The following is a 105,385-nucleotide window of genomic DNA, read 5'->3' as shown; positions in this document are numbered from 1 at the left end:
AGCTGGACGAGGAAGAACGCGACGACGACGAAGATCAGGAAGTTGACGACGCCGCGGCCGGCCGCGCGTCCGATCCAGGCCCACTCGGACAGTCGTGACACGACTGCCCCGAAAGCGGAGCGCTTCGTCCCGGTGCTGCCGCCTCCCGCGGCAGTCGCCCCACGTCGTGCATCGACGGCACCCGGGTCGACAATGCCTGGTTGGACACTGATATCGACGGTCATTCGATCCCTCCCATCTACGGCTCGAGCTGTTGGGTCCTGATCCTCTGGCCGATATGTTTCGAAACCCGCGCCCTGGCGTGACTGATCAATTGCGCGGGTTCACACTCGCGCTCACCGAGATGTAGTCGCAGGTCACGGGGTCGTTCGGCATCGACGCGTTCGTTTTTGCGCCGGATGTGACGCGCACAACTTGGCCGCGCTGATGCCGACCAGAGTCCTTAGACTCACTACCCATCGGCAGTTCGACCCCCGTTGTCGCAAGATCGGAAGTCATACCCATGACGACACCACCCCCCTATCACCCCCGCTCGCGCGGCGGCTCCGCACGCGGTCGTCAGGTCTCCTCTCGACGCGTCCGCGACCTCATCCTCGCGTCAATTCGCAACGGCACCATCGACATCGACGCGCAGCTGGTCGAGGAAGATCTCATGATCATGTTCAACTCGAGCCGTGGATCGGTGCGAGCGGCACTGAACGAGCTGAGTGAGACCGGTGTCGTCATCCGCCGGCCTCGTGTCGGCACGCGGGTCAACCGGCGCGATCTCGGTGTCGCACTGGACGACATCTCCGCGACCGGCGGCGAACTGGTTCACATCCAGGTCACCGACCAGTGCATCGTGCCGACCTTCCCGCTCATCCGCGAACGTCTTCGAATCGACGACGACGTGGTCCGTCTCGTCGAGAACTCGTTCATCGCGCACGACGAGATCATCGGGATGCGTAGTGCCTACTTCTCTCCGCGTTTCAATGCCGACCCCAATGATCTTCGGGACAAACCGATGTCGATGGCACGGACACTCGCCGAGTTCTTCGGCGTCGCACCGGGTGGCGCCTCGGTCTCCATCGGTGCCGAACGCGCCGACGACCGAACCGCGCGTCTGCTCGACGTCCGTCCCGGCGAGACGCTGCTGTCACGCGAGATCCTCTACACCACCGCCGACGGGACACCGGTGGAGATCGTCTTCGACCGCTTTCGGGCGGACCGGATCCGGTTCGAATCGCAGATCGACCACTCTGATGTGACCTGGTGTCCGGAGCCGGACCAGATTCCCTCTCCGGAGGAATCGTTGAGCACCAATGAGTTACCGCAGGGATCACCTCCCGGCGCGACCGGTTCTCTCGCGCAATCTGGGTGAAATGATCGCTTGACGAATCGGCAATATGACCCGCGCACCCTGCAGGAGAACGCATCTCGCGACATTCGAAGGGGAGCATCGTGATCGTTTCCGTAGTGGCAGGCAATCCGAAGCCTGCATCGAGAACACTGACGGCGGCAAGCCTGCTGGCGTCAACCCTCACCGGCAAGGACCCCGATCACGTCGTCGACGTGGTCGACCTGGGCGCGGGTCTGCTCGGTTGGGGCGACGCCGCGGTGGCGGAGGCCGTCGAGACCGTCGCCGGCAGCGACCTCGTCGTATTCGCCTCACCGACCTTCAAGGCCACCTACACGGGGCTGCTCAAACTCTTCCTCGACCAGTTCTCGACGAGTGACGGCCTCCAGGACGTCACTGCCATACCCCTGATGCTGGGTGCCGGCCCCGCCCACTACATGGCGCCGGACCTCCTGCTGAAGCCCGTTCTCGTCGAACTCGGCGCGATCGTTCCGGCCGCCGGACTCTACGTCGTCGACAAGCTCTACGACGACACGGAGGCGTTTGCGCCCTGGATCGATCGCTGGGGTGCGGTCGTGCTCGCCTCGGCGAACGCGACGGTGTCGGCGGGTGACCGATGACCGCGAACGTCACCCCGACCACGGGGATGGACAGCACAGAACTACGAAAGGCGTTCGGCGCCTTCCCTACCGGCGTCGTCGCGCTGGCCGGGATGTCGGGTCCCGAGCCGACCGTCATCGTCGCCTCGTCCTTCGCGGTCGGGGTCTCCCAGGAACCGCCCCTGGTGATGTTCGCGGTGCAGCAGAGTTCGACCACCTGGCCGATCCTGCGCGACCTGCCCAGTCTCGGCGTCTCGGTTCTGGGCGAGAGCCACACCGAAATCATCCGGCAGCTGTCCGCCAAGGACAAGACCCAGCGCTTCGCCGGTGTCGGCACCACGGTGCTGCCCAGCGGGGCGCTGCTCCTCGACGACGCCCCGGTTCATTTCGAGTGCGCCATCGAGAGTTCGCACGCCGCCGGGGATCACGAGATCGTCGTGCTGCGGGTGACCGGTCTGGCGAACGATCACTCGAAACAGCCGATCGTCTTCCACCGCTCCGCATTCGCGCGTCTCAGCGCCTGACTCGGCGGGGCCGCCGCACAACGTCGTCTACGGGCGCGTCCTCGTGTCGTTGCCTGACCGGAAACAACCTGTACACCCCACGCACCGGAGCGCATACTGGCACGCAGGTCGGGGACGAGGCCAGCCCCGGGAGCCTGTCATGACACACCTGTCCGTCGTCGGCGCGCGCACCACACCCGATCTCACCGGAAAGGTCGCGCTGATCACCGGCGCCGGAAACGGGATCGGTTGCGCCACAGCGCACAGACTAGCCGCTGAGGGCGCGCGTCTGATACTCGTCGACATCGATCGATCTGCAGTCGAGACGGTCGCCGCGGCGATCGGCCCACGGGCATGCGGTCAGGTCGCCGACGTCACCGACTACTCGGCTCTGGAGGCCGCGGTCCGGGCCGGTGTCGAGCGGTTCGGTGGAATCGACATCGTGGTGGCCAACGCCGGCGTCGCGACATACGGGTCGTTCCGACACCTGGATCCTCAGACCTTCCGACGGGGAATGGACATCAACGTCACCGGCGTCTACTTCACCGTCCGGGCGGCCCTGCCCTCGATCATCGAGCGCCGCGGGTACCTGTTGCTCGTCTCGTCCATGGCCGCGTTCGTCCCCGGCCCGGGGATGGGGCCGTACGCACCGAGCAAGGCCGCGGTGGATCACCTGGCCACGTCGTTGCGCGCCGAACTCCGACGACGAGGCGTAGCGGTCGGGTGCGCATACATGACCTGGATAGACACCCCGCTCATCCGCGACGTTCAGGCAGATCTACCCGGATTCGCCGACTACCTGAAACAACTCGCGCCGCCGTTGGACCGTATCGTCCCCGTCGAGGTCTGCGCCGACGCCTTCGTGCGTGGCATCGCGCGACGACAGCGACGGATCTTCGTGCCCTGGTGGATCGCCGTCGCCGCGTGGGGCAAGCACCTCATGGCCAGTCGCCTCGGCGATCGATTCTACGGTCCCGAGGTCGACGACTTCCTCGACCGCTCCGACGCGGCGGTCGCGGAGCACCATCGTGCGACCAGCGCGCGCAATCTGCGGAACGCGAACATGCCCGCCGTCGACCGCTCTGGGCTGTGATGCCGGCACCATCATCTCCCGCACCTCTCGAGGAATTCTCGGCGAAGAAGTCGGAACTGCTCGGCCGGCTCTGATCCGAGATCCGGCCCGGACGCCGAAACGCCGGTTCACAAGACAAGCGCTAGTTGGAAACAGCGCCTTCGCCACGGAAGTGACGATCGTGCGGTGCGCCGAGGCCGGATGCGGTGCCCAGCAGGTGCCCGAGCCGGCGGCGCTTGGCATCGAGATAGCGGACGTTCGCCGGCATCACCCCCACGACGAGCGGGACGCGCTGGGTGACCTCGATTCCGGAGTCGGTCAGACCACGTACCTTGTCTGGGTTGTTGGTCATCACCCGCGCCCGGTCGATTCCCAAGTCTGCGAGAATCGCTGCGGCTGCGCCGTATTCACGTCCGTCGACCGGCTCGTCGAGTTCGAGATTCGCCTCGACCGTGTCGAAGCCCTGATCCTGCAGCCGGTACGCGGCCAGTTTCTTGAGCAGCCCGATCCCGCGACCCTCGTGGCCACGCAGGTAGACCACCACACCGCCTTCGCGGCTGATGCGTTCCAGTGCCGTCTCGAGCTGAGGTCCGCATTCACATCGCTGGGACGAGAATGCCTCTCCCGTGAGGCATTCGGAGTGGACCCGCACCAGTGGGACGCCCTGGTCCAACCCTTGGCCGGTGACACCCGCGCTCACGAGCGCGATGTGTTCGGCACCGGTCTCGGTGTCGCGGTATCCGATCGCGCGCAGCTCGCCGGTCGGCGTCGGCAGGACCGTCTCCGCGCCGCGTCGTACCCGGGGCGCCACCGACCAGCGGTCCGCGTCGTGGATGCGGCGGTAATTGACCAGCTCCTCGATGGTGAGCACCGGGAGGCCCATGCGGGACCCCATCGCGACGACCTGCGGATACCGCATCATCGAACCGTCGTCGGCGACGAGTTCCGCGATCACCCCGACCGGAGCGACGTCGGCCAGCGTGCACAGGTCGACGGCCGCCTCGGTGTGGCCGGGACGCTCGAGAACCCCACCCGGCCGGGCACGAAGGGGTAGTACATGCCCGGGCCGGGTGAAGTCTCGGGGGCCGGATGCGGCCCCGGCCAGCATGCGCAGTGTGAGCGCACGGTCGGCGGCCGAAATGCCCGTCGTGACCCCTTCGGCAGCGTCGACGGTCACCGTGTACGCGGTCGCCTTGGGATCTTCGTTGTTGGTGACCATCGACGGCAGTTCGAGCATGTCCGCCCGCTCGGAGGTCATCGGCGCGCACAACAGGCCGGAGGTGTTCCGCACTGTCCAGGCGGTCCACTCGGTACCGACCCGGTCGGCAGCCAGGATGACGTCGCCCTCGTTCTCCCGGTCGGCGGCGTCGGTCACCAGCACCGGGCGGCCCGCGCGCAGGGCATCGATGGCGTTCTCGATGGCGTTCATCAGATCTCCTCGACGTCGACGAAGCATGGTCGTCGTGGTCTCCCACGACCTCCCACGCCATTCGACACCGTCTCCGTGTCGGCACGGAAACCCGCTCGTGGCCGGAGAATTTCGCCGGTCGGCGTCGTCGATTGCGCAGGTCACCACCCGTCGCGGGGCACAATCCGCCACGTGTCACGACCGGTTTCGGACAATCCGCCACCTCCCTGGGCTGCCCCGCCGTGAGCGCCCACCGCCGTGGCATCGCAGGCGGGGGCATACTGTTCGATGACTCGGATTCAGACCAGGAGGTTCCCGTGGCCGGTGGTCTCGTCGCACTGCTCGACGACATCGTGACTCTCACCAAGGTGGCCGCGGCGTCGCTCGACGACGTCGGGGCGGCGGCCGGCAAGGCGAGCGTGAAGGCCGCCGGCGTGGTGGTCGACGACACCGCCGTGACGCCGCGATATGTCCACGGATTCACCCCGGACCGTGAGTTGCCGATCGTCCGCAAGATCGCGGTGGGTTCCATCCGCAACAAGCTGCTCATCATCCTTCCGGTTGCGATGCTGCTCAGCCAGTTCCTCCCGCAGGCGTTGCCCTACCTGCTGATCGCCGGCGGCCTGTTCCTCTCTTATGAAGGCGCCGAGAAGGTCTACGAGGCGATCGCCGGCGGACACCACGCCCAGGAGGAGGTGGCCGCCGAACGTGGCCCGGAGTTCGAGAAGACGATGATCAGCGGCGCCATCCGCACCGACCTCATCCTCTCCGCCGAGATCATGGTGATCTCCCTGTCGTCGGTCGAGGACGAACCGTTCTGGACCCGCTTGGCAGTTCTGATCGTCGTGGCTTTCCTGATCACCGCGCTCGTCTACGGCGTCGTCGGGATCATCGTGAAGATGGACGACATCGGACTCGCGCTCGCCCAGCGGGAGTCGACATTCAGCCAGACGGTCGGCCGCGGCCTGGTCACCGCGATGCCCAAGATCATGTCGACGCTGACCGTGGTCGGGATCGCCGCGATGCTGTGGGTCGGCGGTCACATCCTCATCGTCAACGTCGGCGAGGCCGGCTTCCACTGGCCCGCGGATCAGCTCCACCACGTCGAGCACTGGTTCGGCGACCTCGTTCACGGCGGCTTCGGCGGCGTGCTGTCCTGGACGGCCGGGACGGTCCTGTCCGCGCTCGTCGGACTGGTCGTCGGCGCGATCGTCGTAGCGATCCTGCACGTCATCCCGAAGCGGAAGAAGAAGGACGCGGCCGCGCACTGATCCCGACCGCTCCTCCCTGAAATGGCCCCTGAAATCCGCCCTCAGCAGCAGCGTCGACGACGATATGTCGCCGGCAGCTCCCGGCCGGGCGCACTCCGGGGGCGTATTTCATCGCCCCGGTGACCGCACCATCCGACGCACCGGGCACCCTCAGAGATCGTGAGCACATGGGAACTGTTCGCCGTCCTGCTGGCCGGGATGGGTGCGGGCGCCATCAACGCGGTCGTCGGTAGCGGCACCCTCATCACGTTCCCGACGCTCGTCGCGTTCGGCGTCCCACCGGTGAGTGCGACCATCTCCAACGCCATCGGTCTCGTCGCGGGCGGCGTGTCCGGGACGTGGGGCTATCGGCGTGAACTCGAAGGACAGTGGCCGCAGCTGCGGTGGCAGATCCCCGCGTCGTTTCTCGGCGCGATCGTCGGGTGCTGGCTCCTGCTGCATCTGCCGGAGACGGTGTTCGAGGCGATCGTGCCGGTTCTCCTGGTGGCCGCGTTGATCCTCGTGGTGGCGCAGCCGTGGATTCAGAAGTGGGTCGGCCACCGTTCGATCTCGCCCACCGGTGCGGGTCGGCCCCACCTGACCGCTCCCCGCATCGCCGCGATGGTGGCCGGGACGTTCGCGGTCGGCATCTACGGCGGCTACTTCACCGCAGCCCAGGGGATCATGCTCATGGCGGTTCTCGGCGTCGTCGTCCCCGACCACCTGCAGCGGATGAACGCGGCCAAGAACCTGCTGTCCCTGGTCGTGAACGTGGTCGCCGCGGTCACCTACACGCTGGTCGCCTTCGATCGGATCGACTGGACGGCGGCCGGACTCATCGCCGTCGGCTCACTCCTCGGCGGCGTGGTCGGGGCCCGCTATGGACGACGACTCTCACCCCGCGCACTCCGCGGGGTGATCGTCGTGGTCGGTCTGATCGGGCTGTGGCGGCTATTGGCCTGACTCAGACCAGGCGATCCCCGGTCGACGGGTTGAACAGGTGAACAGCCTTGTCGGCCTGACGTAGTCGGATGCCCGCGCCACGCTTTGCCGGTGAGCGCTCGGCGGACCGCGCGACCATGACCATCGGTTCGCCGTCCAGGTTCCGCACGGACTGATCGGCGAGGTTGGCGTAGATGTAGGTCTCGCTGCCGAGTTCCTCGAGCAGCGCCACCTCGGCCTCGATCCCGGTGCCGTCGGCGAGCGCAAGGTGTTCGGGGCGGATGCCGACGATCACCGAGTCCAGACCGGAACGACGCAGTGCCGCCTCGGATTCGGCATCGATGTCCACCGTGCCACCGGAGACGGTGATGGCACCGTCGACGACGGGTGCGGTGAAGAGGTTCATCCCGGGCGAGCCGATGAACCCGGCGACGAAGGCATTGACCGGCTTGTCGTAGAGGTCGGTCGGGGTCGAGAACTGCTGCAGCTGACCGTTCTTGAGGACCGCGACCCGGTCACCCATGGTCATGGCCTCGACCTGGTCGTGGGTCACGTAGACCGTCGTGGTGCCGAGACGACGCTGCAGCGCCGCGATCTGGGTGCGGGTCTGGACGCGCAGCTTGGCGTCGAGGTTGGACAGCGGCTCGTCCATGCAGAACACCTGCGGCTCACGGACGATGGCTCGCCCCATGGCCACACGCTGCCGCTGACCGCCCGACAGCTTGGCCGGCTTGCGGTCGAGGAAGTCGGTGAGGTCGAGCAGCTTGGCGGCTTCGGCGACCTTCCGCTTGCGTTCCTCGGTGGGCACGCCGCGCATCTTGAGCGCGAATCCCATGTTCTCGCCGACGGTCTTGTTCGGGTAGAGCGCGTAGTTCTGGAAGACCATGGCGATGTCGCGGTCCTTGGGTGCGACGCCGACCATGTTGTCGCCGCCGATGCGGATCTGCCCGGAGTCGATCTCCTCGAGACCGGCGAGCATGCGCAGCGCAGTGGACTTGCCCGAACCCGACGGTCCGACGAGGACGACGAACTCGCCGTCGTCGATGTCGAGGTCGAGGGAGTCGACGGCCAGCTTGTCCGCGCCCGGGTAGACGCAGCAGGCCTTGTCGTAGGTGATGGAAGCCATGATGTTCTCCGGTTCTCTCAGAGGTTTTCGAGTCGGTAGGCGTGGGCGGCGGTCACTTGATCGCGCCGAACGAGAGCCCGCGGACGAGTTTGTTCTGGGCGATCCAGCCGCAGATGACGACCGGCAGTGCGGCTAGGACTGACGCCGCGGACAGCTGCGCCCAGTAGAGGCCCTGTCCGGACATGAAGCCGGTCAGGAACACCGGCATCGTCTGCGCGTTGACCGCGGTCATGTTGACGGCGAAGAAGAATTCGTTCCACGAGAAGATCACGCAGATCAGTGCGGTGGCGGCGATCCCGGGGGAGATCAGCGGGAGGATGACCTCACGCACCGACGTCCACAGGCTGGCACCGTCGATGCTGGCTGCCTCGAGCAGTTCGCCGGGGACCTCCAGGAAGAACGACCGCATCATCCACACCGCGATCGGCAGATTCATTGCGGTGTAGAGGATCACCAGCGTCCAGATGTTGTCGAGCATGCCGATCTCGCCGACGATCACGTACAGCGGGATGATCGCCGCGACGATCGGCAGCATCTTGGTGCTGATGAAGAAGAACAAGGCGTCCTTGGTCTTCCGCACCGGCCGCAACGACAGGGCGAAGGCGGCGGGTACGCCGAGCAGCAGGACCAGGATCGTCGACACGATCGTCGCGAACAACGAATTGAGCAGTGGTGTCGCGATTCCCGCGTCGAAGACGTCGCGGAACTGTTGCAGGGTGGGCTCGAAGAAGAACGTCGGCGGGTTGGTCGCGGCGTCGCTCTCCTGTTTGAAGGCGGTCAGCACCATCCACAGGACCGGGAAGAAGAATCCGATGGCGATGATCCAGGTGACCGCGGTCAGCAGACCCTGTCGCGGATTGCGGCGGCGCCGGATCTCGTTGCCGGGCTGTTTCTCTGCGGGTCCCGTCGCGGTGCGGTCGGGACGGATGTCGGTGCTCATCAGGCCGGCTCCTCTGTTCCGGTGAATGACTTGAAGATCAGACGCAGTGCGAGTGAGGCGACCACGATCGTGCCGATCACCGTCACGACACCCATCGCCGCCGCCTGACCGATGTCGAAGCCGAGGAAGGCGCGCTGGTAGATGTAGTACGAGAGGTTGGAGCTCGAGACACCCGGACCACCCGAGGTCATCATGTACACCGCGTCGAAGGTGTTGACCAGGTAGATCGCGCCGAGCACGGCACCCAGCTCGATGAACCGCCGCAGGTGCGGCAGCGTCAGCTCGCGGAACAGGCGGAAGCTCGTGGCGCCGTCGACGCGGGCGGCCTCCTGGATGTCGCGGGGCATCGACTGCAGTCCGGCGAGGATGAGCAGCATCATGAACGGCGTCCACTGCCAGACCAGTTCGGCCATGACACTCATCAGCGGGAACTCGGAGAGCCAGTCGGTCTTGATGCCGAACGGGCTCAGCACCCAGTTGACCAGTCCGTTGGTCGGCGACAGCAGGCTGGTCTTCCACAGCAGTGCCGCCGCAACCGGGGTCACCAGGAACGGGGTGATCAGCAACGTCCGAACGACGCCGCGCCCCAGAAACTTCCGGTCGAGGAGCAGCGCGAAGATCAACCCGAGGATCACCGAGACGAGCACGGTACCGACGATCAGCAGGATCGTGTTGACGGTGACCCGCCAGAACTGGCTGTCGCCGAAGACCGCGACGTAGTTGTCGAGGCCGACGAATGCTCGGGAGTCCGGCCGGACGAGGTTCCACGACTGGGTGGAGTAGTACAGGGTGAACACGAACGGTATCTGCGTGACCACGATCATGAAGATCAAGGCCGGCAGCAGCGGGCCGCGTCGGCGCCAGCCTTCCGCCCGCGAGATGTGGTCGCGTGATGACGTCAGGGTTGTCCGTTCGGGCGAGGATTCCTCGGGCGAGCGCGTGGAGACTGCGGTGGCCATGATCACTGCTCCCTCTGGTAGGACTTGCCGACGACCTCGGCGTACTCCTGGGACTGGGCCAACGCGTCCCGGACGCTGATCTGTCCGGCGATCGCCGCCGAGATCTGTTGGCTGACACGGGTTCCGAGGTCCTGGAACTCGGGGATCGCGAGGAACTGGACCCCGGTGTAGGGCACCGGCTTCAGCGTCGGCTTCAGCTGATTCGCCGCCTGCATCGCGGTCAGGGTCTGCTCGGCGAACGGCTTCGCGAGCTCTTTGTATGCGGGTAGTTCATAGGTCGACAACCGGCTGCCAGGCGGTACGTGGCTCGGGCCGAGCTTGTCCGACACGTATTCGATGTAGCTCTTGCTGGTCATCCAGCGGATGAAGGACCACGCCTCGTCGGGGTGTTTGCTGCTCGACGGGATGCCGAGCGACCAGGTGTAGAGCCAGCCGTTGTCCTGCTTGGCCATACTCGGCGCCGGGAGGTAACCGACGTCGCCGGCGATCGAGGAGGTCTCCGGGCTCTCGAGTACCGACACCGCCGACGTGGCGTCGTACCACATGGCCACCTGCCCCTGAGAGAGCAGGTTTCCGCATTCCTGGAAGCCCGACGACGACGCGCCGGCTTCTCCGTGGTTGCGGACGGTGTCGACATAGAACTGCACGGCCGCTTCGACTTCCGGGCTGTCGAGCTGGGCGTTCCACTCTTCGTCGTACCAGCGGCCACCGAAGGCGTTGATGACGGTGTTGAGCGGTGCGAGCACCTCACCCCAGCCGGGCTTGCCGCGCAGGCAGATGCCCGCGGTGCGGTCGTTGTCGAGCTTCTTCGCGGCCTCCGCCACCTCGGGCCAGGTGGGATTCGCCGGGAGTGAGACGCCGGCCTCGGCGAAGAGCTTCTTGTTGTACATCAGGAAGGACGATTCGCCGTAGAACGGTGCCGAGTACATCGATCCGTCATGTGACAGTGCGGTTTTCAGCGTCGGGATGAAGTCGTCGGCGTCGTACTCGGGATCGGCGTCCATATAGGGACTGAGGTTGACCAGCCACCCGTACTCGCCCCACATCGGGGTCTCGTAATTGCTGATCATCACGACGTCGAACTCGCCGCCGCCGGTTGCGACCGACGCGGTGATCTTCGCGCGGGCCTCGTTCTCCGAGAGCGTCACGAACTTCACCGTGACACCGGGGTTCTGCTCTTCGAACTGGTCGGACAGCGCGACCGCGTCCTGCATCTGGGAGTTGGAGACCATCGCAACGGTGATCTCGCGCCCGCCTCCGCCAGTGAGTGAGCCGGCGCCGGAGCAGCCGGTCATCACCAGGGCCGCGGTCGCCAGGAGAGCGCCGAGCATTCGGGGTCGGGAGAACTTCATTGTTCACCTTTCTCTTTCGAGACAAGCCAGTCCGCCGTCGCGACGTCGGTGACCAGGATGGTGGCGTAACCACCGCGGAGAGCGCCGAGGATGGATTCCTGCCGGTGCTCGCCGCCGGAGACGAGGATCGAGGTGGGGCACGCCCGGACCGCGTCGAGGGGGACCGAGACGGTCCGGTCGACGAGGCTGGATGCCACCGCATCTCCGTTCGCGTCATAGAAGCGGCCGCCGATCTCGCCGACCGCGCCCAACTCGACGAGTTCGTCGAGCACGATCGCGTCGATGAAGGACCCTTCGAAGAGGGTCGTCGAGGTCGACACGGACCCGACCCCGAAAAGCATGACCTGCGCACCCCGTGCGGCCGAGAGCGACTGCGACAGAATCGAATCACGGTTCACCGCGGTGACGGTCTCGGGATCGACGTAGAGCGGCGCGACCAGCCGCAGGGGCCGGGCGTGGAGGCGTTCGGAGAATCGCGACAGCGCGTGGTCGACACCCGTGTGGTACTCCACCGAGGTCATCGAACCGTCCATCTGTACGACACGCTGGCATGATGCCGACGCGCCCATGGCGTCGGCAACCGCGACCTGCTCGGGCCCCCAGGTGAAGCCGAAGGTATCGGTGGCCTGGATGCGTCGGGTCAGCACCGAGGCGCCGGCCCGGCCCAGTGCGGCGTTTCCGGTGGTCGATCCGTCGGCGACCTCGTCGATGACCAGAACCTCGTCGAGACCGAACGTCTCCTCGACCGCACGCTCGAGCTCGGTGTGGATCGACGACGACAGATGCGCCGGTGCCGACACGGAGACGTGGACCAACCCTTGCGCCCGCGCCCGGGCGACGAGGCGGCCGGCGGTGGGTCGGGAGACACCCAGCCGGGCGGCGATCTCGGCCTGGGTGAGGCCTTCGAGGTGGTACATCGTGGCGGCGCGGACCAAAAGCCGCAGGTCTTGGCCGGTGTCGGTGCCGCGTGGGCCGACTGAACGCCCCGACGAACCCTGCTGGTCGTCGGCGGTGTCGGCCGTCTGCTTGCGAGGTGCCATCGGTGGCCTACCCCCGTTCTCGGTGAGCAAATGCTCACTGGCGGTGAATGTGCTCAATAAGCTAGCATCCGATGTGTGACCCACGCAACAACCGATACGAACGTCCCGGGCACCCCCGAGGTGATGCGGGCCGGCGTTCTCCACCCGGATCTGTCGGTCGGCATCGAGACCCGCCGGTCGCCGCATCCGGCGGCCGGGGACGTGCTCGTGGCAGTGCGGGCGGTCGGCGTCTGCGGCTCCGACACCCACTACCTGAGACATGGACGCATCGGGGACCACGTCGTGCGCGAGCCGCTCGTTCTCGGCCATGAGGCGTCCGGCGTGATCGTGGCGGTGGGCGACGGTGTCAGCCCTGGCCGGATCGGCGAACGCGTGTCGATCGAGCCGCAACGACCCGACCCGACGACCGCCGAGACCAAGCGCGGGGACTATCACCTGTGCCCGCACATGGAGTTCTACGCAACGCCGCCGATCGACGGCGCCTTTGCCGAATACGTCACCATCGGAGCCGATTTCGCACACCCGGTTCCCCCGGAGGTCTCCGACGAGGCCGCGGCGCTGTTCGAGCCGCTCTCCGTGGGAATCGCCGCACTGCGCAAGGCGGACGTCGCGGCCGGCGACTCCGTCCTCATCGCGGGCGCCGGGCCCATCGGGTTGCTCATCGCCCAGGTCGCACGGGCATCGGGCCTGGCACGCATCGTGGTGAGCGAACCCGACGAGCTGCGCCGTGCGCGGGCGACGGAGTTCGGTGCGACCGACGCGATCGCGCCCGGTGAGGACCTCGACCCGGTCGACGCTTTCGTCGACGCGAGTGGGGTCGGGGCAGCCGTTCGTGACGGCATGGCCCGGGTGCGCCCCGCCGGACACGTCGTCCTCGTCGGGATGGGCTCCGACACGATGGAACTACCCGCGACGCTCATCCAGAACCGCGAGCTCGTCGTGACCGGCGTCTTCCGGTACTCCAACACCTGGCCGACCGCCCTGGCACTCGTCCGCACCGGCGCGGTGGACCTCGACGCCATGGTCACCGCACGGTTCGGTCTCGACGAACTGACCGACGCACTCAACGCCGACCTCCGGCCCGGGAACATCAAGGCCGTCGTCTATCCCGGTATCTCGCAGTGGCAGAACACCGATCATCCCGGATCCGCCCACCCCGGATCTGTACAGACAGGAGCGGCTCGCCGATGAGCATCCCGCTGAAAGCCGACACGCTGACCCGGATCCAGAACGCCGAGGTCCCCGCGTACGACCGTACGGCTGTCACCCCGGGCATCGTGCACTTCGGTGTCGGCGCTTTCCACCGTGCCCACCAGGCCATGTACCTCGACCGGCTGCTGGCATCTGATCCCGCTGCCGCGGTGTGGGGAATCTGCGGTGTCGGGGTCCGTCCGGCGGATGCCGCCATGCGCGATGCGCTCGTCCCGCAGGACGGCCTGTTCACGCTCACACTGAAACATCCACACGGCGACATCGAAACGTCGGTGATCGGTTCGATCGTCGAATACCTCTACGCCCCCGACGATCCCGAGAAGGTCCTGGAACGCCTCAGCGATCCGTCGACCCGGATCGTGTCACTGACCGTCACCGAGGGTGGGTACAACTTCTCCCCCTCGACCGGCGAGTTCGACGCCACGAACCCTGACATCGTCGCCGACCTCGAAGGTTCAGCACCTCCGCGCACGGTGTTCGGTCTCGTCACCGAGGCACTCGCCCGTCGTCGCGAACGTGGTGTCCCATCGTTCACCGTGATGTCCTGCGACAACATCCAGGGCAATGGGCACATGGCGCGGTCGACGTTCCGCGCGTATGCACGGCTCCGCGATCAGGATCTCGCCGGTTGGATCGAGCTCAACACCCGCTTCCCCAACTCGATGGTCGACCGCATCACTCCCGCAACACCTTCCGATCTCGCCGACGAGGTCGCCACGCGTACCGGGATCGTCGACGCGTGGCCGGTGGTCGCCGAACCCTTCACCCAATGGGTCCTCGAAGACGACTTCTCGATGGGACGCCCCGCCCTCGAGACAGTGGGGGTGCAGGTCGTCGACGACGTCACTCCCTACGAGCTGATGAAACTGCGGTTGCTCAACGCCGGGCACCAGGCGCTGTGCTACTTCGGTCATCTACTCGGATACCGCTACGTCCACGACGCCGCGTCGGACGACGACATCCGTAACCTGCTGCGCCGCTACATGACCGAAGAGGGCAAGACGACCCTGCAGGAACTGCCCGGCGTCGACGTCGAGGCCTATATCGACACCCTGCTCGAGCGCTTCGCCAACCCGGCGATCGCCGACACGATCGCCCGGCTGTGCCAGGACTCATCGGATCGGATCCCGAAGTGGCTGCTGCCGGTGATCCGGGAGCGCCTGGCGACCGGCCAGCGCAGCGAACTGGCAGCGGCGGTCGTCGCGAGCTGGACCCGGTACGCCGAGGGCGTCGACGAACAGGGTGCACCGATCGACGTCGTCGATCCCCTTGCTGCGGAGCTTGTTCCGCGGGCCAGGCGATCGCGCACCGACCCGTTGGCGTTCGTCGCCGACAGCGACCTCTTCGGCACCCTCGCCGACGAGGAACTGTTCACGACGCCCTATCTGTCCGCACTGGAATCCATGCGCACCAAGGGTGCCCGCGCCACACTCACCGAGCTGCTCTCATGACCCTGGTCGCCGGGATCGATTCGTCCACCCAGTCGTGCAAGGTCGTCATCTGTGACGCACGCACCGGTGCGGTCATCCGGTCGGCGAGTGCACCGCACCCGCCCGGAACCGAGGTGCACCCCGATCATTGGTGGGATGCACTGTGCGCGGCCGTTTCCGCAGCCGGCGGATTCGACGGCGTGTCCGCGGTGTCGGTCGCGGGACAGCAGCACGGGATGGTGTGCCTGGACAGCTCCGGACAGGTGGTACGAGATGCCCTGCTGTGGAATGATATTCGATCGTCGTCCAGCGCCGCCGACCTCGTTGACGACCTCGACGGCCCGGCAGCGTGGGCGGAGGCGGTGGGCGTCGTCCCCGTCGCCGCGATCACCGCGGCCAAACTCCGCTGGCTCGCCGACAACGAGCCCGAGAACGCCGATGCCACGGCCGCCGTGTGCCTTCCACACGATTGGCTCACCTGGCGTCTGCGCGGCTGTACCGACATCGCCCGGCTGACCACCGATCGCAGCGACGCGTCGGGAACCGGATACTTCGACGCGGCATCCGGCGAGTATCGCAAAGATCTGCTGGAGTTGGCTTTCCATGGCCGTCGTCCGGCTCTGCCGGGCGTCGTCGGACCGGGCGACCGGGTGGGAACCACTCCCTCCGGCGTGGTCGTCGGCGCGGGCGCCGGTGACAATGCGGCCGCAGCCCTCGGACTCCATGCCCGAGGGGGAGATGCGGTGGTATCTCTGGGGACGTCGGGCGTCGTCTGCGCCGTCTCGGACACCGCCCCCAGCGACCCTGCCGGCTTGGTCGCCGGTTTCGCCGACGCGACCGGCCGGCACCTGCCGCTGGTCTGCACGCTCAACGGTGCGCCGGTTCTGGCGTCGACTGCGAAGATGCTCGGCGTGGACCTCGACGAGTTCGCGCGACTGGCGATCTCGGCAGAACCGGGCGCCGGAGGGCTGACGATGGTGCCATGGTTCGCGGGCGAACGCTCCCCCAACCTCCCGGACGCCAGCGGGACCCTGACGGGCATCACGGCCGGCAACTTCACCTCCGCGTCGATCGCCCGCGCCGCGATCGAGGGGCTGGTCTCGTCCCTGGTGTATTGCCGGGAGAAGATCGAGGAGCAAGGAGTGCACGTCGACCGTGTCCTACTCACCGGTGGTGGCGCGAAATCGGCTGCGGTACGGACCATCGCGCCGGCGCTCTTCGGCGGCGAGGTCGAGGTCCCCGCGGAGGGGGAGCACGTCGCGCTCGGCGCCGCGCGTCAGGCGGCCTGGGCCCTCACCGGCGAGCTGCCCGAATGGGACGTACCCCGCGAAACCTACACCGCTCCAGCCAGTCCTGAGGTGTACGACCGTTATCGCGAGATCGCGGACACGGTTGCCGGCGTTGTTCCCGCCGGCGTGTCTCCTTCGCGCTGATCGGATCCGATCAGCGGCTGGGAAGCGGTCGCGCGGGATGGAAACCTGCACGCAGGAGCACACGGATGTTGCGAATGCCATGTCCCGGCGCGGTCGGCGGTGGACCATGAACGCCGATGCTCGACGACGGGAGATGCGATGGTCGACTGGGACGGTGAACGGTACGCGGAGGTGAGCGGCCTGCAGCGGATGGTGGCCGAGGAGTCGATCACCGGCCTCGCGCTCGCAGGTGACGAGCGACTCCTCGACGTCGGATGTGGGGACGGCTTCATCACGATGCTGCTGGCCGAACGGTTGCCCGACGGCTCGGTGGTGGGGGTCGACGCCTCGCACCGGATGATCGACCGTGCCCTGGCCCGGGTGCCGTTCGACATGCTGCGCGTCCAGTTCCACGTCGACGACGTGCTGGCGCTGCCGTTCGACCACGACTTCGACATCGTGGTCTCCTTCAACGCCCTCCACTGGGTCCACGATCAGGGGGAGGCGCTGCGACAGATCGGGAGAAGTCTCGTCGACGGCGGACGCGCGGTGCTGCAGATGGTCTGCGCGACCGAGCGCCCGAGCATCGAGGACGTGGCGATGCAGGTCGCGACCGATTCGCGCTGGGCCCCCGCTTTCGACGGATTCCGCGCACCGTACGTTCACGTCGAACCGGCCCATTTCGGCCACCTCGCCGAGGCGGCCGGGTTCACCGTCGACGACCTGACGGTGAAAGACCTGTCCTGGCAATTCGATTCGGTCGACGATTTTCGTGCCTGGTTCGCGGTGGGCGCCTCCGACTGGACCAGCCGACTACCCGACACGGAGATCGATGCGTTCGTCGCCGCCGTGGTCGACCGATACCAGTCGGTGGTCGGGGAACCCGCGCTGTTCCGCTTCGCCCAGCTGCGGGCATCGCTCCGGGTTCCCTGATCGGCCGGTCAGCAATGGGTTTCGCTCAACGATACCCATTGCTGACCGCTTGCCCTGACGAGGGGCGCGACGGTCACTCCGGCACGTAGTTGAACGTATCCGGATCGGGACCGATACGGGCATCGGCGTTGAGGGCGTCGATGGCCGAGACCTCGTCTTCGGACAGCTCGAAGTCGAAGAGCGCGAAGTTCTCCTCGACGCGGGAGCGCGTCACCGACTTGGGGAAGACGATGTCGCCGCGCTGGATGTGCCACCGCAACGTGACCTGGGCGGCCGAGCGTCCCTTGGCCTCCGCGATCTTCGCGATGACCGGGTCGTCGACGACCTTGCCCTGCGCGATCGGCGACCACGCCTCGGTGGCGATGCCGTGCTCGAAGTTGAAGACACGCAACGGGTTCTGCGACAGATATGGATGCACCTCGATCTGGTTCACCGCAGGAACCACGTCGGCCTCGTCGAACAGACGCTGCAGGTGCGCCTGCTGGAAGTTCGAGACGCCGATGGCACGGGCCTTGCCGTCGGCGTAGGCCTTCTCCAGAGCCTTCCACGTCTGGACGTAGTCGCCCACCTCCGGCAGCGGCCAGTGGATCAGGAACAGATCCACCTGGTCGATCCCGAGATCGGCGTTCGTCTTGTCGAGCGCCTTGAGCGCGTCGTCGAAGTCGTGGAATCCGTTGTTCAGCTTGCTGGTGATGAAGACTTCGTCACGGGAGAGGCCGGAATCGCGCAGCGCTTCACCGACGCCCTTCTCGTTGCCGTACATCTCGGCGGTGTCGATGTGGCGGTAGCCGACCTCGAAGGCCGTCAGCGTTGCTGCCCGCGTGTCCTCCGGCGGAACCTGGAAGACGCCGAAGCCCAACTGCGGAATGGTGATGCCGTTGTTGAGTGTGATGTTCGGGACTGTCATACGCGATCTGTCCTTTCGTTGCGGCGAGACGAGGGCGTACCTCGGCACCGGGTCGCCGATGATGGCGCAACCGAGCCCGAGGGATGCACGACCGTGTTCGGTTCAAGGCACGCCCGGACCGGGGATATTCCTGCACATGGCCTGACCTGCTGAGCAAGCCTCGAGCTGCTCGGTCTGCGATGACGGATCGACGACCCAGGTGCGTGGCGACTTCTGTTCGATTGCCGGTCAGATCGGACCGCCCTGGAGGCGGGGGTGTTCGAGTCGATGGCGACGTGGTCGAGAGGCACGAGCGCGGCGTTGATGACGAGCACGCGCCGTCCACCGTCCACGCACCGATACCTGTCGGACAGTCCGCAGATCGTGGTGTTGTACTGGTCGTGGCTGCGCATGGTCTGAAGGACCGGTCGTCCTTCGGGGACCGGTACCCACTGCAGCTCGTTCACCGCGAACCGCGCTTTGCCGCTTGCGGTTTCGAACCGGTGCTCATCACGGGGTGCGGGGAGGACGAACCCGTCGGGTTGCCGTACCCGAGCGTTGAAGTCGGGTTTCAGGCCAGGTGGACCACCGACATCGAATGCTCGACGGGGACCAGCTGGCGCTGCCCTTTCCGCACGTCTCGGTCCGTGCGGTCCAGCGACGGCAGGACGAGCGCGGCGCGCCCGTCTCGTATGCCCCGGATCGAGTCGACGGCGTCGAGTCCGTGACGGCGGGGTGAGCGGATGCCGAACTCGGTGTCGAGCGCATCGAGGAAGGCGTCCGGCATCTTCTCCCAGATAGCCACCGTCCGGTCGCCCTGCACGTTGGAGTGCCCGCGCACGGGACACACGCCGGGCGAACTGTGCTGCACCTTCCCCGGATGCAGCGCGGCGGCCCGGCAGATCGACCTCGACCACACCCGGCCGTTCGACCATCAGTAACCCCCGACGCGCCGAACACTGGTGGAACCAAGCCAACCCACCACCGTCATCCGTTTGCCGAAGCAGACGGACTGACGCGACCCGCAAAACCGCCATTGTGCACCTGTTTTGTGAAAATTCGCACCCACCGTTTCCCAGGACACATTTTCTGTGCCACACTTGTCGAGCGGTCATCAGTTTTGGTGGCTGCTGAACTGAAGAAAGAAGTACAGCAGTATGGCACAGGGAACCGTCAAGTGGTTCAACGGCGAAAAGGGCTTCGGCTTCATCGCACCCGACGACCAGGGCGCAGATGTCTTCGTCCACTACTCCTCCATCACCGGTAGCGGCTTCCGCAACCTCGAGGAGAACCAGCGCGTCGAATTCGACGTCGAGCAGGGAGCCAAGGGCCCCCAGGCAACCAACGTCAGCGCGCTCTAAGCACACCTGACTTCACGAAGCGCCTCATCCGACTCCGGTCAGATGGGGCGTTTCGTCGTTTCCGGGACATGATCACCACCGCCGTCGATGGCGCTCCCGATATCTGATAACCTCCGTTTCCAGATTTGGGGGATGTGCCGGACGAAGGATGGCGATCATGACACTCGACGAACACTCGCTTCTGTGGCGCTATGCCGGTGACCGCCGATTCGTGATGTCGATCTGCCGCGCGGTGTCGTTGCAGATGCTCCATCCCTCGATCGCATCCGCCACCCACGAGTTCTCGATGGTCTCCAACCGCGTGTTCATCCACAAGAAGCGGACCGCGCCATGCATCGTCAGGTCCGCCTACGAAGACGACTTCGACGCCGTACGCTTGATCCGCTACAGCCACGACCACTTTCACGGCCACCGACCTGATGGGCAGAGGTATCACGCACTCAACCCCGACGTCTTCTTCTTCGAGCATGCCACCTATGTCGACGCCCTGTTCACCTGTGTGGACGTGTTCTTCGGCGGACTCGGAGCCGACGACCGCGAGAAGCTGTATGCCGAGACCTGCGAATGGTACGGGCGCCTCGGCATCTCGGCGCGCGCGATGCCGGCGACGCTGCACGAGTTCGACGAGTACTTCGACGACGCTCTCGCCACTCAGCTGGACCCCGACCCCGGCATGGGCTGGTACCGCACACAGCTCCTCCGCCCGGACTACTGGCTGTTTCGCAACCTCCCCTCCGGGGCGGTCCGTGCGATCCAACATCCAGTGGCGGCAACGCATCTCGGGATAACCGTATCGGCGGCCGATCGGCGGTCGCTGGCGCGCACCGCGACGATCCTCTCAGCTGTGGATGCCGTCGCACCAGCGCGGAACATCTGGCCCGTCGAGGTCCGCGAGAAGGTCCTCGCCGCGCGGCGGACCCGCTGAGAGCACCTGGGATCTGCGTCTTCTCCTACCGCAGCGCGCGCGGCAACCGTGACACGGGGACGACGACGGTTCCCTCGATGGTTGCGGACGACAGTATTCCGACGACCTGCCCACGACTGTTCCGAACACCAGCACCACTGTCTCCCGACTCCGACCGAAGACTCGTCTGAATCGAATACGAGTCGTGGCTCGTCAGGAACGGCGGCGTGAGTGAGACGCCGTGCGAAGTGCGCAGCACCTCGGCTGGGTCGGTGACCTTGCCCGTTCCATAGCCCGTGGTGATCCCCGACTTCCAGACCAGTTGACCCCGGTGGAACTTCGCATCCCAGTTCACCGCGTCGATCCGGGCGGACACACGCGGCGCCAGGCGGATCACCGCGATGTCGAGTTGTCGCGCGATGCGGTTGGCGGTGATCGTCCCGATTCGGTGTCCCTTCTGGTCGTACACCGGCCTACCGACGTCGCCGCAGTGCCCCGCGGTCAGCGCCTTCGTTCGAGAGATCACCGCGCCGAGAGTGCAACTGTTCGCTGTGACCAGGGTGTCGTCGATGCTGACCGCCATCCCCGACGTCACGGTGAGCACCGCGGCATCCGCCACGACAGCGGGCGCTGCGAACAGCGCCGTCGATGCCCCCAACGCCAACAACACGCGCGACCGAATCCCCATGTTTCCCTCCCCAGGCAGCGTGAACAGCCTAACCGTGCCGGCGACGGGCGGCGCGACCCCGTCGCGACTGCTGCCGCCGCCTGCCGCGGTCGCCGAAACCCGCACCGCCCGATGTAGGCCACGTCACAATGAGGTATGCGGCCGGTTCGCCCGGCGGCTATCCCCTGTGGGGACGACGGGACGTGCGAGACACCGGGGCAGGAAGCAAACCGGCGCGGTGTCGATGATGAGACGTGAGGGTGATGCAGATGTCCGATCCCGTTCTGGTCCTGACGAAGGCCCGCACGTCGTGCGAGATGCGAGCGGTCACCGATTGGGCGGCGAAGGCCTACCCGGATGCCGAGATCCGTCAAGGTGCCGACGTCGACTTCGATGCACTCTCGCCCAGCACGCTGCTCGTACCCGTCCGGCCGGTCTGGCTGCCTGCGGTCCGCCAGGGTGAGCGGCGGGTCACGCTCGGCGACGTGCTGGTGCTGTCGAATCCCCGGCGCCCCCTCGGACTCATGCAGCCCATCATCCGCAGGCGCCGTCCGGACGCCCTGCGCGTGGTGGCGGGGGAACCGGCCACGATCGCCGAACTTCGCGAACGGCAAGCTCGCGACCAGGCCGAGGGCGAGCCTTTCGACCAGTTCGTCCGACTCCAGGCATCGGTGTCGGCCGAACGCGCGGAACGTCAGATCGTCGGCGACCGATACAAGGTCCCCCGGCTGGTGGCCGAACAGATCAGCAGCTCGGCGCGGTTCCAGAGCGGGGCGGCCAAGCTCGCCGCCGAACTGGGCCGACCGACCGATGCGGTGGTCTCCGAGGCAATCGACAAGCTCTCGGGTTTCGTCGCCACCCAGAGCAGGCTGATGGACGACATCTTCTCCGCGACGTTCAACAGGCTCCACGAACGCGCGTGGAACGTCACGGTCGACGTCGACACCCTGAACTCGCTACGGACGCTGAACAAGTCGACCGGCCTGATCTTCCTGCCCTCTCACCGTTCCTACGTCGACCCATTGGTGCTGGCGAAGGTTCTGCGTAACAACGACTTTCCACCGAATCTCGTACTCGGGGGCAACAACTTGTCGTTCTGGCCGGTGGGACCGATCGCCCGTCGCGCGGGGATGATCTTCATCCGCCGCAAGTTCGGTTCGGACCCGGTCTACAAATTCGCGATGCGGTCCTATCTGGCCTACATCATCGAGAAGCGGTTCAACCTGGAGTGGTACATCGAGGGTGGTCGCAGCCGAACGGGAAAGCTGCGCAAGCCGATGCTCGGGCTCCTGAACTACGTCGTCGACGCGGTGGGGCAGCTCGACGGCGTCGATGTGTCGATCGTGCCGACGTCGATCGTCTACGACCAGCTGCAGGAGGTCGGCGCGATTGCCGCGGAGGACGCGGGCGGGGTCAAGAAACCCGAGGGCGTCGGCTGGCTGCTGCGCTATGCCAAGGCGCAGCGCAGCTACCTCGGCGACGCGCGAGTCCGTTTCGGCACACCGATCTCGCTGCGGGAGGCGCTGGACGAAGCGGGTGAAGGGCCGGCACGTCTGGAGAAGGTCGCCTTCCGTGTGATGGACGAGATCAACGCGGCCACGCCGATCACGGCGACCTCCCTGGTCGGCTTCGCAGCACTCGGCGCACGGGATCGCGCGTACACCCTCCCCGAGATCGAGGCCGTACTCGCTCCCCTGCTCGACTACATCGAACGTCGCGGACTGCCCGGCCCCGATCCCGCGCTGTGCCGCGGCGTCGGGCTCGTGCGAACTCTGCGAGTGCTGGCCGGGAACGGCGTGGTGACCTGTTACGACGGTGGTTCCGAACAGGTCTGGTCGGTGGTTCCCGAGAATCGGGCCGTCGCCGCCTACTACCGCAACGGCGCGCTGCACCATTTCGTCGACCGCGCGATCGTCGAGATGGGGTTGCTCGCACTGGCCGAGGGCGAGGTGAAGGCCGGGAGCACGCCGATTCGGAGCAACCACGTCGGTTCCCCGCCGGCTCCGGATGAGAATCTTCTGACCGCGGCCCAGCGCGAGGCCCTCCGTATCCGGGATCTCCTCAAGTTCGAGTTCTTCTTCCCGCCCAAGACCGAGTTCCTCCATCGCCTCGGTATCGAACTCGATCTCCTGGCTCCCGGCTGGCGTGCGGTCACCCCCAGCCAGGAATGGACCTACGAGGTGCTGCACGGTCACACCGGAGCACTTCTCGCGCGGCGCACGCTGCAACCGTTCTTCGACGCCCAGCTGGTGGTCGCGACCAAGCTGGTGGAGCTGGGCAACACCGCCGAGGAGAAGGATGCCCTGATCGCCGACTGCCTGGGTCTCGGACGGCAACTGGCACTGCAGGCCGTTCTTCGTAGCAAGGACTCGGTGTCCAAGGATCTCTACGACGGGGCCTACCGCCTCGCCGACAACCGCGGTCTGATCCACGGCGAGGAGGTCGTGGATCTGCGGGCCGCCCGCCAGGACTGGCTCGACGAGGTCGAACTGATGCGGGATCGCCTGGCGCGTATCGCGGCGATCGAGGACCTACAGCCGGTCGGCGTGCGGGAGGAGGAGTGATGAGCGCCTTCACCGATCGCATGCGGGCGATCCGTTCCGCGCCGACGGGGAAGAAGGTCGCCGCGCTCTTCGACTACGACGGCACGCTGATCGAGGGTTTCTCCGCTGCCGCGATCATGCGGGCGCGGTTGCGCAGTATGGAGTTCGGGTTCGGGGAACTCGCCGACTTCCTGTTGATCGGTCTGCGCGGCGTCGTGTCGGAGCAGGACTACGCCGAGGTTCTCGCGGCCACGAGACCGACGTTCGCGGGTAAGACATATGCGGAGCTGATCGCCTTCGGCGAGCACCTCTTCAAGTACGAGACCGCGGCCAAGCTACGTCCCCAGATGTGGCAGATCTTGCGTGCCCATCGGGAGATGGGGCACACCATCGTGATCGCGTCGTCGGCCACGCGATTCCAGATCGAGCCGATCGCCCGCGAGATCGGAGCGGACTTCGCGCTCGCCACCGACGTGGAGGTCGTCGACGGCGTGGTCACCGGAAACGTCAAGGGACGTCCGCTGTGGGGACCGGGCAAGGCGGCGGCTGTCCGAGAGTTGGCGCGCGCGAACGGCATCGATCTCGACGCGTCCTTTGCCTACAGCGACGGCAACGAAGACATCCCCTACCTCGAGTCCGTGGGAAATCCGGCGGCCGTATCGCCGCGCCGAATCCTGCGCGCCGAGGCGGAGTCCCGCGGTTGGCCGATCATCGATCTGAAGAACCCCACGTACAACCGCTTCGGGATGCTGGCCCGGACCGGTGCGTTCTACGCGTCGTTCGTCGGCGCGGCCGCCGTGGGCGCGGCCGCGGGGGTGGTACGCCGCGATCCGCACGCCCTCGTCAAAGCGCTCCCCACCGGTAACGACGTCGGATTGTCCTTGGCCGGCGTTCATGTCCAGGTGCTCGACGGTGGCGAATACCTGTTCTCGGACCGGCCGTGCGTCTTCCTGTTCAATCACCAGTCGAAGCTGGACCTCCCGGTCATGATCAACCTGGTCCGGTCGGATGCGACCGGCGTGGCCAAGAAGGAGGTGCAGCGGGTACCGGTCCTCGGCGAGATCCTGCGCCAGGCGGGACTGGTCTTCATCGACCGCACCAACCGGGGCAAGGCCATCGAACAACTGGCACCGGCCGTGAAGGCACTGCGCGATGACGGCATGTCGCTGATCGTCGCGCCGGAGGGCACCCGGTCACCGACCCCGCGGATCGGGAGATTCAAGAAGGGTCCGTTCCACATCGCCATGCAGGCCGGCGTGCCGATCGTCCCGGTGGTGTTGCGCAACACCGGTGAATTGATGTGGCGCGGTGCGCAACTCATCAGACCGGGGACCGTCGAGGTGATGGTCCTGCCACCCGTCGACACCAGCGAGTGGACCGCCGACGAGATCGGTACCCGCGCCGAGGAGGTGCGGCAGATGTATATCACGGCACTCGCCGACTGGCCGCTGGAGTCGTTCGTCGACGACTCGGTGGAGTCGCTGCGCAGACAACCGGAGGAAGACCGATGAGCGACGACCCCGATCTGGCAGAGGGCCTGGACCGGCCCCTCGACTGGGCAAGCGACCCCCACATGAGTTCGGTGGACACCATCATGTGGCGCGGTGACACCGACCGTCGTATGCGCGGCACGATCTGCATGCTGGAGATCTACGACTGCGACCCGGACTGGGATCGCCTGGTCGCCGCCCACGAGTGGGCGAGTCGGATGGCTCCGCGCTTCCGCCAGCGGGTCGTCGACTCCCCCTTCGGCACCGGAACACCCAGTTGGGCGGTCGATCCCGACTTCGACCTGCACTACCACCTGCGTCGGATCCGGCTGGGCGGCGACGGCAGCATGCGAGAACTGCTGACCACCTGCGAACAGCTCGCGATGACCGCACTCGACGCCGCCCGTCCGCCGTGGGAGGGCACGCTGATCGAGGGTTTGCCCGACGGCAAGGCCGCGTACTTCCTGAAGGCGCACCATGCACTCACCGACGGTCTGGGCGCGATCATCGGCCTGGCACAACTGCATTCGCCGACGCGTGAACACAATCCGAGGAAGCCGCAGCCCCCGAGCCCCGACCCGGTGAACATCACGCCGCTCGATCTGCTCCAACGGCAGATCGCCGAGGAGGTCCGACGGGTCCCGCATCGCATCGACACCACCTTCCGCGGCATACGCGCGCTGGCGAATCCGCGTCAGGCGCTGAGCACCGCTCTGCGCTATGGCCGTTCGGTCCCGAGGGTCGCCGGTCTGGTGAGCCCGCCCGGATCACCGCTGTTGGCTCACCGCAGTCTGTCGTGGCGGTTCAGCGCCTTCGAGGTGCCGTTTCCGGACTTGAAGGCGGCCGCGACCGCTGCCCGATCGTCGGTCAACGACGTCTACCTCGCCGGACTCATCGGCGGGTTCCGGCTCTACCACGAGAAGATGGGTTCACCTGTGGACACGATGCCGGTGGCGATTCCCATCTCGGTGCGGCGTCCCGAAGATCCCGCGGGCGGAAACCGGATCGCGGTGGGCCGCCTGGCCGCGCCGGTCGGTATCGCCGACCCCTTCGAGCGCGTGCTCACCATCCGCGAGCAGGTGCGTCAGGCCCGTCATGAACCGGCGGTCGACATCTTCAACACCCTCGGATCGGTGATGGCGTGGCTACCCGGCACGGTTCTCATGCGCTTCAGTGGCACGACGAGCCAGAACGACCTGCAGGCCAGCAACGTCCCCGGAATCCCCTGGGACACCTACGTCGCCGGTGCGAAGGTCGAGCGCATGTTCCCGTTCGGCCCGCTCCCGGGCTGCGCCATGATGGCCACCATGATCACCCACAACGGAATCGCCTGCCTCGGAATCAACTCCGACGGTGCCGCGGTGACGGATCAGGAACTCTTCGCCGACTGCCTGGTCGCCGGATTCGGCGAGGTGCTCGCACTGGCGGCGGACGACGACGCGGTGCCCGGGGAACTGAAGCGCGTGGTGTGAGACTCCAACTCACAGACCTCATTTCGACGTTGCGACTTCGATCGAGGTCGCAACGTCGAAATGAGCTCTGGCAGTGTGGCGACGATGGGGCGCGCTGATGAACACGGTGATGCTGATCCTCGTCCTCGCCACCGGGGTGATCGCATCGGCGTGCGCGATCATGGCGGCCTTCATCTACCTGCGCCGAGGGCGCGATCCGCTGACCGCCGATCGCGGTGCCCGCCGATGGCTGGTCGCCACCGCGATCTTCGGGATCAGCGCCATCGTGCTGCGGTTCGTGTGGTTGTTGATGCTCTGAATGTTCCTGATTCAAGCCCCGGAAGCAGCCCTCAATCAGTCGACATCGCACCCAATGCGGGGGTTTGTTGGTGACGCGATGTTAGCTTGGCAGGCTTCAGATGTGGGCTACCATCGCGGCTTGGAAAGTATCGGCCACGATGGTCATAACATTTCCGGTCAGCTCGATATGCGACTCCACATCGAGCGCCTCAAGGTTTGGCGAATTGCCGTGCGCAACAGCATGACGCCAACCCACCAGCTCGTGCTGAATTCTATTCCGATGTCGCAGCAGCGACGAGGTGTCAAACCCAAGAATCAAGAAATTCTCGGTCAGCTTATCCCAATCTAGGTTGGAGCGCGACTTGACCGACTTCCGATCAAAAGCGTCAAACTTCGCGGTCAAGGTCGTACGAAGGCTAGTAACAAACTCGCGTCGGGCAGCCCTAGAATGATTCCGACTCCGCAACACTTCGAAGTGTCGATCGAGTGAACCCACCATCATCTCCCAAGCAACATCCGTCACAGTCTTGTCCGACGCACGCAAAAAATCGCAGTAGTTGTCAACGCACTCGTTGTAGAAGCCTTCCCAGTGTGAATAGCAGAGAACAACGATCGCTTTCGAACGAACACCGAATGGATCCGCGACGCCAGACCACGTACCAAGGAGCAACTTAGTGTCAGAAAGCTCGCGCACTCGACGCGAACGCGAAGCGTCAATAGCGCCGAAGTAGTCGTCAATCATCGGCATTTTGCGACGGGTCGAACCACTTCTCGCCAAAGGGAACACTCTTCTGAATTCTTGTTGTTCCCCGCGTGCCGGCGCTACTAAGTTCCCTCACTATTCCTTGTCTCCAGAATTCAGCGATCCGCGACTCAATAAAACTGTTCGGATTCGGCTTCTTTAGGATCTTCTCCTTGTTCTTCGCAATTCCTACCGCGACAACCTCAAGGGCGCGGAGGGTGAATCTGCGGTTGATTCCTTCGATCTTTTCACTAGGCGACTCGGGTGGGAGTAGGCTTCCGGACCCGATTGCATAGAGCGTCGAGATCACCCACCTGGCTGTATCAATCGCGGCTTCCTGATCGCCTTTTTCAATAACAGTAATTATTCCGCTGCTCAGGTACTCTTCGATATCCATGGAGGGGTCAAACTCGATAAAAGTATGCACAATAAGCCTGACCAAATATTCAAGATCACGTTGCTTCTTATGCTGGTCAGGCGTAACAGCAAACAGCTCTTCGAAGTCTGATGAGCTCGACAGATCCTTCAGCTCCTGAGTGAAGCTGTGGTCAGCAAGCACCATCGAACAGGTACGAACTTCTTGCTCATTCGCATACGCCCCGCCGCGGTTGAGCCGCTGGAACAGATCGTACTTTGTCTTTGGGTCGCTCGGATGCTTTAGTATCTCAAAGTCGAGGCGTGCACGTCGAAAGAACAACTGTAGCGACTTATCCAGCTCAACTTCTTCGTCGGCTTCCGTCCGCCACACCACACTGCTGAGGCTAGGCAGATACTTGGTAGCTGCGAGCGTGCTCCTCCTTCTGACCGTCGGATCGTCGGGATCGCGAAGCACTCCCATAAATTCCAGAATTGTAGATATTCGCTGGAGTCCGTCGACTAGCTCCCAGCCACCATCTTCGTTTTCGAATACGAATATTGGAGGAACAGGAATTCCTATTAATATGGATTCGACAAAGTTGGACTTCTTCTCTTGACTCCATCGATGAAGGCGTTGAAATTCCGGCAGGATATTCAGCTCTTCTTCGGAATACATTGTGGCAACTTCACCAATGGTGATCTGGACGCGATCTGTATTCACAGCTCGTTTTGCACGATCAACTTCAGCCTTGAGCATGGGGACCTCCTTGAGTCTCGACAGCGATCTAACCACTACCTCCACGCGTCTTGGTCCGATGGGCACTCCCTGCGCCGCCGGATGCAAGTCGGCGTCGTCTTACCACGCCCGTCCGCCTCACCACCGCTTTTGTCCGGGCCGGTCGACAGCACCGCGTGATTACGCTCTGGCGACCAACTGCTCCAGCAACGGCCTCTTGACGTCGGACATGAGCCGCGTCCCCTCGCGAAGGTTGCACCGCGCTGGGTAGCCGACTAATCGGATGCCATCGTCACCGCTTTCATCGTCGCCAAGACTGCTCCTTCTCGTTATCGTGCGGCGCGATCCATAGGACGGTTTAACTCGCCTGGACGCACATACCAGCCACGATGCCACGCACACTCATATCACCGCCCTGCCCGCCGACGGCGGAGGCGGTGGTAGTTGTGCCCGCGTAGCACGTCAGCGCACCGGAAGTACGGCTCCTCTTGCACCCAGTTGAACCCACGACTCCGTAGCGTCAACGCGTCGTGGTCCATACGGTGCGCGACGATCGAGGTCGGAGTTGCGTCGAGCTCGCCGGACAGCACCAGAGTGTCGTCGTCGGGGCGCTCGATGACCAGCGAGGCTAGCGGCTGTTGCATCTGCAGTGTCTCGTCGGCGATGTCGGCCGGCACCGGCACCAGCGCACCGTCCATCATCTGCAAGGTCGTCGCTCCGCCGGTGTCGAAAACGATTCGTTGCCAGCGCTTCTCGTCGGTCGTGAGCGGGGGAAGCAGAGTTCCGTCCACGCGGAAGTCCTCCACCGACCAGATGCCGTACAGTTCCGGTTTCGGTGCCCCGGCACCGTATTCCTGGTACCCGGTCCAGCTGATCTGAGCTGCTCCGATTGCAACCCAGACGCCCAGCACCACCTGCATTCCCGCAGCCCACCTGTTGAAACTGGCACGCCTGAACAGTGCAGTCGGTGTCAGCGGCTTCACTGCTTGTCCGAATACAAACAGCTCCAGCAGGTCCGCACATGCGGCGCCAACAGGATGAGCGAGAGGACCACCAGGTGGAAGGACAGGATCTTGACCGGGACGTCGAAGGGCATGTTGAGGATGAACACCTAGACCATTGCGATGAGACTGATGATCGCCCCGAGTGTGGCCGTCCGGGTCCAGAACAACAGGAGGCCACCGAGTACCTCGACACTGCCGAGCAGCATCTCGTAGACCGGCGAACTCCCGACCTGTAGCCACAGCACCGACGCCGGGCTGAAGTCCCCGAACGGTTCGAGCAGTACCGTGAGCGGAGGCGGACCCATCTGCGACGGGATGAGCTTCGCGAAACCGTAGAACAGCATCTGTCCCCCGAGTGCGAGCCGCAGGAACAGCGCCGTCCAGGTCCACAGCCGTGCGTAGTCGGGACGGCGACGATCCAGAATCGACCACAGCGCGGCGACGACAAGGGCGACCACCACCATGAGGAACAGGTAGATCCAGATCGCCATCTGGTCCCCGCTCTCGGAATTCACATCGAGGATCGCGTCGACACCGAAGACGTTGCGGCCCAGCCACTCCAGGGCGGGCCCGAGCGCTTTCAGCTGCCACAGATCGCGCTGAAGAGACCGAGTCCCCCCTGCTTTCGGGCGGCCTCACCTCCGGGGTGACTCGGGGTTGACCACGACCTCGGATATGACGGATAGCATGGCGCCCATGGCAAACCGAGGGCACCCGTGACCGACTCCGCATCCCGTCGACTGTCGGCCGGCGATTATTTCGATGAGGCGATGCGGGTGCTGGAGGACTCCGGCTTCCCCGCACTGACCGCCGCCGGATTGTGTGAGCGTCTCGGCGCCACCCGCGGCTCTTTCTACCACCACTTCAAGAACTTCGACGACTTCGTGGCCAAGTTCTTGGACTACTGGGAAGAGCGCTACAGCCGCGACCTGATCGCGCGGCCCGAAGCGCCCGATCTGTGGTCACAGATCGACGAGCAGGCCAACCTGGCGATCGGGTTGCCACATGCGGCCGAGGCGGCGTTGCGCGCCTGGGCCACCGTGGAGCCACGGGTGGCGACAGCGCAGCGTCGAGTGGATGAACTGCGCCGACAGGGACTGGCAGCGTCGCTGCAACGCCACGGCATACCGGAGACACAGGCCGCGGCGTTCGCCGCCATCGCGATCGCCGCCCTGGCGGGGATCCAGGTAACCCGGCAGCCGCTCGATCAGAGCGAGATGCGCGCAATGTATTCAGAGCTCGCACGAGCACTCCGCCAAGGCGGCCCCTCCTAAAAGCCGGTTGGGGCATTGACGCAAAGAGCTAACTGAATGTACCGTCGCTCCCAACATACAGGTGTGTATGTTCCGCTCGCTCCGTGAGCGGCAGCCGCCAGGAGGGACCGGCCGATCCATGACTACGAAGGATTCCCCCGATACCGTTGAAGACCGGACAGAACTGCCGTTCGGCGGTCGGCTCGGCCGTGTGGGCCCAGACTCGCCTGCTGTCGTGTGGCTCGCCAGGCTCGGCGCGGTCTTCCTCGTTCTGGAGCTCTACATCTTCGGCCGGTGGGTGACGTCGGACAGCTTCCAACGCGTCATGCCCGGTACCGACGACGGCACCAACATGGTGTGGATCTACTTCTGGGACGGGCTGAGCATCGTCGGCAGCATCGTGTTCGTCACGTGGATCGTGCGAAAACGCATCCGCGACGGCGAGCTTCCGCCGGTGGCGATCGTGGCGATGGCGTGGATGCTCACTGCCTGGCAGGACCCGCTGGTCAACGCTCTTCGTCCGGTCTACTCCTACAACTCGCACTTCCCCAACTTCGGCACCTGGGCTGAGTTCATCCCGGGTTGGGTCGACAACGGCGGCGTGAATCCCCAGCCCATCTTCTGGTGGGTCGGGATCTATCTGTTCTTCGTGCCGCTGAACATGATGGGAGTCGACGCGTACCTGAAATGGGTGCGCAGGCACGTTCCCCGGATCAATCGAGCCGGACTGATCGCCTTCGTGATGGTGCTGATGTTCGCCCAGGACGTCATCGGCGAGCTGATCACACTCCTGCAAGGCGTGGACCGCTACGTGTGGGTCGGCGGCAGCATCTCACTCTTCCCGGGTACCGATTACCAGTTCCCGCTGTACGAGGGACTCGTATGGGGTTGCGGCATGGTCGGATTGAGCGCGTTGATCTACTGCTTCCGAGACTGGCGCGGACGCATGATCACCGACCGCGGCCTCGATCGACTCAAGATTCGCAGGGGACGTACATTCCTCCGCGTGCTCTCGCTCGGCGCCGTGTTCAACATCGCGATGCTGGTCTTCTTCCTCGGGTACAACGTGGTCAACCAGCACGCCGACACCACCCAGCCCACCGTGCCGAGTTACATCGAGAACGACATGTGCGGGCTCGGCGACAACCCCAAGTGCGTCCCGTTCTGGTCGACCACGACGCCGGCCGAGCCATCGCGCTGAGGCGCCGGGTACGGCGCGTCAGCGTAGGTTCTCACGTTCAGCTGCACATGGCCGCGTCTGACAGTCGACTATCCGGCTGTTCCCGTTCGGCCCGCTCCCCGGCTGCGCAATGATGGCCACGATGATCACGCACAACGGAACCGCCTGCCTCGGAATCAATTCCGACGGTGCCGCGGTGACAGATCAGGAGTTGTTCGCCGACTGCCTGGTCGCCGGCTTCGGCGAGGTGCCGGCACTGGCCGCCGATACGACCAGACCCCCGGGGAGTTGAAGCGAGTGGTGTGAGGCGCCAACCGGTACACCTCATTTCGACGATGCGACTTCGATCGAGGTCGCATCGTCGAAGCGACGTCTGGGTGTGTGACGACGATGGGCCGAGCTCGTGAATGCGGTGATGTTGACGCTGGTCCTCGCGACCGGAGTGATCGCGTCGGTGTGCGCACTCATGGCTGCCTACACCTACCTGCGCCGAGGACGCGATCCGTCGGCAGCCGCTCGTGGTGCCCGCCGGTGGTTGGTCGGCGTCGCGATCTTCGGGATCAGTGCCGTCGTGCTGCGGTTCGTGTGGGTACTGCTGAGTTGAAGTGGGTACAGGCCATTCGGACTCGTTCGACTGGTCCGACGATTCGACCGTCCACTCCCCGACGACGAGCTCGACGCCTGGGGAACCGATACCAGCTCGCCTGGGACCATCCGACCCGTTCGACCGCATGATCGTCGCCCAAGCCACCCGCCGCGGGCTGACCATCGCCACCGGCGATGACACCATCCGGAGCGGAACGACGGTCCCCGTCATCGACACTCGCCGGCGACCGTGACGACGATGTTCGCGCCCGGGCATCATGCCCAATCCGCCTCACCGGCGTCCCGGAACCGGGCGGCCGGACTGGCGTGACCACTGCTCGGGGTCGTCGCGCAACAAGCGTGCACGTCCTTTACGGCGGTAGCGCCAGATCTGTGCCGCGCCGAGTCCCCAGAGCAGGAACTGGGCGGCCATCGCCCAGGTGAAGGCTTCGGCGGGATAACCTTCGACGCCATCCGGGGTGCGCCAGTCGAGGATGAGACCGATCAGACCCGCGGTGACGAGGGTGGCCACAAAGCCGGCCTGATTGATGATCCCGGTGGCGGTACTGGTGCGCGAAGCCGGGTTGGATGTGCGGCCGAGATCGAAGCCGACCATCGACGCGGGACCGCCCATCCCGCAGACCACCACCAAGACGACGAGGACCCAGAAGGGTGCCTGACCCGGCCACGCCAGCACCACTGCCCAGGCGGTCGCGATGCTCGCGATCACCAGCAGAACCAACGTCGACCGGTGCCACGGCGAGCGGGTGATCAGCCACGCGAACACCGGCCCGAAGCCCATGATGGCCAACACCATGATCGTGAGCAGGAGCCCGGCCGCGCCGGCGCTCAGGTCCTGGCCCTCCACGAAGAAGGGATAGCCCCACAGGAGACCGAGGACGTTGGTGCTGAACGGAGTGGAGAAATGCATCCAGAAGCCCAGACGAGTGCCGGGATGAGACCACGACTCACCCAGGCTCTGCCGGATACCCGCCAATCCGAGCATCGGTCCCGACACCGAGCGGGCCTCCGCAGAATCTCGGACCACCAGCAGGGTGGCCAGCAGCAACACCACGCCGAGCCCCGCGGTGGCGATATACGCGCGGGTCCATCCCCAGCCGGACAACGCCCACGTCATCGGGATCGCTGCCGCCACAGCGCCCAGCTGACCGAGCACCCCGGTGAGCTGCGTCATCAACGGTATTCGACGGACCGGGAACCAGCTGGTGACCAATCGCAGGACACACACGAAGGTCATCGCGTCGCCGATCCCGACGAAGAACCGGGACGACAGAGCCCACGGATAGGTGTCGGCGAAGGCGAAGCTGAACTGCGCTACCGTGAGAATTAGTGTGCCGGTAAGCAATACACGACGCGGCCCGAACCGATCGACCAGAAGTCCCACCGGAACCTGCATCAGGGCATAGACCAGCAGCTGCAACACGACGAAGGTCGACAGCTGCGACGCGGTGATGTCGAAGCGTTCCGCCGCCAGCAAACCGGCCACAGCGAGCGAGGACCGCTGCAGGACCGCGACGAAGTAGACCGTGAGACCCACCAGCCAAATGGCCATCGCCTGGGTCGAGCGCGAGGGTGCGGTCATCGTCGGGGGCCGGAGACCGATCGGGCGGACAAGAATCCTTCGTTCACCTAACCCATTGTCGGGGGTAGGCCCATAGCGCCGTCCAGAGACCTACGCGCGTCCGGTTTCGACGCACACTGACCGGGCGTCGACCGGAAGACATCGTTTCGACGCCGCGACCTCAATCGAAGTCGCGCGACCGAGATGACGTCGAGCAGTCACGCGTCGGATGACCGCCGCCTACGTGCCCGATCCACTCGTTCCGTTGTCACGACTTCGATGGCGGCGACAGAGTTCCTGAACTGCTTACCCAGGACGCGGGAGCCCACGGCTCCGAGCACGCCCGCGAGGAGCCGGCCCTTGAGGTTCTTCCCGACCTGGTCCGAAGTCGGTGAGTCCTGCAAGAAACTGCTCGGGCGTCACGGTGGTCGTCTCGTGCATGTGGCTCGTGGTCACGGCATGTACCTCGACAAGTTGGAGATCCGCCCCGTCCATCGGCGCACTACCCCCGCGCCATGTCCACGAACCGGTTGGGATGCAACTGGTGCGCGACGGCGTTCGTCGCGCACTGTCAGCGACGAGCACTGCAGCACCAGATGGCCATTGCGTAAGTCGAGCGCGATGGTGCTGCCATCGTCGGAGACCTACCCCGAGGACCGAAGGCGGTTCATTGTGTGCTGCTCGGTCATCCAGTGCCGATCGATCTGCTGTACGAAGTCCGGACGGACGAGCTTCGCACGCCGCTGCGGCCCGGTGGAGGCCGCAGAGCGAGCGACAACACCCTCCATCTGCTCATGCCCCACCCGGCTCCGCTGTATCAACCCCGTCAATGTGTCCAAGGTGAAGTCTCCGACAGCGAGGAACGGGACGGTGAACAGGCCGACCTCGTCGGCAAAGGCATCGCGCATCTCTGGGTCCCAGAATCGTCCGGCCGTCTTCTCGTAGACGTCGAATATCAGAAACCAGTCGGGCAGTTGGTCATAGCTGACGCTGTGCGTGATCGCGCACCACTCGCCGAAGAGGACGAGTTCGGTGCCGAGCGCGCTGGCGAGTCGTCGTCGACGAGGCTCGATCCAGGTGGACAGTCCGCGGAAGTGGCGGCCGCCGGGCTGGACATAGCTGCCGCGCGCCTGAAACAGCAAACCGTCTTCGCCGCCCGAGATACCGAGATTCTGTCCGTCGATCTTCTCTTCGACGTGCAACGGACCGGACAGAAACTCGTCCCGCTCTGCTTCGTCCAGCACCTTGTCGTCGCGCACGTCGACACCCCGCGGCCGGACGAGGTACGGGGTCGACGGGAATCGCACGAAGTCGGTCACGGCGCGTCGCACCCGAACTTCGCACGGTAGGCGGCGCGGATCGACGGTTCGTGGACGTACTCGACACGCACACCGTGGCGACTCAGCACCTCGCCCCAGTTGAGCCATTTGGTGTCAGTGGCCTGCAGGACGGGGACACCGGCGACTTTCGCCGCCGCGACCAACTTGCGGTCCGACGGGTCGATCTCGGCATCGTCACCACCGAGCACCGCGTAGCTGTTCGGCGTGGTCGTATCGGGTTCGATGTCTGGTCGCACCGCTTCGTCCCAGCTGTGGCGATTGTCGTAGACGTACTTGGCGAAAGCATCACCCAAGGTGGGTTGTCCACCGCGACTGAGCTGGTGGAAGTACTCTTCGATGATTTCGCCGAGTTCATCGGTGACAACAGGAAGCCCGTTCTCGATGATCTCCTCGAGAATCTCCTCGCACGCCTCGACGAGTGCGATCGGCCGGTCGTCGGGAAACTTGACGACGAGCGGCACGTTGGTGTCGATCACTTTGCTCATGTGGACCGGCCTTGGCGTCGACGTCGAGCACTTCGTGACTGGGCGACCAGATCTGCCGCGGGGTCGCCGAAGAAGTTCGCGGGCCAGTTCCGCACGTTCCCGTACTCGTCGACGTCGAGCGCCTCGATGGTCGACCCCCGTTCGTCGAAGTTCACGGTGTAGCACCGCACATCGGCAGCGTCGACTTCTCCCTCGGCGATCCGACGGAGGAGACGCCGCAACAGGTGTTCGGAGTGGGATTCGACGATGAACTGCGTGCTGCGCGGCTTCCCGTTCTCACGAGCCGATGTCGCAGCGAGGAACAGGTCCGCGAGCCCGGCCTGCACGGATGGGTGAAGGTGGATCTCCGGTTGCTCCACGACAACCGTCGAACCGGGGGCGGAGTAGAACGCCTCCACGAGCACCGGAAGCACCTGCGAGACGCCGAACCCGACATCGGTGAGCAGAACTTCCCGACTACTGCCCGGCGTCGTCACTCGAACCTCGTACTCGTCACGACCGGCTCCGATCGGAGTCACCGCGAAGCTCTCGATCACCCCCAGCGTTCTCAGCCACTCGGCGACCAGTACTTGAAGGTGCTTCGTCTCCTGCTCGGGGTCGAAGTTGTACCGCCGGGACTGGCCGGCCAACAATGCATCGACCGTGTACTCACCGCTCCAGCCAACGTGGCTGACCTCTTCTCCGGACCATCGATACGTCCGACGGGGTTGTTTCCGCAACGGCCCGAGGTAGTTGACCGCCAACAACTGCTCCTCGAGCGCCAGCGTGAGATCTGCGGCGAAGTCGAGGAACTGATAACGAGTCGGTAGGTCATCGGGGAACGCATGGAAGTGGGAGGGAGCCGACACCGGCCACTGTCGTCCGAGGGTCCTGACCAGTTCGATGCCTTCGGCATGAACGGAGTAGTCTCCGCTGCCGGCGTCACGCGCACTTCCCAGCGACAACGTGTCGCCGGAGTCGCTCGAGGTGAGGCGATACTCGTAGCTGTCGACGTGCAAACGCGGTGGTGTCTCAGAAGTTGCACTGATCGCCGCACGAAATCCCATGTCGGTGCCATGGAATCTGGTTCGACTGTGTTCGTGATCCACGGTCAGCGGACGATCACGCCGCCAATCGAACTCAAAGGCCAAGGGCGCCTCGATGTTTCCGTTGCGCAGCACACTCGCGTACGCACCGAGATCGACGGGTGTCCGGTCGTCCCCGGTGTGGAGGACCCGTCGGCGGTCCGGCGATTCGACTGTCTGCTGAAGCATGAGCAGGAACTGGTGCAGGCTCGACTTCCCCGACGAGTTGGCTCCGAACAGCACGGTCAACGGGGCCAGCTCGATGTCGCCCGTGTCCTCCCATGCCTTGAAGTTCTTCAGCCGTAATCGGGTGAACACGCCATTCCCTTCCTTCGCGAGCACTCTGCGTTCAGCGCAGTCACCTCCGCGGCCGCCCATCGCCGTGGAGAGTGCCGGCCAGCTCTCGAGAGAGTCGGTGAACCTCCGAGTTGCGGTGAGCAGAGTACCAATTCTGGACGCCTTGTTCGTCCAGGCAGCGGCTTTCTCTGGCTGCGGGTGTGGCCGAACCGCGTCGCCTTCGCTTCGCTCTACTTCGGCAGTCGCCGCGTCAACCCCGCGCCATGTCCACGAACCGGCTGAGATGCAGCTGGTGCGCGACGGTGATCGTGGCGGTCGGGCCGTTACGGTGCTTACCGACGATGATGTCGGCCTCACCGGCGCGCGGGTCGTCGCGCTCGATCGAGTCGGGGCGGTGCAGCAGGATGACCATGTCGGCGTCCTGCTCCAGTGAGCCGGACTCACGAAGGTCCGAGACCTGCGGCTTCTTGTCGGTACGTTGCTCGGGACCACGGTTCAGCTGACTGATCGCGATCACCGGAACCTCGAGTTCCTTCGCCAGTAGCTTGAGCTGACGGGAGAACTCCGAGACCTCTTGCTGACGCGACTCGACCTTCTTACCCGAGGTCATCAGCTGCATGTAGTCCACCGCAACGACTTTCAGATCGTGACGCTGCTTGAGACGACGCGCCTTGGCGCGGATCTCCATCATCGTCAGGTTCGGCGAGTCGTCGATGAAGAACGGCGCATCCGAGATCTCGCCCATACGACGAGCCAACCGGGTCCAGTCGTCGTCGCTCATGGTGCCGGCACGCATGTCGGCCAGCTTGACCTTCGCCTCCGCCGACAGCAGACGCATGACGATCTCGGTTTTACTCATTTCCAGCGAGAACATGGCTGCGGTGAGGCCGTGTCCGATCGCCGCGGACCGCAGGAAGTCCATGGCCAGCGTGGAGTTGTGTGTGGGGACCATCGCCTCGCCGGCGAGGTAGAGGTGTTCGTCGTTGTCGACCTCGACGCAGCGCACCGGCACCGAGTCGACCGGCCGCACCGCGACGACGCGGCGAACACCGGCATTACGACGAAGTTCCTTGTGCCGCAATGCCTTGTGGTGGACGGTGAAGACATCCTCATCGGCGTCGACGCGCAACCAGCCCGTCGCCGAACGCTTGTAGTTGAAGCCCAGACCGGCAACGAGATCGGCCACGACCCCGGTCATGTGCCGGGTCGCGGCGGGCACGGTGATCCACCCGTCGTCGTCGACGGTGGCACGCGCGTCGAGGAGGCCGGCCAACAGCGCGCGACGCTGAGCGATCGACCCGCGCAGGTACTCGTAGGGGATGCGACCACCCAGGTCGGCCATCAACGTCATGACGTCGACGGGACCTTCCGCGTCGATACGCATGCTGATCTCGGGATCGTCGAACGCCATTCCCGCGAGCGCGGCGACGGTGTACGGCCCATAGGCAAAACGCTTGCGCGGCAACTCGAGTGGCGCGGTGTTGCGGATGACGGCACATCCGACGTGGGCGCGCAGACCCGCCGTGGTGACGACCTGACGCTCGCCGTCGATCTCGGCCGCCCACTGATGCTGCTCGTCGGCGACCAGCACGGCACCGTCGTTGAATTCGACCTCGTAGCAGGGACGCTCGGTCATGACGTCGGTCGCCGCAACCACCGTCGTCGGCCGGCCGTGGGCGTCGAGTAGCTGGTCGCCGACCCCGACCTTGCCCATCGTCGTCCAGCCGGTGGGCGTGGGCAGCGGGGTGTCGAGGGCGAGCGCCTTGCCGACGCCCGGTCGTGCGGCGACGATGATCATCTGGCCCGGATGCAGACCGTTGGTGAGCTTGTCGAAGTCCGCGAAGCCGGTCGGGACACCCAGCGAGATACCGCCGCGCGAGGCGATCGAGTCGATCTCGTCCATCGTCGGCTGCAGGAGCTCTTCGAGCGGGAGGTAATCCTCGGCCTGGCGGCGTTCGGTGACCTCGTACACCTCGGCCTGTGCGCGGTCGACGACCTCGGCCACGTCCTGGCCGTCGTTGCCCGCGTAGCCGTACTGCACGATGCGGGTACCGGCCGTCACCAGACGACGCAGGATGGCCTTCTCGGCCACGATCTCGGCGTAGTAGCCGGCATTGGCCGCGGTGGGCACCGTCGAGATCAGGGTGTGCAGATACGGGGCGCCGCCGATGCGCTTGAGTTCGCCCGACCGCTCCAGTTCGGCGGCAACGGTGACCGCGTCAGCCGGTTCACCCTTGCTGTAGAGGCTGAGGATCGCCTCGAACACGGCTTGATGCGCCGGCCGGTAGAAGTCGGCCGTTCGGATCTTCTCGACGACGTCGGCGACTGCGTCCTTGGACAGCAACATGCCGCCGAGTACCGACTGCTCGGCGGCGAGGTCCTGCGGGGGTTGGCGACCGAAGTCCTCGGTGGGGAGAGCGTCATCACCCCGACCCCTGTCCTGGTCGCGGTCTCCGGCGGCGGGACCGCGCCCGCGGTCATCCACAACAGCCACGCGTGTCTAACCTCTCGCAACGCTCGATCCATTCGCCCGGGGCGGATGGGTACGACCTCTGTGGTGTCGGCCCCGGTAGGCCACCTCGCGAGTCCCCGGTGTCGACGTCATGCCCTGTCACTTGATGCTTTGTCCGTCTCCATTCCTATCGGCTCGCTCCGACAAAGAGTGCTGTCGTGCGCGCGAGACGGGACCGAGACCTGAGCCGAGACATTAAGACCTCGACGCCGCCGACTCAAACCGGACTGTTAGCAAATCTGGGGAGGACTTGTGGACGAGGTGTGAGTGATCGGGGGAGCGATTGTGCAGCCGTTGTGGACAACCTGAGGAATTAGGGTGTGAACAACCCTGTTTGACCAGGTCAGCGGGCTGATTAATTTCCACAATCACGAAACTGAAAATCCTTCGGTACTCTTCGGCGCGTCGTCGTGCGGGCGTGTTGCGACCCACTGTTCAACTACGTGTGGCAAACAATTCGGTGAATTTCCCAGGTGATCTGCGTAACAGGTCCGCATACCTCCGATCAGTCGCCCGACTTATCCACAGTTAGTCGGCGAGGACACGAACGCGTGTGATGCAATGTCGATCGTGTCGCCATTGGGGTTGGGAACCGGGATCATCCGTCGAACAGTCGGTGCGCTTGCGGCGCTGACCGTCGCGGCCGGGATCGCGGTGGGAGCACCCGCGGTGAACGCAGCACCGGGTCCCACGATGCCCGTCGAATTCGATCTGTCGCGCTACCAGCCTGTCGACCCGACGACGTTCCGGTCACTCGCCTACGGTGACAACGGCCGATCGTTCTTCACCACGGGCCGCTGGATGTGCCAGATCGGCCAGGCGTACCGCTACGTGGGCTGCCAGGGTCGTCCCGCGACCGCCCCGCCCACCGCGACGGGCGCCGCCATCGCCGGCGACCAACAGGGACCGTGGTGGGTCAACCGGGAACAGACCTATCGGTTCGGATCCACGACCGGTTTCCGGCCGCCGCTCCTCGGGGTCGGCAAGCGCGTCACGATCGCCGGTGTCACCTGCACCGTGCCCCGCCGCGACGTCGTCGCCTGCCGCACCGGCGAGCGGGCGCTGATCTTCACGCCCGCGTGGCACAAGTTCTTCTTCCCGTCCTGGGACACGCTCGGACCGGGCAACAACGCCGTCGCACACAGCGCGAACCCGGCACCGCGATACCTCCCGCCCGGCCTCCAGTACTGGAATCAGCTGCCCGCCAACCCGCCTGCGCCGAAGTAGGGGACCTCGATACGCGGCGTCCTCGCTCCGCTCGGTCGTCGCTACTCGGCCGGCGGTCGGGGGGCCTCCTCGACCCGCTCGCGTCGCTACTCGGCCGGCGGTCGGAGGCGTCTCGCTGCGCTCGGTCGTCGCTACTCGGCCGGCGGTCGGGGGCGTCCTCGCTCCGCTCGGTCGTCGCTACTCGGCCGGCCGGGGCAGACACGACAAGGCCGGGTGGAATCTCTTCCACCCGGCCTTGTGAGTTCGACGCTGCGGTCAGCCGGCGGCGACGACCGCGAGCTGCACGGTCGCCGAGACCTGCGGGTGCAGGGTGACGGTGACCGGGTAGCTACCGGTGGCCTTGATGTGACCCTTGGGCAGCACGACGTTGCGCTTGTCGACAACCGGTCCGCCGGCGGTCTTGATGGCACCGGCGACGTCTGCCGCGGTGACCGAACCGAACAGCTTGCCCGAGTCGTGGGTCTTGACGTCCAGCGAGACCGCCGCGAGGCCCTCGAGGGCCTGCTTCAGCTCGTTGGCGTGCTCGAGACCGCGAACCTCGCGGGCCTCCTGCGCACGGCGGATGCCCTCGACCTGCTTCTCGGCGCCGCGGGTGGCCTTGATGGCCAGGCCGCGGGGCAGCAGGTAGTTGCGGCCGTAGCCGTCCTTGACCACGACGATGTCGCCGGCTTCGCCGAGATTCTCCACGGCGGCGGTGAGGATGAGCTTCATGTCAACTGATCCTTTCCGCTTATCGGCTGGTCGAGGTGAAGGGCAGCAGGGCCACCTCACGCGAGTTCTTGACGGCCACGGCGACGTCGCGCTGGTGCTGCACGCAGTTACCGGTCACGCGACGCGAGCGGATCTTGCCGCGGTCGGACAGGAAACGACGCAGAAGCGCGGTGTCCTTGTAGTCGATGACGGCCTTTTTGTCCTTGCAGAAGCTGCACGCCTTGGTCTTGGTGACCTTCTCGACGCGAGGCTTCCGGCTGGGCTTTGCCTTTGCCATGTGTGTATTGCTCCAGTCATGCAATCCGGGTGGCCGCCGACGGGCGGGACCCGGGAGTTATCAGAATGGTGGTTCGTCGTCCCCGCCACCGAACGATCCGCCGCTGCTGGCAGGCGCGCTGCCCCAGGGATCGTCGGCGACCTGCTGGTTCGATCCGCCGCCGCGGCTACCGCCGCCGCCACCGGATCCGAATCCACCGCCGCCACCGCCACCGCCGCGCGAGGCGCGATTGACCTTGGCGGTGGCGTAACGCAGCGAGGGGCCGATCTCGTCGACCTCGAGTTCCACGACCGTGCGTCGTTCGCCTTCTTTGGTTTCGTAGGACCGCTGCTTGAGCCGTCCCTGCACGATGACCCGGGATCCCTTGGTCAGGCTTTCGGTCACGTTCTCCGCGGCGTCGCGCCAGATGTTGCAGCGGAGGAACAGCGCTTCGCCGTCCTTCCACTCATTGGTCTGACGGTCGAACGTGCGCGGGGTGGAAGCCACCGTGAAGTTGGCAACCGCTGCTCCCGACGGCGTGAACCGCAATTCCGGGTCGGCGGTGAGGTTGCCGATGACGGTGATGACCGTGTCGCCTGCCATGTGTGTTTCCCCTCGGGTCGTTGGTGGGCACTCGCTGATCGACATGCACCGGGAGTTTCTGGGTCAACCCTAGAACCCGGTACCGACGTCTTCAGACGTTCAAGAAACCCTGTGGATTACTTCCGCAGGACCTTGGTGCGCAGAACCGACTCGTTCAGCTTCAGCTGACGGTCGAGCTCGGTAACCGTGGCGGGCTCGGCATTGAGATCGATGACGGCGTAGATGCCTTCATTGTGCTTCAGGATCTCGTAAGCAAGGCGGCGCTTGCCCCAGATGTCGACACCATCCACCGAACCGCCATCCTTGCGGACAACATTGAGGAAAGTATCGAGTGAGGGTGCGACGGTGCGCTCGTCCAGATTCGGATCGAGGATGACCATCAATTCGTAGTGACGCATAAGACCACATCACCTCCTATGGGCTAGGTCGGCCACGGACTGTCCGTGGCAGGAGGGTCGCCTGCGTCGGCAACCGGTCCAAGATACATGACCAGGACGTTCTCCCGGAAATCCGAGGTCACCGGCACCGCCCCGTCGTGGCTCGTCGCTCACGCTCCTCGCACCTCAGGGAGCAAGGGTCGGGCACGACGACCTACTCTGTTGGCCATGTCGGAGCCGCGGACCAGTACGCCTCGACGGATCACGTGGTTGTCCGGACGCGGTGAGACCGCGGTCATCGTGCTGGTGTCGTTGCTGGCGACCGCGGCGACGATGTTCTGGAGCTACCAGGTCAAGGTCCGCTGCGGTGGAGCGCCGTTCGATGCCGACGGACGCAGCGCCAACTGGCCCTCCGGCAATCCGGGCGGCATCATCCCCTGCTACTCGGACCTGATGTACCTGTGGCTCGGCCGGGACATCAACAACCACGTGTTTCCCTACATCCACGGCGGGATCGGTGGCGACGGCACGCTCTTCGGCGGCGTCGTCGAATACCCCGTGCTGTCCGGGCTGATGATGTACGTCGGGGCGATCGGCGCCCACACCGACACAGAGTTCTTCAACCAGACCGCATTGTTGTTGGCCCCCTTCGGTTTTGCGATCACTGTCATGCTGGCGCTGATGGTCCGCTGGTGGGCGCTGCTGTGGGCGGCCACTCCCCCGCTGGTCCTGTACTCCTTCCACAACTGGGAGCTGCCGGTGGTCGCGACCGCCGTCGCCGCGATCGCGGTGATGACGTGGGGTGGCTCGATCGATCGGGGCACCGGCCGACGAAGACTCCCCCTCCGGACCGCGGCCATCGTGGCCTCGGTCCTGCTCGCGATCGGCTTTTGTCTCAAGCTGTATCCCGGGATCTTCGTGCTGCCGCTGGCCGCCTATGTCCTGACCGGCGGTGCCGAGGGACTGCGGCGCGTCGGGCGCCGCGGCCTCGACTGGGTGGGTGCCGCCTGGGTTGCGGGCGCCGCGGTGGTCACCGTGGTCGCCATCCAGTTGCCGTTCATGGTCCTCGGATTCGACGGTTGGAAGGCGGCACTGACGTTCCAGGGGCGTCGGCGTGCCGACGTCGACACCAACTCCATCTGGTACTGGGGTCTGCGCTACCTCACCGGCACGACCGACACCTATCACTCGCTCGTCGGGGTCGCCTCGCCGCTGTTGATCCTTGTCACCTTCGCGGTCGCCATGTACCTCGGGTGGCGGCATTACGGCCGGATCGGCGTGTTTCCCTGGATCGGTGTCAGCGGAGCAATGCTCGCCGGGTTCATGCTGTTCCACAAAGTGCACTCGCCGCAGTACACCCTGTGGATTCTCCCGTTCTTCGTGCTGATGCGAGTGCGGTGGCAGGTCATCGCGGTGTATCTGGTCACCGACATCGCTCTGGACCTGACGATCTTCCGCCTGTTCCCGATCCGCGACGCCGGCGACCCGCTGCCCTGGTGGGTGCTCACCGGTGTCGCCGGCTCGGTCTGGGTTCACGCGTTCCTGCTCGTGTACCTGATCGGCACGCTGGTCCGCACCCCGCTGCGTGAACCACTCGCGTCGATGACGATCCGCGACGACGCGCGCGTCGATCGGCCCGACGAACAGACCGCTCGCCCCGTACCGGCGACGGACCGGGCCTGACATGAGTTCGTGGCTGGGTACCGGACCGCTCGTCGGCGATCGGGTCACGTTGCGGCCGTTGACGATCGACGACGCGCCGACACTCGCTCGGGTGGTCGGCGACCCGGACAGGTTCCGCTGGTCTCCGGGTGTGCCCATCGATCTCGCCTCCGCCCGTCGCTTCATCGAGACCGCCACCGCCGACCCCGACGCACGCGTCGCGTTCGCGGTCGTCGACAACATCGACGGCACCGTCGTCGGATCGACGAGTTTCTACGAGATCGACGAGGCCAACCGCAGCGTCTGTATCGGCTACACCTTCTACGCCGAACGCGTGCAGGGAACGACGGTCAATCCGACCGCGAAGTATCTGCTGCTGCGGCGCGCTTTCGAGGACTGCGGCGCCGTACGGATCACGTGGCACACCCACGAGCACAACACGCAGTCCCGCGCCGCGATCGCGAAACTCGGCGCCCGATTCGAAGGACTGCTTCGCAAACACCGGCGGTTCGGCGACGGATGGCGGACCACCGCGCTCTACTCGATGATCGACGACGAGTGGCCGGACGCGAAAGCCGCACTGCTACAACGGATTAGCTGACACGCCGGGCATCATGGCTCCTTCGAGTGGTCCGGATGACCATGCGTCCGGCGCTCTTCTTTCATCCGCGCCTCGTACAGATGCCGTTCCCCGTCGGTCAACTCGTTGCGCACCCGTTCCGTATGGGCCCGGAACGGGTGCCAGTACGTGTCGTCGAATTCCTCGACGACCTGAAATGTCCAGCGGCCGTTGATGACATTGCGTCCGACCATCTCTGATGCGAGGATTTCCGCAATGTCGGCGTGTCCGTCTTTACGTAGCGCGTCCACGGCCTCCCCGAGCAGAAGATCCGCATGCCCGATGAGCTGGTGGAAGCTGTAGAGGTGACCGCGGGCGCGTTCGACGTACTCGAGCGCCTCACCCACTTTTCCGACCGCCTCGGCGGTCGTATCCGGGACCTGTTCGCCACGCTCAGCCATGTCCCGACAATACCCACGCCGAGGGTGCGTCAACCTTCAAATTCGCCGACCGATGTAGCTGCCGTAGACGCGATCCTCGTCGAATCCGTCGTAGATCTCACTGACCTCACCATTGAGCGCCTGGCTGATCTTGTGACCCAACTGCCTGAATTCAAGTTGCGCCTCAGCGGATCTCGGCGCCAGGGCGGAGAGAGTGCACAACCAGCGGTGGATGATGCGCAGATCGTCGGTGGACAAGGGGCCGCGTACCCAATTCGCCTTTTCCCAGGTCTGGCGTTCCCACGCCTGCCACGGATGGTCCCATCCGCTCGGCGGCGAGATCGCGAAGAGTCCGCGCACGATGACGTCGTTGCGATCGATCCCGGTCTCCGTGCGCCAGCGGTCGACGATCCGGGAATAGGTCAAGTAGTCGGCGGCGGTCCAGACGCCGTCGCGCAGGCCCTTCCAACCGGCACGCCGCAATGATCGGCCGACCTTGGCCTCGAGCACCGGGCTCGGATGTTTCGGATCGCCGGCACCCGCGAAGTACAGGTACCACGTGAACCCGGCCGGGCCGAGCTTCTCGATGGTGTTGCCGCCCTTGTCCGGTCGCAGCATCGCGTACGCCGCGCCGGGGTCGTCGCGACTAGCCAGGGCGGCCTCCTGGAGGAGTCGGCCGAGACGTTTGCGGTCTGCGGCCACGGCGGCGATCCGCTTCTTCCCGTCTGCGTTCTGACGGCCCAGGCAGAATGCGACGACGTTCCACAACAGCGCGATTGCATCTTCCGCGGACTCGCCGGCGACGGCGCCGAGGGCGAACAGGTCTCCTCTACTGATCTTGCTGCCGTGCAGCGTGTTCGGCATGTCGAACTCGGCGAGATGGTCGATCCACCACTGCTGGTCGACCAGGACGGAATCGGTCAGGAGTTCGGTCGCGCGATCGCCGTCGGCGAGCCAGTCGATGAGGTCGTCGGGAACAGCGAGTTGTGAGGGATTCATGCTGGATTGGACGCGCCGACGCGGAGTTCGGTTCCCTCCTTCCGATACGCCAGCTCGGCCGGCGCGGTCAGCTCACGTACTCCCGGCCGAAACGGGCTCGGCCACTTCGACTTCGGCGCGCCGCCGCACGAGCCGCGACGGGAGGCGTAACCGGATGCGGTCCGGTGCGCCGTCGAGCACACCACCGGCCGGATCGTCGTACCAGCGACCGTCGTTCCCGCGCCGGACGAGGTCCTCCTGCGGATGCCAGATCTGCCAGATCACGACCGCACACAGCACGATGACCATCACTCCCCGGAGCACCACCGCGGCCGTGAACCACTGGTCGGGCAGCCAACGGCGTTCCGCATCCAGGAAGAGGCTCATCCGCGGAATCCAGATCAGCGCGTCGATCGTCATCCACGTCAGCAGCAGCCTGGTGTGTGGGATCGCGAGCACTGCCAGCGGCACCAGCCACAGCGAGTACTGCGGGCTCCACACCTTGTTGACGAGCAGGAAGCCGGCGACCGCGAGGAACGCCAGCTGCGCGACACGGGGTCGGAACGGCGCACTCAGGCCGATGAGGGCGACAGCCACCATGACGAGGACCGTCAGCCCGACCGACAGCGCGTTCAGATGGTCGATGTTCCATGTGAAACCAAGCGTGTCGGCGAGGATGCGGTAGATGGTGTCGGCGTCGGCGGACCGGTCTGCGTTGAACCGGAAGAACTCCCACCACCCGGTCGGATACGGGATCAGGATCGGGAGGTTGACCAGCAGCCACGCGGCGAGGGCTGCGGCGGCCGCGGCCCCGAACTCGCGGACTCGGCCGGTCCGCAGACACAGCGCTCCCAGTACCACCAGCAACAACGCCGGATAGAGTTTCGCCGCGGCGCCGACGCCGATCGCCACGCCCGCAATCCACGGCCGGTCCCGCGACCACGCGAGCAGCGCGACCGCGACGGCCGCGGTCGCGATGGTGTCGAAGTTGGTGAAGGCATGGACGAACACCAGCGGCGACAGCGCCGCCAGCCACACCGTCCACATCCGGGTCCGCGCAGTGAGAGCCGTCGCCCAGATGGTGACCAGCCAGAACAGTGCCAGGCCCAACGCGACGATGGTGAAGAACAGCACCACGTCGAGCGCGCCGGGGACACCCCAGTTCTCCTCGGCCCACACCCAGCCGCGCGTCAACTGCGCGGCACCGTACATGAACATCCCGGTGAGCACGGGATACTCCATGTACCGCTTGATGGTCTGGCCCTGGGAGTCCTCCTGGAACCAGAAGTCGCGGTACGGCAGCGCCCCGATGTTGAGTCGTTCCGCGCCGTACAGGCTGATGACGTCGCTGTAGCAGAGGTTGGTGAACTGTCGCTGGTCGTCCCAGTCGAGTCGCATCTCGGCGCCGGGGCGTCCGGACGAACCGCCGTCGGCCGGGGCCTGTTGCAGGCAGCCCGCCTTGCCGAACCAGCCGATGGCCAATCCGCACAGCGCGAGCGCGAACAGCACGCGTAGCGGGGTCAGGTGGCGGCTTCGGCCGATGACGGCATGCGCGCCCGCCGGTCCGCCGATGAGTGAACTCGCTTCGCGGACCGAGTTGTCGGTGCGCGTCGGGAGGACGCGTTCGGTGTCGACGCGACCGTCTCGCGCCATCGGCGCAGGGCTGTCCCAGGCAGGGTCGGCTACATCGTCGGAGTCAGCCGATACGTCCTGGTCAGCCGACCGGCGGTTCAGGGACTCCTCCGCCGTCCGCACCGCCGGGCACGTTGCCTCCGCCGTCCGGCGTGTTCCCGCCACCGGAGTCCCCACCGCCGGGCGAGTTGCCGCCACCGGAGTCGCCCCCGCCTCGGGGAGCGCCCGGGAGTGGGATGGTGACGCCGGGTGCGAGTGTCAGGTTGCCGTCGCCGCCCTGGTCGGGGATGTCGAAGGTCGGAAGGGATGGTCCCCGCGAGCGTGTGGACGGAGCGTAGGTGGTCGCCGGGGCCTCGTAGGGGATGCCGGCCACGCCGCCGATCGCCTCGGGCTCGGGGAACTCCTTGATCTCCTTGCCCTCGAGCGCGGCGTTCATCGCCGCCTTCCAGATCTGCGCGGGCAGACCACTGCCGTAGATCGACGCGCCGCTGTAGTTGGTCAGCGCCGTACCGTCGTTCGTACCGACCCAGACCGCGGTGGACAGCTGCGGGGTGTACCCGACCATCCACGCATCCTTGTTCTTTCCGGTGTCGCCGAGCTGCACCGTGCCGGTCTTGGCGGCCGACGGACGCGAGCCGAGCGACGAGTCGTAGAGCGAGTTGCCGTTGGAGTATGCCGCGATCGGCTCCAGCGCCGCGGTCACGTTGTCGGCGACTTTGGCGGGGAACACCCGCTTGCCCTCGGACTTGCGTTCGAAGAGCACCTGTCCCTCGGAGTCGACGACCTTCTGCACGAAGTACGGCTCGTGGTAGACACCGGACGCCGCGAGGGTGGCATATGCCGAGGCCATGTCGATGACGCGGGACTGGTACTGACCCAGGACGACGCCGCCCTCCGGGGAGCCGTTCGCCTCCTGGAGGGTCTTGTCGATGTTGCCGAAGGATTCGGCCACGCCGGCTCGATGCGCTGCGTCGGCGACGTCCTCGGCGCCTCGCTTGAGGTCCATCATGAGTCGGTAGTAGACGGTGTTCAGCGACATCTTCATCGCTGTTGCGAGGTTGCACGAGCCGCAGCTCTGACCCTCGGAGTTCTCGACCGTGAGTCCACCGCTGGCCTCGAAGGGTGCGGAGCTGTAGACCTTCGACAGCGGGATGTCCTGTTCGAGCGCCGCGACGAGCGCGAACACCTTGAACGACGATCCGGTCTGCAGGCCCGCCTGTGCGAGGTCCCACCCGCCGGCGTTGTCACCGCCGTAGTAACCGCGGACGGCGCCGGTCTGCGGGTCGATGGACACCGCCGATGCCAGGAGGTCGTCGGGTTCGCCGTTGAGCTGGCCGTCCGGGCATTTGTAGATCTTGTTCTTGCGGCAGGCCGCCTGGACGACGCCGTTCTGCACCTGTGGATCGATGGTGGTGCTGATCTTGAGACCACCGGTCTGCAGCTGCTTCTCGGTGATGCCGACGCTGTTGAGTTCTTCCAGCACCCGACGTTTGATCAGGCCATTGGGGCCCGGTGTCTCGTCGGTACCGCTGACCCGCGGCTTGATGGTCTTCGGGAAGACCGCGTTGTCGGCCTGCTGCTTGGTGATGGCGCCGGTGGCGACCATGCCGCTCAGCACGTAGCGCCAGCGGGCCTCGGTCGCCTCCCGGTTGTTCTCCGGGTCGTAGTACGACGGCGCGCGAATGACCCCGGCCAGCAGTGCCGCTTCCTCGAAGGTCAACGGGTTCTTCGCGGCCCGCGCCTTGTCGGTGATCGACTTGTTGAAGTACTTCTGGGTGGCGACGGCGACGCCGTAGGCGCCTCGGCCGAAGTAAATGGTGTTGAGGTAGGCCTCGAGGATCTTCTCCTTGGACCAGCCGTGCCGTTCGTTCATCTTCGCGGCGATCGCGAGTTCCTTGAACTTGCGGTCGAAGCTGCGTTCGTCACCGACGATCGCATTCTTGACGTACTGCTGGGTGATCGTCGATCCACCGCCGGCGGACTGGTTGCCGGTGATCTGACCGATCATCGCGCGGGACAGGCCGCGCGGCGAGAAGCCGTTGTTGGTCCAGAACTCGCGGTCCTCGGCGGCGACGATCGCCTGGATCATCGTGTCGGGGATCTCGTCGAGCGGCACCACCGTGCGGTTGCCGTCGGGCTGGGTGATGTCGGCGAGGGTGCGGCCGGAGGTGTCGACGATGGTCGCCTTCTGACTGACCTCTGGTTCCGGGATCTCCGCGGTGAAGTAGGTGAAGGCGAACGCGAAGATCAGCACCAGCACGATGGCCGGGACGACGGCGCCCACTGCGCCGAGCGCCCACGCGAACCGCTTGTGCCGTTCCTCCGCTGCCTGCCTGCTGTTTCGCCGGTTGCCACTGCCACCGTTGCGACCGGGACGGGTTCCGGTACCGCGCGGTGTGGGCGAAGAACCGTACGCCTCGCTCATCGTCCACCTTTCCTACCGGGCGTGCGGCGCGTCACACACCGCTGACCTCGGTCACTTTCTCGAGCCTCGTGCCACTCCACTTTGACAGCACGTGCGGGGCCTCGGCAAAAAACCGCAGGCCAGCGCGCTACTTGGCCACGCGTCGGGTGCGACGCGTGGTCCGCGGGGGCAGCCCGGCAACGTAGGACTGCACCAAATGGTTCCAGCTACACGTCCGGCACACCTCGACGACATGCACCGAGAACTCCTCGTCGGTGGTCGCCAGCCGGGCGATCTCCTCAGTGCTCCGCGCTGAGCCACTCACTTGGCCAAGGCGTTCGCCGAACACCCAGGAAACCAGCGTGACCTGCTCTTTTCGGCAGATCGGGCACATCGTGTCACTGGGCCGACCGTGGAACTTCGCCGCGCGCAGAAGATATGGACTCGCATCGCACACATCGGCCACGGCGGTCCGGCCCGCGTGGACCGAGGACAGCCGAGCGCGCCGCTGCAGGGCGTAGTCGACGATCTGGCGTTGCACGGTTCCAAGCGTACGTGGTCACACCTCCACCGTCGGCGCGACGGGTCCGGCCGCCGACGGGGCGGGTTCGGTCGCCAACCCACGACACGCGGGGTAGCTTCCTCGATCGACCTCATCGTGGACACAGTTATATCGGTGCGATACATTGACAAACACATCGGAGCGAGGTGTTGCGCTGTCAGCACGCTCCGACACATCGAGGAAGGAGGGGGTGACGAAGTGCTCGAATTGGCGATTCTCGGCTTGCTCCTCGAATCCCCCATGCACGGCTACGAGCTGCGCAAGCGGCTGACCGGGCTTCTCGGCGCCTTCCGTGCTTTCTCCTACGGTTCGCTGTATCCGACCCTGCGCCGGATGCAGGCCGACGGATTCATCGACGAAGCCGACGCGCCCATGGGTGTGAAGGTTCGTCGTGGTCGTCGGGTGTACCAACTCACCGATGCAGGTCGTGCTCGGTTCGCCGAGCTCGTGGCCGACACCGGTCCGCAGAACTACACCGACGACGGTTTCGGTGTTCATCTGGCGTTCTTCAGCCGGACTCCCGCGGTGGCGCGCATGCGCATCCTCGAGGGACGTCGCCGGCAGGTCGAGGAACGCCGAGAAGGGTTGCGGGAGATCGTCGGACGGTCCAACCGGGCGGTCGATCGCTACACCCGTCAGCTGCATCAGCTCAGCCTCGAGTCCAGTGAACGGGAGGTCCGCTGGCTCAACGAGCTGATCGCCGCCGAGAGCTCCCAGCAGCAAGACGGGACTCCCAGTCCGTTCGACCCACCAAATCCGTTCGACACCGACGCATTCGATCCCGACGACGCCGTTCGGGACACCGCCGGAACCGAACAGTCACCTGTCGATCCGGGGCCGGGCAACCGGGACCGGGACGAACCGATGGCGAATATCGAAGAACCGGACTCGACGCCGAGCCGGGACGAACAGCTCGGGCACCCGAGCAAGTGAAAACACCGGTGGCGCAGCGAACGTCTGCGACGCCGCAACAAGAAGGAGAGCCCGACCATGGGTGAGCCCAATAAGGTGCGCGTTGCCATTGTGGGCGTAGGAAACTGCGCTTCATCCTTGGTGCAAGGCGTGCAGTACTACAAGGACGCCGACGAGAACGCCAGCGTGCCGGGTCTGATGCATGTGAAGTTCGGCCCGTACCACGTCCGCGACGTCGAGTTCGTCGCCGCGTTCGACGTGGACGCCAAGAAGGTCGGCTTCGACCTGTCCGACGCGATCTTCGCGAGCGAGAACAACACCATCAAGATCGCCGACGTGCCGCCGACCGGTGTCACCGTTCAGCGTGGCCACACCCTCGACGGCCTCGGCAAGTACTATCTCGAGACCATCACCGAGGCAGACGGTTCGGGTGTCGACATCGTCCAGGCCCTCAAGGACGCCGAGGTCGACGTCCTCGTCAGCTACCTGCCGGTCGGCTCGGAGCAGGCCGACAAGTTCTACGCACAGTGCTGCATCGACGCCAATGTGGCGTTCGTCAACGCACTCCCGGTCTTCATCGCCTCGGACCCCGAGTGGGCCAAGAAGTTCACCGACGCCGGTGTCCCGATCGTCGGCGACGACATCAAGAGCCAGGTCGGCGCCACCATCACCCACCGCGTGATGGCGAAGCTGTTCGAGGATCGCGGCGTCACCCTCGACCGCACCTACCAGCTGAACGTCGGCGGCAACATGGACTTCAAGAACATGCTCGAGCGTGAGCGTCTGGAGTCCAAGAAGGTCTCGAAGACCCAGGCCGTGACCTCCAACCTGACCGGCTCGCTCGCCGGCAAGGTCGAGGACAAGAACGTCCACATCGGCCCGTCGGACCACGTCGCATGGCTCGACGACCGCAAGTGGGCCTACGTCCGCCTCGAAGGCCGCGCCTTCGGTGACGTGCCGCTGAACCTCGAGTACAAGCTCGAGGTCTGGGACTCCCCCAACTCGGCCGGCATCATCATCGACGCCGTGCGCGCCGCCAAGATCGCCAAGGACCGTGGCATCGGCGGACCGATCCTCCCGGCCTCGGCCTACCTGATGAAGTCCCCGCCGAAGCAGCTCGCCGACGACGTCGCGCGTGCGCAGCTCGAGGCGTTCATCGTCGAGGCCTGATCCTCGCCGTAACGACTGTCGACGTCCCCGTTCGGGATTCGTGAGGCACACCCTCACGGTTCCGGCGGGGACGTCGTCGTTTTCGGCGACACGGGTTCGGTGAATCCACGCGTGGTCACTCGCGCTGTGGTCGACAATGATTCCTCATACCGCCGACTGCCGCGGCAGGTCACGAGGAGGAGACCACGATGGGTTCGAGAATCATCCGGGTGTGTGTGACCGCGGCGATCGCGGCCACGTTGGGACTGTTCGGTGTCGCGGGCACCGGGACTGCGGTTGCCGCACCGTCTCCCACCCCGGCCGTGACCGTCGTCGGTGGCTGTGACGGCGCGAAACTTGTTCAGCCACGGACACTCTCGTCGATCTTCTGCGCCGACGTGGGGGTCATCGTCTCGGACATCACCTGGCTCGCGTGGACCGATGGCTTCGCCGCCGGCTTCGGGACCGAGAACCGCAAGCTGTGCAAGCCGGACTGTGCGTCCGGGAGCATCGCGAAGTATCCGGTCGGCATCTGGCTGTTCGCGCCGAAGAATGGCGCGTTCACTCAGGTCTCGCTGTACTCGTCGATCGCGGGCCCGCCGGAGACCTACCAGTTGACCGGGCACGTGCGCTGACGCTCAGCTGATCTCGCCGCTGTCCTGCAAGACGGTCTCCTCGGCCCGATGTTCGTCCGGGTGTTCCTCGGCGGCGAGGCGTGGGATGAGACCGCCGGCGAGGACGTCGGACACCTGACGCTTCGAGAGCCGGTGCCGGACTTCGAATTCGCGGTCCTGGGTCACGTTGCGAACGGTGAGGACGTCCCCGTCACCCAGGGCATCCCGCAGCTTCTCCAGCCGCAGGGTATCGCCCTGCTCGACGGCGTCGTAGTCGGCGGGGTCGACGAATTCCACTGCCAGCACACCGAAGTTCGCGAGGTTCTGCCAGTGGATGCGCGCGAACGACTTGGCGATCACCACCCGCAGGCCGAGATGGCGCGGCGCGATGGCCGCATGTTCGCGTGACGAGCCCTGTCCATAGTTGTCACCGCCGATGATGATGTGGCCGGTGTCCGCGGAACGTGCACGTTCCGTGTAACTGTCGTCGATCCGCGTGAAGCAGAACTCGGCGAGCTTCGGGATGTTCGACCGGTAGGGCAGAGCTCGTGCGCCGGCGGGCGAGATGTCATCGGTGGAGATGTTGTCGCCGACCTTCAGCAACACCGGGGCCTCGACGACATCCGGCAGCGGATCCAGGTCCGGCAGGTCGGAGATGTTGGGGCCCTTCACCGGCTGGATCTCCGCTGCTTCGTCCGGCGGCAGCGGCGGCACGAGCATCGCGGTGTTGACCGAATGTTCGCGGGGAAGGTCGAGCTCGGGGTACGCGACCTCGTTGTCAGCCGCCCAGTCGCGGGGGTCGGTGATCACACCGGTGAGTGCCGAGGCCGCTGCGGTCTCCGGCGAGCACAGCCACACCTTGTCGTCCTTGGTCCCCGACCGTCCGGGGAAGTTGCGCGGCATCGTTCGGAGTGAGTTCTGCCCGGTCGCGGGTGCCTGTCCCATGCCGATGCACCCCATACATCCGGCCTGGTGGATGCGGGCGCCACCGATGACGAGGCTGGTCATGGCGCCCATCTTGGTGAGGTCGGTGAGGATCTCTCGCGAGGTCGGGTTGATGTCGAAGCTGACGCCGGCCGACGTCTGCCTCCCCTCCACCATCGCTGCGGCGATCGCGAAGTCGCGGAGGCCGGGGTTGGCGCTCGACCCGATCACCACCTGCGAGATCTCCTCCCCGGCGACCTCGCTGACAGGCACGACGTCCCCGGGAGAGGAGGGTTTTGCGATCAGCGGGACGATCTCGGTGAGATCGATGGTCTCCTCGGCGTCGTAGGTCGCGCCGTCGTCGGCGACGAGCTCGATCCAGTCGTCTTCGCGGCCCTCGGCACGGAGGAACTCGCGCACCGCGTCGTCGCTGGGGAACACCGTCGTCGTCGCACCCAGTTCCGCGCCCATGTTCGCGATCACGTGGCGGTCCATCGCCGTCAGACTCGCGAGGCCGGGGCCGTGGTACTCGATGATCCTGTTCACCGCGCCCTTGACGTCGTGGCGCCGGAGCATCTCGAGGATCACGTCCTTGGCCGAACACCACGGTGGCAGCTCACCTTCCAGCCGGACACCCCAGATCTCCGGCATCCGGATGTTCAACGGGCGACCTGTGATGGCCAGCGCCACCTCGAGCCCGCCGACGCCGATCGCGAGCATGCCGAGCGATCCCGCCGCCGGTGTGTGCGAGTCGGACCCGACCATCGTCTTCCCGGGAATGCCGAACCGCTGCATGTGGGTGGGATGGGAGACCCCGTTGCCGGGCTTCGAGAACCACAATCCGAACCGTTCACACGCCGTACGCAGATATTCGTGGTCCTCGGCGTTCTTCTCGTCGGTCTGCAGGAGATTGTGGTCGACGTACTGAACGCTCACCTCGGTGCGGGCACGGTCGAGACCCAGCGACTCCAGTTCCTGCATCACCAGCGTCCCGGTCGCGTCCTGGGTGAGGGTCTGGTCGATGTGGATCGCGATCTCTTCGCCCGGGGTCATGTCCCCGGCCTCCAGATGGGATCCGATGAGCTTCCGGGCAACGTTCTGGGCGGGCATCGCACACTCCTGATCGACTCACGCCCGAGCCACATCGGCTCGGGACTGAACCGCGCCAGAACCTGTCCGCCGAGGTCGACACCGCGACACGCCTGGCGCTCACGCTCGGACTGGTCTCCATGGTCGCAGTGATGGACCCCACACACCAGGGGCACTACCCGCTCAGCCCAACGTGTCGAGACGGGTGGGGTCGCGAACCAGGAATCCGCAGGTCATCCAACCAACTCAGTGACCGACCCCCACCCTTCACATAGAGTGTTGTCGGTTGCTCCGAGAGTCTGAACCCCGGACGAATCGGACATCACCAGACCACGTACCAACAGAAAGGCACAATCTCATGGGCGTGAGCCTGAGCAAGGGTGGAAATGTCTCGCTGACCAAGGAGGCCCCGGGACTGACCGCAGTGTCCGTCGGCCTCGGCTGGGACATCCGCACCACCACCGGCACCGACTTCGACCTGGACGCCAGCGCCATCGCGCTCGGCGCGAACAAGAAGGTGCTGTCCGATCAGCACTTCATCTTCTTCAACAACCTGCGTTCGCCCGACGGCTCGATCGAGCACACCGGTGACAACCTGACCGGCGAGGGCGAAGGCGACGACGAGGTCATCAAGGTCGACCTCGCCGGTGTTCCGCCGGAGGTCGACTCCATCGTCTTCCCGGTCTCGATCTACGACGCCGACGCACGTTCGCAGTCGTTCGGACAGGTCCGCAACGCGTTCATCCGCGTCGTCAACCAGGCCGGTGGCACCGAGATCGCACGTTACGACCTCAGCGAGGACGCCTCCACCGAGACCGCGATGGTCTTCGGTGAGCTGTACCGCAACGGCGCGGAGTGGAAGTTCCGCGCGGTCGGTCAGGGCTACGCGTCGGGGCTCGCGGGCATCGCTCGCGACTTCGGCGTGAACGTCTGACCCCGGTTTTCGCCGGCTGTTCCCGCAGCGGATTCCCGTGGATGCCGCACCTCTCCTAGAGTGGGTGCGGCATCCTCGTGTCTCCACCCTCCGACGTCGCCGTCGGCAGCGGTCCCTTGAACACCTCAGAAAGGCCACCAACCAGTGGTAGTAAGAATTTTCGGCCTGTCGGTGGTCGTGACGATCGTGTCACTGATCATCGCCTTCCTCTACGGCGGCGTCGAAGCGCTGATCCTGACGGCCATCCTGGGCGTCTTCGAGATCTCGCTCTCTTTCGACAACGCAGTCATCAACGCCACGATCCTCCGCCGGATGAGCGAGTTCTGGCAGAAGATCTTCCTCACCGTCGGCATCCTGATCGCCGTCTTCGGTATGCGCCTGGTGTTCCCGCTGGTCATCGTGTGGCTCGCATCGGGTCTGAACCCGGTCGAAGCGCTCGACCTCGCACTCAACCCGCCACCGAACGACGCGGCATACTTCGCCAACGGTGACCCGAGCTACGAGACGATCATCACCGACGCCCACCCGCAGATCGCGGCGTTCGGCGGCATGTTCCTGCTGATGCTGTTCCTGGGCTTCGTCTTCGAGCAGAAGGAACTCACCTGGCTGACGTGGATCGAACGGCCGCTCGAGAAGATCGGCAAGCTGGAGATGCTCGAGGTCGTCATCGCGATCACTCTCCTCGTGCTCACCGCCACGTACATCGCCCCGGCAGACGAACGATCGACGGTGATGATCGCCGGCGCACTCGGCATGATCACCTACATCCTGGTCAACGGTCTCGGCGAGTACTTCAACGTCGAGGTCGAGGAAGAAGAGGAAGAGCACGACAAGGCAGCCGGATCGGAGTCGACCGCCGAGAAGTCCAATGGCCGATCGGGTCCCAGCGACCTGGCCAAGGCGACCGGCAAGGCCGGCTTCTTCCTGTTCCTCTACCTCGAGGTGCTCGACGCGTCGTTCTCCTTCGACGGCGTCATCGGCGCGTTCGCCATCACCGCCGACCCGATCATCATCGCCCTGGGCCTCGGCCTCATCGGCGCGATGTTCGTCCGTTCGCTCACCGTGTACCTGGTCCGCAAGGGCACGCTCTCCGAGTACGTCTACCTCGAGCACGGCGCGCACTGGGCCATCGGCGCACTGGCGTTCATCCTGCTGTACTCGATCGGCACCCACGTGCCGGAGATCATCACCGGCCTGATCGGTGTCGCGCTGATCATCGCAGCGCTGGTCTCCAGCATCATTCGCCGAAATCGCCTCGCGGCGAGAGGCGAGCAGGAAAAGGTCGAGGTGTAGCCCTTCGAGGCTCGTCGCTTCGCTCCTCGCACCTCAGGGAGCAGAGACGAGCCGCCCGCTCCTCGCACCTCAGGGAGCAGCGACGAGCCGCCCGCTCCTCGCACCTCAGGGAGCAGAGACGAGCCGCCCGCTCTCGCACCTCAGGGAGCAGCGACGCGCCGCCCGCTCCTCGCACCTCAGGGACCAGAGGCAGGCACCGCACAAACAACTGCGCCGCAGATCCATTCGGATCTGCGGCGCAGTTGTCGTATCCGTCTGTCTCAGCCCTGATGCTGCGTGAGCTGCTGACTGATCTGCTGGTTGATCTGCTGCAGGCCCGGCACCGAGAGGCCGGGAAGCTGGCCCTGGATGGTGCGCAGGACCGACGAATCGTCGCGCACCTTCTCGCTGGACTGCACCAGAACCGTTCCGGCACCGGTGAAGTCGAACTGCCGCTCTTCGCCGGAGTTGATGCCGAACCGCTGTCCGGCGGCCGCGATGAAGCTGTTGACCCACGCCTGGTCGTAGTGGTGGCTCGGTGACGGGCAATCCGACCATCCGACAAGCGCTTCCGGGTCGACGCGCACCGGCGGTTCCACGAACATCACCGGCCCGTTCGACGATGCGAGGAACTTACCGGTGCCGATCAGGGTGAGGAAGCCGGGCACGATCGACTGGTTCAGTGACAGATTCGGCTGGAAGGCCAGCAGATTCGAGGCACGGATCGTGAGATTGCCGTCTTCGAGGTCGTAGGCGTTGATGTCGTACCCGCGGTCGCCGATGATCAGCTTGCCCTGGCCTTCGGCCACCACATAGTCACCGAGGTAGAGCGGCGCCGAGAACTGTTGCGCCACCATCTGCAGCAGCTGGCCCTGCAGGCCCTGCTGGAGGGAGGTGAACTGCATCTGACCGTAGTAGGCGATCATCGCGCCCTTGGACATGAACCAGGGCTGGTTCAGGTCGATGCAGAACGAATAGTTGTTGTCCGGAACGTTGTCGTCCGATGGCAGGTTCATCGGACTCCACACGGTGTTGAGTTGGCTCACAGCTTCTCCTCCGATGCCTGCACGTAGACGATGCCCTGTCCGGAACACTCCAATTGCATTGCCTCGCCACCGGTACGGCCGACGTTGCGCCAGCTGACGGTCGAGCGGAGGTTGGTGTTGACCTGTCCCGTGGAGCCGACGAAGGCCTGCGGGTCGACGGTCACCGGCGGCTTGTTCGGCGTCACCTCGAGTTCGAAGACCCCGCCGTGGCCGAGGATCACCGCGGACCCCGGGCCGGAGAGCTGCGTCGTGAACATGCCCTGACCGGTGACGGCGCCGGCCGCCGCGGATCGCAGGGCACCGAAGAGGCCACCACCTCCTCCCCCGCCTCCGCCACTCCCGCCCTGGGAGGCCACCGAGACCACCGACGCCTGCAGGTTCGCGCCGTAGGCGAGCAGTCGGGAGGCCTCGATGCGGATGGTTCCGCCGACCGCGCCCAGATCGACGACGTGCACCTCGATGCCGAGGAATCCGTAGTGCACCTCGCCCTGCCCCTGCGCGATCATCGTCGACTCGTGCTCGCCGGCGAGCATGCGGCCGGCCATGCCGCCCATCGCACCCAATCCCGGCATGCCGCCGCCCATTCCGGCGCCCGCGATCTGATGCGGCTGGAAGAAGACGTTGCCCTTGTAGAAGATCATCGCGCCCTTGCGGGCGACGACGGGCCCGCTTCGACCGATGTCGACGGAGACGATCTTGCTGTTGACCTTGGTGAACATTCGCTACCCCACCCTCACCGCTCGGCCGGCTGGATCGATACGACGCCGCTGCCGTCCCACCGTAGGGAGAAGGCTTCGCCGCCGCCCTGCCCCATGACGGAGCGCCACGAGACGTCGGTGACGAACGACTGGTTCAATTGCCCACGCGCACAGACGAATGCATCCGGATCGACGACCAGCGGATACTGCGGCGACACCTCCAGATGGATCAGCGGACCACCATTGGACAGCAGAGCTATCTGGCCGTACCCACTGACTGTCGTCGTGAACAGTCCCTGGCCCGACGAGGCGCCGCGCACACCTGCGAACGCCACGTTGGTCTGCAGGTTCCCGTTCAGCACCATGAGCTGCTGGGACTCGACCTGCAGTGTCTCGTTGTTGAGTTCGATGATCGTCGTCTCGGCCGCGTTGTGGGCGAAGTAGACGATGCCGTTTCCCGAGGCCTCCATGAGGGACAGGGCTTCACCGGTAGCCCGCTGTTTGAGGCCGGCCAGGACGCCGTCGCCACCACCGAAGCCGGCCGATTTGAACGCGACCTGGCCCTCATAAGCCACCATCGATCCGCTGATCGCGCGGACCGCGGTGTTGTTCAGCCTGGCCTCGACCACGCGTTTGGAGCGTTGTACCAACTGCATTCGACGTGCCTCTCTCGAGCCGCCGGGAGGTCGCCGCTCGACCGCCCTCGTGTGTTCCCCGACGCCATCTCCGCTTCCCGGCACCGGCCCGCGATCGACATCCGGCGCCGCGAGGCGGCCGATTCGACTCCGTCGCGGGTCGGTCGCTCCGGCCACATACCGAGTTGAAAATAGCCGATAGCATCGTGTGGTGCCCGGAAACTTCGTACGTCGTTGGTTCGGCAACGATTCACGCACGAATTCCGCGTCACCTGCATCATCGGAACAAATGACAGCGGCCTTCCTCGAGTCCGAAACCGTCCTCGCCGAGATCGATCCGGTCGTCGGTGTGGTGGCCGCCACCGACCCGCGTTCACAGCTGCGCGGCGAATGGTCTGCGCTCCGCGAACGGCACGCTCAGGTGACCGCCGACTACCTCCGGTTGGTCTCCCCGCCCGCGGGCACACGCGTGGCCCGCCAGGACCTTGAGCGGACCACCGAGGCGCTTCGCACGGTCACGGCGACGATGCGCGGCTTCGCGGAGGCGAACTCAGGTGCACTGCAGCGAGCCCGGGCCACCATGCAGGCAGCAGAAGCCCAGGACCATGGGGCACGCGTCGCCTCGCACCGGGCGATGACGGCTCTCGAGAACGCCGGTCCCGCGGTCGGCCGGCTGCAGTCGGTCACCAAGGCCACCGACGAACTCGACCGTGCCTTGAGAGTTTTCGAGCAGGCTTCGGGCCTGCGTGAACGCCAGTCAGCCGCTGCGACGATCATCACATCGGCACAGCGGCTGGAGAACCTTCTCCGCGAGGCGCCCGCGTTCGCCGACCGCGCGCGCCAGGTCATCCGATCGGTGGAAACCCGTCGCAGCGCCATCGCCACCCGCAGAGCGCAGGTTCCCGACACCCTGTCTGCCTTGCGCCGCGAATTCAGCGCGGACTGTTCGACCGACCTGCAGCGCACCGAGGTCGTCGTCGACGAGCGTCTGGCCCATGCGGATACGGCGATCTCGGCGGCGCGCACGATGCTGGCCGACGCGCCCGACCAGGCAATCGATCAGGCCGATGCCGCCCGAGACGACCTGTCCGTCGCCGAGGCCGCCGTGGACGCCGTCCTGGATCGGCTGCGTCTGCTGCGCGAAGTGCGTGCCGATCCGCAGGGAGCCGAGCGGCGCGTCCGATTCCGACTCCGCGACGCTCAGCTCTTCGCGGTGAATCACTCTCTGGTTGACGAATGGGGCTCGGTACTCGATGCTCAGGCCGACCGGATCGAGCGTGCGAGGGGGGAGCTCGATCGCGTCCACCCTGACTATTGGGGATATCTGACCCAGTTGCGGGCTGTGGACGACCGGATCAGCGAGATAGTTTCCCGGATGAGAGGACAGGTGGCCGCGCGATGACCACCACGGCACGCCACGACGACACCGGGCTCGAGCCCGGAACGATCCGGCACTTCGATCATCTGGGCTTCGCGCTGCGCGAACAGCTCTTCTTCCGGCAACCGGAGCCGATCGATGACACCTGGCCCGCACAGCGACTGGCGATCGCTCTCGGCGCCACGCTCTACGTGCCCGCCACCCGCCCGGATCTCGCCGACGTGATCCGCAAGCGGCGGGCGGAGGGCGTGATCTCGATGGTCATCGACCTCGAGGACGCGATCGCCGACCACGAAGAAGACGACGCCATCGAGCACACGGTCGCCGCTCTCCGCGACATCGCCGAAAAGCCCGGCGATCCGATGCTCCTGTTCGTCCGTCCGCGGTCGGCCGACCGCATCCCGCGGATCGCTGCCGCGCTCGACACTCCGTCGGCCCCGAACACTCCTCCGGCGCTGACCGGCTTCGTGATCCCGAAGTTCAACTCGGCCAACGCCGATGAGGCGCTGGGTGAGGTTGCCCGGGCGAGCGAACTCCTGGGCCGGCACCTGTGGGTGATGCCTGTCCTCGAGTCCGCGGCGGTCGTGCACCGCGAGACGCGCGACGACGAGTTGACCGCCCTGACCGCCAACCTGAGCGAACACCGCGCCAACGTGCTCGCCGTCCGCATCGGTGCCACCGACATCTGCGGCTATTTCGGCATCCGGCGCGACCGTGACCTCACGATCTACGACGTCCGGGTCGCCGCCGACGTGATCGCCGGCATCGTCAACCACCTCGGCCGCAGCGACGAATCCGGTTTCATCGTGACCGGACCGGTGTGGGAGTACTTCGCCGACCACGAACGCATGTTCCAGCCGACGTTGCGCCACACACCTTTTCGCGAGAGTGACGCGGTGTACTTCCGGCAACAACTGGTCAGTCGGGACATGGACGGACTGCTGCGCGAGATCACGCTCGACCGCGCCAACGGGCTCCACGGCAAGACGGTGATCCATCCCGCCCACGTCGCCGCCGTGCACGCCCTGTCCGCGGTGACCCACGAGGAGTACCACGACGCCCTCGACATCCTCGCCGGTGATACCGGCGGTGTGCGGGCGTCCTCCTATCGGAACAAGATGAACGAACTGAAGCCCCACCGGAATTGGGCTCTGCGCGTGATCGACCGGGCGGCCGCGTTCGGCGTGACCCGTCAGGGTGTGAGCTTCGTCGATCTACTCACCGCGCTCGCCGACCCGGGACCGGCCGGCCGACGAACGGCGACGCAGTGAGCAGCCACCGGATCGACCGTGAACCCGATTGGGTCACCACCCGTTTCGGCGTCCAGGTGGCGGCCGACGGCACCGGGTGTGCGGGACACGAACTGCGCGACCTGGTCGTCCTCGGTCTGCGCCACAACCGCAGGCGCGCACATCTGCTGGTCTCGACCGTGCTCGGCAAGCACATCCCCACACCCCCCAGTGTCGTGCGCGGCGCGGCCGACGCCCTCGGTGCGGCGATCACCGGCCAGATCGGCGCCGATGCCGCACGGGATTCCGTGGTCTTCGGCTTCGCCGAGACCGCCACGGGACTGGGACACTGTGTCGCCCAGCGGATCTCCGCCTCTCGCTACCTACATTCGACGCGCCGGCATCTTGCCGGTGTGGTCGTGTCGGGGACCTTCGAGGAAGGGCATTCGCACGCCACCACCCACCTGCTGCAGCCGAGCGATCCGGCATTTCTCGACGCTGCGACGCCCGAGGAGACACTCATCCTCGTCGACGACGAGATCTCCACCGGCACCACGGCCCTGGGCGCGATCGAGACGATCGTCGCAACCCGTCCACGCACGCGGTTCGTCGTGGCCTCGCTCGTGGACATGCGCACACCCGATCAGCGCGCCGAATGCGCCAAGGCCGCTGCAGATCTCGGTGTGGAGGTCTCCTACGTCGCCCTGGCGCACGGCTCGGTCACGTTACCGCCCACGCTGCTCGACGACGTGTGGGAGCTGACGTCGGACGATCTGAATCCCGTGGCACCGGAACGCGCCGACGCCGCCACGCTCACGCTCGAATGGCCGGCGGGAACACCGGACGGTGGCCGTCACGGTTTCGAGCGATCGGATTCGGACCCGTTCCATCAGGCGACCGAGGCGGCCGCGGAGAGGATCGCACACCACCTCGACCCACAACGGCCCGTCGTCGTGATCGGTCATGAGGAGCTGATGTACGCACCGCTGTGCATCGCCGAGTGCCTCGAGCTGCGCGGCTTCGTGACCGGCTATCAGACCACCACGCGGTCGCCCGCACAGGTCCATGACGTGTCCGGTTACCCGCTGCGTCGCGGATTCCGTTTCGTCGCACCAGAATCCGATCCGGACACGCCGCGCTACGTCTACAACGTCTCGTCGAACGCATTTGCCGATCCCCAGGTCGTGGTCGTGGTCGACACCCCGGCCGACACTCCCGAGCTCCGCGCCCCGGGTGGCCTGCTCGACGTCCTCACCGCCGCCGGCCATCCGGTGACGCTGGCGGTGCTCCCGGCGACCGGGCAGGCACAGCTCGGGGCATCCCGGGAGGAGGCGCGCCGATGACCGAACCTGTGACGTCGACTCCCCCCTTGCGCGGTCCGCACTTCGGTTCCTACGCGCCGGACGAGGTGACGTGGTTGCTCAAGGATCTCTCCGATGTCGCGCTCGAAGGTGACCTGCACGAGCGGGAGCGTCGTATCCAGTCGGGTAAGGCGCATTACGCCGAGTCCCTGCCGATCGAGTACCAGCCCGGTCGCGAGTACCAGGATCTCTTCCGGTCGACCTTGCGGTCATCGGCGCAACGACTCGCCGAAGCTGTCGGTGTGGTTGCCGAACTGATTCTCGCCGAACGCCATTCGTCTCCGACGCTGGTGTCGCTCGCGCGCGCCGGCACGCCCGTCGGCATCCTGATCCGCCGATGGATGCAGACGGTCCACGGGATCGAGCCGCAGCACTACACCATCTCGATCGTGCGCGACCGCGGGATCGACACGGTCGCACTGGATCACATCGCGCGGCGCCACCCCGCCGAGTCGGTCGTCTTCGTCGACGGGTGGACCGGGAAGGGCGCGATCCAGCGCGAACTCACCGCGGCCCTGTCCGAATACGCGCAGCTTCCCGGCCGTCCGCACCTGCACGACGAGCTGGCCGTGCTCGCCGACCCCGGCTCCTGCACCACGCTGTACGGCACCCGGGATGATTTCCTCATCGCCTCGGCATGTCTGAATTCGACCGTGTCGGGTCTCGTGTCGCGCACGGTCCTCAACGCCGACCACATCGGTCCGGGAGAGTTCCACGGCGCCAAGTTCTACCGGAATCTGGCGGAGTTCGACGTCTCCGGCGAACTGCTCGACGCGGTGAGCGCCGAGTTCCCCGCTGTCACCGAACGGGTCGGCGCCACCCTGGCCGCCATGACACCGCAGGAGCGGACACCGACGTGGTCGGGCTGGCGCTCCGTCGAACGGATCCAGCTCGACTACGGACTGTCGTCGATCAACCTGGTCAAGCCCGGCGTCGGTGAGACGACACGCGTGCTGCTGCGGCGGGTGCCGTGGCGCGTCCTGGTCCGCGACGACGACCTGCCCGAACACCGCCACATCCGGCTACTGGCCGCCGAACGCGGAGTGCCGGTGGAGGTCTCATCCGATCTCGCCTACTCGTGTGTCGGGCTGATCAAGGAGGACGCGTGAACGTGCTGGTCGCCACCGACCTCGACCGGACGATGATCTATTCGCAGGCCGCCATGGGCGAGGCACAGTTCGCCACCGTCGACGCCGTCTGCGTCGAGATCTACCGCGACGCCCCCCTGTCGTACATGACGACCACCGCCGTCGAACTTCTCGCGCGCCTCGCCGCCGAGGTACCGGTGATCCCGACCACGACTCGGACGCCGGCCCAGTACGAGCGAATCGCACTGCCCGGCAATCCGTTCCGATACGCCGTGGCGAGCAATGGTGGGCGCATCCTGGTCGACGGAGCCGACGACCCGGACTGGCGCCGTGCGGTCGAACGTGCGGTGTCCGAATCCGGCGCGGGGCTCGACGAGGTGCTCACCGAACTCCGCAGCCGCATCGACGAGTCCTGGGTGCGGTCGCTGCGGATCGCCGACGACCTGTTCTGCTACCTCGTCGTCGACCCGGCGGGCCAGCCAGATGAGTTCTTGCCGGCCTGGCAGGACTGGTGCGCGGCGCGCGGGTGGACCGCCTCGCAGCAGGGCCGCAAGATCTACGCGACTCCCGGGTCGGTCACCAAGTCCGCGGCGATCGCCGAAGTCCGTCGCCGGCTCGTCGACGACGGGACGATCACGACCGACGCCGAGCTGTGCGCCGCCGGCGACGGATGGCTGGACACCGATCTCCTGTCGGCCGCCGACCACGCGATCCGACCCCGCCACGGCGAACTCGAGTTGCTCGGCTGGTCGGCACCGGGGCTCACCGTCACCACGGGGACGGGAGCCCTCGCCGGCGTCGAGATCCTCGAATGGTTCCTCGACCGGTGTTCGGTCAGGACGGCATCGGACCCAGGACGTCCGAATGCCCGTGCCGTCGGCACCAGCTGATCAGATATCGCGCATGAAGGCCGCACCAGCGGTACACCGCGGCTTGCGTCAGGGGAGACGATACCGGCTGCTCACCCCGCTCCTCGATGATCGGGCCGAGGTAGTGGCTCGTCACCTTGTTCGCGGTGTTGGGTGAGACCTTGGCCGCGCGTGCCAGGCTCGCGCCATCGGACGCGTTACCCGAGGCGATCGCGCCTGCCAGCCGGCCCGCGGTGTGACCGCGCTGCCCGGCGAACAACTCATACAGCGGGGTTCGACGCGGAGGTCCCGGCTGCTCGGCCACTCCCTGACCCACCGCGACCGCGCGCACAGCGCTCATCAGCGTCGCGAAACCCTCGGACTTCTCGATGACAGCGGCAACCTCGTTCCGCAACCGGGCCTCGTCGACGTGGTCGTCTTCGAGTCCGTGCCCATGGGTCGCGAGGATGACCGGTGCCTGCCGCGCGTGTTTGTCCAGGGCATCGATGGCGTCGAGACCGTCGAAACGCCATTCCAGATCCGGACGGTTCCAGATGAGATCGGCGACCACGACGTCGAAGCGGACATGGCCGGCAACAGAGCGGGTGAACTCGTCCTCGGTGGTGGCCACGGTGACGACAGCCTGCTCGAGGAAACTCTGCAGAGGCCCGGCCACCACGTGACCGAGCGGTGACGCGACCAGCACACGCAAACGGTTCGGCACGTGCATAATTTTGCCCGATACCTGTGACGCATGCGCGATCACGCATTAATTGGACTCATTCGAGCGCATTATGGCCCGAATCGTTGTCAATCAGGCCACCCAGGCAGTGACTTACCGGTGCAAGTTCGTGACTCTAGAAAAGTAGACGTTGAGAGCAGTTCATCTCTTCGCCCAACCGATCGCAAGCAAGGTCGATCACGGCTTCCGGGGACGCCGGTCCGTCGACCTCGGCGATGTCGGGAGCCGGTAGTGATTCTGTCGACAGAAGGACGGTACCGATGTCAGCCACTCTGGACGAGCTCCGCCGCCCGCAGGAAGCCACCCCCCAGCCCAACGTGTCCCGGATGGCCTCCGTCGGCCGAACCGTTTCGCAGGCCACCGCCCCTCATCCTCACCCTCACCACAGACGCCTCGCCGTTGTCATCGCCGAAGGCGATCTGTTCGACGCCGCACTCGTGGCCCTCGTCGAAGGCGCCGGCTACGGCGCAACACTCGTCGAGCCCGCGCAGATCCGCGCCCTCCGCAACCCAGCCGTCCTCCTCGTGCGTTCGACCGGGATGCTGGCGCTGGTCCGGCGGGCGCCGATGCTGCGCAACGTGCGCGTCGTCTTCCTCGGGGACGGGGTCGCGGGCCGCGACCACATCCGCATCGCGCCCCGCTCACCCGGTGCCGAGTCCGCACTCCGCCAGGCGCTCACCGCGACCATGGGCCCACCCGGACCGTCTACTCCGCCGGCAGCCCAGAACCGGGTGCGCGTGACCGAACGGGAACGCGAGATCCTGCAGACCTACACCCTCGGTTCCACTCTCCGCGAGACATCACAGACGCACCAGATCGCCGAGAGCACGGTGCGTGAGCACTACCGTCGCGTCGTGCGTCGTTATGAAGAGGCCGGGCGTCCCATCGGTAACAAGGCCCAGCTGCTCCTCGAGTTCATGGCCGACGGCTGGGTCCGACCCTGATCGGCACCGTCGAAGGTGACCTAGTGCCCACGACGGGAACGCGGTCAGCGGCGCAGACTGGGGTCATGAGGTCTATGCGGGGCCTCCGACGCCCGTTCACCGTCGCGGCCGGATATCGACGTACCTGGGCCGCCGGGATTCTTGCGCTCATCGAGATCCTCGTCGCATATCAAGCCGTCGACGGTGGACTCGCACTCGCCGACGACCGGTGGCAGATGCCCCGGGAGTGGTTGCACAACACGCCTTTCGACACCTGGACCGGCCCGGGGTTGGTGCTCGTCGCGGCGATCGGCGTGCCCCATGCCCTTGCCGCGATCGCGATCGTCTTCCTGCCCGTCGATCCCCGACTCGGGATACTCGGTGGCGTGCTGGCCGGCGTATCGCTGGTCACCTGGATCGTCGTCCAGATCGCGGTGCTGCAGATCTTCTTCTTCCTGCAACCGGTGATCGCGGTCATCGGGGTGATCGAGCTCGGCCTGGCTGTTGTCTGGGGTCGCACGCTCGCCCACCGCGGTAGACCGGCACCCGCAGACTCATATCCCACTCGTCCGCTGTCCGCCGCTGCCGAGCGCGGGGCGAAATGACGACACGTCCGTTCCTCGTCGGCATCGGGCTCGCCGCGGCCATGGGCGCGGCGACCATCACCTACTGCACGTGGATCCGACCATGGGTGATGACCTGGGGCGCGACCGACGACGAAGTGGCAGCAGAACTCCCGGGCGACGAGTTGCTGCCGGCCGCCGACGGCGTGGCCACCCGCGCGATCACCATCGACGCACCGCCGGAGGCGATCTACCCATGGCTCGCTCAGATGGGTCCCTCGCCTCGCGGTGGCGCCTACACGTACGACTGGATCGAGAATCTGCTGGGACTCGACATGCACAGCACCGATCAGGTGCTCGAGGAGTTCCAGCACCCCGCGGTGGGCGACACGATCGGCGTCGGGCCCGAGGCATCCCGCGTCGAGATCGCCGATCCCGGCCGGGCGTTCGTCACCCGTACTGCCGACGGCGACTGGGTGTGGTCGTTCACGCTGGTCCCCGCCGGGGAGTCGACGCGGCTGATCAGCCGGAACCGTTTCCGGCTGCCCGGTGTGGGCAAGAAGCTGGCGATGATCCCGATGGAACCCGGGTCGCTGATCATGGAGCGCAAGATGCTCCGCGGGATCAAGGAGCGGGCCGAGGCTCTCGCGCACGCCGGGTGACCTCGCAGGTCGCGGGGGTCCACGGGACGGCATGATCGTCGTGGCACAGTGGGAGGGTGCTGCTGCCGACGTTGACCCCCACTGCCCCGGACGATCCCGACGTGATCCGGATCGGCGAGGATCGGCTCTCACGTGAGGATCTCGTCGGAGCGGCCACTGCCGTGGCGGAGCGGATCGCCGGCGCACGCACCGTCGCGGTGCTGGCGCAGCCGACGGTCGAAACCGTCCTCGCATTGGTCGGCGGCCTGATCGCCGGAGTGCCGGTGGTTCCGGTACCGCCCGACTCGGGTCCGCGCGAGTTCGCGCACATCCTGGCCGATTCGGGCGCCCAGGCCTGGCTGGGGCAGGCACCCGCCGACACGGCGTTGCCCGTGGTCCCGGTCCGGCGCTACGCGAAGTCGTGGCACCGTCATCCCGAACCGCACGCCGATTCGACGGCGCTGATCCTCTACACCTCCGGCACCACCGGGCTACCCAAGGGCGTACCGATCACCCGGCAGGCGATCGCCGAGGGACTCGACGCACTCGCCGACGCCTGGCTGTGGACCGCCGATGACACTCTCGCCCACGGTCTTCCGCTTTTCCACGTGCACGGACTGATCCTCGGTGTCCTCGGGCCGCTTCGTCGAGGTGGCCGTCTGATCCACACCGAGAAGCCGACGGCCGCGGGTTACGCGCAGGCCGCCGAAGCCGGCGCGAACATGTTCTTCGGGGTCCCGACCGTGTGGAGTCGCGTCGGTGCGGAGCCCGAGGCGGCCCGTACCCTCTCCGGTGCACGTATTCTCGTGTCGGGCAGTGCACCGCTACCTGTTCCCGTCTTCGACCGGGTCCGCGAGCTCACCGGCCACGAGATCGTCGAACGCTACGGCATGACCGAGACCATGATCACCCTCAGCACCCGAGTCGACGGCGAACGTCGCCCGGGCTGGGTGGGGCTGCCCCTGGCCGGGGTCGAGACCCGTCTCCGGGAGGGCGACGCCGAGGTGGCCCATGACGGCGAATCGGTCGGCGATCTCCACGTACGCGGACCGATGATGTCGTCGGGCTACCTCAACCGCCCCGAGGCGACGGCCGAATCGTGGCTCGAGGACGGGTTCTTCGCCACCGGGGATGTCGCCGTCATCGATCCGGACGGCATGCATCGCATCGTCGGCCGCCGGGCCACCGACCTCATCAAGTCCGGCGGCTTCCGCATCGGCGCCGGCGAGATCGAAACCGTCCTGCTGGCTCATCCGGCCGTGCGCGAAGTCGCGGTGATCGGCGTACCCGACGACTATCTGGGCCAGCGCATCGTCGCGTATGTGGTGGCCGACGAGGTCGCCGACACCGAACTCATCGAGTTCGTCGCCGGTGAGCTCTCCAATCACAAACGGCCGCGCGAGGTCCGCTTCGTCGACTCCCTACCCCGCAACGCGATGGGCAAGGTGCAGAAGAAGCTGCTCGGCTGAGCCTGATCGCTGGCCCCGAAATCCGCCCCGGAAAAGCGCCCCTGGGATCTGCCCCCGAAAAGCGCCCTCAGCAGGGAGTTCGGCGACATATCGTCGTCGTGCGGCCTCTGGAGGGTTGATTTCAGGGGCGGTTCTCGACGCAGTTATCCACAAGACCTGTCTGCGGCGGCCCGACCACGCCAGGTCACCCGACACTGTCCCTCATGGACTACGAGCAACTCGTCGCGCGCTTCGGAGGTGTCTTCTCGACGAATCAGCTGCTGGGAACCGGAGAGACCGCCGAGCAGATCCGACGCGCCGTCGAATGCGGTGCGATCCAGCGGGTCCGGCACGGGTGGTATCAGGTACCCGACGCCGACCCCGAAGTCGTTGCCGCAGTCGCCGACAACACCGTGGTGTCGTGCGCGAGCGCGCTTCGACGTCACGGGCTGTGGATCCCCGAGCATCCGATCGCATCGCACACCCGCGTGACGCGGTACGAGCGTCGCCGAGCCCCCGACCGTTGCCGACGCCACGGCCGCCCGACACCGGCTGGTGCCGCCGTCGACGACGTGGCAACCGCTCTGCAGTACGCCGCGCGCTGCTTCGACGAGGAGGGCTTCATCATTCTGTGCGACTCCGCACTTCACCACGGCAAGCTGAGTGTCGACGACCTCCGCGCCGAATTCCGGCTCGCGCCGTTCTACCTCCGGAAGGCCGTCGAGAAGTGCAATCGACTCGCCGCGTCCGGAACGGAAACCGCCGCTCGTCTGCGGCTGATCAGCGCCGGCCTCGAGGTCAAGGTGCAGCATGAGGTGCCCACAGTCGGCTGGATCGATCTCCTCGTCGGCAACCGGCTGGCCATCGAACTCGACAGCCGGACGCACCACACCGGTGAAGAGGACTACGAACGCGACCGGATCAGGTCCCGCAAGCTCATCCCGCTGGGCTACCTACCGATGCGGCTCACCTACGCGCAGGTGTTCGGTGACTGGGAGACCACCTACGCCGACATCGTGGCCACGGTCCGGAAGGGCTATCACCGCAGCCGGGCCGCCGAATACGAGAACCGCCCCTGAGACCCGCCCTCCAGAGGAGGCCCGACGACACTGTGTCGCCGACGCCGCTCCCGAGGGCGCATTTCGAGGGCCGGTATCAGGGGCGCTTTTCGGGGGCGGTTTTAGTGCCCGGCGCTCAGTTGGCCCAGCCCCGCTCACCCATCCAACCCGTGATGATACCGACCGCCTCTTTGAGGTGCGGGATCTGATCGCGGCCCGAATAGTAGTGTGTCGCACCGGTTATCGTGTGCAGAGTCTTGTCGGGGTGGCCGACGGCGTCGAAAAGCCGGTGGGTGTGGCTGGGTGTGCACGCGTTGTCGGCCGAGTTACCGATGACCAGCGTCGGGACCTCGAGATCCGCGGCACAGCGCGGACCGTCGCCGTGTGCGTCGTCATAACTCCACTGCGACAACCAACTTCGCAGCGTCGTGAACCGTGCCAGGCCGACCGGTCCCATGTTCACGATGCGTGGATCCCCCAGGTAGCAGCCGAGTTCACGGTCGCTCGGGTCGACGGACAGGTCGAGCCACCGCGGGTCGGCCATGGTGCCGTGGACGATGAACCCGCGTTCCATCAACGGCTCACCGCGGCCGCGGAGGTCGGCGAGTTGCTCCTTGACCCACGCGGTGATCCGGCGGTTGCGATCGATCTGCGCGGCCCGGTACCGCTCCAGGAACTCCGCGGTGTAGGGCGGCTGGTTCGGGTTCGCCGGGTTGTAGAGATCCAGCTCGGGATCACGCTTCTCCGGATCGTTTTCGTCGAGGATCGACGGATCCATCCACTCCGTCAGCGTTCCGTGGCGGGACACGTGTGCGGCCAGGAGCATCATGCCGTCGGCCGCAGGCAGATCGAGCCGGGTGAGATCCGGCGGCTCTCCGGCGGGAGTCTCCGTGACCGTCGCATGCTGGGCCTGCTGCTGGTAGTACAGCGACAGCGCACCTCCACCACTCCAACCGGCCAGGATCACCTTCTCGTAGCCGAGCCGTTCCTTGGCGTCCTTCACGCAGGCCCCGAGGTCCTGGACGACCTTCTCCATGATCAGGGCGCTGTCGACGCCGCGATACCGGCTGTTGCAGTAGATGACGTGATGACCCGCGCGGGCCAGCGCATTGGTCATCGGCAGATAGGCGCCGCCACCGATCGGGTGCATGAAGACGATGACGTTCTTCGACGGCACGCCCACCGGTTTCAGGAGGTAGCTCTCCAGGACGACGCTCTCGGTGACGCCGCCGTAGGTGTCCTGGTAGGCCGACGTGTCGTCGAAGACGACGAGGTAGGGAATGCGCTCGTACTCGTGGCGCGGCAACGTGTTCGCCGAACTCATACCTGTGCCTCCTCCTGGACCTCGGCCGATGCCGACCCGGTCATGACCGGGGTCGCGATGAGACGACGACGCGTGTCGATCGCGATGACCTTCCACTCGACACGGTCGAACTCGTCGAACTTCCGGCGCGACCGTTCGCGGGCCTTCTCCGGGATGCCGTGGTGAATACCCTGCGGCGCATGCGAGATCAGGCCGGGAGGCATGCCGATGCCGAACATGCTGCCGCCGTGGAAGAACGCGATCTCGTCAAAGTCGGTGTTGCGGTGGAACCAGGGCAGCCGTTCGGCGCCCTTGCGGGCCTCGGCGGGACGCGGCAGGAAGTTCATCACGTACACGCCCGTAGCCTGCATGAACAGATGCACGGTCGGCGGGAGGTGCACCGACTCCGAGGTGATGACGTCGTAGTCCTCGAGGTTGAAGGTGAACGGGAACAGATCGCCGCGCCACCCCTCGACGTCGAGCGGATGGAACGGATAGAACAGCGTCGTCTGCCCCTCGCGCTGGCGGAACCGAACCTCGTACTCCTCGCGCCCGTCGCCCTCGAAGACCTCGGCCTCGGGGACGGCGACCAGCGACGAATCGAAGGGGAAAAACCGTCCGAGCACGCCCGGCTCCGGGACCCGGTATTCGTCGACAGCCTCGATGATGAGCAGCCGCGACTGGTCGTCGGGGATTTGCCGGTACGTGCATCCCTTGGGGATGTAGACGTAGTCGCCCGGCCGGTAGGACAGCCGGCCGAACTCCGTCTCGAAGTGGCCGGTGCCCTCGTGGACGAAGATCAGTTCGTCGCCGTCGACCGGGCGGAACCAGAATGGCGCGGCCTGGCTGCGGCGGCTGAGCGAGATCCGGCAGTCGTCGTTGTAGAACATCAGCAGCGGCTCACCCGACGGGTCGATCTGATCGGTCGGGGTGAGTTCGGTGACGAAGCGGTCGACGCCGGTGTGGGTACCGACCGCGCGGAACTGCGTCGGATCGTTGCGCCGGTAGAGATGCGCCGTCCGGCCGGTGAATCCGTAGCGGCCGAGCTCGTCGTCTTTGAGGTCCTCGAGGTCACGGTGGACCTGTCGCGGCGTGCGACCCTTCCGGTGCTGGATGAACGATTCCACTGGCTGACTCCTGGTGTGAGCGATCGAGAGCGGACAGACGGGGCGCGGCCTGGCCGGGGAGCAACTCCCGGTGGTTCCCGCGCAGACTTTTCTGATGCTAGATTCAGGTTCAGAATATGACAAGGACCACATCGTTCATCCCGACCTTGCCCGACCGGAGCGAAATACATGCTTCGATGAACGAATCAGTCCTCGGAAGGAGTGTTCGGTGCCGCCGACGAACAAGGGACGCCAGACCGAGGCCGCGTTTCTCGACGCAGCGCGTCGTTGTTTCGCCGACAAGGGCTACCTGAACACCAAGATCTCCGACATCGCGGCCGCCGCGGGCCGCTCCACCGGCTCGTTCTACAACTATTACGACAACAAGGATCAGCTCCTCGAGGCGCTGCTGGACCAGTTCAGCAGCGAAGTCGTCGAGGGTTCTCTCGCCACGAGACACTCGGATCCCGAAGCGGGGGTGCGTGCGGCCGTCACCGCCTACTGGACGACATACAAGAAGTACCTGCCCGAGATCATCGGACTGTTCCAGATGTCCATGCTCGACGACGAGTTCCGGGATCGCTGGCACGCCAACCGTGCGTCGGGCATCAAGCAGGTGCTGGCGGGACTGCACAGCGCGGAACGGGCCGGGTACCACATCGGCCTGCCCCTCGAACCGCTCGCGTCGGCGCTCGTGAACACGCTCGAATCCTCGTGCTGGTCTTGGCTCGCCGTCCGCGGAGGTGTGGTCGGGTCCATCCCCGACGACGACACGGCCATCGACATCCTCACCACCATCTGGTACCGGACGGTGTACCGGTCGGTTCCACACATCCAGCGCTGAATCCGTACAGGATCTGGCTCTTGCGGCACATCGTCGCCGGTTGTGATGCTGGGACGCATGACGATCGACGTCCGGCCCGCAACGACCTTCGCCGACATCGCGACGATGGTCGGGCCCAAGAAACCGACCTCCAACGTGTGCTGGTGCCTGAGTTACCGCATCCCCAGCACGGAGAATCGGGCCCTGCTCCGCGAACAGCGCGGTGAGTTCGTGAAGGAGTTGTGCGACAGCGGGATTCCACTCGGAGTCCTGGCGTACGAGACGATCGACGACACCGAAGAAGTGGTGGGTTGGGCGGCGGTCTCACCGCGTGCCGACACGACCTTCGCCCGCAACCGTAAGATCCCGCACGTCGACGACCTCCCCGTGTGGTCCGCGTGGTGCCTCCGCGTCCGACCCGGCCACCGCAAGAAGGGGATCTCGCGCGCGCTCCTCCAGGGCGCTGTCGAGTTCGCCCGGTCGAACGGGGCGCCGGCCATCGAGGGGTACCCGCTCGACAATCGCGGTAAGAAGGTGGATCTCACGATGGCTTACGTCGGCACCCGCGGGTTGTTCGAGAAAGCCGGGTTCGAGTGGGCGGCCGACACCACCTCTGTGCTGGACGGGTTTCCGCGGGTGGTGATGCGGAAGTCGTTGCGGTGAGGGTGGTTTCGATACTGGTGGTTGAGCCGGTAGCGAGCGCAGCGAGCCACCGCGTCGAAACCTCGCGTCCCTGCAGGTTGAGCCGGTAGCGAGCGCAGCGAGCCACCGCGTCGAAACCTCGCGTCCCTGCAGGTTGAGCCGGTAGCGAGCGCAGCGAGCCACCGCGTCGAAACCGCGCGTCCTGCAGGTTGAGCCGGTAGCGAGCCGAGCGAGCCACCGCGTCGAAACCTCGCGTCCCTGCAGGTTGAGCCGGTAGCGAGCGCAGCGAGCCACCGCGTCGAAACCTCGCGTCCTGCAGGTTGAGCCGGTAGCGAGCGCAGCGAGCCACCGCGTCGAAACCTCGCGTCCCTGCAGGTTGAGCCGGTAGCGAGCGCAGCGAGCCACCGCGTCGAAACCTCGCGGTCCTGCTGGTTGAGCTGGCCGGGTGGGGTGTGGCCGGCGGGGTTTCGACGCGACGCCTCGCTTCGCTCGGTGTCGGCTCAACCGGCGTGGAGTTGCTTGGTGAGGTGTGGTGGCGGATGGGTTTCGACGCGACGCCTCGCTGCGCTCGGTGTCGGCTCAACCGGCGGGGCACGGCTCGTCGCCTACTCAACCAGCGGGGCACGGCTCGTCGCAGGCTCCTCGCCTACTCAACCAGCGGGGATGAGTCCGCCCAGATCGCCGTTCGGGACATGAATCCAGCCCTCCCGCGACGCAACCGCACGGTCTTCCGCTGATGGCAGCGATGTCCGCCCCAACGCTGCGGCGCGGGCGATCAGCGCGGTGATGACGGCGTCGAAGGCGTCGTCGTCACGAACCATGAGGTCTGTGTGAGCGCCCGGTTCCAGCCACGGCGCCGCCGTCCGTAGCGCATCGACGAGCTCGGTCAACACGGTCCGGTTGGCGGCGCGTTTGTAACCCCGTGAGATGAGTCCCCAGCGTTTGAGTGCTCCGGCCGGGTAGGCCTCGACCGCCCAGCCGTCGACGCGGTCCCGGACACCGAGATCGGCGAGGAGGCCCGCACAGCGGAAGGCGACATGGGCGATCTGGTCGGCGGACACGCTGAGGGGTCGACCCAGCCCCGACTCGGCGATCCAGAGGTCGGTACGACGCAGCGCCAGCGGACGTCGATTCGCGATATCGTCGAGCCGACGGCCCGGTTTCGACTCTTGGTGATGATGTGCGACAACGAATTCCACGAAGTCATCCGGCCAGCCGAAGGGTGAATCGATTCCGATGCGGGTCGCACCGTCGACGAGGCGTCGGATCTCGGCGTCGTCGGCTCCGACGACCAGCTCGGTCAGTTCGGCCCGGTCGTCGAACCAGTCGAGGACCGCGACCGCGGTCTTGGCCGGCGATGCGGACAGGTCGACACCGACCGTCCGCATCGCCGGGGGCATGCTCAGAATTTGCCGTCGAGGAATTCCGCGTAGGCGGGAAGATCGAGCTGGCCGTGGCCCGACAGGCCGATGACCACGACCTCTTCCTTGTCACTGTCGGCGACGTGGGCGGCACACGCGGCGATGGCATGCGTCGACTCCGGGGCCGGGACGATACCCTGCGTCCGCGCGAACTGCACGCCCGCGCTGAACGCATCGTGCTGGGTGATCGCAACGCCCTGAACGAGTCCGAGCTCGACCGTGTGGCTCAGCGCCGGTGCCATACCGTGGTAGCGCAGACCACCAGCATGGATCGGATCCGGAACGAAATCCATTCCGAGCGTGTGCATCTTGAGCAGCGGCGTGAGACCGGCGACATCGCCGTGGTCGTAGCGGTACTCACCCTGGGTGATGGACGGGCAGGCGGCCGGCTCGGCCGCGACCACGCGCGGGTTCGACCGTCCGTGCAGCTTCTCCCGCAGGAACGGGAAGGAGAGTCCCGCGAGATTGGAACCGCCACCGGCACAACCGAAGACGATGTCCGCTCCGCCGGGTTCGACGGCGTTGAGCTGATCGACGGCCTCCACGCCGATGACGCTCTGGTGCAGCACGACGTGGTTGAGCACGCTGCCGAGTGCGTAGCGGGTGTCCGGATCGGAAGCGGCGACCTCGACCGCCTCACTGACCGCCATGCCGAGGCTGCCCGTGGTGTTCGGGTCCTTGGCGAGCATCGCCCGTCCCGACTCGGTCAGGTCCGAGGGGCTCGGGTGGATCGTGCCGCCGTAGGTGCGGATCAGGAAGCCACGATACGGCTTCGAGCTGTACGAGGCGCGCACCTGCCAGACCTCGACGTCGATGCCGAACTGCGCACCCGCGAAGGCGAGCGCGCTACCCCACTGCCCGGCACCGGTCTCGGTCGTCAGCTTGGTGACGCCGTCGAGGCTGTTGTAATAGGCCTGCGCGACAGCGGAATTGGTTTTGTGGCTGCCGACCGGGCTGACGCCCTCGTACTTGACGTAGATGCGCGCCTTGGTGTTGAGCGCCTGCTCGAAGCGACGTGCGCGGATCAGCGGCGACGGGCGCCACATCTGGTAGATCTCGCGGACCGGTTCGGGGATCTCGATGTAGGCCTCAGAGGAGACCTCCTGCGCGATGAGTCCGCTGGGGAACAACGCGGCGAGATCCTCGGGACCCACCGGCTCCTTGGTGCCGGGATGCAGATGCGGGGGAATCGGTGTCTCGAGCTCGGCGGCGAGGTTGTACCAGTGCGTCGGCACACCGACCGTCACCAGGTCGGGATTGGTGGCGTCTACTTGCGTGGTCATGGTCGTCCACTCTAGTGCGCGCGGCCTGTGACGTACCCCGGCCGTGGCATTCTCAGGTCACGATTTGGGGGGTCGATGGTCCTGGCGAGGACGGCATCGACGATCGGTAGAAGAAGTGGTGACCTGGCGCGCGCTACCTCTGCGAAATCCCTAATCGGGGAGCATCGGGGCGTCGTCGCCGTGGTGACGGCCGATCAGCACGGCGCGGGTGACCGAATCCCGGCCGAACCGGTCACGCAGAAGATCCATCGTGGCGTCGAGCTGTTCGGCATGATCGGTGTCGAACGGCAGGGTCAGCTGGATGTTGTCGTGGTCGTCGAGGTTGGTCAGCGACAATCCGACGAGAGTGCAGCCGCGCTCCCGGATGATCGGCATCGCGTCGGCGAGGAGGCCACGCGCCGACGCCATGATGAGGTCGGTGCGGTCGGTGGGCTCAGGGAGGGTGCGGGAGCGGGTCGCGCGGGCGAAGTCATCGAAACGCAGCCGCAGAACGACTGTGCGACAGACCCTCTCGGCCGTCCGCAACCGCTTACCGAGGCGTTCGACGATCGCCACGATGGTCGCCTCGAGGTCGGCCTCGGACTTTGGCCGACGCCCGAGCGCGCGTTGCGAACCGATCGAGGATCGGCGCTTACCGGTCTCGACCCGACGCGGGTCCTGCGCCATCGAGAGGGCGAACAGGTGCCGTCCCGCGCCCGATCCGACGACCGCGCGTAGCGATCGCTCACCCATCGCGGCCAGCTGACCGACGGTCTCGACTCCGGCGTCGTGCAGCTTGGACTCCGTCACCGGCCCGACGCCCCACAGCCGACGCACCGGCAGGGGATGGAGAAACGCGAGCTCGGTGCCGGGCGCGACGATCAGCAGACCGTCGGGCTTGCCGACGGCGCTGGCCACCTTCGCCAGGAACTTGCTGCGCGCACCACCGACGGTGATCGGCAGGCCGACCTCCTCACGCACTCGAACCCGGATCGTCGAGGCGATGTCGTGCGGGGTCCCGCTGATCCGGCCCAGGCCGCCGACGTCGAGGAATGCCTCGTCGACCGAGATGCCCTCGACCACCGGAGTGGTGTCATGGAAGATGTTGAAGACCTCGCGGCTGGCCTCCATGTAGGCGTCGAACCGGGGCCGGACGACCACGGCATCAGGGCAGAGCGCCCGAGCCTCGTGACCGGGCATCGGCGACCGCACTCCCCTGGCCTTGGCCTCGTAGCTCGCGGCCAGCACAACTCCTCCGCCCACCAGCACGGGGCGTCCCCGCAGGGTCGGGTCGTCCCGTTGCTCGACCGATGCGTAGAAGGAGTCGAGATCGGCATGCAGGATCGTTGCCTCCTGCCGCTCCCGCCGCTCGATCCGCATAGAACATATGTTCGCATACCGGTGCGACAACTCGGCCCTACCGGCGATGACACTCGGCCGGACCACCTCAGGTCGGTTCGGCCTCGTCGATCTCGTCGAGCACGCAGTCGCGGATCGCCGTCAGATCCATCTCGTACCTCACTCCGCCGGCGTTCTCGTACTCGACGAGTCGCGCGGCCGCCCGATCGTAGAGGCGTCGGGCACCGACAGTGTTTCCGCGTCGATGATGCGTCAGCGCCACGCAGAGCTGGGCGAGCCCCTGCCACAGGGGACGTTCCTCGGCCGGACAGGACTTCCATCGCGTCTCGAACACCTCGTGGGCGGAGAACGGCCGGCCGTCCTCGAGCAGCCGCCACGCGAATGCGATCGTCTCGTGCGGTGGCAACGGCTCCTCGGGCACCGGCTCGACGCCCGGCGCACCGTACGGCAGCGGGCGACCCAGTTCGTCACGCGGCCGAGCCTGTCGGGCGCGACCGTCGGGATCCCGATCTCGGTCTTTTCCCATGGGCCACATCTCCATCGCGTCGATCTCCGATTCGTGCTGTCCTTCGACTGTGACAGACGCCCTGCGCAGGTGCCGGACGCGGCAGGGGGTGTGTGCCACCGCCGGGATTGCAGCAGTCATTCTGATGAGGTGATGACCCCCACTTCGAACACCGTCGACGGAGTGCTGCGCCGCACTGCCGCGAGATTCCCCGACCGCGCCGCCCTGCATTTCGGCGACGACACCCTCACCTACCGCGAACTCGACGACGCGGTGACCCGCGCCGCCGCGCACCTCCTCTCCCTCGGCCTGGCCAAGGGTGATCGCGTGGCCGGCTACGGCACCAACTCGCACGCCTACGTCATCGGCTACCTCGCCGCGGCGCGTGCCGGACTCGTGCACGTGCCGATCAACTACGCGTTGCGCGGCGGCGAGCTGAGCTACCTCCTCGAGCAGTCCGGTGCGCGCGCCGTGCTCGTCGACCCGGGTCTCACCGACAACCTCGACGCCGTCATCGACGTCGTGCCGGCCGAGTTCGTGCTCCCCCTGCGCGACGCCGATGATTCGCTGATCGCCATCGCCACCGCGGGAGACGTGCCCGCACTGGACGTCGCGGTGGAGGACACCGACCTGGTCCAGTTCCTCTACACCTCGGGCACGACGTCGAAGCCCAAGGGCGCCATGATGACCCACCGCGCGCTCATCCACGAGTACACCTCGTCGATCATCGCCCTGGATCTCGACTCCGACGACAACCCGCTGATCTGTATGCCGCTCTACCACTCGGCGGGAATGCACGTCTTCATGGTTCCTTATCTGGCGGTGGGCGCCACGGTCCGGCTGATGCCGGCACCGGACATCCCCGAGATCCTGCGCCTCGTCGAGGAATACAAGATCGGTTCGCTGTTCCTGGCACCCACGGTGTGGGTGCCGCTGGCCGCGCATCCCGACCTCGAGACCCGCGACCTGTCGTCGTTGCGGAAGGCGCAGTACGGTGCGTCGATCATGCCGGTCACCGTCCTGCAGCGCCTCCGCGAGCGCTACCCCGATCTGGGCTTCTACAACTGCTTCGGCCAGTCCGAGATCGGTCCGCTGGCAACGGTTCTCCGCCCCGAGGAGCACGACGCCCGACCCGCCTCGTGCGGCCGGCCGGTGTTCTTCGTCGAGACCCGCGTCGTCGACGCCGACGGCAACGACGTACCCGTCGGTGAGCCGGGTGAGATCCTGTACCGCTCACCGCAGCTGTGCCAGGGCTACTGGGACAACCCGGCCGCGACCGACGAGGCCTTCCGGGGCGGCTGGTTCCACTCCGGTGACCTCGTCACGCGCGACGAGGAGGGTTACGTCACCGTCGTCGACCGCATCAAGGACGTCATCAACACCGGTGGCATCCTCGTCGCCTCACGCGAGGTCGAGGATGCGATCTACACCCACGACGCCGTGGCGGAGGTCGCGGTGATCGGCACCCCGGACGACAAGTGGATCGAGGCGATCACCGCGGTCGTCGTGCTGCGCGCCGAGGCTGCGGTCACCGAGGCCGAGCTGATCGACCACGTCAAGCAACAGCTCGCGCCGTTCAAGGTCCCGAAGCTGGTGAAGTTCGTCGAGGAACTGCCGCGCAACCAGAGCGGCAAGCTGCTCAAGCGGGAGCTGCGCGCCTAGAGATCCGCTGTCCGACCAGATCAGGTTGCGTTTGTGCCCGCACTCCGGGATCAAACGCAACCTGATCACTTTCGCGGGCCACTACGGTGGGTTCATGACCAACCGAACAGAGACGGGCGTCGAAGCCGACATCAAGCCGCGCAGTCGCGACGTCACGGACGGCCTGGAGAAGACCGCCGCCCGTGGCATGCTCCGCGCGGTGGGCATGGGCGACGACGACTGGGCGAAACCCCAGATCGGAGTGGGGTCGTCGTGGAACGAGATCACCCCGTGCAACCTCTCGCTCGACCGGCTGGCCAAGGCCGTCAAGGGCGGCGTCCACGAGGGCGGCGGTTATCCCCTCGAATTCGGCACCATCTCGGTCTCCGACGGCATCTCGATGGGTCACGAGGGCATGCACTTCTCGTTGGTCTCCCGCGAGGTGATCGCCGACAGCGTGGAAACCGTGATGAGTGCCGAACGGCTCGACGGTTCGGTGCTGCTCGCCGGCTGCGACAAGTCCCTGCCCGGCATGCTCATGGCCGCCGCCCGGCTCGATCTCGCGTCGGTGTTCCTCTACGCCGGGTCGACGCTGCCCGGATACGCCACGCTGTCCGACGGCGAAGAACGTCAGGTCACCATCATCGACGCCTTCGAGGCGGTGGGCGCATGCGCCCGCGGGCTCATGAGCCGCGAGGACGTCGACACCATCGAACGCGCCATCTGCCCGGGTGAGGGTGCGTGCGGCGGCATGTACACGGCCAACACGATGGCCAGCGCCGCCGAGGCACTCGGGATGTCCCTACCCGGCAGCGCTGCTCCCCCGGCTCCGGACAAGCGACGGGACCAGTTCGCCCGGCAGAGCGGAGTGGCCGTCGTCGAGATGCTGCGCCGCGGAATCACCGCGCGCGACATCATGACCCGCGAGGCCTTCGAGAACGCGATCGCCGTCGTGATGGCGTTCGGCGGGTCCACCAACGCGGTGCTCCACCTGCTCGCCATCGCCAACGAGGCCGAGGTCGAGTTGTCGCTCGACGATTTCATCCGCGTGGGCGCCCGCGTCCCTCACCTCGCCGACGTCAAACCGTTCGGGCGGCACGTGATGACCGACGTCGACCGCATCGGTGGTGTGCCGGTGGTGATGAAGGCCCTCCTCGACGCCGGGCTGCTGCACGGCGACTGCCTGACGGTGACCGGCAAGACGGTCGCGGAGAACCTCGCGCACATCGCCCCGCCCGACCCCGACGGACAGGTCCTGCGCGCCACCAAGTCGCCCATCCACCCGACCGGGGGCATCACCATCCTCAAGGGATCGCTGGCTCCGGAAGGGGCCGTGGTGAAGTCGGCGGGCTTCGACTCCGACGTATTCGAGGGCACCGCACGGGTTTTCGACCGCGAGCGCGCCGCCATGGATGCACTCGAGGACGGCACGATCACCGCCGGCGACGTCGTCGTCATCCGCTACGAAGGCCCCAAGGGCGGACCGGGGATGCGCGAGATGCTGGCCATCACCGGCGCCATCAAGGGCGCGGGCCTCGGCAAGGACGTCCTCCTGATGACCGACGGCCGGTTCTCGGGCGGCACCACTGGTCTGTGCGTGGGCCACGTTGCACCGGAGGCCGTCGACGGTGGCCCCATCGCCCTGGTCCGCGACGGGGATCGCATCCGCCTCGACGTGGGTCGCGGCCTCCTCGACCTTCTCGTCGACGACGCCGAACTCGAGGCTCGCGCAAAGGAGTTCACTCCCCTGCCACCCCGGTACACGCGTGGCGTCCTGGCGAAGTACTCGAAGCTGGTCACGTCCGCTTCGCAGGGAGCCGTCTGCCGCTGACGGCCCCCTGCGGAGCTGCTCTACCGGCGAGGCTCGATCAGTCGTCGACGACGATGACGTTGACGTCGATGTTGCCGCGGGTGGCGTTGGAGTAGGGGCAGACCTGATGCGCACGGTCGGCGAGAGCCTGCGCCTGGTCCTGGGGAAGGTCGGGGATGACGACCTCGAGAGTGACAGCGAGCTGGAAGCCGCCCTGCTCGTCGGCGCCGATGCCGACCTTGGCACCGACGCTCGAATCGCCCAGCGTGGCCTTGGCCTCGCGCGCCACCGCCTGCAGGGCGGAGTGGAAGCAGGCGGCATAACCCGCGGCGAAGAGCAGCTCGGGGTTGGCGGCACCGCCGGCACCACCCATCTCGCGCGGAATGGCGAGGTCGGTGTCGACGAAGCCGTCGGTGGTGCGGACGTGGCCGTTGCGCCCCGCGCCGGTGGCCAGGGCTTCTGCGGTGTAGAGGGTGTTCATGATTGTCTCCTTCAACTGGTTGGCGATGACTTGACTCCCTTGATCAGTTACGCGGCAGCCGGCCGCGCGCCTGATCGGTGACCTTGTGCGCCAGCGCATGCAGGGTCGACGCCTCGTCGTAGGTGAGGTCCAGGTTGTCCACCAGGCATCCTTGGATCCGGCCGCCCTGGCTACGCAGCGCATCCCCTTCCCGGGTCAGGTGGACATGAACCACACGGGCATCCTCGGCCGAAGGTTCGCGGGCGATGTACCCGGCCCGCTCGAGACGACGGAGTAGCGGCGACAACGTGCCGCTGTCGAGCTGGAGCCGCTCGCCCAGTTCCCGCACGGTGAGCCCGTCCTGTTCCCAGAGGGCGAGCAGCACGAGGTACTGGGGAAACGTGAGCCCGAACTCGGACAGCACCTCTCGGTAGAGGCCGGTGACAGCCCGGGTGGCGGCATACAACGAGAAACAGAGCTGTCGGTCGAGGGGCTCCGGATTGGTGGGCACGTTCCAGAACAGTAGTGCACAACTTAATTGTGCACAACCTAGTTTCCGCCTGCGCGTCGCGACGACATCACCCGTCCGTGTCCCAAAGTCGGAGTTTGACCGACCGCCTCCCGGGACATGACCAAGATGTGCATACTTCGTCCATGACAACAAGCGATGGCACGTCACTCCATCTCGCCGCCGAGGGCGGCGGTGCGGCGCTCGACCAGGTGTTCCTGATGTCCGCGGCAGCCGCAGTCGTGTCGATCGGTCTGCTCTGGATCGGATACCTACACCGCACGCGCAAGATCACGTGGCTGACCACCCTGGCCGACTGGGCGGCGCGCCGCGTCAACCGACCCCCGTGGGCGGCGCTGCCGATCTTCCTGTTCACCAGCACGATCATCTGCGCCCTGTTCGGCTTCCTCTGGGACGTCAGCCTGCACATCGGTGACGGCCGCGACGAGGGACCGCTCGCCAACCCGGCGCACTACTTCATCCTGGTGGGCCTGTTCCTGCTGTTCATCTCCGGCATGCTGTCGGTCTTCCTGCCCTTCGACAAGCCCGGCCGCGCGGCCGTCCGGATCACCCGCCACTGGTACGCGCCGGTCGGCGGAATCCTGTTGGCGGGCTGCGGCTTCTATGCCCTGGTGGGCTTCCCGCTGGACGACGTCTGGCACCGTATCTTCGGTCAGGACGTCACGCTCTGGGGTCCGACGCACCTGATGCTGATCGGGGGCGCGGGACTGTCGCTCATCGCGGTCGTCATCCTCGACCGCGAGGGCAGGGCCGCGATGGGCCCCGACCTCCCGCCGGACGGGCGCGGGCAGTGGCTGGTCCGCTGCCTGGCGTTCGGTGGCCTGGTGATCGGCATGTCGGTCTTCCAGATCGAGTACGACTTCGGTGTCGAGCAGTTCCGGCTCGTGCTGCAGCCGATGATGATCGCCGGTGCCGGTGCGTTCGCCCTCGTCGCCGCGCGGATCAGCCTCGGGCCGGGTAGTGCCCTGGTCGCAGCGGTGTTCGCGATCCTGCTGCGTGGCGTCGTCGCGGTCGTGGTCGGGCCGGCGCTCGGCGCGCCGATCAACGTGTTCCCCCTCTACCTCGGCGCGGCCGTGGTCGTCGAGTTGCTCGCGTTGACGCCGCTCATCAAGCGCCGCGTGCTCTTCGGTGCGGTGGCGGGCCTGGGGGTCGCGACGATCGGACTCTGGATCGAATCCTGGTGGATCGCCGCGGCATATCCGTTCCCCTGGGTCACCGGCATGTGGGGCGAAGCGCTGGCGATGGCCGTCCCGGTCGGCGTGGTGGCGGGTCTGTGCGGCGGCCTGCTGGGCCTCGTCTCGGTCGGTGAGCGACTGCCGCGACGCTGGATCAGCATCACCGCCGTCGTGCTCTCGGTGGTGGTGATAGGCGGGGCGGTCGCAAACGGCCTGCGGGTCTCCGTACCCGCCGACATGACCGCCCGGGTCGTCCTGACCCCCGCCGGACCGAACGATGCCGCCGAGCAGAACGTCACGGCCGAAGTTTTCCTCGATCCGGCCGACGCGATCAGCGGTGACCCCGAGTGGGTGACGCTGATGTCCTGGCAGGGCGGGGTCGACAACGATCGCGGCATCGTCATCGACCGGCTCGAGCGGGTAGGCCCCAACCAGTTCCGGTCCACCGAACCGATCCCGGTGTCGGGGTCGTGGAAGACCATCCTGCGTGTGCAGGACGGCACCACCATGGCCGGTGTGCCGGTGTATCTGCCGGCGGACCCCGCGATCGGTGCGGAGGGTGAGCCGGCCCAGCAGACGTCGACGAAACCGTTCGTCTCGGAGATCTCGATCCTCCAGCGCGAGCGCACCTTCGACTATCCGTCGTGGCTGTTCGGCGCCGCAGCCGTGGTGGTGCTGGTCTGTTCACTGTTGCTCATCGCCGCGCTGTCGTGGGGAGCCGGCCGGGTCAACTCCCGTGAGGCGACCTCGGGCGCGCGGAAACCCGAATTGCAGCCCCAACAATGATCGCCGCCGCACCGGACCCGGTGGTCCACCACCTCGCCACGCATCCCCTGATACTGGCGCTGCCCGCGGTGATCCCCGCGTTCATCCTGGTGGGCGTCATCATCGCGATCGCGATCGCCGATCGTCGTCGAGGAGATGACGACGAGGACCCCATCGAGGATTCCACCGGAGATCGCACCGAGAACCCCACCGACGCACCGACCTGGAACGAGGCCGATGACCCCGACCGCGAGGCCGACTGAGACTCTGCTCGCCCACGGGCTGGGCGGCTCGGAGTTCCTGCCCGTCCCGCTGACCGCGGTCCTGATCGGCGGTGCGTGGGCGCTGACCATCTCCTTCGCGGTGATCGCCTTCGCCTGGCGCACTCCGCGATACGGGCGATCCGACGCCGGGCGCGAGCTCCCCGGGTGGGTGACCTCGACCGTCGACAACCGATGGCTTCGTGGGGTACTCGCCGGTGCCGCACTGATACTCACCGCGTGGCTGGTGGTGGCCGCGTTCGGGCCGTCCCACGACAACCCCCTGCCGGGCTCGTTCTACGTACTGCTGTGGGTGGGCATGATCGTGCTGTCGGTGCTGATCGGCCCGGTGTGGCGACTGCTGTCACCGATCCGCACCGTGCTGCGGATCGCGCGCGGGATCTTCGGGTCCCGGGTCGTCGGCCTGACGGACTATCCCCGACGCCTCGGCTGGTGGCCGGCTGCGTTCGGACTCTTCGCCTTCGTCTGGCTCGAACTGGCCTCCCCGGAACCGAATTCGGTCTCATCGGTGCGGATCTGGCTGCTCTGCTATCTCGCGATCACCCTCGTGGGCGGCATCATCTGCGGGCTTCGCTGGACCGAGGATGCCGATCCGTTCGCGGTCTACAGCACGGTCGCCTCCCGCCTCTCCCCGTTCGCGAAGAACCCCGACGGTCGCGTGATCGTGCGCAGTCCGATGAACTCGCTGACCACCCTGCCGATCCGGCCCGGCACCGTCACCGTGCTCGCAATCCTGCTCGGGTCCACCGCATTCGACAGCTTCTCGGCCTTCCCCCAGTGGCAGGACTTCGTCGCCGAGCAGGCCGGTGGCGACGGAGCCGACGGCAACCAGGCGATCGCCACCCTGCTCTCGACCGCCGGGCTGCTGGTGTTCGTCGGCGTTGTCGCGGTGACGTTCTGGTCGGCGGCACGCGCCGTCGGCGGTGTGCAACCCGATCTGCGCCGTCGGCTACCGGGCCTGATGGCACACTCACTCGTCCCGATCGTCATCGGCTACATCCTCGCCCACTATCTGCAGTCGCTCGTCGAGCAGGGGCAGGAAGCCATCCTGGCCCTGGGCGATCCGCTGGGCCGGGGATGGAACTTGTTGTGGCTCAGCGATGCCCACCCGGTGTACATCATGTCGGATCACCCGACCGTCACGGTGACGCTCAAGGTCGTGTTCGTGGTCGGCGGACACATGCTGGGAGTGGCCGCCGCGCACGACGCCTCACTGCGGCTCCTGCCGCGACGACATCAGCTGACCGGACAGCTCACCATGATGGTGACGATGGTCTGCTACACGTTCCTCGGGCTGTATCTGCTGTTCGGCGGCTAGGGATCACCGGCGTCGTGCCCGGAACACGACGTCATGCGTGTGGTGACCGCCGCCGGCGGCCTTGCCGCGTTCGCGCGTCTCGTCGGTGACGATCTCCCAGTCGTCGTCGAGAAGTGTCGCGAAACCGCCCGGCTGCACGAAATCGTCGGGATCGAAGCCGTGCGCCCGCACACCCTCCGGCGCATGTGCGACCACCAGCAGGGATCCGCCCGGGCCGACCGCGGCGACGAGCTTGCGCGCGACCTCGATCTCCGCGACGGGGATCGGGAAGTAGTGCAGCGCGACCAGACCGAAGTCGTCACCGGGGACGGGATCGACAACGAGGTCGGCACGGGTCCAGGTGATCGGCAGGTCGCCGCTGATCTCGCGTGCTCGGTCGAGTGCCACCTGCGAGATGTCGACGGCGGTCACCTGCCAGCCGCGTTTCGCCAGCCAGCGGGCGTCGGCGCCCTCCCCCGACCCGACGTCGAGCGCGGTGCCGGGCGCCAACCCCTCGGTCTCGGTGATCAGCGCCGGATTGACGTCCGCGGTCCACAACCGCTCCGCGTTGCCGTATCGCTCGTCCCACTCGGCGGCCCGCTCGTTTCCCATTCCCGATTCATAGCACTTCACCGCGGCAGGCGCGGGTTCGAGCTATGAAACGGGCGAGTTGTCGACGACTCGGGCGATCCGCTCGATCGCCTCGGTGAGCACCTCCGGCGAACACGCGACGTTCAGCCGCGCGAAACCCCTACCCGGCGAGCCGAACGCGGGGCCGTAGTGCAGCGCGACCCGGCCGTGTTCGAGGATCGGCAGGCCCGGGTTGTCGCCGAGGCCGGCGTCGCGGAAGTCGAGCCACGCCAGGTACGACGCACTCGGCCGTGCATAGCCGACAGCCGGAAGATGCTCGGCCAGAAGCTGATCCAGGAGATCCAGGCTCTCGCCGATGACTTCCAGGGTGGCGTCGAGCCAGTCGTCGCCGTGAGCGAAGGCCGCTTCGGTCGCGGCGCGACCGAGGATGGACGTTCGATAGTGCACCTCGTCGGGCTGGCCTGCGACGATCGTCCGGGTCGTATCGGAGGTGGCGACCATCAGCGCACACTTGGCCCCGGCGAGGTTGAACGCCTTGCTCGCCGAATGCGCCGCGATGCCGACCTCGCGCGCGGTGTCGCTCACCGTCAGGAACGGGACGAACCCGACCCCGGGATGGACCAGCGGTGCGTGGATCTCGTCGCTGACCACGATCGCACCGTACGACGCGGCGAGCTCGGCCAGCCGTTCCAGATCGGATGCGTCGTGGACGAGTCCGACGGGATTGTGCGGGTGACACAGCAGAACCGCTCGCGCACCCGACTTCAGTGCCGCCTCGATGCCGTCGAGATCCATCCGCCGGACCAGGTCGTCGAGCAACGGCACCTCGACGACGGTTCCGCCGGCCTCCGGGATGAGCTCGAAGAACGGCGGGTACACCGGCGGCATCAGGATGACGCCGGCACCCGGGCCGATCGCCGAGCGCAGCGTCTCGACGATCACGACACTGACATCGGTGGTGAGCGCGACATCGTCCGCACCGACCTCCCAGTTCCATCGCCGATCCGCGAAACCGGCGAAAGCCGTTCCGACGCCGCCCGAGTCACCGGCATACCCGACATCCGACGCCCGGATACGGTCGATCATCGCCTCCGCGACCACAGGTGCGAGCTGGTAATCCATCTCCGCGATGAACAGCGGCAACACGTCGTCGGGATGAGTGGACCACTTCGAGCTGGTGCGGCGTCGGAGTTCCTCGAGCGACGGTGCGGCGGGTCTCGGTGTCACGCGGTCCTTGGTACCACCCTTCGAGACGCCCTCCGCAAGCTCCGGGCTCCTCAGGGAGCAAAGAGACGGCCCACGAGCTCCGGGCTCCTCAGGGAGCAAAGGGACGGCCCACAAGCTCCGGGCTCCTCAGGGAGCAAACGGACGGCCCACACGCTCCGGGCTCCTCAGGGAGCAATGACATCGACGCCGTCGCCGGAAGCAGGCAGACTGGTCGCCATGGCGTTTCCTCTTCGCATCGGTGTCCAGATCCAGCCCCAGCACGCTCCCGAGTACGGCCTGATCCGCGACGCGGTCCGCCGCGCCGAGGATGCGGGCGTCGACGTCGCGTTCAACTGGGACCACTTCTATCCCCTCTACGGCGCTCCCGAGGGTGAGCACTTCGAGTGCTGGACGATGCTCGGTGCGTGGGCGGAACAGACCTCGCGGGTGGAGATCGGCGCGCTGGTGACCTGCAACTCCTACCGCAACCCCGAACTGCTGGCCGACATGGCGCGCACCGTCGACCACATCAGCGGCGGCCGACTCATCCTCGGTGTCGGTGGCGGGTGGTTCCAGAAGGACTACGACGAGTACGGCTACGAGTTCGGCACCGTAGGGTCGCGACTGAACGCCTTCGGCGAGGCCCTGCCGCGCATCAAGTCACGGCTGGCCAAGCTCAATCCCGCGCCCACCCGCGACATCCCGATCCTCATCGGCGGCAGCGGCGAGAAGAAGACACTGCGCTACATCGCCGAGCACGGCGATGTCTGGCACGGGTTCAACGACCTCGAACAGTACCGCCACAAGTCGAAGGTCCTCGCCGAACACTGTGCAGCAGTGGGCCGCGACCCGGAGACCATCGAACGGTCGTCGGGCCTGCAGTTCGGCGGCGACGTCGACGCGCTGCTCCGCGATGCCGACGCGCTGGCCGCCGAGGGCGTCACCCTCCTGACAGTCGGCGTGACGGGCCCCGACTACGACCTCACCGCCGTCGAGGCCCTGTGCCGGTGGCGCGACGCTCGACGCTGAGACGTGCCGGTACCGATCGAGGTCAGGGACGGACATACACTCACCCGAATGCGGCGGCTGATTGGATTCGTGATCATGCATCGGTTACAAGCGATTCGTGGTGGGTGGGGGCACGTCGTGGCCCGGCGCATCTCGGCAGTTCTCGGGGCCGCCGGCCTCGCGCTCGGCATGACTCTGCTGCTGACGGGCATCGGAGCCGGCACCGCCGCCGCCGAACCGCCCACGCGCCTCCCCACCTATGTCGTCGACTCGGCCAACGCGATCTCGCCCGCCCAGCGGTCCGAGTTGGAGGCCGCCGTCGACAAGCTGTACAACGACCACGGAATCCAGATGTGGATCGTCTACGTCCGGGATTTCGGGGGTCTGACCAGCGAGCAGTGGGCCGACCAGACCGCGGTGGCCAGTGAACTCGGCGACCACGACGCCCTACTCGCCGTCGCCACCGAGGACCGCGCGTATCGACTGTTCGCCCCCGACAACATCGGTGGTCTGGACCAGTCGACCCTCGAGGGCGTCGCGAACGACGACGTCGTGCCGCAACTGCGCGAGGGCAACTGGGCCGACGCCGGACTCGCGGCGATCAACGGGCTCTCGTCGGAACTCGATCCCAGCTACACCGGCGTCATCGCCGCCGCAGTCGTCGGCGGAGCCGTGGTGGTCGGCGGAGGCGGCGCGTACCTCTACTCGCGCCGCCGCAAGCAGCGTCGGATCGAGGGCGGCCTGGAGACACTGCGCGAACAGGAACTGACCGTCGATCAGCTCGCGGAGCAGCCGCTCGACGTGCTCGATCCGTGGTCGCGTGAGGTCCTCACCGATCTCGACAACGCCGTCCGCACCAGCGAAGAAGAGTTGCGCCTGGCCGTCGGAGAATTCGGCGAGGCCGAGACGGAACCATTCACCACGGCACTCGAGCGCGCGAAAACTGCTCTCGCACAGTCCTTCACCCTGCGGCAGCGGCTCGACGACGACGTCCCGGAAACCGACGACGAGCGCCGCTCGATGCTCGTCGAGATCATCACGTCCTGCACCGACGCCGACGGCACGCTCGACGACCAGGTCGAGGCCTTCGATGCGATGCGCAACCTCCTGATCAACGCCGATGCGCGGTTCGACGCGATCACCCAGCAGCTCATCGGCCTGCGCGCCCGCCTCGACCCGGCGACGCGGCAGCTCGCCGAGCTGACCGAGAAACACGGCGAACAGACACTCGCCTCGATCCTGTCGAACGTCGAACTCGCCCGGCAGCAGATCGATTTCGCCGAGGCGACCGCCGACCAGGGTCGCGCCGCGAGTGCGGCGCCGGTCGGACAACAGGGTCCCGCGGTCGCCGCGATCCGCTCGGCCGAGGGCTCCATCGAGCAGGCCACCGTGCTCCTCGACGCGATCGATCACGCGGACGCGAACATCACCGCCGCCCAGTCCCGCATGCCGGCACTGATCGAGGAGGTGGAGGCCGAACTCGCCGAGGCGGCGTCACTGACCGCTGATGGCGGACCCGCGCTGGCGAGTGCCACGGAAGCCGCGAAGACTGCTCTCGACGCCGGACGTACCGGCTTCGACGCCGATCCGCTGGGCACCTTCACCGCCCTGGTCGACGCCGATGCGGATCTCGACGACGCCCTCGACGCCGCGCGGGACTCCGCGGCCGAACGCACCCGCCGCGCACAGGTGTTGAGCGCGGCCCTCGAGTCGGCGTCGGCAAAGGTGACCGCTGCGTCGGACTTCATCGGCACGCGGCGCGGCGCCGTGCAGTCGACTGCCCGGACCCGGCTGGCCGAGGCGCAACGCCTCCTCCAGACCGCCCAGCAGGCCGCCGCAACCGATCCGGCCGCGGCGACCACGTCGGCGCGGCGAGCCGGCGCTCTCGCCGACCAGGCGCTCATGGCCGCTCAAGGTGATGTCGTGAACTGGCAGCAGTCGCAGCAGCCGCGCTCCGGCGGCACCTCGACCGCGGGTGCCGTTCTCGGTGGCATCCTCGTCGACAGCTTCCTGCGCGGCACCATCAGCGGCGGTCGCGGCGGATACCGGGGTGGATACCCCGGCGGCTTCGGTGGTGGCTTCGGCAGCGGCGGACGGAGCCCGGGCTCGTTCGGCGGCTCCGGGTCGTCGGGACGCATCGGTACCGGCGGGCGGTTCTAGCGGTCTCGACACGGCTCGACCAGCAGAAGGCACCGTGCGTTGGGTGTCCGTTCACATTCGAGTACCCAAGGGTTCGCTTCGCCCCCCTAGCGTCCTGCGGGTGCGAATCCAGTTGCCGCTGTTCACCTCCGCCGGCCACGATGCCGGGCGTTCCTCGCGCGCATATGTGACGTGCCGCTACAAGTGCGGCGACGCCTGCCGTCACGATCCCGGTAACCGCAGCGACAACGCGTACTTCCGCGACGTCGTGCGCACCGCGGTGTCGCGTCGGAGCGTCCTCAAGACCTCGGCGGGTACGGCGGTCGCAGTCGGGGCGGCATCGGTGCTCGCGGCCTGTGGCCAGAGCGGATCGGGGACCGGCACCTCGACGACCGGATCTGCCACCGGAGATGCGCTGCCGGGTATGAAGTTCACGGCTGTCCCGGCCAACACCGAGGACGCGGTGGTGATCCCCGACGGATACCGCCAGGAGGTCGTGATCCGGTGGGGCGATCCCGTCCTGCCCGGCGCCCCGGAGTTCGACTTCGCCAACCAGACCCCCGAGGCCCAGGCCGGGCAGTTCGGCTTCAACAACGACTTCGCCGGGCTCATCCCGGTCGACGGCGTGCCCGACCACTTCTACCTCGTCGCCAATCTCGAGTACCCCACCGAACCGTTCATGTTCACCGGGTACAAGGACGGCCAACCCACCGAACAGCAGGCCCGCATCGCGATGGCCTCGGTCGGTATCGCCGTGGTCGAGGTGACCGCCCAGCCCGGCTCCGGCGCGCTCAAACCCGTTGTCGGCCAGCGTAACCAGCGACTCACCGCGTCGAGCCCGTTCCGGCTGACCGGTCCCGCAGCGGGCACCGAGTTCGTGAAGACGGCCGCCGATCCGGCCGGCACCACTGTCCTGGGGACGATGGCCAACTGCTCGGGCGGGCTCACCCCGTGGGGCACCATGCTCTCCGGCGAAGAGAATTTCAACGGTTACTTCAGCAACGCGAGCACGGTGACCGACCCGAAGACGGCTGAACGTCTCGAGCGCTACACCTTCGAAGACGATGCCGACGAACACCACTGGGGTCGCTTCGACAAGCGCTTCGACCTGGCCGTCGAGCCCAACGAGGCCAACCGCTTCGGCTACATCGTCGAAGTCGATCCACACGACCCGAAAGCTGTTCCCGTCAAACACAGTTCGATGGGCCGATTCAAGCACGAGTCGGCCAACATCTATGTCGTCGACGCCGGGCCCGACAAGGGTACGGTGGTCGCCTACAGCGGTGACGACGAGAAGTTCGAGTACATCTACAAGTTCGTGTCGAGCCGCAAGATGAAGAGCGGACTGTCGAAGACCGCACGCGAACACAACATGCGCATCCTCGACGAGGGGACCCTGTACGTCGCAACGTTCACCGCCGAACCCGTCGACGGCTCCGGGGCTCTGCCCGCGGCGGGCAAGTTCGCGGGCAAGGGGTCGTGGAAGCCCCTGCTCACCGTCAACGCCGACGGTACGGCCCGGTCGTACATCGCCGGCATGTCGCCGGCCGAGGTCGCCGTCTTCACCCGCGCGGCGGCAGATTCCGTCGGTGCCACCAAGATGGACCGTCCCGAGGACATCGAGCCGAACCCGAAGACCGGCAAGGTGTACTGCGCACTGACCAACAACAGCGACCGCGGCACCGACGGCAAGGCCGCTGCCGATCTCGTGAACCCCCGCAAAGAGAACAAGAACGGTCAGATCCTCGAGATGACCGACGACCACACCGGCACGGAGTTCACCTGGGAACTCCTGCTCGTCTGCGGCGACCCCGCCGCCGCCGACACGTACTACGGCGGCTTCGACAAGATCAAGGTCAGCCCGATCTCCTGTCCCGACAACGTCGCCTTCGACCCGCACGGCAACCTGTGGATCTCCACCGACGGCAACGCCCTCGACTCCAACGACGGCCTGTTCGCCGTCGCCCTCGACGGTGACCGCCGCGGCGAGACGAAACAGTTCCTGACCGTCCCCAAGGGTGCCGAGACGTGTGGACCGGTCATCGACAGCAACCGCATCCTGATCGCGGTACAGCATCCGGGCGAACTCGACGACCACTCCGCGGACAACCCGGCATCGCACTGGCCCGACGGCGGGAACTCCCAGCCGCGGCCGTCGGTGGTCGCGGTCTGGCGCGACGGCGGGAGCCCGATCGGGGTCTGACGCCTCACTGCAGAATCGCCACTTCCGCCTCTCCCGGCGCTGGTCCGACCGGCGCTTGTCGGGTGGCGGCGGCGATCTCGTCTCGGCGTGCACGGCGCATAGGTGCGCGTGCCCGTTGTGACCGCCTCCGGATTCGCGGTGGGGCTTCGACGCGGTGCCTCGCTACGCTCGGTACCGGCTCAGCCGGCGGGGTCGGTGCCGGCGGGATCGTTACCGGCGGGGTCGGTGCCGGCGGGATCGATACCGGCGGGGTCGGTGCCGGCGGGATCGTTACCGGCGGGATCGATACCGGCTCAGCCGGCGGGACCGGTACCAGCTCAGCCGGCGGGACCGGTACCGGCTCAGCCGGTGGATCGGTGGCGATTCCGCATTGGCCGGGGCGGCGATGTGTCGGCAGCGTCACACCCCTCTCGGGTATTACTTCGAACTACTAAGTATTAGGCTTTCTAAGCGTGTCCACTTCCGATCCCGCGCAACTCGCCCTGACGCTACGTCCCACGATCACCAGGCTCTACCTGGCGCTTCGCCGGCGCGCGCCGAGGGTCGAGCTCACCGCGGCGCAGACGTCAGCCCTCAACGTCCTCGCCGACACCGGGTGGATGCGCATGGGTGAACTCGCCGATCGTGAGTCCATCCGCATGCCGACCGCGACGTCGGTGATCGACGGACTCACCAAGCACGAACTGGTCGAACGCAGACCCGACCCGGCCGACAGACGCGCCGTCCTGGTCGGACTGACCGATCACGGCCGCGCCGTCGTATCGCAGATCCGCGAGGAACGCGACGTCGTCCTCACCAGTGCACTCGCCGCGCTGAACGACGAGGACCGGGCCGCCCTCGCCGCCGCCGGCCCTGCTCTCCGAGCCCTGCGCGACCGACTCGACGAGACCCCGACGCAACCGCCGAGCGCCTGAGTCCACGGCGCCCGGCCACGTCATCACTCCGCGATCGAAAAGGACCTCATGACAGTCACCGAGAACACGCCGACCACCGACACGGCGTCTTCTGAGAAGTCGCTGCTCGCCACGTTCCGCGAGCAACCCCGTACCGTGTGGATAACTGCTTTCGCCGCCACGATCGCCTTCATGGGGATCGGCCTCGTGGACCCGATCCTGCACAGCATCGCCGAAGCGCTCGAGGCGCCGGCCGAGAAGGTCACCCTGCTCTTCGGTGTGTATGTGGGTGTCCAGTGCGTCGCGATGCTGCTGACCGGCTGGGCCGCATACCGTTTCGGCCCCAAACGCACACTCACCGTCGGACTCGCGCTGATCGTCGTCGCCGCCGGGCTGTCCGCCTTCGCCGACGACATCGACCAGCTGATCGCCTTCCGGGTGATCTGGGGTCTGGGCAACGCGCTGTTCCTCGCGACCGCACTGGCATTCATCGTCTCGTCCGCTGTCGGCAGCCGACAGGGCGCGATCATGATGTACGAGGCCGCACTCGGTCTCGGCCTCGCGGTCGGACCGTTGCTCGGAGCGACCCTCGGCGAATGGACCTGGCGCGCGCCGTTCGGCGGGACCGCGCTGCTCATGCTCTTCGGCGCCGTCCTGTGCGCGTTCATGCTCCCCGCCGACGCGCCTCGCGCCACCCGCGACCGGGTGCGGATCGTCGATCCGCTGAAGGCCCTCCGCAATCGCACCCTGTCGATCTCGGGCATCGGTTCGGCCTTCTACACCGGTGCATTGTTCACCGTCATCGCGTGGGCGCCGATCGCCATGGGGCTCCGCCCGATCCACGCGGGACTCATCTTCTTCGGGTGGGGTCTGCTCACCGCACTCGCGGGCGTGTTCGTGGCACCCGCGTTGGCCAAGGCCCTGGGCGAGAAGGCCGGTGTGCTGGTGGCGATCTTCGCCTACGGTTCGATCATGGTCCTGGCCGGCGTCGGGACGGTGAGCGATCAGGTGTGGCTCATCGGACTCGCAGTCGTTCTCTCCGGCCTCCCGTCGGGTGTGCTGAACACCCTCTTCACCGACCTCGCCATGTCCTCCGGCGGAACCGACACCCCGCGCTCGGTGTCCAGCGCGGGCTTCAGCTTCCTGCGCTGGATGGGGGCCGCGATCGCCGCGGTGCTCGTGGCGTACCTCGCCAAGTGGTTCGGTTCCGATGCCGCTCCCTGGTGGTTCGCCACCGCCTACTGCGTCGTCGCACTCGGTGCCGTCGCACTCATCCAGGGCGTTGCGGACGACGAGATCGACGACGACGCCGCGCTGATCGGCGCCGAGGAGTTCTGACCCCGAACACCCGCTCGTCCCGGTACCGTGCGCGAGGTGACGTACTCGAAGGTGATCGTGGCGGTGCGAGGTGGTGGACTGGCGCGCGCCGGTGCCGAGACACTCGTCGAACGATGCGCGGCAGCCGGTGCCGTACGCGTCCAGCTCAACATCGACGACGACCCCGTCTCCGGCGCGATGCGCATCGACGAACTCGATCCGGCGATCGACGCGGTGGTGACGTACTGGGCCGGGGATGTCGACGCCGTACTCCCCGCGGTCACCCAGAGTGCCGAGGGGCCGTTCGCGGCCTGGGAGGTCACCGCGCGCGCTCCCCTCGACCCGGACCTTCCCGCCGACGGAACGCGCATCGACGCGCTGTCCAACATCGCATTCCTACGACGCCCAGCCGAGCTGGACCGCGAGGAATGGTTGCGGCGCTGGCTCGAGGACCACACCCGGGTCGCGATCGACACTCAGGCCACGTTCGGATACGTGCAGAACATCGTCCAGCGGGCAGTCACCGGGGACACACCGCGAGTCGACGCGATCGTGGAGGAACTGTTCCCGATGGCAGCTGTCACCGACATCCACGCCTTCTACGGCAGCGACGGCGACCAGACCGAACTGGAACGTCGAATGACGCTGATGCTCAACAGCGTCGCGCGGTTCGGTGCGGACCGACACCTCGACGTGGTCCCGACCTCCCGGTACGACTTCGATCTCTCCGCCGATGGCCTCAGACGGCTGAATCCGGAAACGCGATGACCGAGAGGAAGCGTATCGGCAGTTCGACCAGTTCGACCGGCCCGTGCGCTCCTTCTCCGTCGAGCTGCAACGCGTCGCCAGGATGCATCCGGTACACCGAGCGGCTGTGCGCGTAGTCCATCACGCCCTCGAGGACATACAGGAATTCGGTACCGGCGTGCTGGAACAGTGGCTGCGTCACCGATTTCTCGGTGAGGGTCACGAGCAGACATTCGAGCCGTTTGTGTTCCCCGCGAAGCGATCCGAGCAACTCGTACTCATGTCCCTCGCGTGAACCCTCACGGACGATCTCGTTGCCCTCCCCCGCCTTCACGAAGACAGCCGAACGCTCCATCTCCGCGCCGCGGAACAACGACGTGACCGAGACGTCGAAGCCGTTGGCCAGGCGGGCGAGGGTGCTGAGACTGCAGGAGGTCTGCGCGTTCTCGATCTTCGACAGCATCGCCTTGGAGATGCCGACGCGGGACGCCATGTCGCCCACCGACAGTCCCTGCTGGCGCCGCAGCCGACGCACATTGTGCGCGATCGCGGTCTCGAGCTCGAGTTCCTCGACCGACTGGTCGACGGGGCGTTCCCGTGCGATGCCAGACTGGTTCCGGATCAATGGGTCGTCGGTCACCTCGCCAGCATAGTGAGCGAGGTCGTTCACTGTCAGTTGACACATGTTCTCGCGCCCTCTCGTCGGTTGACCCCCCCTGCACACCGCTCGGGAACTCTCAGCGCATCTCCCCCGCTCCCACGTAGGGGAACCTCGTCTTCAGCGGATCGCCCTCGGCGAACCGGGTGAAGCGGAAATCGGACTCCGGGATCCGTGGGTCCGAACTGCGTCCGTCGACCACCAGATCGGCGATCAGCCGTCCCACCGCCGGCGAGATCTTGAACCCGTGACCGCTGAAGCCGACCGCCAGCACCAGACCGTCGAGCGGGCCCGCCGAGATGATCGGATTCCAGTCCGGCGTCACGTCGTAGCAACCGGCGTAGCTGCTGGTGATCGCGGGTTCGGTGAAGCCGGGGAACCGGGTACCGACCTTGTCGACGGTGAGGTCGACGAAGTCGCTGTCGACACGGTTGCTGTAGTTGTCCGGGTCGGCGATCTGGAGTTCCTTGAGATCGCTGTTGCCGAACAGGATCTCGCCTCGGACGTCCGGTCGCACGTACTGGAGTGAGACGAGGTCGGAGAACACCGGAACCTCGCCGAGATCCTCACCCGGGTGGATCATCACGATCTGCTCGCGGTGCACCGAGATCGGGACGTCGATGCCGTGCCGGCCGAGGAACGGCTTGGACCACACGCCGGTTGCGACGACGACGGTGTCGGCCGAGATCGTCGAGCCGTCGGCGAGCCGGACGCCGGTGACCCGGTCGCCGTCCACCAGCAACTCGGTGACCGCGGCGCCCTGGCGGATCCTGATGCCGGTGGCCCGTGCGGCGGCGGCGAAGGCCTGGGCGGTCTGGTAGGCGTCCCCGTATCCGCCGCGCTCCTCCCAGCCGAAGGCCGCGAACGGCTCCAGATCGGCCGTCGGCCACATCCTCGCGACCTCGGCGACGTCGATCTCCTCGGTCTGAACGCCCACTTCACGCTGTGCCGCAAGGCTTTTGCGCAGGTTCTCGACATTCGGTTCACCGACGCCGACGACGTATCCGGTCTGCCGGAAGCCGATGTCGGTACCGAAGATCTCCTCGGCCTTCTCGAACACCTCCAGCCCCACCGCCGCCATCGCGGCCAGCGAGCTGACGCCGTAGTGGCACCGGACGATACCCGACGACTTGCCGGTCATCCCGCCGCCGACGGTGTCGCGTTCGCACACGACGACGTCGGTGATCCCCCGCTGCCCGAGGGCCCACGCGGCGGCAGCACCTTCGAGGCCGCCGCCGACGATGACGACCGATGCGGTCGAATTCTGTTCTGTCACAGCCCACTCCCCGGAATCCAGTTGGTACCGGCCATCGGGACCCGCGCCATCGCCGCGGCCTCGATCGTGATGGCGACGAGGTCCTCGGGCTCGAGGTGCTGAAGGTGCGCCTTGCCGCAGGCACGGGCGATGGTCTGGGCCTCCATCGTCATGACGCGCAGGAAGTTGGCGAGGCGCTTGCCACCGAGGACCGGGTCGAAGCGCGCCGACAGTTCCGGGTCCTGCGTGCTGATGCCGGCCGGGTCACGCCCGTCCTGGAAGTCGTCGTAGTAGCCGGCTGCCGAACCCAGCGCCTCGTACTCCTCGGCATAGCGGGGATCGTTGTCTCCCAACGCGATCAGGGCGGCGGTGCCGATCGCGACCGCGTCGGCCCCGAGTGCCATCGCCTTGGCGACGTCGGCGCCGTTGCGAATACCGCCGGAGACGATCAGCTGCACCTCACGGTGCACACCGAGTTCCTGGAGTGCCTGCACGGCCTGCGGGATCGCGGCGAGGGTCGGGATGCCGACGTGTTCGATGAACACCTCCTGGGTGGCGGCGGTACCGCCCTGCATGCCGTCGACCACGACGACGTCCGCGCCGGAGTGCACGGCCAGCTTCACGTCGTAGTAGGTGCGGCTCGCGCCGACCTTCACGTAGATCGGCTTCTCCCAATCGGTGATCTCGCGCAGCTCGTTGATCTTGATGGCGAGGTCGTCGGGGCCGGTCCAGTCGGGGTGCCGGCAGGCGCTGCGCTGGTCGATGCCCTGGGGGAGGGTACGCATCCCGGCGACACGCTCGGAGATCTTCTGCCCCAGCAGCATTCCACCGCCACCGGGCTTGGCACCCTGGCCGAGGACGACCTCGATGGCGTCGGCCTTGCGCAGGTCGTCGGGATTCATGCCGTAACGCGACGGCAGGTACTGGTAAACGAGGTGCTTGGACTGTCCGCGCTCCTCGGGAGTCATGCCGCCGTCACCGGTGGTGGTCGACGTCCCGACCTCCGACGCTCCGCGGCCGAGTGCCTCCTTGGCGCCGGCCGACAGTGCACCGAAACTCATGCCGGCGATGGTGACCGGGGTAGACAGGTGCAGCGGGTACTCCGCGTTGCGGCCACCCAGGACGACGTCGGTGTCGCAGCGCTCGCGGTAACCCTCGAGCGGGTAGCGCGACATCGAGGCACCCAGGAACAGCAGGTCGTCGAAGTGGGGGAGCTTACGCTTGGCCCCCCAGCCACGGATGTCGTAGATGCCGGTCTCGGCGGCGCGCTGGATGGCGGCGATGGTGGTGCGGTCGTAGGTGGCGGATTCGCGGAGTCCGCGCTGCTCGACGCTGAGGTGTTCGGTCATGGTGATGTCACTTTCGATGTTGTGGCGCGAAGAGGGTTGGGGCCCTTCGTGGGTCATCGCCATCGCTCCTCGCGGGCGGCTCAGTAGGCGGAAGCGTTGTCCACCTTGAAGTGGTAGAGCTCGCGGGCCGATCCGTAGCGGGTGTAGGCGGTCAGGTCGTCGTCGCCGTAACCGGCGGCCTTGAGCAGACCGGCGAGTTCCTCGAGGTGCTCCTCGCGCATCGGCTTGGCGATGCAGTCGGCGCCGAGGGAGGCGACCTCACCGCGGACGTAGATGCGGGTCTCGTAGATGGAGTCGCCGAGGCCGTCGCCGGCGTCGCCGCGGATGACCAGGCGGCCGGCCTGCGCCATGAAGGCACTGTTGTGTCCGACGTTGCCGCCGATCACGATGTCGACACCCTTCATCGAGATGCCGCAGCGGGCCGCCGCGTCACCCTCGACCACGAGGAGTCCACCGTGAGCGGTGGCACCGGCCGACTGCGAGGCGTTGCCCTTGACGATGACGCTGCCGCTCATCATGTTCTCGGCGACACCGGTGCCGGCGTTGCCGTTGATGGTCACCTCGGCCTGCTGGTTCATCCCGGCGGCGTAGTAGCCGACATGACCGTTGACGGTGATCTTGACCGGCGCGTTGACGCCCGCGGCGACACTGTGCGCACCCGCCGGGTTGTCGATGACGATTTCCCCGGAGATGTCGCCGTGGAGTAGCGAGTTGATCTCTCGCAGTGCGGTGTTCGCGAGGTCGAAGTGGTGGTTGGGGCTCATCGTCTCCGCTTTCGCCGGGTCGGTGGGGGACTGGGTGGTGGAGTCGAGCGTCATCGCGTCCATGCGTAGACCACTTCCGGCTCGGGCTCCCAGATGCGGGCGTTCTCGACGCCGGGCAGCTTGGCGAGGGCGCGGTACTCGCTGGCGATCGCAACCCAGTCGTCGGTCTCGGCGATCACCGCGGGCTTGCAGGCGATGGCGTCGCGGACGACGGCGAAGGAGTCACGGTTGGAGACCACGAGGGTGTAGAAGCCGTCGAAGTTGGCGCAGACCTCCTTGAGGGCGGTCTCGACGTCCTTGCCGGCGGCGAGCTGGTGGGCGACGAAGCGGGCGCCGACCTCGGTGTCGTTCTCACTGTCGAATTCCACACCCTGCGCGCGCAATTCGCGTCGGATGGTGGCGTGGTTGGCGAACGACCCGTTGTGCACGAGACACTGCTCCGGGCCGACCGCGTAGGGATGTGCACCCGACGGGGTCACGGCCGATTCGGTGGCCATCCGGGTGTGGCCGACGCCCTGCCAGCCGGAAGCGGTTGCCAGACCCCAGGATTCGGCCAGGTCTCGCGGGGCGCCGACACCCTTGAGGACGGTCAGGTCCGAGCCGAAGCCGGCGACCAACGCGTCCGGGTAGGCGGCGCGGGCCGCGCCGAGGAGTTCTTCGGCGCCCACCGGGGCCGACGCGACCAGCGTGGCATCGACGAGCTGGGCGGCGACCGGCACACCGAGTGCTGCGCCCAACGTCGCCGAGACCTCGTCGGGCAGGACATCGAGTTCGAGCAGCGAGACACACCCGTGGCCGGAAGGTGCCCATTCGGGGTTGCCGTACACCGCGATACCGGCCGAATCCGCACCGCGATCCTGCATCTCGCCGAGCATCACGGCGAGCATCGCGCCGAGCCGGGGATGAAGATCGGGATTACGCAGATGCAATCCGACGATTCCGCACATGGTCGAATCCTTTACGTCGAAGGGGAGTTGGGATGTGGTTCGGTCGACGCAGCCTGGGCCGGCCGCGTCAGAAAGCGGTGAGGTACTGGTCGACTTCCCAGGGGGACACCGCCGCGTGCCAGTCGAAGAACTCCTCGCGTTTCAGGTTGGAGAAGTAGGTCGACACCTTGCCCTGGTCGGCGGGCCAGTCCTGGGGTAGTGCGGCGTCGAGCGCGCCCATGACGACCGCGTCGGACTCGAACGCCTCGACGGCGTGCAACAGGGTGAGTGGCAGATCCGCGATGTGGCTGGGAGCCCCGCCGACGGCCCCGGGGTCGAGGCTTCGCTTGATGCCGTCGAGACCGGCGCCCAGCAACGCGGCCGCGGCCAGGTACGGGTTGGCCGACCCGTCGCCACCGCGCAGTTCGACGCGTTGGTCGTCGGGAACCCGGATGTAGTGGGTCCGGTCGTTGCCGCCGTAGGTGGCCTTGCGCGGCGCCCAGGACGCACCCGACCGGGTGGCGGTCGCGCCGGTCCGCTTGTAGGAGTTGACGGTCGGCGCGATGACGGCCTGCAGAGCCGGTGCGTGCTCGAGGATGCCCCCGATGAACCCGTAGGCGGTCGCGGAGAGCCCCAGCCCGCGATCGTCTTCACTGACCTGCGGGAAGACCGGCTCGCCACCCTTGGTGAGGGAGAGGTGGAAGTGCAGTCCCGAACCGGTGCGATCGGCGAACGGCTTCGGCATGAACGTGGCGATCATGCCCTTCTCGGCGGCCATCGCCGAGAGGAGGTAGCGGAGGGTTACGACCCGATCGGCGGTGGTCAGCGCGTCGGCGTACTTGAAATTCTGCTCGAACTGCCCGTTGCCGTCCTCGTGGTCGTTGGCATAGTTGCCCCAGCCGAGCTGGTTCATGGCAGTGGACACCGTGGTGAGGTGCTCGTACATCCGGGTGAGACCGCGGACGTCGTAGCACGGCTGGTCGGAATCGTCGGCGGCGTCGGCGGTGACCAGCGAACCATCCTCGGCGCGCTTGAGCAGGAAGTATTCGACCTCGGCGCCCACCCACGGCTCGAAGCCGGCGTCGGCGGTCTGCGCGATGAGGGTCTTGAGGATGTTGCGCGGAGCGAACGGCCACGGCTTGCCCTCGACGTGCGGATCGCACTGGACGACGGCCAGACCTTCCTTGATGAACGGGATGGGGAGGAAGGAGCTGACGTCGGGAACGGCGATGAGGTCGGGGTCCTTGGGCTCCTGACCGATGGCACCGACCGCGTAACCGGCGAAACCGACTCCCTCCGTGGCGAGTTCGTCGACCGCCTCGACCGGCACCAGCTTGGCGCACGGCTTTCCGCGGAGATCGACGAACATGGCGAGGATGAACTTGGTGTCGTTCGCCGCACACAGCTCGGCGAGAGTGCCGGTGTCGGGGGTTTCGTTGGTGGTGGTCATGATGCGCTCCGGGGGTCGACTCTAGGTGTTGCCTGTCGGGATGTCCACTCGTGTGAATCAATGTCTACCGTTAGTAGACCGCCCGTTTGTTTCGAGTCTGTTTCCGCTCCGTGAGCGGTCGGTGTCGTTTCGAGCCACCCTCGCCGCCTGACGAAAGCACCCGGGGGTCCACCGTCTGACGGTGGACCCCCGGGCCGTTGTTCGTCTTCTCCGCGCGGTCAGACCTGCGCGGGTGGTGCCGATGCCGGCATCGACTTCTCCACCGATTCGGCAGCTGCCGACGG

General features: G+C 66.5%; 97 protein-coding genes and 3 pseudogenes. 51 read left to right on the top strand and 49 right to left on the bottom strand.

The annotated features are described in order from the left end of the window. Positions 1-224, bottom strand: a pseudogene (locus tag NWF34_RS15235) (ABC transporter permease); the annotation flags it as partial. Between the two features lie 278 nt (positions 225-502). On the opposite strand from NWF34_RS15235, the gene NWF34_RS15230 reads away from it, so the two are divergent. The 4 genes from NWF34_RS15230 to NWF34_RS15215 all read left to right on the top strand — a co-directional run bounded on the left by NWF34_RS15230 (position 503) and on the right by NWF34_RS15215 (position 3,531). Beyond that, on the top strand, positions 503-1,360 hold the full coding sequence (locus NWF34_RS15230; RefSeq protein WP_258325421.1) for a GntR family transcriptional regulator: 858 nt from the start codon (positions 503-505) through the stop codon (positions 1,358-1,360). Between the two features lie 80 nt (positions 1,361-1,440). After that, entirely contained in the window at positions 1,441-1,956 is a 516-nt protein-coding gene (locus NWF34_RS15225; RefSeq protein WP_024499138.1) for an NADPH-dependent FMN reductase, read from the top strand. Then, positions 1,953-2,459 (top strand): flavin reductase family protein, encoded by a 507-nt coding sequence (locus NWF34_RS15220; RefSeq protein ID WP_258325420.1) that lies wholly within the window; start codon positions 1,953-1,955, stop codon positions 2,457-2,459. The genes NWF34_RS15225 and NWF34_RS15220 overlap by 4 nt, the downstream gene beginning before the upstream one ends. 139 nt (positions 2,460-2,598) lie before the next feature. Next, positions 2,599-3,531 carry an SDR family oxidoreductase gene (locus tag NWF34_RS15215; RefSeq protein WP_258325419.1) on the top strand — a complete coding sequence of 311 codons (933 nt, stop codon included), beginning with the start codon at positions 2,599-2,601 and terminating at the stop codon, positions 3,529-3,531. Between the two features lie 121 nt (positions 3,532-3,652). Here the strand turns inward: NWF34_RS15215 and ribB are convergent, their stop codons facing one another. Then, positions 3,653-4,939, bottom strand: a complete 1,287-nt coding sequence (gene ribB, locus NWF34_RS15210; RefSeq protein WP_258325418.1) for a 3,4-dihydroxy-2-butanone-4-phosphate synthase — start codon at positions 4,937-4,939, stop codon at positions 3,653-3,655. A 296-nt stretch (positions 4,940-5,235) separates the two neighbouring features. Between ribB and NWF34_RS15205 the strand changes: the two genes are divergently transcribed. Continuing rightward, positions 5,236-6,189: a DUF808 domain-containing protein gene (locus NWF34_RS15205; RefSeq protein WP_258325417.1), complete on the top strand. Its 954-nt coding sequence runs from the start codon at positions 5,236-5,238 to the stop codon at positions 6,187-6,189. A 159-nt stretch (positions 6,190-6,348) separates the two neighbouring features. After that, positions 6,349-7,131 carry a sulfite exporter TauE/SafE family protein gene (locus NWF34_RS15200; RefSeq protein ID WP_258325416.1) on the top strand — a complete coding sequence of 261 codons (783 nt, stop codon included), beginning with the start codon at positions 6,349-6,351 and terminating at the stop codon, positions 7,129-7,131. A 1-nt stretch (position 7,132) separates the two neighbouring features. Here the strand turns inward: NWF34_RS15200 and NWF34_RS15195 are convergent, their stop codons facing one another. From NWF34_RS15195 to NWF34_RS15175, 5 genes are read right to left on the bottom strand one after another with little or no spacing between them, the layout of a single operon-like run. After that, a complete protein-coding gene (locus NWF34_RS15195) occupies positions 7,133-8,236 on the bottom strand; it encodes an ABC transporter ATP-binding protein (RefSeq protein ID WP_258325415.1) in 1,104 nt (367 codons plus the stop codon). Between the two features lie 52 nt (positions 8,237-8,288). Further along, positions 8,289-9,176 (bottom strand): carbohydrate ABC transporter permease, encoded by an 888-nt coding sequence (locus NWF34_RS15190; RefSeq protein ID WP_258325414.1) that lies wholly within the window; start codon positions 9,174-9,176, stop codon positions 8,289-8,291. Then, on the bottom strand, positions 9,176-10,135 hold the full coding sequence (locus tag NWF34_RS15185; protein ID WP_258325412.1) for a carbohydrate ABC transporter permease: 960 nt from the start codon (positions 10,133-10,135) through the stop codon (positions 9,176-9,178). The genes NWF34_RS15190 and NWF34_RS15185 overlap by 1 nt, the downstream gene beginning before the upstream one ends. Positions 10,136-10,137: 2 nt before the next feature. Beyond that, entirely contained in the window at positions 10,138-11,487 is a 1,350-nt protein-coding gene (locus NWF34_RS15180; RefSeq protein ID WP_258325411.1) for a sugar ABC transporter substrate-binding protein, read from the bottom strand. Beyond that, a complete protein-coding gene (locus tag NWF34_RS15175) occupies positions 11,484-12,527 on the bottom strand; it encodes a sugar-binding transcriptional regulator (RefSeq protein ID WP_258325410.1) in 1,044 nt (347 codons plus the stop codon). Before NWF34_RS15175 ends, NWF34_RS15180 begins: the two co-directional genes overlap by 4 nt. Positions 12,528-12,650: 123 nt before the next feature. On the opposite strand from NWF34_RS15175, the gene NWF34_RS15170 reads away from it, so the two are divergent. The 4 genes from NWF34_RS15170 (at position 12,651) to NWF34_RS15155 (ending at position 17,514) form a co-directional block, all read left to right on the top strand. Beyond that, the gene (locus NWF34_RS15170; RefSeq protein ID WP_258325425.1) at positions 12,651-13,718 is read left to right on the top strand and encodes an NAD(P)-dependent alcohol dehydrogenase; all 1,068 of its coding nucleotides are present in this window, start codon (positions 12,651-12,653) and stop codon (positions 13,716-13,718) included. Beyond that, positions 13,715-15,190: a mannitol dehydrogenase family protein gene (locus tag NWF34_RS15165; RefSeq protein WP_258325409.1), complete on the top strand. Its 1,476-nt coding sequence runs from the start codon at positions 13,715-13,717 to the stop codon at positions 15,188-15,190. Before NWF34_RS15170 ends, NWF34_RS15165 begins: the two co-directional genes overlap by 4 nt. Continuing rightward, positions 15,187-16,602: a xylulokinase gene (gene xylB, locus NWF34_RS15160; RefSeq protein WP_258325408.1), complete on the top strand. Its 1,416-nt coding sequence runs from the start codon at positions 15,187-15,189 to the stop codon at positions 16,600-16,602. Before NWF34_RS15165 ends, xylB begins: the two co-directional genes overlap by 4 nt. 138 nt (positions 16,603-16,740) lie before the next feature. Next, positions 16,741-17,514, top strand: coding sequence for a trans-aconitate 2-methyltransferase (locus tag NWF34_RS15155; protein WP_258325407.1), 774 nt, complete (start codon positions 16,741-16,743; stop codon positions 17,512-17,514). A gap of 73 nt (positions 17,515-17,587) precedes the next feature. Here NWF34_RS15155 and NWF34_RS15150 read toward each other — a convergent pair whose 3' ends face one another. Together NWF34_RS15150 and NWF34_RS15145 are read right to left on the bottom strand one after the other, a co-directional pair. Further along, on the bottom strand, positions 17,588-18,421 hold the full coding sequence (locus tag NWF34_RS15150; RefSeq protein WP_024499123.1) for an aldo/keto reductase: 834 nt from the start codon (positions 18,419-18,421) through the stop codon (positions 17,588-17,590). Beyond that, positions 18,418-19,277, bottom strand: a pseudogene (locus tag NWF34_RS15145) (molybdopterin dinucleotide-binding region); the annotation flags it as partial. The pseudogene NWF34_RS15145 and the gene NWF34_RS15150, both read right to left, overlap by 4 nt. A 280-nt stretch (positions 19,278-19,557) precedes the next feature. Here NWF34_RS15145 and NWF34_RS15140 point away from each other — a divergent pair. Continuing rightward, a complete protein-coding gene (locus NWF34_RS15140) occupies positions 19,558-19,761 on the top strand; it encodes a cold-shock protein (protein ID WP_004020476.1) in 204 nt (67 codons plus the stop codon). Between the two features lie 157 nt (positions 19,762-19,918). Continuing rightward, the gene (locus NWF34_RS15135; RefSeq protein ID WP_024499121.1) at positions 19,919-20,686 is read left to right on the top strand and encodes an oxygenase MpaB family protein; all 768 of its coding nucleotides are present in this window, start codon (positions 19,919-19,921) and stop codon (positions 20,684-20,686) included. A 25-nt stretch (positions 20,687-20,711) separates the two neighbouring features. On the opposite strand, the gene NWF34_RS15130 is transcribed toward NWF34_RS15135, so the two are convergent. After that, positions 20,712-21,353: a S1 family peptidase gene (locus NWF34_RS15130; RefSeq protein WP_258325406.1), complete on the bottom strand. Its 642-nt coding sequence runs from the start codon at positions 21,351-21,353 to the stop codon at positions 20,712-20,714. Between the two features lie 242 nt (positions 21,354-21,595). Here NWF34_RS15130 and NWF34_RS15125 point away from each other — a divergent pair, with 242 nt between their 5' ends. From NWF34_RS15125 to NWF34_RS15110, 4 genes are all read left to right on the top strand, one after another. Next, complete coding sequence (locus NWF34_RS15125) at positions 21,596-23,896, top strand: glycerol-3-phosphate 1-O-acyltransferase (protein WP_258325424.1); 2,301 nt, start codon at positions 21,596-21,598, stop codon at positions 23,894-23,896. Then, positions 23,896-25,386 (top strand): HAD-IB family hydrolase, encoded by a 1,491-nt coding sequence (locus tag NWF34_RS15120; RefSeq protein ID WP_258325405.1) that lies wholly within the window; start codon positions 23,896-23,898, stop codon positions 25,384-25,386. Before NWF34_RS15125 ends, NWF34_RS15120 begins: the two co-directional genes overlap by 1 nt. Further along, complete coding sequence (locus NWF34_RS15115) at positions 25,383-26,837, top strand: wax ester/triacylglycerol synthase domain-containing protein (RefSeq protein WP_258325404.1); 1,455 nt, start codon at positions 25,383-25,385, stop codon at positions 26,835-26,837. The genes NWF34_RS15120 and NWF34_RS15115 overlap by 4 nt, the downstream gene beginning before the upstream one ends. 97 nt (positions 26,838-26,934) lie before the next feature. After that, on the top strand, positions 26,935-27,135 hold the full coding sequence (locus NWF34_RS15110) for a hypothetical protein (protein WP_159404709.1): 201 nt from the start codon (positions 26,935-26,937) through the stop codon (positions 27,133-27,135). Between the two features lie 96 nt (positions 27,136-27,231). On the opposite strand, the gene NWF34_RS15105 is transcribed toward NWF34_RS15110, so the two are convergent. The 4 genes from NWF34_RS15105 to NWF34_RS15090 form a co-directional block, all read right to left on the bottom strand. Continuing rightward, positions 27,232-27,858: an MAE_28990/MAE_18760 family HEPN-like nuclease gene (locus NWF34_RS15105; protein WP_258325403.1), complete on the bottom strand. Its 627-nt coding sequence runs from the start codon at positions 27,856-27,858 to the stop codon at positions 27,232-27,234. Next, a complete protein-coding gene (locus tag NWF34_RS15100) occupies positions 27,851-28,972 on the bottom strand; it encodes a DUF262 domain-containing protein (RefSeq protein ID WP_258325402.1) in 1,122 nt (373 codons plus the stop codon). The genes NWF34_RS15105 and NWF34_RS15100 overlap by 8 nt, the downstream gene beginning before the upstream one ends. A 386-nt stretch (positions 28,973-29,358) precedes the next feature. After that, complete coding sequence (locus NWF34_RS15095) at positions 29,359-29,871, bottom strand: hypothetical protein (RefSeq protein ID WP_258325401.1); 513 nt, start codon at positions 29,869-29,871, stop codon at positions 29,359-29,361. Positions 29,872-30,062: 191 nt separating this feature from the next. Continuing rightward, positions 30,063-30,446 (bottom strand): hypothetical protein, encoded by a 384-nt coding sequence (locus tag NWF34_RS15090; RefSeq protein ID WP_258325400.1) that lies wholly within the window; start codon positions 30,444-30,446, stop codon positions 30,063-30,065. A gap of 225 nt (positions 30,447-30,671) precedes the next feature. Here NWF34_RS15090 and NWF34_RS15085 point away from each other — a divergent pair, with 225 nt between their 5' ends. The 4 genes and pseudogenes from NWF34_RS15085 (at position 30,672) to NWF34_RS15070 (ending at position 32,992) form a co-directional block, all read left to right on the top strand. Continuing rightward, positions 30,672-31,229 (top strand): TetR/AcrR family transcriptional regulator, encoded by a 558-nt coding sequence (locus tag NWF34_RS15085; protein ID WP_024499114.1) that lies wholly within the window; start codon positions 30,672-30,674, stop codon positions 31,227-31,229. A 214-nt stretch (positions 31,230-31,443) separates the two neighbouring features. Then, entirely contained in the window at positions 31,444-32,409 is a 966-nt protein-coding gene (locus tag NWF34_RS15080) for a spirocyclase AveC family protein (protein ID WP_258325399.1), read from the top strand. Positions 32,410-32,482: 73 nt separating this feature from the next. Beyond that, positions 32,483-32,694: pseudogene (locus NWF34_RS15075) on the top strand (hypothetical protein); the annotation flags it as partial. A gap of 109 nt (positions 32,695-32,803) precedes the next feature. Next, entirely contained in the window at positions 32,804-32,992 is a 189-nt protein-coding gene (locus NWF34_RS15070) for a hypothetical protein (protein WP_258325398.1), read from the top strand. A gap of 273 nt (positions 32,993-33,265) precedes the next feature. Here NWF34_RS15070 and NWF34_RS15065 read toward each other — a convergent pair whose 3' ends face one another. From NWF34_RS15065 to dnaB, 5 genes are all read right to left on the bottom strand, one after another. Beyond that, the gene (locus tag NWF34_RS15065) at positions 33,266-34,576 is read right to left on the bottom strand and encodes a nitrate/nitrite transporter (protein WP_375295675.1); all 1,311 of its coding nucleotides are present in this window, start codon (positions 34,574-34,576) and stop codon (positions 33,266-33,268) included. 623 nt (positions 34,577-35,199) lie between these two features. Continuing rightward, positions 35,200-35,814 carry an RNA ligase family protein gene (locus NWF34_RS15055; RefSeq protein ID WP_198362481.1) on the bottom strand — a complete coding sequence of 205 codons (615 nt, stop codon included), beginning with the start codon at positions 35,812-35,814 and terminating at the stop codon, positions 35,200-35,202. A 56-nt stretch (positions 35,815-35,870) separates the two neighbouring features. Continuing rightward, positions 35,871-36,380, bottom strand: a complete 510-nt coding sequence (locus NWF34_RS15050) for a hypothetical protein (RefSeq protein WP_024499109.1) — start codon at positions 36,378-36,380, stop codon at positions 35,871-35,873. Then, a complete protein-coding gene (locus NWF34_RS15045) occupies positions 36,377-37,762 on the bottom strand; it encodes a DUF3696 domain-containing protein (RefSeq protein ID WP_024499108.1) in 1,386 nt (461 codons plus the stop codon). Before NWF34_RS15045 ends, NWF34_RS15050 begins: the two co-directional genes overlap by 4 nt. 229 nt (positions 37,763-37,991) lie before the next feature. Continuing rightward, positions 37,992-40,235, bottom strand: a complete 2,244-nt coding sequence (gene dnaB, locus NWF34_RS15040) for a replicative DNA helicase (protein ID WP_024499107.1) — start codon at positions 40,233-40,235, stop codon at positions 37,992-37,994. Positions 40,236-40,814: 579 nt separating this feature from the next. Here dnaB and NWF34_RS15035 point away from each other — a divergent pair. Continuing rightward, positions 40,815-41,480: a hypothetical protein gene (locus tag NWF34_RS15035; protein WP_035760553.1), complete on the top strand. Its 666-nt coding sequence runs from the start codon at positions 40,815-40,817 to the stop codon at positions 41,478-41,480. A gap of 255 nt (positions 41,481-41,735) precedes the next feature. Here the strand turns inward: NWF34_RS15035 and rplI are convergent, their stop codons facing one another. From rplI to rpsF, 4 genes are all read right to left on the bottom strand, one after another. Further along, positions 41,736-42,191, bottom strand: coding sequence for a 50S ribosomal protein L9 (gene rplI, locus NWF34_RS15030; protein WP_006438608.1), 456 nt, complete (start codon positions 42,189-42,191; stop codon positions 41,736-41,738). A 19-nt stretch (positions 42,192-42,210) separates the two neighbouring features. Further along, on the bottom strand, positions 42,211-42,468 hold the full coding sequence (gene rpsR, locus NWF34_RS15025; RefSeq protein ID WP_004020662.1) for a 30S ribosomal protein S18: 258 nt from the start codon (positions 42,466-42,468) through the stop codon (positions 42,211-42,213). A gap of 60 nt (positions 42,469-42,528) precedes the next feature. Beyond that, a complete protein-coding gene (locus tag NWF34_RS15020) occupies positions 42,529-43,050 on the bottom strand; it encodes a single-stranded DNA-binding protein (protein WP_006868586.1) in 522 nt (173 codons plus the stop codon). A 116-nt stretch (positions 43,051-43,166) separates the two neighbouring features. Then, positions 43,167-43,448 carry a 30S ribosomal protein S6 gene (rpsF, locus tag NWF34_RS15015; RefSeq protein ID WP_004020660.1) on the bottom strand — a complete coding sequence of 94 codons (282 nt, stop codon included), beginning with the start codon at positions 43,446-43,448 and terminating at the stop codon, positions 43,167-43,169. A 207-nt stretch (positions 43,449-43,655) separates the two neighbouring features. On the opposite strand from rpsF, the gene NWF34_RS15010 reads away from it, so the two are divergent. Both NWF34_RS15010 and NWF34_RS15005 read left to right on the top strand, forming a co-directional pair. Beyond that, positions 43,656-45,110 (top strand): hypothetical protein, encoded by a 1,455-nt coding sequence (locus NWF34_RS15010; RefSeq protein ID WP_258325396.1) that lies wholly within the window; start codon positions 43,656-43,658, stop codon positions 45,108-45,110. Position 45,111: 1 nt separating this feature from the next. Then, on the top strand, positions 45,112-45,690 hold the full coding sequence (locus NWF34_RS15005) for a GNAT family N-acetyltransferase (protein ID WP_258325395.1): 579 nt from the start codon (positions 45,112-45,114) through the stop codon (positions 45,688-45,690). Positions 45,691-45,701: 11 nt separating this feature from the next. Here the strand turns inward: NWF34_RS15005 and NWF34_RS15000 are convergent, their stop codons facing one another. The 5 genes from NWF34_RS15000 to NWF34_RS14980 all read right to left on the bottom strand — a co-directional run bounded on the left by NWF34_RS15000 (position 45,702) and on the right by NWF34_RS14980 (position 51,643). After that, entirely contained in the window at positions 45,702-46,109 is a 408-nt protein-coding gene (locus tag NWF34_RS15000) for a hypothetical protein (protein WP_258325394.1), read from the bottom strand. Positions 46,110-46,145: 36 nt separating this feature from the next. Beyond that, complete coding sequence (locus tag NWF34_RS14995; RefSeq protein WP_159404663.1) at positions 46,146-47,087, bottom strand: hypothetical protein; 942 nt, start codon at positions 47,085-47,087, stop codon at positions 46,146-46,148. A 72-nt stretch (positions 47,088-47,159) separates the two neighbouring features. Then, positions 47,160-48,719, bottom strand: coding sequence for a glycosyltransferase family 87 protein (locus NWF34_RS14990; RefSeq protein WP_159404662.1), 1,560 nt, complete (start codon positions 48,717-48,719; stop codon positions 47,160-47,162). 61 nt (positions 48,720-48,780) lie between these two features. After that, on the bottom strand, positions 48,781-51,123 hold the full coding sequence (locus tag NWF34_RS14985) for a transglycosylase domain-containing protein (protein ID WP_024499100.1): 2,343 nt from the start codon (positions 51,121-51,123) through the stop codon (positions 48,781-48,783). A gap of 127 nt (positions 51,124-51,250) precedes the next feature. Further along, positions 51,251-51,643, bottom strand: coding sequence for a DUF5318 family protein (locus NWF34_RS14980; RefSeq protein WP_006438600.1), 393 nt, complete (start codon positions 51,641-51,643; stop codon positions 51,251-51,253). 219 nt (positions 51,644-51,862) lie between these two features. Here NWF34_RS14980 and NWF34_RS14975 point away from each other — a divergent pair, with 219 nt between their 5' ends. The 3 genes from NWF34_RS14975 (at position 51,863) to NWF34_RS14965 (ending at position 54,360) form a co-directional block, all read left to right on the top strand. Continuing rightward, positions 51,863-52,597: a PadR family transcriptional regulator gene (locus NWF34_RS14975; protein WP_006438599.1), complete on the top strand. Its 735-nt coding sequence runs from the start codon at positions 51,863-51,865 to the stop codon at positions 52,595-52,597. A 57-nt stretch (positions 52,598-52,654) separates the two neighbouring features. Further along, positions 52,655-53,746 carry an inositol-3-phosphate synthase gene (locus tag NWF34_RS14970; protein WP_006438598.1) on the top strand — a complete coding sequence of 364 codons (1,092 nt, stop codon included), beginning with the start codon at positions 52,655-52,657 and terminating at the stop codon, positions 53,744-53,746. 188 nt (positions 53,747-53,934) lie between these two features. Further along, on the top strand, positions 53,935-54,360 hold the full coding sequence (locus NWF34_RS14965) for a hypothetical protein (protein WP_024499099.1): 426 nt from the start codon (positions 53,935-53,937) through the stop codon (positions 54,358-54,360). 3 nt (positions 54,361-54,363) lie between these two features. Here NWF34_RS14965 and NWF34_RS14960 read toward each other — a convergent pair whose 3' ends face one another. Then, positions 54,364-56,373, bottom strand: a complete 2,010-nt coding sequence (locus NWF34_RS14960) for an aconitate hydratase (protein WP_258325393.1) — start codon at positions 56,371-56,373, stop codon at positions 54,364-54,366. Between the two features lie 337 nt (positions 56,374-56,710). Here NWF34_RS14960 and NWF34_RS14955 point away from each other — a divergent pair, with 337 nt between their 5' ends. Next, on the top strand, positions 56,711-57,286 hold the full coding sequence (locus NWF34_RS14955; RefSeq protein WP_024499097.1) for a TerD family protein: 576 nt from the start codon (positions 56,711-56,713) through the stop codon (positions 57,284-57,286). A gap of 144 nt (positions 57,287-57,430) precedes the next feature. Next, entirely contained in the window at positions 57,431-58,579 is a 1,149-nt protein-coding gene (locus tag NWF34_RS14950) for a DUF475 domain-containing protein (RefSeq protein ID WP_258325392.1), read from the top strand. 260 nt (positions 58,580-58,839) lie between these two features. On the opposite strand, the gene NWF34_RS14945 is transcribed toward NWF34_RS14950, so the two are convergent. From NWF34_RS14945 to NWF34_RS14935, 3 genes are read right to left on the bottom strand one after another with little or no spacing between them, the layout of a single operon-like run. Beyond that, positions 58,840-59,604, bottom strand: coding sequence for an AIM24 family protein (locus NWF34_RS14945; RefSeq protein WP_024499095.1), 765 nt, complete (start codon positions 59,602-59,604; stop codon positions 58,840-58,842). Continuing rightward, the gene (locus NWF34_RS14940) at positions 59,601-60,323 is read right to left on the bottom strand and encodes an AIM24 family protein (protein WP_159404660.1); all 723 of its coding nucleotides are present in this window, start codon (positions 60,321-60,323) and stop codon (positions 59,601-59,603) included. The genes NWF34_RS14945 and NWF34_RS14940 overlap by 4 nt, the downstream gene beginning before the upstream one ends. A gap of 14 nt (positions 60,324-60,337) precedes the next feature. Then, on the bottom strand, positions 60,338-60,958 hold the full coding sequence (locus NWF34_RS14935; RefSeq protein WP_006438591.1) for an AIM24 family protein: 621 nt from the start codon (positions 60,956-60,958) through the stop codon (positions 60,338-60,340). A gap of 268 nt (positions 60,959-61,226) precedes the next feature. Here NWF34_RS14935 and NWF34_RS14930 point away from each other — a divergent pair, with 268 nt between their 5' ends. The 5 genes from NWF34_RS14930 to NWF34_RS14910 are packed head-to-tail and all read left to right on the top strand — an operon-like array spanning position 61,227 to position 66,883. Further along, positions 61,227-62,339, top strand: a complete 1,113-nt coding sequence (locus NWF34_RS14930; RefSeq protein ID WP_258325391.1) for a hypothetical protein — start codon at positions 61,227-61,229, stop codon at positions 62,337-62,339. Then, positions 62,336-63,586, top strand: a complete 1,251-nt coding sequence (locus tag NWF34_RS14925; RefSeq protein ID WP_159404659.1) for an HpcH/HpaI aldolase/citrate lyase family protein — start codon at positions 62,336-62,338, stop codon at positions 63,584-63,586. Before NWF34_RS14930 ends, NWF34_RS14925 begins: the two co-directional genes overlap by 4 nt. Continuing rightward, positions 63,583-64,887: a phosphoribosyltransferase family protein gene (locus NWF34_RS14920; RefSeq protein ID WP_159404658.1), complete on the top strand. Its 1,305-nt coding sequence runs from the start codon at positions 63,583-63,585 to the stop codon at positions 64,885-64,887. Before NWF34_RS14925 ends, NWF34_RS14920 begins: the two co-directional genes overlap by 4 nt. Continuing rightward, positions 64,884-66,014: a cysteine protease StiP family protein gene (locus NWF34_RS14915; protein ID WP_159404657.1), complete on the top strand. Its 1,131-nt coding sequence runs from the start codon at positions 64,884-64,886 to the stop codon at positions 66,012-66,014. Before NWF34_RS14920 ends, NWF34_RS14915 begins: the two co-directional genes overlap by 4 nt. Continuing rightward, positions 66,011-66,883, top strand: a complete 873-nt coding sequence (locus tag NWF34_RS14910) for a hypothetical protein (RefSeq protein ID WP_024499089.1) — start codon at positions 66,011-66,013, stop codon at positions 66,881-66,883. The genes NWF34_RS14915 and NWF34_RS14910 overlap by 4 nt, the downstream gene beginning before the upstream one ends. Here NWF34_RS14910 and NWF34_RS14905 read toward each other — a convergent pair. Then, a complete protein-coding gene (locus NWF34_RS14905; RefSeq protein ID WP_024499088.1) occupies positions 66,828-67,571 on the bottom strand; it encodes a response regulator in 744 nt (247 codons plus the stop codon). The genes NWF34_RS14910 and NWF34_RS14905 overlap by 56 nt on opposite strands. A 272-nt stretch (positions 67,572-67,843) precedes the next feature. Here NWF34_RS14905 and NWF34_RS14900 point away from each other — a divergent pair, with 272 nt between their 5' ends. From NWF34_RS14900 to NWF34_RS14880, 5 genes are all read left to right on the top strand, one after another. Then, positions 67,844-68,527, top strand: coding sequence for a hypothetical protein (locus tag NWF34_RS14900; protein WP_024499087.1), 684 nt, complete (start codon positions 67,844-67,846; stop codon positions 68,525-68,527). A 65-nt stretch (positions 68,528-68,592) separates the two neighbouring features. Beyond that, on the top strand, positions 68,593-69,111 hold the full coding sequence (locus tag NWF34_RS14895; RefSeq protein ID WP_309148639.1) for a hypothetical protein: 519 nt from the start codon (positions 68,593-68,595) through the stop codon (positions 69,109-69,111). Further along, positions 69,108-69,731, top strand: a complete 624-nt coding sequence (locus NWF34_RS14890; RefSeq protein ID WP_024499085.1) for an SRPBCC family protein — start codon at positions 69,108-69,110, stop codon at positions 69,729-69,731. Before NWF34_RS14895 ends, NWF34_RS14890 begins: the two co-directional genes overlap by 4 nt. A 56-nt stretch (positions 69,732-69,787) precedes the next feature. Further along, positions 69,788-71,179, top strand: coding sequence for an acyl-CoA synthetase (locus tag NWF34_RS14885; RefSeq protein WP_159404655.1), 1,392 nt, complete (start codon positions 69,788-69,790; stop codon positions 71,177-71,179). A 203-nt stretch (positions 71,180-71,382) separates the two neighbouring features. Then, positions 71,383-72,237 (top strand): type IV toxin-antitoxin system AbiEi family antitoxin domain-containing protein, encoded by an 855-nt coding sequence (locus NWF34_RS14880; protein ID WP_024499083.1) that lies wholly within the window; start codon positions 71,383-71,385, stop codon positions 72,235-72,237. Positions 72,238-72,352: 115 nt separating this feature from the next. Here NWF34_RS14880 and NWF34_RS14875 read toward each other — a convergent pair whose 3' ends face one another. Together NWF34_RS14875 and NWF34_RS14870 are read right to left on the bottom strand one after the other, a co-directional pair. Then, positions 72,353-73,540, bottom strand: a complete 1,188-nt coding sequence (locus tag NWF34_RS14875) for an alpha/beta fold hydrolase (protein ID WP_024499082.1) — start codon at positions 73,538-73,540, stop codon at positions 72,353-72,355. Then, a complete protein-coding gene (locus tag NWF34_RS14870) occupies positions 73,537-74,646 on the bottom strand; it encodes a homogentisate 1,2-dioxygenase (RefSeq protein ID WP_258325390.1) in 1,110 nt (369 codons plus the stop codon). The genes NWF34_RS14875 and NWF34_RS14870 overlap by 4 nt, the downstream gene beginning before the upstream one ends. Positions 74,647-74,854: 208 nt before the next feature. On the opposite strand from NWF34_RS14870, the gene NWF34_RS14865 reads away from it, so the two are divergent. Continuing rightward, complete coding sequence (locus NWF34_RS14865; protein ID WP_024499080.1) at positions 74,855-75,469, top strand: TetR/AcrR family transcriptional regulator; 615 nt, start codon at positions 74,855-74,857, stop codon at positions 75,467-75,469. 57 nt (positions 75,470-75,526) lie between these two features. Then, the gene (locus tag NWF34_RS14860; RefSeq protein WP_024499079.1) at positions 75,527-76,111 is read left to right on the top strand and encodes a GNAT family N-acetyltransferase; all 585 of its coding nucleotides are present in this window, start codon (positions 75,527-75,529) and stop codon (positions 76,109-76,111) included. Positions 76,112-76,740: 629 nt separating this feature from the next. Here NWF34_RS14860 and NWF34_RS14855 read toward each other — a convergent pair. The 4 genes from NWF34_RS14855 to NWF34_RS14840 form a co-directional block, all read right to left on the bottom strand. After that, entirely contained in the window at positions 76,741-77,490 is a 750-nt protein-coding gene (locus tag NWF34_RS14855) for a DUF429 domain-containing protein (RefSeq protein ID WP_035760549.1), read from the bottom strand. Positions 77,491-77,492: 2 nt separating this feature from the next. Then, complete coding sequence (locus NWF34_RS14850) at positions 77,493-78,794, bottom strand: TrpB-like pyridoxal phosphate-dependent enzyme (protein ID WP_159404653.1); 1,302 nt, start codon at positions 78,792-78,794, stop codon at positions 77,493-77,495. Positions 78,795-78,944: 150 nt separating this feature from the next. Then, entirely contained in the window at positions 78,945-80,153 is a 1,209-nt protein-coding gene (gene dinB, locus NWF34_RS14845; protein WP_159404652.1) for a DNA polymerase IV, read from the bottom strand. 67 nt (positions 80,154-80,220) lie between these two features. Then, positions 80,221-80,658 carry a DUF309 domain-containing protein gene (locus NWF34_RS14840; protein ID WP_159404707.1) on the bottom strand — a complete coding sequence of 146 codons (438 nt, stop codon included), beginning with the start codon at positions 80,656-80,658 and terminating at the stop codon, positions 80,221-80,223. 132 nt (positions 80,659-80,790) lie between these two features. On the opposite strand from NWF34_RS14840, the gene NWF34_RS14835 reads away from it, so the two are divergent. Further along, positions 80,791-82,299, top strand: a complete 1,509-nt coding sequence (locus tag NWF34_RS14835) for an acyl-CoA synthetase (RefSeq protein ID WP_159404651.1) — start codon at positions 80,791-80,793, stop codon at positions 82,297-82,299. Between the two features lie 94 nt (positions 82,300-82,393). Next, positions 82,394-84,109 (top strand): dihydroxy-acid dehydratase, encoded by a 1,716-nt coding sequence (gene ilvD, locus NWF34_RS14830; protein WP_024499073.1) that lies wholly within the window; start codon positions 82,394-82,396, stop codon positions 84,107-84,109. Positions 84,110-84,146: 37 nt separating this feature from the next. Here the strand turns inward: ilvD and NWF34_RS14825 are convergent, their stop codons facing one another. Both NWF34_RS14825 and NWF34_RS14820 read right to left on the bottom strand, forming a co-directional pair. Then, the gene (locus NWF34_RS14825; RefSeq protein WP_024499072.1) at positions 84,147-84,569 is read right to left on the bottom strand and encodes an organic hydroperoxide resistance protein; all 423 of its coding nucleotides are present in this window, start codon (positions 84,567-84,569) and stop codon (positions 84,147-84,149) included. A 43-nt stretch (positions 84,570-84,612) separates the two neighbouring features. Further along, the gene (locus tag NWF34_RS14820; protein WP_024499071.1) at positions 84,613-85,059 is read right to left on the bottom strand and encodes a MarR family winged helix-turn-helix transcriptional regulator; all 447 of its coding nucleotides are present in this window, start codon (positions 85,057-85,059) and stop codon (positions 84,613-84,615) included. 143 nt (positions 85,060-85,202) lie between these two features. Between NWF34_RS14820 and NWF34_RS14815 the strand changes: the two genes are divergently transcribed. Genes NWF34_RS14815 through NWF34_RS14805 form a run of 3 tightly spaced genes read left to right on the top strand, consistent with a single transcriptional unit; the run spans position 85,203 to position 88,616 of the window. Next, entirely contained in the window at positions 85,203-87,038 is a 1,836-nt protein-coding gene (locus NWF34_RS14815; protein WP_024499070.1) for a hypothetical protein, read from the top strand. Next, a complete protein-coding gene (locus tag NWF34_RS14810; protein ID WP_035760547.1) occupies positions 87,035-87,280 on the top strand; it encodes a hypothetical protein in 246 nt (81 codons plus the stop codon). Before NWF34_RS14815 ends, NWF34_RS14810 begins: the two co-directional genes overlap by 4 nt. Next, entirely contained in the window at positions 87,255-88,616 is a 1,362-nt protein-coding gene (locus NWF34_RS14805; protein ID WP_024499068.1) for a hypothetical protein, read from the top strand. Before NWF34_RS14810 ends, NWF34_RS14805 begins: the two co-directional genes overlap by 26 nt. A 3-nt stretch (positions 88,617-88,619) precedes the next feature. Here the strand turns inward: NWF34_RS14805 and NWF34_RS14800 are convergent, their stop codons facing one another. Both NWF34_RS14800 and NWF34_RS14795 read right to left on the bottom strand, forming a co-directional pair. Beyond that, positions 88,620-89,207 (bottom strand): bifunctional 2-polyprenyl-6-hydroxyphenol methylase/3-demethylubiquinol 3-O-methyltransferase UbiG, encoded by a 588-nt coding sequence (locus tag NWF34_RS14800; RefSeq protein WP_024499067.1) that lies wholly within the window; start codon positions 89,205-89,207, stop codon positions 88,620-88,622. 42 nt (positions 89,208-89,249) lie between these two features. Then, positions 89,250-90,413, bottom strand: coding sequence for a MalY/PatB family protein (locus tag NWF34_RS14795; RefSeq protein ID WP_024499066.1), 1,164 nt, complete (start codon positions 90,411-90,413; stop codon positions 89,250-89,252). 216 nt (positions 90,414-90,629) lie between these two features. On the opposite strand from NWF34_RS14795, the gene NWF34_RS14790 reads away from it, so the two are divergent. The 6 genes from NWF34_RS14790 to NWF34_RS14765 all read left to right on the top strand — a co-directional run bounded on the left by NWF34_RS14790 (position 90,630) and on the right by NWF34_RS14765 (position 98,720). Further along, on the top strand, positions 90,630-91,421 hold the full coding sequence (locus NWF34_RS14790; RefSeq protein WP_024499065.1) for an LLM class F420-dependent oxidoreductase: 792 nt from the start codon (positions 90,630-90,632) through the stop codon (positions 91,419-91,421). A gap of 75 nt (positions 91,422-91,496) precedes the next feature. After that, the gene (locus NWF34_RS14785) at positions 91,497-93,560 is read left to right on the top strand and encodes a YgcG family protein (RefSeq protein ID WP_258325422.1); all 2,064 of its coding nucleotides are present in this window, start codon (positions 91,497-91,499) and stop codon (positions 93,558-93,560) included. Between the two features lie 100 nt (positions 93,561-93,660). After that, a complete protein-coding gene (locus NWF34_RS14780) occupies positions 93,661-95,742 on the top strand; it encodes a PhoX family phosphatase (RefSeq protein WP_258325389.1) in 2,082 nt (693 codons plus the stop codon). A 452-nt stretch (positions 95,743-96,194) separates the two neighbouring features. Then, on the top strand, positions 96,195-96,656 hold the full coding sequence (locus NWF34_RS14775; protein ID WP_258325388.1) for a MarR family winged helix-turn-helix transcriptional regulator: 462 nt from the start codon (positions 96,195-96,197) through the stop codon (positions 96,654-96,656). Between the two features lie 48 nt (positions 96,657-96,704). Continuing rightward, complete coding sequence (locus tag NWF34_RS14770) at positions 96,705-97,973, top strand: MFS transporter (RefSeq protein WP_024499061.1); 1,269 nt, start codon at positions 96,705-96,707, stop codon at positions 97,971-97,973. 27 nt (positions 97,974-98,000) lie between these two features. After that, on the top strand, positions 98,001-98,720 hold the full coding sequence (locus NWF34_RS14765; protein WP_159404649.1) for an EthD domain-containing protein: 720 nt from the start codon (positions 98,001-98,003) through the stop codon (positions 98,718-98,720). Here NWF34_RS14765 and NWF34_RS14760 read toward each other — a convergent pair. The 6 genes from NWF34_RS14760 to glnT form a co-directional block, all read right to left on the bottom strand. Next, a complete protein-coding gene (locus tag NWF34_RS14760; RefSeq protein ID WP_024499059.1) occupies positions 98,692-99,384 on the bottom strand; it encodes an XRE family transcriptional regulator in 693 nt (230 codons plus the stop codon). The two genes, NWF34_RS14765 and NWF34_RS14760, sit on opposite strands and share 29 nt — an antisense overlap. Before the next feature lie 52 nt (positions 99,385-99,436). After that, a complete protein-coding gene (locus NWF34_RS14755; RefSeq protein WP_159404648.1) occupies positions 99,437-100,633 on the bottom strand; it encodes an FAD-binding oxidoreductase in 1,197 nt (398 codons plus the stop codon). Continuing rightward, positions 100,630-101,961: an FMN-binding glutamate synthase family protein gene (locus tag NWF34_RS14750; protein ID WP_258325387.1), complete on the bottom strand. Its 1,332-nt coding sequence runs from the start codon at positions 101,959-101,961 to the stop codon at positions 100,630-100,632. Before NWF34_RS14750 ends, NWF34_RS14755 begins: the two co-directional genes overlap by 4 nt. An 80-nt stretch (positions 101,962-102,041) precedes the next feature. Further along, complete coding sequence (locus NWF34_RS14745; protein ID WP_159404646.1) at positions 102,042-102,788, bottom strand: protein glxC; 747 nt, start codon at positions 102,786-102,788, stop codon at positions 102,042-102,044. Beyond that, positions 102,776-103,672 carry a glutamine amidotransferase gene (locus NWF34_RS14740; protein ID WP_006438067.1) on the bottom strand — a complete coding sequence of 299 codons (897 nt, stop codon included), beginning with the start codon at positions 103,670-103,672 and terminating at the stop codon, positions 102,776-102,778. Before NWF34_RS14740 ends, NWF34_RS14745 begins: the two co-directional genes overlap by 13 nt. A gap of 67 nt (positions 103,673-103,739) precedes the next feature. Continuing rightward, the gene (glnT, locus tag NWF34_RS14735) at positions 103,740-105,101 is read right to left on the bottom strand and encodes a type III glutamate--ammonia ligase (protein ID WP_159404645.1); all 1,362 of its coding nucleotides are present in this window, start codon (positions 105,099-105,101) and stop codon (positions 103,740-103,742) included. Between the last annotated feature and the right edge of the window lie 284 nt (positions 105,102-105,385).

Source organism: Gordonia sp. GONU (genome assembly GCF_024733855.1).
Classification (GTDB): Bacteria; Actinomycetota; Actinomycetes; order Mycobacteriales; family Mycobacteriaceae; genus Gordonia; species Gordonia amicalis.
This window is presented reverse-complemented; position numbering and strand designations above follow the sequence as displayed.

Bases quoted from the DNA above. Each gene is read 5' to 3' on its own strand.
- NWF34_RS15195 (WP_258325415.1), bottom strand. From the start codon at position 8,236: ATGGCTTCCATCACCTACGACAAGGCCTGCTGCGTCTACCCGGGCGCG.
- NWF34_RS15180 (WP_258325411.1), bottom strand. From the start codon at position 11,487: ATGAAGTTCTCCCGACCCCGAATGCTCGGCGCTCTCCTGGCGACCGCG.
- NWF34_RS15090 (WP_258325400.1), bottom strand. From the start codon at position 30,446: ATGGCGATCTGGATCTACCTGTTCCTCATGGTGGTGGTCGCCCTTGTC.
- NWF34_RS14840 (WP_159404707.1), bottom strand. From the start codon at position 80,658: ATGGGAAAAGACCGAGATCGGGATCCCGACGGTCGCGCCCGACAGGCT.
- NWF34_RS15215 (WP_258325419.1), top strand. From the start codon at position 2,599: ATGACACACCTGTCCGTCGTCGGCGCGCGCACCACACCCGATCTCACC.
- NWF34_RS14750 (WP_258325387.1), bottom strand. From the start codon at position 101,961: ATGACCGAACACCTCAGCGTCGAGCAGCGCGGACTCCGCGAATCCGCC.
- NWF34_RS15175 (WP_258325410.1), bottom strand. From the start codon at position 12,527: ATGGCACCTCGCAAGCAGACGGCCGACACCGCCGACGACCAGCAGGGT.
- NWF34_RS14960 (WP_258325393.1), bottom strand. From the start codon at position 56,373: ATGCCCGCCCAGAACGTTGCCCGGAAGCTCATCGGATCCCATCTGGAG.
- NWF34_RS14785 (WP_258325422.1), top strand. From the start codon at position 91,497: ATGCATCGGTTACAAGCGATTCGTGGTGGGTGGGGGCACGTCGTGGCC.
- NWF34_RS14940 (WP_159404660.1), bottom strand. From the start codon at position 60,323: ATGTTCACCAAGGTCAACAGCAAGATCGTCTCCGTCGACATCGGTCGA.
- NWF34_RS14990 (WP_159404662.1), bottom strand. From the start codon at position 48,719: ATGGCGCGAGACGGTCGCGTCGACACCGAACGCGTCCTCCCGACGCGC.
- NWF34_RS15035 (WP_035760553.1), top strand. From the start codon at position 40,815: ATGTCGATCGTGTCGCCATTGGGGTTGGGAACCGGGATCATCCGTCGA.
- NWF34_RS15135 (WP_024499121.1), top strand. From the start codon at position 19,919: ATGACACTCGACGAACACTCGCTTCTGTGGCGCTATGCCGGTGACCGC.
- NWF34_RS15100 (WP_258325402.1), bottom strand. From the start codon at position 28,972: ATGCTCAAGGCTGAAGTTGATCGTGCAAAACGAGCTGTGAATACAGAT.
- NWF34_RS14800 (WP_024499067.1), bottom strand. From the start codon at position 89,207: ATGGGAAACGAGCGGGCCGCCGAGTGGGACGAGCGATACGGCAACGCG.
- NWF34_RS14875 (WP_024499082.1), bottom strand. From the start codon at position 73,540: ATGAGTTCGGCGAACACGTTGCCGCGCCACGAGTACGAGCGCATTCCC.
- NWF34_RS15165 (WP_258325409.1), top strand. From the start codon at position 13,715: ATGAGCATCCCGCTGAAAGCCGACACGCTGACCCGGATCCAGAACGCC.
- NWF34_RS15095 (WP_258325401.1), bottom strand. From the start codon at position 29,871: ATGCAGGTGGTGCTGGGCGTCTGGGTTGCAATCGGAGCAGCTCAGATC.
- NWF34_RS15185 (WP_258325412.1), bottom strand. From the start codon at position 10,135: ATGGCCACCGCAGTCTCCACGCGCTCGCCCGAGGAATCCTCGCCCGAA.
- NWF34_RS15005 (WP_258325395.1), top strand. From the start codon at position 45,112: ATGAGTTCGTGGCTGGGTACCGGACCGCTCGTCGGCGATCGGGTCACG.
- NWF34_RS14970 (WP_006438598.1), top strand. From the start codon at position 52,655: ATGGGTGAGCCCAATAAGGTGCGCGTTGCCATTGTGGGCGTAGGAAAC.
- NWF34_RS14890 (WP_024499085.1), top strand. From the start codon at position 69,108: ATGACGACACGTCCGTTCCTCGTCGGCATCGGGCTCGCCGCGGCCATG.
- glnT (WP_159404645.1), bottom strand. From the start codon at position 105,101: ATGACCACCACCAACGAAACCCCCGACACCGGCACTCTCGCCGAGCTG.
- rplI (WP_006438608.1), bottom strand. From the start codon at position 42,191: ATGAAGCTCATCCTCACCGCCGCCGTGGAGAATCTCGGCGAAGCCGGC.
- NWF34_RS14855 (WP_035760549.1), bottom strand. From the start codon at position 77,490: ATGCCCCCGGCGATGCGGACGGTCGGTGTCGACCTGTCCGCATCGCCG.
- NWF34_RS14790 (WP_024499065.1), top strand. From the start codon at position 90,630: ATGGCGTTTCCTCTTCGCATCGGTGTCCAGATCCAGCCCCAGCACGCT.
- NWF34_RS15070 (WP_258325398.1), top strand. From the start codon at position 32,804: ATGTTGACGCTGGTCCTCGCGACCGGAGTGATCGCGTCGGTGTGCGCA.
- NWF34_RS14930 (WP_258325391.1), top strand. From the start codon at position 61,227: ATGACAGCGGCCTTCCTCGAGTCCGAAACCGTCCTCGCCGAGATCGAT.
- NWF34_RS15115 (WP_258325404.1), top strand. From the start codon at position 25,383: ATGAGCGACGACCCCGATCTGGCAGAGGGCCTGGACCGGCCCCTCGAC.
- NWF34_RS14760 (WP_024499059.1), bottom strand. From the start codon at position 99,384: ATGTGTCAACTGACAGTGAACGACCTCGCTCACTATGCTGGCGAGGTG.
- NWF34_RS14850 (WP_159404653.1), bottom strand. From the start codon at position 78,794: ATGACCACGCAAGTAGACGCCACCAATCCCGACCTGGTGACGGTCGGT.
- NWF34_RS14935 (WP_006438591.1), bottom strand. From the start codon at position 60,958: ATGCAGTTGGTACAACGCTCCAAACGCGTGGTCGAGGCCAGGCTGAAC.
- NWF34_RS15170 (WP_258325425.1), top strand. From the start codon at position 12,651: ATGCGGGCCGGCGTTCTCCACCCGGATCTGTCGGTCGGCATCGAGACC.
- NWF34_RS14925 (WP_159404659.1), top strand. From the start codon at position 62,336: ATGACCACCACGGCACGCCACGACGACACCGGGCTCGAGCCCGGAACG.
- NWF34_RS15140 (WP_004020476.1), top strand. From the start codon at position 19,558: ATGGCACAGGGAACCGTCAAGTGGTTCAACGGCGAAAAGGGCTTCGGC.
- NWF34_RS14895 (WP_309148639.1), top strand. From the start codon at position 68,593: ATGAGGTCTATGCGGGGCCTCCGACGCCCGTTCACCGTCGCGGCCGGA.
- NWF34_RS15050 (WP_024499109.1), bottom strand. From the start codon at position 36,380: ATGAGCAAAGTGATCGACACCAACGTGCCGCTCGTCGTCAAGTTTCCC.
- dinB (WP_159404652.1), bottom strand. From the start codon at position 80,153: ATGCGGATCGAGCGGCGGGAGCGGCAGGAGGCAACGATCCTGCATGCC.
- NWF34_RS14835 (WP_159404651.1), top strand. From the start codon at position 80,791: ATGACCCCCACTTCGAACACCGTCGACGGAGTGCTGCGCCGCACTGCC.
- NWF34_RS14740 (WP_006438067.1), bottom strand. From the start codon at position 103,672: ATGTGCGGAATCGTCGGATTGCATCTGCGTAATCCCGATCTTCATCCC.
- NWF34_RS15220 (WP_258325420.1), top strand. From the start codon at position 1,953: ATGACCGCGAACGTCACCCCGACCACGGGGATGGACAGCACAGAACTA.
- NWF34_RS14825 (WP_024499072.1), bottom strand. From the start codon at position 84,569: ATGAACACCCTCTACACCGCAGAAGCCCTGGCCACCGGCGCGGGGCGC.
- NWF34_RS14915 (WP_159404657.1), top strand. From the start codon at position 64,884: ATGACCGAACCTGTGACGTCGACTCCCCCCTTGCGCGGTCCGCACTTC.
- NWF34_RS15150 (WP_024499123.1), bottom strand. From the start codon at position 18,421: ATGACAGTCCCGAACATCACACTCAACAACGGCATCACCATTCCGCAG.
- NWF34_RS15010 (WP_258325396.1), top strand. From the start codon at position 43,656: ATGTCGGAGCCGCGGACCAGTACGCCTCGACGGATCACGTGGTTGTCC.
- NWF34_RS14805 (WP_024499068.1), top strand. From the start codon at position 87,255: ATGACCCCGACCGCGAGGCCGACTGAGACTCTGCTCGCCCACGGGCTG.
- NWF34_RS15130 (WP_258325406.1), bottom strand. From the start codon at position 21,353: ATGGGGATTCGGTCGCGCGTGTTGTTGGCGTTGGGGGCATCGACGGCG.
- xylB (WP_258325408.1), top strand. From the start codon at position 15,187: ATGACCCTGGTCGCCGGGATCGATTCGTCCACCCAGTCGTGCAAGGTC.
- NWF34_RS15020 (WP_006868586.1), bottom strand. From the start codon at position 43,050: ATGGCAGGCGACACGGTCATCACCGTCATCGGCAACCTCACCGCCGAC.
- NWF34_RS15155 (WP_258325407.1), top strand. From the start codon at position 16,741: ATGGTCGACTGGGACGGTGAACGGTACGCGGAGGTGAGCGGCCTGCAG.
- ilvD (WP_024499073.1), top strand. From the start codon at position 82,394: ATGACCAACCGAACAGAGACGGGCGTCGAAGCCGACATCAAGCCGCGC.
- NWF34_RS15105 (WP_258325403.1), bottom strand. From the start codon at position 27,858: ATGATTGACGACTACTTCGGCGCTATTGACGCTTCGCGTTCGCGTCGA.
- NWF34_RS15065 (WP_375295675.1), bottom strand. From the start codon at position 34,576: ATGACCGCACCCTCGCGCTCGACCCAGGCGATGGCCATTTGGCTGGTG.
- ribB (WP_258325418.1), bottom strand. From the start codon at position 4,939: ATGAACGCCATCGAGAACGCCATCGATGCCCTGCGCGCGGGCCGCCCG.
- NWF34_RS15000 (WP_258325394.1), bottom strand. From the start codon at position 46,109: ATGGCTGAGCGTGGCGAACAGGTCCCGGATACGACCGCCGAGGCGGTC.
- NWF34_RS14995 (WP_159404663.1), bottom strand. From the start codon at position 47,087: ATGAATCCCTCACAACTCGCTGTTCCCGACGACCTCATCGACTGGCTC.
- rpsR (WP_004020662.1), bottom strand. From the start codon at position 42,468: ATGGCAAAGGCAAAGCCCAGCCGGAAGCCTCGCGTCGAGAAGGTCACC.
- NWF34_RS14900 (WP_024499087.1), top strand. From the start codon at position 67,844: ATGTCAGCCACTCTGGACGAGCTCCGCCGCCCGCAGGAAGCCACCCCC.
- NWF34_RS14905 (WP_024499088.1), bottom strand. From the start codon at position 67,571: ATGCACGTGCCGAACCGTTTGCGTGTGCTGGTCGCGTCACCGCTCGGT.
- NWF34_RS14985 (WP_024499100.1), bottom strand. From the start codon at position 51,123: ATGAGCGAGGCGTACGGTTCTTCGCCCACACCGCGCGGTACCGGAACC.
- NWF34_RS15120 (WP_258325405.1), top strand. From the start codon at position 23,896: ATGAGCGCCTTCACCGATCGCATGCGGGCGATCCGTTCCGCGCCGACG.
- NWF34_RS14810 (WP_035760547.1), top strand. From the start codon at position 87,035: ATGATCGCCGCCGCACCGGACCCGGTGGTCCACCACCTCGCCACGCAT.
- NWF34_RS15190 (WP_258325414.1), bottom strand. From the start codon at position 9,176: ATGAGCACCGACATCCGTCCCGACCGCACCGCGACGGGACCCGCAGAG.
- NWF34_RS14955 (WP_024499097.1), top strand. From the start codon at position 56,711: ATGGGCGTGAGCCTGAGCAAGGGTGGAAATGTCTCGCTGACCAAGGAG.
- NWF34_RS14770 (WP_024499061.1), top strand. From the start codon at position 96,705: ATGACAGTCACCGAGAACACGCCGACCACCGACACGGCGTCTTCTGAG.
- NWF34_RS14965 (WP_024499099.1), top strand. From the start codon at position 53,935: ATGGGTTCGAGAATCATCCGGGTGTGTGTGACCGCGGCGATCGCGGCC.
- NWF34_RS15230 (WP_258325421.1), top strand. From the start codon at position 503: ATGACGACACCACCCCCCTATCACCCCCGCTCGCGCGGCGGCTCCGCA.
- NWF34_RS15125 (WP_258325424.1), top strand. From the start codon at position 21,596: ATGCAGATGTCCGATCCCGTTCTGGTCCTGACGAAGGCCCGCACGTCG.
- NWF34_RS14745 (WP_159404646.1), bottom strand. From the start codon at position 102,788: ATGGACGCGATGACGCTCGACTCCACCACCCAGTCCCCCACCGACCCG.
- rpsF (WP_004020660.1), bottom strand. From the start codon at position 43,448: ATGCGTCACTACGAATTGATGGTCATCCTCGATCCGAATCTGGACGAG.
- NWF34_RS15110 (WP_159404709.1), top strand. From the start codon at position 26,935: ATGAACACGGTGATGCTGATCCTCGTCCTCGCCACCGGGGTGATCGCA.
- NWF34_RS14880 (WP_024499083.1), top strand. From the start codon at position 71,383: ATGGACTACGAGCAACTCGTCGCGCGCTTCGGAGGTGTCTTCTCGACG.
- NWF34_RS14815 (WP_024499070.1), top strand. From the start codon at position 85,203: ATGACAACAAGCGATGGCACGTCACTCCATCTCGCCGCCGAGGGCGGC.
- NWF34_RS14860 (WP_024499079.1), top strand. From the start codon at position 75,527: ATGACGATCGACGTCCGGCCCGCAACGACCTTCGCCGACATCGCGACG.